Annotated in this window: 105 protein-coding genes, 3 pseudogenes and 2 riboswitches (1 of these 110 only partly in view); of the genes and pseudogenes, 55 read left to right on the top strand and 53 right to left on the bottom strand. The window is 72.5% G+C overall.

The window, feature by feature from the left end; genetic code table 11:
- The 3 genes from AB0K60_RS15095 to gcvP all read left to right on the top strand — a co-directional run.
- A protein-coding gene (locus AB0K60_RS15095) for a bifunctional nuclease family protein (protein WP_364053830.1) crosses the window boundary here: on the top strand, positions 1–106 show its 3' portion. Its footprint begins 365 nt before the window's first position; 106 of the gene's 471 nt are visible here — the last part of the coding sequence; its start codon lies beyond the left edge, outside the window; its stop codon occupies positions 104–106.
- Positions 107–486: 380 nt separating this feature from the next.
- Positions 487–1,107: a MerR family transcriptional regulator gene (locus AB0K60_RS15090; RefSeq protein WP_364053827.1), complete on the top strand. Its 621-nt coding sequence runs from the start codon at positions 487–489 to the stop codon at positions 1,105–1,107.
- Between the two features lie 159 nt (positions 1,108–1,266).
- A riboswitch (glycine riboswitch) is annotated at positions 1,267–1,343 on the top strand.
- A riboswitch (glycine riboswitch) is annotated at positions 1,344–1,443 on the top strand.
- 62 nt (positions 1,444–1,505) lie between these two features.
- Entirely contained in the window at positions 1,506–4,424 is a 2,919-nt protein-coding gene (gene gcvP, locus AB0K60_RS15085; protein WP_364053824.1) for an aminomethyl-transferring glycine dehydrogenase, read from the top strand.
- A 151-nt stretch (positions 4,425–4,575) separates the two neighbouring features.
- On the opposite strand, the gene AB0K60_RS15080 is transcribed toward gcvP, so the two are convergent.
- Positions 4,576–5,817 (bottom strand): MFS transporter, encoded by a 1,242-nt coding sequence (locus AB0K60_RS15080; RefSeq protein WP_364053821.1) that lies wholly within the window; start codon positions 5,815–5,817, stop codon positions 4,576–4,578.
- Between the two features lie 113 nt (positions 5,818–5,930).
- A complete protein-coding gene (locus AB0K60_RS15075; protein ID WP_364053818.1) occupies positions 5,931–6,449 on the bottom strand; it encodes a MarR family transcriptional regulator in 519 nt (172 codons plus the stop codon).
- 218 nt (positions 6,450–6,667) lie between these two features.
- On the opposite strand from AB0K60_RS15075, the gene AB0K60_RS15070 reads away from it, so the two are divergent.
- The gene (locus tag AB0K60_RS15070; RefSeq protein ID WP_364053815.1) at positions 6,668–6,967 is read left to right on the top strand and encodes a DUF1905 domain-containing protein; all 300 of its coding nucleotides are present in this window, start codon (positions 6,668–6,670) and stop codon (positions 6,965–6,967) included.
- Positions 6,968–7,103: 136 nt separating this feature from the next.
- Positions 7,104–7,907 carry a tetratricopeptide repeat protein gene (locus tag AB0K60_RS15065; protein WP_364053812.1) on the top strand — a complete coding sequence of 268 codons (804 nt, stop codon included), beginning with the start codon at positions 7,104–7,106 and terminating at the stop codon, positions 7,905–7,907.
- Between the two features lie 28 nt (positions 7,908–7,935).
- On the opposite strand, the gene AB0K60_RS15060 is transcribed toward AB0K60_RS15065, so the two are convergent.
- Positions 7,936–8,298, bottom strand: coding sequence for a hypothetical protein (locus tag AB0K60_RS15060; protein WP_364053809.1), 363 nt, complete (start codon positions 8,296–8,298; stop codon positions 7,936–7,938).
- A gap of 256 nt (positions 8,299–8,554) precedes the next feature.
- Here AB0K60_RS15060 and AB0K60_RS15055 point away from each other — a divergent pair, with 256 nt between their 5' ends.
- Positions 8,555–9,154 carry an alpha/beta family hydrolase gene (locus AB0K60_RS15055; protein WP_364053806.1) on the top strand — a complete coding sequence of 200 codons (600 nt, stop codon included), beginning with the start codon at positions 8,555–8,557 and terminating at the stop codon, positions 9,152–9,154.
- Between the two features lie 454 nt (positions 9,155–9,608).
- On the opposite strand, the gene AB0K60_RS15050 is transcribed toward AB0K60_RS15055, so the two are convergent.
- Both AB0K60_RS15050 and AB0K60_RS15045 read right to left on the bottom strand, forming a co-directional pair.
- Complete coding sequence (locus AB0K60_RS15050) at positions 9,609–9,809, bottom strand: DUF5999 family protein (protein WP_364053803.1); 201 nt, start codon at positions 9,807–9,809, stop codon at positions 9,609–9,611.
- A 393-nt stretch (positions 9,810–10,202) separates the two neighbouring features.
- The gene (locus AB0K60_RS15045) at positions 10,203–10,775 is read right to left on the bottom strand and encodes a TetR/AcrR family transcriptional regulator C-terminal domain-containing protein (protein ID WP_364053800.1); all 573 of its coding nucleotides are present in this window, start codon (positions 10,773–10,775) and stop codon (positions 10,203–10,205) included.
- A gap of 171 nt (positions 10,776–10,946) precedes the next feature.
- On the opposite strand from AB0K60_RS15045, the gene AB0K60_RS15040 reads away from it, so the two are divergent.
- Entirely contained in the window at positions 10,947–11,348 is a 402-nt protein-coding gene (locus AB0K60_RS15040; RefSeq protein ID WP_364053797.1) for a hypothetical protein, read from the top strand.
- 123 nt (positions 11,349–11,471) lie between these two features.
- Entirely contained in the window at positions 11,472–12,233 is a 762-nt protein-coding gene (locus AB0K60_RS15035) for a VOC family protein (RefSeq protein ID WP_364053794.1), read from the top strand.
- A 194-nt stretch (positions 12,234–12,427) separates the two neighbouring features.
- Here the strand turns inward: AB0K60_RS15035 and AB0K60_RS15030 are convergent, their stop codons facing one another.
- From AB0K60_RS15030 to AB0K60_RS15015, 4 genes and pseudogenes are all read right to left on the bottom strand, one after another.
- Complete coding sequence (locus AB0K60_RS15030) at positions 12,428–13,819, bottom strand: RNA polymerase sigma factor (RefSeq protein ID WP_364054836.1); 1,392 nt, start codon at positions 13,817–13,819, stop codon at positions 12,428–12,430.
- A 111-nt stretch (positions 13,820–13,930) separates the two neighbouring features.
- Positions 13,931–14,176, bottom strand: a pseudogene (locus AB0K60_RS15025) (RNA polymerase sigma factor region1.1 domain-containing protein); the annotation flags it as partial.
- A 712-nt stretch (positions 14,177–14,888) separates the two neighbouring features.
- A complete protein-coding gene (locus AB0K60_RS15020) occupies positions 14,889–15,326 on the bottom strand; it encodes a hypothetical protein (RefSeq protein WP_364053791.1) in 438 nt (145 codons plus the stop codon).
- 526 nt (positions 15,327–15,852) lie between these two features.
- Complete coding sequence (locus AB0K60_RS15015; protein ID WP_364053788.1) at positions 15,853–17,055, bottom strand: AMP-binding protein; 1,203 nt, start codon at positions 17,053–17,055, stop codon at positions 15,853–15,855.
- 125 nt (positions 17,056–17,180) lie between these two features.
- Between AB0K60_RS15015 and AB0K60_RS15010 the strand changes: the two genes are divergently transcribed.
- The 3 genes from AB0K60_RS15010 (at position 17,181) to AB0K60_RS15000 (ending at position 20,068) form a co-directional block, all read left to right on the top strand.
- On the top strand, positions 17,181–17,327 hold the full coding sequence (locus AB0K60_RS15010; protein ID WP_364053785.1) for a hypothetical protein: 147 nt from the start codon (positions 17,181–17,183) through the stop codon (positions 17,325–17,327).
- Positions 17,324–18,976, top strand: a complete 1,653-nt coding sequence (gene menD, locus AB0K60_RS15005; RefSeq protein ID WP_364053782.1) for a 2-succinyl-5-enolpyruvyl-6-hydroxy-3-cyclohexene-1-carboxylic-acid synthase — start codon at positions 17,324–17,326, stop codon at positions 18,974–18,976. The genes AB0K60_RS15010 and menD overlap by 4 nt, the downstream gene beginning before the upstream one ends.
- A 441-nt stretch (positions 18,977–19,417) precedes the next feature.
- Entirely contained in the window at positions 19,418–20,068 is a 651-nt protein-coding gene (locus AB0K60_RS15000) for a DedA family protein (protein ID WP_364053779.1), read from the top strand.
- On the opposite strand, the gene AB0K60_RS14995 is transcribed toward AB0K60_RS15000, so the two are convergent.
- Positions 20,055–20,795, bottom strand: coding sequence for a GntR family transcriptional regulator (locus AB0K60_RS14995; RefSeq protein ID WP_364053777.1), 741 nt, complete (start codon positions 20,793–20,795; stop codon positions 20,055–20,057). The genes AB0K60_RS15000 and AB0K60_RS14995 overlap by 14 nt on opposite strands.
- 413 nt (positions 20,796–21,208) lie before the next feature.
- Positions 21,209–22,801, bottom strand: coding sequence for a hypothetical protein (locus AB0K60_RS14990; protein WP_364053774.1), 1,593 nt, complete (start codon positions 22,799–22,801; stop codon positions 21,209–21,211).
- Between the two features lie 257 nt (positions 22,802–23,058).
- Here AB0K60_RS14990 and AB0K60_RS14985 point away from each other — a divergent pair, with 257 nt between their 5' ends.
- From AB0K60_RS14985 to AB0K60_RS14955, 7 genes are all read left to right on the top strand, one after another.
- Complete coding sequence (locus AB0K60_RS14985; RefSeq protein WP_364053771.1) at positions 23,059–23,586, top strand: ATP-binding protein; 528 nt, start codon at positions 23,059–23,061, stop codon at positions 23,584–23,586.
- Positions 23,587–23,776: 190 nt separating this feature from the next.
- Positions 23,777–25,084: an MFS transporter gene (locus AB0K60_RS14980; protein WP_364053768.1), complete on the top strand. Its 1,308-nt coding sequence runs from the start codon at positions 23,777–23,779 to the stop codon at positions 25,082–25,084.
- Positions 25,085–25,366: 282 nt separating this feature from the next.
- Entirely contained in the window at positions 25,367–26,659 is a 1,293-nt protein-coding gene (gene mdo / locus AB0K60_RS14975; RefSeq protein WP_364053765.1) for an NDMA-dependent methanol dehydrogenase, read from the top strand.
- 141 nt (positions 26,660–26,800) lie between these two features.
- Positions 26,801–28,039 (top strand): MoxR family ATPase, encoded by a 1,239-nt coding sequence (locus AB0K60_RS14970; protein ID WP_364053762.1) that lies wholly within the window; start codon positions 26,801–26,803, stop codon positions 28,037–28,039.
- A gap of 11 nt (positions 28,040–28,050) precedes the next feature.
- Positions 28,051–29,565, top strand: a complete 1,515-nt coding sequence (locus AB0K60_RS14965) for a VWA domain-containing protein (protein ID WP_364053759.1) — start codon at positions 28,051–28,053, stop codon at positions 29,563–29,565.
- A 184-nt stretch (positions 29,566–29,749) separates the two neighbouring features.
- On the top strand, positions 29,750–30,085 hold the full coding sequence (locus tag AB0K60_RS14960) for a metalloregulator ArsR/SmtB family transcription factor (RefSeq protein ID WP_364053756.1): 336 nt from the start codon (positions 29,750–29,752) through the stop codon (positions 30,083–30,085).
- A gap of 12 nt (positions 30,086–30,097) precedes the next feature.
- Positions 30,098–31,339: a GNAT family N-acetyltransferase gene (locus AB0K60_RS14955; protein ID WP_364053753.1), complete on the top strand. Its 1,242-nt coding sequence runs from the start codon at positions 30,098–30,100 to the stop codon at positions 31,337–31,339.
- Positions 31,340–31,556: 217 nt separating this feature from the next.
- Here AB0K60_RS14955 and AB0K60_RS14950 read toward each other — a convergent pair whose 3' ends face one another.
- The 6 genes from AB0K60_RS14950 to AB0K60_RS14925 all read right to left on the bottom strand — a co-directional run bounded on the left by AB0K60_RS14950 (position 31,557) and on the right by AB0K60_RS14925 (position 37,343).
- Positions 31,557–32,300 carry an MIP/aquaporin family protein gene (locus tag AB0K60_RS14950; RefSeq protein ID WP_364053750.1) on the bottom strand — a complete coding sequence of 248 codons (744 nt, stop codon included), beginning with the start codon at positions 32,298–32,300 and terminating at the stop codon, positions 31,557–31,559.
- Positions 32,297–32,962, bottom strand: coding sequence for an arsenate reductase ArsC (locus tag AB0K60_RS14945; RefSeq protein ID WP_364053747.1), 666 nt, complete (start codon positions 32,960–32,962; stop codon positions 32,297–32,299). Before AB0K60_RS14945 ends, AB0K60_RS14950 begins: the two co-directional genes overlap by 4 nt.
- A 43-nt stretch (positions 32,963–33,005) precedes the next feature.
- Positions 33,006–33,692, bottom strand: a complete 687-nt coding sequence (locus AB0K60_RS14940) for a helix-turn-helix domain-containing protein (RefSeq protein WP_364053744.1) — start codon at positions 33,690–33,692, stop codon at positions 33,006–33,008.
- Between the two features lie 302 nt (positions 33,693–33,994).
- The gene (locus AB0K60_RS14935; RefSeq protein WP_364053741.1) at positions 33,995–34,714 is read right to left on the bottom strand and encodes a response regulator transcription factor; all 720 of its coding nucleotides are present in this window, start codon (positions 34,712–34,714) and stop codon (positions 33,995–33,997) included.
- Positions 34,711–36,102, bottom strand: coding sequence for a histidine kinase (locus tag AB0K60_RS14930; protein WP_364053738.1), 1,392 nt, complete (start codon positions 36,100–36,102; stop codon positions 34,711–34,713). Before AB0K60_RS14930 ends, AB0K60_RS14935 begins: the two co-directional genes overlap by 4 nt.
- Positions 36,103–36,104: 2 nt before the next feature.
- Complete coding sequence (locus AB0K60_RS14925; protein ID WP_364053735.1) at positions 36,105–37,343, bottom strand: iron-containing alcohol dehydrogenase; 1,239 nt, start codon at positions 37,341–37,343, stop codon at positions 36,105–36,107.
- Positions 37,344–37,635: 292 nt separating this feature from the next.
- On the opposite strand from AB0K60_RS14925, the gene AB0K60_RS14920 reads away from it, so the two are divergent.
- From AB0K60_RS14920 to AB0K60_RS14910, 3 genes are all read left to right on the top strand, one after another.
- Positions 37,636–38,880: a transcriptional regulator gene (locus tag AB0K60_RS14920; RefSeq protein ID WP_364053732.1), complete on the top strand. Its 1,245-nt coding sequence runs from the start codon at positions 37,636–37,638 to the stop codon at positions 38,878–38,880.
- A 167-nt stretch (positions 38,881–39,047) separates the two neighbouring features.
- Positions 39,048–40,565, top strand: a complete 1,518-nt coding sequence (gene adh, locus AB0K60_RS14915; protein ID WP_364053729.1) for an aldehyde dehydrogenase — start codon at positions 39,048–39,050, stop codon at positions 40,563–40,565.
- Positions 40,565–41,035, top strand: a complete 471-nt coding sequence (locus AB0K60_RS14910; protein ID WP_364053726.1) for a DUF779 domain-containing protein — start codon at positions 40,565–40,567, stop codon at positions 41,033–41,035. The genes adh and AB0K60_RS14910 overlap by 1 nt, the downstream gene beginning before the upstream one ends.
- Positions 41,036–41,204: 169 nt before the next feature.
- On the opposite strand, the gene AB0K60_RS14905 is transcribed toward AB0K60_RS14910, so the two are convergent.
- The 3 genes from AB0K60_RS14905 to AB0K60_RS14895 form a co-directional block, all read right to left on the bottom strand.
- Positions 41,205–42,116: a siderophore-interacting protein gene (locus tag AB0K60_RS14905; protein ID WP_364053723.1), complete on the bottom strand. Its 912-nt coding sequence runs from the start codon at positions 42,114–42,116 to the stop codon at positions 41,205–41,207.
- Positions 42,117–42,502: 386 nt separating this feature from the next.
- Positions 42,503–43,732, bottom strand: a complete 1,230-nt coding sequence (locus AB0K60_RS14900; protein WP_364053720.1) for an isochorismate synthase — start codon at positions 43,730–43,732, stop codon at positions 42,503–42,505.
- A 266-nt stretch (positions 43,733–43,998) separates the two neighbouring features.
- Positions 43,999–44,526 (bottom strand): GNAT family N-acetyltransferase, encoded by a 528-nt coding sequence (locus AB0K60_RS14895; protein WP_364053717.1) that lies wholly within the window; start codon positions 44,524–44,526, stop codon positions 43,999–44,001.
- 268 nt (positions 44,527–44,794) lie between these two features.
- Here AB0K60_RS14895 and AB0K60_RS14890 point away from each other — a divergent pair, with 268 nt between their 5' ends.
- The 5 genes from AB0K60_RS14890 to AB0K60_RS14870 are packed head-to-tail and all read left to right on the top strand — an operon-like array spanning position 44,795 to position 49,811.
- Positions 44,795–45,103 (top strand): hypothetical protein, encoded by a 309-nt coding sequence (locus AB0K60_RS14890; RefSeq protein WP_364053714.1) that lies wholly within the window; start codon positions 44,795–44,797, stop codon positions 45,101–45,103.
- A 52-nt stretch (positions 45,104–45,155) separates the two neighbouring features.
- Complete coding sequence (locus tag AB0K60_RS14885) at positions 45,156–45,881, top strand: hypothetical protein (protein WP_364053711.1); 726 nt, start codon at positions 45,156–45,158, stop codon at positions 45,879–45,881.
- Between the two features lie 5 nt (positions 45,882–45,886).
- Positions 45,887–46,615 (top strand): hypothetical protein, encoded by a 729-nt coding sequence (locus AB0K60_RS14880; RefSeq protein ID WP_364053708.1) that lies wholly within the window; start codon positions 45,887–45,889, stop codon positions 46,613–46,615.
- A complete protein-coding gene (locus AB0K60_RS14875; RefSeq protein ID WP_364053705.1) occupies positions 46,612–48,507 on the top strand; it encodes a carbamoyltransferase C-terminal domain-containing protein in 1,896 nt (631 codons plus the stop codon). Before AB0K60_RS14880 ends, AB0K60_RS14875 begins: the two co-directional genes overlap by 4 nt.
- The gene (locus tag AB0K60_RS14870) at positions 48,504–49,811 is read left to right on the top strand and encodes an MFS transporter (protein WP_364053702.1); all 1,308 of its coding nucleotides are present in this window, start codon (positions 48,504–48,506) and stop codon (positions 49,809–49,811) included. Before AB0K60_RS14875 ends, AB0K60_RS14870 begins: the two co-directional genes overlap by 4 nt.
- 35 nt (positions 49,812–49,846) lie before the next feature.
- Here AB0K60_RS14870 and AB0K60_RS14865 read toward each other — a convergent pair whose 3' ends face one another.
- From AB0K60_RS14865 to AB0K60_RS14835, 7 genes are all read right to left on the bottom strand, one after another.
- Complete coding sequence (locus tag AB0K60_RS14865) at positions 49,847–50,203, bottom strand: CrcB family protein (RefSeq protein WP_364053699.1); 357 nt, start codon at positions 50,201–50,203, stop codon at positions 49,847–49,849.
- Positions 50,200–50,721, bottom strand: coding sequence for a CrcB family protein (locus tag AB0K60_RS14860; RefSeq protein WP_364053696.1), 522 nt, complete (start codon positions 50,719–50,721; stop codon positions 50,200–50,202). Before AB0K60_RS14860 ends, AB0K60_RS14865 begins: the two co-directional genes overlap by 4 nt.
- A 162-nt stretch (positions 50,722–50,883) precedes the next feature.
- Entirely contained in the window at positions 50,884–51,168 is a 285-nt protein-coding gene (locus AB0K60_RS14855; protein WP_364053693.1) for a TrmH family RNA methyltransferase, read from the bottom strand.
- Positions 51,169–51,253: 85 nt separating this feature from the next.
- Entirely contained in the window at positions 51,254–51,859 is a 606-nt protein-coding gene (locus tag AB0K60_RS14850; protein WP_364053690.1) for a response regulator transcription factor, read from the bottom strand.
- Positions 51,856–53,547 (bottom strand): histidine kinase, encoded by a 1,692-nt coding sequence (locus AB0K60_RS14845; protein ID WP_364053687.1) that lies wholly within the window; start codon positions 53,545–53,547, stop codon positions 51,856–51,858. Before AB0K60_RS14845 ends, AB0K60_RS14850 begins: the two co-directional genes overlap by 4 nt.
- 23 nt (positions 53,548–53,570) lie before the next feature.
- Entirely contained in the window at positions 53,571–54,305 is a 735-nt protein-coding gene (locus AB0K60_RS14840; protein ID WP_364053684.1) for an ABC transporter permease, read from the bottom strand.
- Between the two features lies 1 nt (position 54,306).
- Positions 54,307–55,254, bottom strand: coding sequence for an ABC transporter ATP-binding protein (locus tag AB0K60_RS14835; protein ID WP_364053681.1), 948 nt, complete (start codon positions 55,252–55,254; stop codon positions 54,307–54,309).
- Between the two features lie 140 nt (positions 55,255–55,394).
- Between AB0K60_RS14835 and AB0K60_RS14830 the strand changes: the two genes are divergently transcribed.
- On the top strand, positions 55,395–56,309 hold the full coding sequence (locus tag AB0K60_RS14830; protein ID WP_364053678.1) for a trypsin-like peptidase domain-containing protein: 915 nt from the start codon (positions 55,395–55,397) through the stop codon (positions 56,307–56,309).
- Between the two features lie 52 nt (positions 56,310–56,361).
- On the opposite strand, the gene AB0K60_RS14825 is transcribed toward AB0K60_RS14830, so the two are convergent.
- Both AB0K60_RS14825 and AB0K60_RS14820 read right to left on the bottom strand, forming a co-directional pair.
- A complete protein-coding gene (locus AB0K60_RS14825) occupies positions 56,362–57,657 on the bottom strand; it encodes a glycosyltransferase family 4 protein (RefSeq protein ID WP_364053675.1) in 1,296 nt (431 codons plus the stop codon).
- 622 nt (positions 57,658–58,279) lie between these two features.
- On the bottom strand, positions 58,280–59,137 hold the full coding sequence (locus AB0K60_RS14820; protein WP_364053672.1) for a helix-turn-helix transcriptional regulator: 858 nt from the start codon (positions 59,135–59,137) through the stop codon (positions 58,280–58,282).
- A gap of 87 nt (positions 59,138–59,224) precedes the next feature.
- Between AB0K60_RS14820 and AB0K60_RS14815 the strand changes: the two genes are divergently transcribed.
- On the top strand, positions 59,225–60,007 hold the full coding sequence (locus AB0K60_RS14815) for an SDR family oxidoreductase (RefSeq protein WP_364053669.1): 783 nt from the start codon (positions 59,225–59,227) through the stop codon (positions 60,005–60,007).
- Between the two features lie 279 nt (positions 60,008–60,286).
- Here AB0K60_RS14815 and AB0K60_RS14810 read toward each other — a convergent pair whose 3' ends face one another.
- The 4 genes from AB0K60_RS14810 to AB0K60_RS14795 all read right to left on the bottom strand — a co-directional run bounded on the left by AB0K60_RS14810 (position 60,287) and on the right by AB0K60_RS14795 (position 65,806).
- Positions 60,287–61,024, bottom strand: a complete 738-nt coding sequence (locus AB0K60_RS14810) for a 50S ribosomal protein L11 methyltransferase (RefSeq protein ID WP_364053666.1) — start codon at positions 61,022–61,024, stop codon at positions 60,287–60,289.
- 10 nt (positions 61,025–61,034) lie between these two features.
- Entirely contained in the window at positions 61,035–64,409 is a 3,375-nt protein-coding gene (locus AB0K60_RS14805) for a PDZ domain-containing protein (RefSeq protein ID WP_364053663.1), read from the bottom strand.
- 80 nt (positions 64,410–64,489) lie between these two features.
- Positions 64,490–64,633, bottom strand: a complete 144-nt coding sequence (locus tag AB0K60_RS14800; RefSeq protein WP_364053660.1) for a hypothetical protein — start codon at positions 64,631–64,633, stop codon at positions 64,490–64,492.
- A 126-nt stretch (positions 64,634–64,759) separates the two neighbouring features.
- Complete coding sequence (locus AB0K60_RS14795; RefSeq protein ID WP_364053657.1) at positions 64,760–65,806, bottom strand: Rv2578c family radical SAM protein; 1,047 nt, start codon at positions 65,804–65,806, stop codon at positions 64,760–64,762.
- 134 nt (positions 65,807–65,940) lie between these two features.
- On the opposite strand from AB0K60_RS14795, the gene AB0K60_RS14790 reads away from it, so the two are divergent.
- A complete protein-coding gene (locus AB0K60_RS14790) occupies positions 65,941–66,213 on the top strand; it encodes a DUF3040 domain-containing protein (protein ID WP_364053654.1) in 273 nt (90 codons plus the stop codon).
- 375 nt (positions 66,214–66,588) lie between these two features.
- Here the strand turns inward: AB0K60_RS14790 and AB0K60_RS14785 are convergent, their stop codons facing one another.
- From AB0K60_RS14785 to AB0K60_RS14775, 3 genes are all read right to left on the bottom strand, one after another.
- Complete coding sequence (locus AB0K60_RS14785; RefSeq protein ID WP_364053651.1) at positions 66,589–68,226, bottom strand: penicillin-binding transpeptidase domain-containing protein; 1,638 nt, start codon at positions 68,224–68,226, stop codon at positions 66,589–66,591.
- 115 nt (positions 68,227–68,341) lie between these two features.
- Positions 68,342–68,998 carry a lysophospholipid acyltransferase family protein gene (locus tag AB0K60_RS14780; protein WP_364053648.1) on the bottom strand — a complete coding sequence of 219 codons (657 nt, stop codon included), beginning with the start codon at positions 68,996–68,998 and terminating at the stop codon, positions 68,342–68,344.
- Positions 68,999–69,486: 488 nt separating this feature from the next.
- Positions 69,487–70,260 (bottom strand): aldolase/citrate lyase family protein, encoded by a 774-nt coding sequence (locus tag AB0K60_RS14775; RefSeq protein ID WP_364053645.1) that lies wholly within the window; start codon positions 70,258–70,260, stop codon positions 69,487–69,489.
- A gap of 539 nt (positions 70,261–70,799) precedes the next feature.
- On the opposite strand from AB0K60_RS14775, the gene AB0K60_RS14770 reads away from it, so the two are divergent.
- From AB0K60_RS14770 to soxR, 3 genes are all read left to right on the top strand, one after another.
- Complete coding sequence (locus AB0K60_RS14770) at positions 70,800–71,402, top strand: cysteine hydrolase family protein (protein WP_364053642.1); 603 nt, start codon at positions 70,800–70,802, stop codon at positions 71,400–71,402.
- A 30-nt stretch (positions 71,403–71,432) separates the two neighbouring features.
- Positions 71,433–72,341, top strand: coding sequence for a DJ-1/PfpI family protein (locus tag AB0K60_RS14765; protein WP_364053639.1), 909 nt, complete (start codon positions 71,433–71,435; stop codon positions 72,339–72,341).
- Between the two features lie 79 nt (positions 72,342–72,420).
- Positions 72,421–72,954, top strand: coding sequence for a redox-sensitive transcriptional activator SoxR (gene soxR / locus AB0K60_RS14760; protein WP_364053636.1), 534 nt, complete (start codon positions 72,421–72,423; stop codon positions 72,952–72,954).
- 14 nt (positions 72,955–72,968) lie between these two features.
- On the opposite strand, the gene AB0K60_RS14755 is transcribed toward soxR, so the two are convergent.
- A complete protein-coding gene (locus tag AB0K60_RS14755; RefSeq protein WP_364053633.1) occupies positions 72,969–73,736 on the bottom strand; it encodes a TetR/AcrR family transcriptional regulator in 768 nt (255 codons plus the stop codon).
- An 87-nt stretch (positions 73,737–73,823) separates the two neighbouring features.
- Positions 73,824–74,609: a putative protein N(5)-glutamine methyltransferase gene (locus AB0K60_RS14750; RefSeq protein WP_364053630.1), complete on the bottom strand. Its 786-nt coding sequence runs from the start codon at positions 74,607–74,609 to the stop codon at positions 73,824–73,826.
- A 424-nt stretch (positions 74,610–75,033) separates the two neighbouring features.
- Here AB0K60_RS14750 and AB0K60_RS14745 point away from each other — a divergent pair, with 424 nt between their 5' ends.
- The gene (locus AB0K60_RS14745; RefSeq protein WP_364053627.1) at positions 75,034–75,450 is read left to right on the top strand and encodes a DUF6157 family protein; all 417 of its coding nucleotides are present in this window, start codon (positions 75,034–75,036) and stop codon (positions 75,448–75,450) included.
- 361 nt (positions 75,451–75,811) lie between these two features.
- Positions 75,812–76,750 (top strand): pentapeptide repeat-containing protein, encoded by a 939-nt coding sequence (locus tag AB0K60_RS14740; protein ID WP_364053624.1) that lies wholly within the window; start codon positions 75,812–75,814, stop codon positions 76,748–76,750.
- Between the two features lie 39 nt (positions 76,751–76,789).
- Here AB0K60_RS14740 and AB0K60_RS14735 read toward each other — a convergent pair whose 3' ends face one another.
- The gene (locus AB0K60_RS14735) at positions 76,790–77,650 is read right to left on the bottom strand and encodes a nucleotidyltransferase domain-containing protein (protein WP_364053621.1); all 861 of its coding nucleotides are present in this window, start codon (positions 77,648–77,650) and stop codon (positions 76,790–76,792) included.
- Positions 77,651–78,223: 573 nt separating this feature from the next.
- Positions 78,224–79,024 carry a TetR/AcrR family transcriptional regulator gene (locus AB0K60_RS14730; protein ID WP_364053618.1) on the bottom strand — a complete coding sequence of 267 codons (801 nt, stop codon included), beginning with the start codon at positions 79,022–79,024 and terminating at the stop codon, positions 78,224–78,226.
- 222 nt (positions 79,025–79,246) lie between these two features.
- On the opposite strand from AB0K60_RS14730, the gene AB0K60_RS14725 reads away from it, so the two are divergent.
- Complete coding sequence (locus tag AB0K60_RS14725; protein WP_364053615.1) at positions 79,247–80,449, top strand: SDR family oxidoreductase; 1,203 nt, start codon at positions 79,247–79,249, stop codon at positions 80,447–80,449.
- A gap of 258 nt (positions 80,450–80,707) precedes the next feature.
- Here AB0K60_RS14725 and AB0K60_RS14720 read toward each other — a convergent pair whose 3' ends face one another.
- A complete protein-coding gene (locus AB0K60_RS14720) occupies positions 80,708–81,760 on the bottom strand; it encodes an NAD(P)-dependent alcohol dehydrogenase (RefSeq protein WP_364053612.1) in 1,053 nt (350 codons plus the stop codon).
- A gap of 92 nt (positions 81,761–81,852) precedes the next feature.
- Between AB0K60_RS14720 and AB0K60_RS14715 the strand changes: the two genes are divergently transcribed.
- Both AB0K60_RS14715 and AB0K60_RS14710 read left to right on the top strand, forming a co-directional pair.
- Entirely contained in the window at positions 81,853–82,431 is a 579-nt protein-coding gene (locus AB0K60_RS14715; protein WP_364053609.1) for a TetR family transcriptional regulator, read from the top strand.
- A 595-nt stretch (positions 82,432–83,026) separates the two neighbouring features.
- Positions 83,027–84,595 (top strand): nitrilase-related carbon-nitrogen hydrolase, encoded by a 1,569-nt coding sequence (locus tag AB0K60_RS14710; RefSeq protein WP_364053606.1) that lies wholly within the window; start codon positions 83,027–83,029, stop codon positions 84,593–84,595.
- A gap of 159 nt (positions 84,596–84,754) precedes the next feature.
- Here AB0K60_RS14710 and AB0K60_RS14705 read toward each other — a convergent pair whose 3' ends face one another.
- Positions 84,755–85,225: a DinB family protein gene (locus tag AB0K60_RS14705; RefSeq protein ID WP_364053603.1), complete on the bottom strand. Its 471-nt coding sequence runs from the start codon at positions 85,223–85,225 to the stop codon at positions 84,755–84,757.
- Positions 85,226–85,318: 93 nt separating this feature from the next.
- On the opposite strand from AB0K60_RS14705, the gene AB0K60_RS14700 reads away from it, so the two are divergent.
- Positions 85,319–85,870 carry a CGNR zinc finger domain-containing protein gene (locus AB0K60_RS14700; protein WP_364053600.1) on the top strand — a complete coding sequence of 184 codons (552 nt, stop codon included), beginning with the start codon at positions 85,319–85,321 and terminating at the stop codon, positions 85,868–85,870.
- A gap of 102 nt (positions 85,871–85,972) precedes the next feature.
- Here the strand turns inward: AB0K60_RS14700 and AB0K60_RS14695 are convergent, their stop codons facing one another.
- On the bottom strand, positions 85,973–87,328 hold the full coding sequence (locus tag AB0K60_RS14695) for a hypothetical protein (RefSeq protein WP_364053597.1): 1,356 nt from the start codon (positions 87,326–87,328) through the stop codon (positions 85,973–85,975).
- 36 nt (positions 87,329–87,364) lie between these two features.
- Complete coding sequence (locus AB0K60_RS14690) at positions 87,365–87,529, bottom strand: hypothetical protein (protein ID WP_364053594.1); 165 nt, start codon at positions 87,527–87,529, stop codon at positions 87,365–87,367.
- A 209-nt stretch (positions 87,530–87,738) separates the two neighbouring features.
- Between AB0K60_RS14690 and AB0K60_RS14685 the strand changes: the two genes are divergently transcribed.
- Together AB0K60_RS14685 and AB0K60_RS14680 are read left to right on the top strand one after the other, a co-directional pair.
- The gene (locus tag AB0K60_RS14685; RefSeq protein ID WP_364053591.1) at positions 87,739–88,677 is read left to right on the top strand and encodes a sulfite exporter TauE/SafE family protein; all 939 of its coding nucleotides are present in this window, start codon (positions 87,739–87,741) and stop codon (positions 88,675–88,677) included.
- 466 nt (positions 88,678–89,143) lie between these two features.
- The gene (locus tag AB0K60_RS14680) at positions 89,144–89,530 is read left to right on the top strand and encodes an Rrf2 family transcriptional regulator (protein ID WP_364053588.1); all 387 of its coding nucleotides are present in this window, start codon (positions 89,144–89,146) and stop codon (positions 89,528–89,530) included.
- Between the two features lie 301 nt (positions 89,531–89,831).
- On the opposite strand, the gene AB0K60_RS14675 is transcribed toward AB0K60_RS14680, so the two are convergent.
- The 3 genes from AB0K60_RS14675 to AB0K60_RS14665 all read right to left on the bottom strand — a co-directional run bounded on the left by AB0K60_RS14675 (position 89,832) and on the right by AB0K60_RS14665 (position 92,981).
- Positions 89,832–90,872 (bottom strand): site-specific integrase, encoded by a 1,041-nt coding sequence (locus AB0K60_RS14675; RefSeq protein ID WP_364053585.1) that lies wholly within the window; start codon positions 90,870–90,872, stop codon positions 89,832–89,834.
- A 316-nt stretch (positions 90,873–91,188) separates the two neighbouring features.
- Entirely contained in the window at positions 91,189–91,854 is a 666-nt protein-coding gene (locus tag AB0K60_RS14670; protein ID WP_364053582.1) for a response regulator transcription factor, read from the bottom strand.
- Entirely contained in the window at positions 91,851–92,981 is a 1,131-nt protein-coding gene (locus AB0K60_RS14665; RefSeq protein WP_364053579.1) for a histidine kinase, read from the bottom strand. The genes AB0K60_RS14670 and AB0K60_RS14665 overlap by 4 nt, the downstream gene beginning before the upstream one ends.
- Before the next feature lie 289 nt (positions 92,982–93,270).
- Here AB0K60_RS14665 and AB0K60_RS14660 point away from each other — a divergent pair, with 289 nt between their 5' ends.
- Entirely contained in the window at positions 93,271–93,684 is a 414-nt protein-coding gene (locus AB0K60_RS14660) for a DUF6223 family protein (RefSeq protein ID WP_364053576.1), read from the top strand.
- Positions 93,685–93,795: 111 nt separating this feature from the next.
- On the opposite strand, the pseudogene AB0K60_RS14655 reads toward AB0K60_RS14660, so the two are convergent.
- Positions 93,796–94,068: pseudogene (locus tag AB0K60_RS14655) on the bottom strand (VOC family protein); the annotation flags it as partial.
- Positions 94,069–94,220: 152 nt separating this feature from the next.
- Between AB0K60_RS14655 and AB0K60_RS14650 the strand changes: the two are divergent.
- Together AB0K60_RS14650 and AB0K60_RS14645 are read left to right on the top strand one after the other, a co-directional pair.
- On the top strand, positions 94,221–95,507 hold the full coding sequence (locus AB0K60_RS14650) for a cytochrome P450 (protein ID WP_364053573.1): 1,287 nt from the start codon (positions 94,221–94,223) through the stop codon (positions 95,505–95,507).
- A 52-nt stretch (positions 95,508–95,559) separates the two neighbouring features.
- The gene (locus AB0K60_RS14645) at positions 95,560–96,312 is read left to right on the top strand and encodes a TetR/AcrR family transcriptional regulator (protein WP_364053570.1); all 753 of its coding nucleotides are present in this window, start codon (positions 95,560–95,562) and stop codon (positions 96,310–96,312) included.
- 267 nt (positions 96,313–96,579) lie between these two features.
- Here AB0K60_RS14645 and AB0K60_RS14640 read toward each other — a convergent pair whose 3' ends face one another.
- The 3 genes from AB0K60_RS14640 to lgt all read right to left on the bottom strand — a co-directional run bounded on the left by AB0K60_RS14640 (position 96,580) and on the right by lgt (position 98,953).
- The gene (locus AB0K60_RS14640; protein ID WP_364053567.1) at positions 96,580–96,780 is read right to left on the bottom strand and encodes a hypothetical protein; all 201 of its coding nucleotides are present in this window, start codon (positions 96,778–96,780) and stop codon (positions 96,580–96,582) included.
- 204 nt (positions 96,781–96,984) lie between these two features.
- Positions 96,985–97,944 (bottom strand): D-2-hydroxyacid dehydrogenase family protein, encoded by a 960-nt coding sequence (locus tag AB0K60_RS14635; RefSeq protein ID WP_364053564.1) that lies wholly within the window; start codon positions 97,942–97,944, stop codon positions 96,985–96,987.
- 82 nt (positions 97,945–98,026) lie between these two features.
- Positions 98,027–98,953, bottom strand: a complete 927-nt coding sequence (gene lgt / locus AB0K60_RS14630; protein WP_364053561.1) for a prolipoprotein diacylglyceryl transferase — start codon at positions 98,951–98,953, stop codon at positions 98,027–98,029.
- 430 nt (positions 98,954–99,383) lie between these two features.
- On the opposite strand from lgt, the gene AB0K60_RS14625 reads away from it, so the two are divergent.
- The 8 genes and pseudogenes from AB0K60_RS14625 (at position 99,384) to AB0K60_RS14590 (ending at position 107,347) form a co-directional block, all read left to right on the top strand.
- Positions 99,384–99,917: a DUF1062 domain-containing protein gene (locus tag AB0K60_RS14625; RefSeq protein ID WP_364053558.1), complete on the top strand. Its 534-nt coding sequence runs from the start codon at positions 99,384–99,386 to the stop codon at positions 99,915–99,917.
- Between the two features lie 332 nt (positions 99,918–100,249).
- Positions 100,250–100,888 (top strand): class I SAM-dependent methyltransferase, encoded by a 639-nt coding sequence (locus tag AB0K60_RS14620; RefSeq protein WP_364053555.1) that lies wholly within the window; start codon positions 100,250–100,252, stop codon positions 100,886–100,888.
- 359 nt (positions 100,889–101,247) lie between these two features.
- Positions 101,248–101,361 (top strand): annotated as a pseudogene (locus AB0K60_RS14615) (tryptophan synthase subunit alpha); the annotation flags it as partial.
- 457 nt (positions 101,362–101,818) lie between these two features.
- Complete coding sequence (locus AB0K60_RS14610) at positions 101,819–102,982, top strand: hypothetical protein (RefSeq protein WP_364053552.1); 1,164 nt, start codon at positions 101,819–101,821, stop codon at positions 102,980–102,982.
- Positions 102,983–103,261: 279 nt separating this feature from the next.
- The gene (locus tag AB0K60_RS14605; RefSeq protein ID WP_364053549.1) at positions 103,262–103,540 is read left to right on the top strand and encodes a hypothetical protein; all 279 of its coding nucleotides are present in this window, start codon (positions 103,262–103,264) and stop codon (positions 103,538–103,540) included.
- On the top strand, positions 103,518–105,365 hold the full coding sequence (locus AB0K60_RS14600; RefSeq protein WP_364053546.1) for a hypothetical protein: 1,848 nt from the start codon (positions 103,518–103,520) through the stop codon (positions 105,363–105,365). The genes AB0K60_RS14605 and AB0K60_RS14600 overlap by 23 nt, the downstream gene beginning before the upstream one ends.
- A 147-nt stretch (positions 105,366–105,512) precedes the next feature.
- Positions 105,513–106,007, top strand: coding sequence for an FBP domain-containing protein (locus AB0K60_RS14595; protein WP_364053543.1), 495 nt, complete (start codon positions 105,513–105,515; stop codon positions 106,005–106,007).
- 182 nt (positions 106,008–106,189) lie between these two features.
- Complete coding sequence (locus AB0K60_RS14590) at positions 106,190–107,347, top strand: erythromycin esterase family protein (RefSeq protein ID WP_364053540.1); 1,158 nt, start codon at positions 106,190–106,192, stop codon at positions 107,345–107,347.
- 243 nt (positions 107,348–107,590) lie between these two features.
- On the opposite strand, the gene AB0K60_RS14585 is transcribed toward AB0K60_RS14590, so the two are convergent.
- Positions 107,591–108,145 (bottom strand): DUF302 domain-containing protein, encoded by a 555-nt coding sequence (locus AB0K60_RS14585; RefSeq protein ID WP_364053537.1) that lies wholly within the window; start codon positions 108,143–108,145, stop codon positions 107,591–107,593.
- Between the two features lie 745 nt (positions 108,146–108,890).
- Between AB0K60_RS14585 and AB0K60_RS14580 the strand changes: the two genes are divergently transcribed.
- Positions 108,891–109,265: a DoxX family protein gene (locus AB0K60_RS14580; RefSeq protein ID WP_364053534.1), complete on the top strand. Its 375-nt coding sequence runs from the start codon at positions 108,891–108,893 to the stop codon at positions 109,263–109,265.
- Between the two features lie 112 nt (positions 109,266–109,377).
- Here the strand turns inward: AB0K60_RS14580 and AB0K60_RS14575 are convergent, their stop codons facing one another.
- Positions 109,378–110,031, bottom strand: coding sequence for a methyltransferase domain-containing protein (locus tag AB0K60_RS14575; protein WP_364053531.1), 654 nt, complete (start codon positions 110,029–110,031; stop codon positions 109,378–109,380).
- 112 nt (positions 110,032–110,143) lie between these two features.
- Between AB0K60_RS14575 and AB0K60_RS14570 the strand changes: the two genes are divergently transcribed.
- The 3 genes from AB0K60_RS14570 to AB0K60_RS14560 all read left to right on the top strand — a co-directional run bounded on the left by AB0K60_RS14570 (position 110,144) and on the right by AB0K60_RS14560 (position 111,947).
- Positions 110,144–110,776 carry a TetR/AcrR family transcriptional regulator gene (locus AB0K60_RS14570; RefSeq protein ID WP_364053528.1) on the top strand — a complete coding sequence of 211 codons (633 nt, stop codon included), beginning with the start codon at positions 110,144–110,146 and terminating at the stop codon, positions 110,774–110,776.
- Positions 110,777–110,787: 11 nt separating this feature from the next.
- Positions 110,788–111,318, top strand: coding sequence for a GNAT family N-acetyltransferase (locus AB0K60_RS14565; RefSeq protein ID WP_364053525.1), 531 nt, complete (start codon positions 110,788–110,790; stop codon positions 111,316–111,318).
- A 209-nt stretch (positions 111,319–111,527) separates the two neighbouring features.
- Entirely contained in the window at positions 111,528–111,947 is a 420-nt protein-coding gene (locus tag AB0K60_RS14560) for a nuclear transport factor 2 family protein (protein WP_364053522.1), read from the top strand.
- Positions 111,948–112,234: the final 287 nt, after the last annotated feature.

The raw sequence follows: 112,234 nt of genomic DNA, 5'->3' as shown, positions 1-112,234 counted from the left end.
GCGGGAGGCGGGGGTGACGATCCCCGACGACCAAGAGGACGAGGTGGAGAAATTCCGCGAGTTTCTCGACACGATCACGCCGGAGGACTTCGGGCGCGCAGGTTAGCGGCCGGAGTGAAGGCCGGGCAAAAAGCCGGTCAGCGGATTCCGGTACGAGACGGAGTACTCGGCCGAGTTCCGCATGGAGTACTACGGAGTACAGGGCATGGGGTACTTGACGTGGCGACTGGCGTGTAGTACCGGGCGTATAGTATCGGGCGGAGTACGGGAGTCTTGGCCGGTTTTACGGTAATGAGCCGCGGAAGAGGGGAATCGCCGTGACGATCGGCCGGGTAGACGGCTCATTTCGGGTATTTACGCTTCACGACGCGCCGGGCGGGATCGTTGACTGACGCTGGTCGCGGTCCTACGGTGCAAGGGAAACCACGGTTGTAGTTCACGAACCCCCAGATCAGACCGTGGGATGAGAGAAAGCCGGAGGTCCGCGTGGCGGTCAGCAGCGGCGAAGGTAAGACAGCCGGCCAGCCCGATCCGGCGCAGCGCGAATCGGCACGGGAGCGCGCGGGTGAGCAGGGTCTGCTGTTCGACGAGCGGCCCTCGGCGCTGCCCGACGACATGGGATACCGCGGTCCGGTCGCCTGCGCGGCCGCGGGGATCACCTACCGGCAGCTCGACTACTGGGCGCGCACCGAGCTGGTGCAGCCGAGCATCCGGGCCGCGCACGGTTCGGGCTCGCAGCGGCTGTACAGCTTCCGCGACATCATCGTGCTCAAAGTGGTCAAGCGCCTGCTCGACACGGGGGTGTCGCTGCAGCAGATCCGCACCGCCGTCCAGCACCTGCGCAACCGGGGGGTCGCCGACCTGGCGCAGATCACGCTGATGAGCGACGGCGCGAGCGTCTACGAGTGCACCTCGCCCGACGAGGTGATCGACCTGTTACAGGGGGGCCAGGGCGTGTTCGGCATCGCCCTCGGCAGGGTCTGGCGCGAGGTGGAGGGCACGCTCGCCGAGCTGCCCGGGGAGCGCGCGGTGGCCGACCCTTTGTCCCAAGGCGACCACCCGGGAGATGAGTTGGCCCGGCGAAGACGGGTGCGTCGCACAGGGTAGGCACAGCACAGGGTAAGCACAGGGTAGGGTGGCAACGCACGGCCATTGACCCCATGCGGGAGAGACCGCGTCCAGCTCCACCATCGCAGTTCGGTGCGGGGCCCGCCGCAGGGCCCGTCGCGGGACGGGCGGCACGTCGGCGACGCCGGCAGCCGCCGCGAGCGGTGAGCGGGATCGCGGCGCCGAAGGAGCAACCATCCCCGGAATCTCTCAGGCACCCGTACCGCGTGGGCAGGCGACTCTGGAAAGCGGGTGTGCCCGCCAGGCACACCTCACCGAAGGTGCAAGCCCCTGTCCGGGGGCGAAGCTCTCAGGTGCCGATGACAGAGGGGGAGACCCGGAAACGGTTCGCGCCCGGCACTGATCGGGACGCGGGTCTCTACGCCTCTGGAGGTCCTATGAGCGATCGGTCCCTTCTCCGCGATCTCGCCGCGCCGCCCTTCGCCACGCGCCACATCGGCCCCGGCGACGCCGACCGGGAGCGCATGCTGCAGACCGTCGGCCACGCCTCGGCGGCCGACCTGCTCCGCGCGGCCGTACCCGAGACGATCAGGTCCGCAGCCCCGCTGACGCTGCCCGCCCCGGCCGGGGAGGCCGAGGCCATCGCCGAGCTGCGCGCCCTCGCCGCCCGCAACCGGGTGCTGACCTCGATGATCGGCCTGGGCTACCACGGCACGATCACCCCCGCCGTCATCCGCCGCAACGTGCTGGAGAACCCGGGCTGGTACACCGCCTACACGCCGTACCAGCCGGAGATCTCGCAGGGGCGGCTGGAGGCGCTGCTGAACTTCCAGACCATGGTCGCCGACCTCACCGGCCTGCCGATCGCCAACGCGTCGCTGCTCGACGAGGCGACCGCGGCGGCCGAGGCGATGATGCTCGCCCGGCGCGTACGGCGGGGCGGGACCGGCGCGTTCGTGGTGGACGCCGAGGCCCTGCCGCAGACCAAGGCGGTGCTGCGCACCCGCGCCGAGCCGCTCGGCGTCGAGTTGCGCGAGGCCGACCTGACCGGCGGGCTGCCGGAGGGCGAGGTGTTCGGGGTGCTGGTCCAGTACCCGGGCGCCGGCGGCGCGATCCCCGACCTGCGCGGCGTCGTGGCGGCGGCGCGGGACCGCGGCGCGCTCGTGGTCGTCGCGGCCGACCTGCTGGCGCTGACGCTGATCGAGTCGCCCGGCGAGCTGGGCGCCGACATCGCGGTGGGGTCCACGCAGCGGTTCGGGGTGCCGCTCGGCTTCGGCGGCCCGCACGCGGCCTACATGTCGGTGCGCGCGGGTCTTGAGCGGCAGCTCCCCGGACGCCTCGTCGGGGTCTCGGTGGACTCGGGCGGGCGCGCCGCCTACCGGCTCGCCCTGCAGACCCGTGAGCAGCACATCCGCCGGGAGAAGGCGACGAGCAACATCTGCACCGCGCAGGTGCTGCTCGCCGTGATGGCGAGCATGTACGCGGTGTACCACGGGCCGGCCGGGCTGCGGCGCATCGCGCAGCGCGTGCACCGGCACGCCGCCGTGCTCGCCGCCGGGCTGCGGCAGGGCGGGGTGCGCGTGGTGCACGAGCGGTTCTTCGACACCGTGCTCGCGCACGTGCCCGGACGCGCCGACGCCGTGGTCGCCTCGGCCCTCGACCGCGGCATCAACCTGCGCCGGGTGGACGCCGACCAGGTGGGCGTGACCTGCGACGAGACCACCACCCTCGACCACCTGACCGCCGTCTGGGCGGCCTTCGCCGCCGGGATCGGCGCGGGCGAGCGCGCGGACGGGCCGGGCGCGCTCGCCGAGCCGGACGTCGAGGGGCTCGACACCTCCACCGGGGACGCGTTGCCGGACGACCTGCTGCGCCGCACGCCGTACCTGACCCATCCGGTCTTCCACGAGCACCGCTCGGAGACCGCCATGCTCCGCTACCTGCGGCGGCTGCAGGACCGGGACATCGCCCTGGACCGCTCGATGATCCCGCTCGGCTCGTGCACGATGAAGCTCAACGCCACCACCGAGATGGAGCCGATCACCTGGCCGGAGTTCGCCGACATCCACCCCTACGCGCCGCGCGACCAGGCCGCCGGGTACCTGGAGCTGATCGCGACGCTGGAGCGGTGGCTCGCCGAGATCACCGGCTACGCGGCGGTGTCGCTGCAGCCGAACGCCGGGTCGCAGGGGGAGTTCGCGGGGCTGCTCGCCATCCGCTCCTACCATCGCGCGAACGGGCGGCAGGACCGCGACGTCTGCCTGATCCCGTCCTCGGCGCACGGCACCAACGCGGCCAGCGCGGTCATGGCCGGGATGCGGGTCGTCGTGGTCGCCTGCGACGAGGCGGGCAACGTGGACCTCGGCGACCTCGACGCCAAGATCGAGAAGCATCGGGACCGGCTGGCCGCGATCATGGTGACGTATCCGTCGACGCACGGGGTGTTCGAGGAGACGATCGGCGCGATCTGCGCGCGGGTGCACGAGGCCGGCGGGCAGGTGTACGTGGACGGCGCCAACCTCAACGCGCTGGTCGGCCTGGCCAGGCTGGGCGAGTTCGGCGCGGACGTGTCCCACCTGAACCTGCACAAGACCTTCTGCATCCCGCACGGCGGCGGCGGGCCCGGCGTCGGGCCGGTCGCCGTCCGCGCCCACCTCGCCGACCACCTGCCCGGCGATCCGCTCGCCGGCCGGGAGGGCGAGGGCAAGGGCGGGACCGGGCCGGTGTCGGCCGCGCCGTACGGCTCGGCGTCGATCCTGCCCATCTCCTGGGCGTACATCCGGATGATGGGCGCGGAGGGCCTGCGGGAGGCGACCGAGCAGGCGATCCTGTCGGCGAACTACCTCGCCCGGCGGCTCGCCCCGCACTATCCGGTGCTCTACACCGGGCGGGACGGCCTGGTCGCGCACGAGTGCATCATCGACCTGCGGCAGATCACCAAGGAGACCGGCGTCACCGTCGACGACGTCGCCAAGCGGCTGATCGACTACGGTTTCCACGCGCCGACCATGTCGTTCCCGGTGGCGGGCACGCTGATGATCGAGCCGACCGAGAGCGAGGACCTGGCCGAGCTCGACCGCTTCTGCGAGGCCATGATCGCCATCCGCGCGGAGATCGCCCGCGTGGCCTCCGGCGAGTACGACCGCGTCGACAACCCGCTGCGCAACGCCCCTCACACGGCCGAGGCCGTCGCCGCCGACGCCTGGGACCACCCGTACTCGCGCGCCGAGGCCGCCTACCCGGTGAGCCGCCTGCGCCAGGACAAGTACTGGTCCCCGGTGGGCCGCATCGACCAGGCGTACGGCGACCGCAACCTCGTGTGCGCCTGCCCCCCGCCCCACGCCTTCGAGGACTGACGGGCCTTGGCGACCGGCGGCGCGCCGCCCTCGCCCGTGGCGTACCTGGATCGGGTACGCCACGGGCGGTGTCGCGGGCGCGCCGCCGCGCGGACGTACGCACCTTCGTCGATCTTCCGATGGCGGAGTGAGCCCGCCGTGCGGGTGAGGCTCAGGACGCTGCGCCCGACTCGATCTCGGCGGCCTCGACGAGCCGCGCCTCGCGGTCGTCGGCGTCGGTGGCGGGGGCGTCGGTGGCGGGGGCGTCGGTGGCGGGGGCGTCGGCCGCGGCCTGGTTGCGCTCGGCCTCGGCGAGGTTGCGGTGGCCGAGGGCCAGGATCCCGATGGAGAGCAGGATCGCGCAGCCGCCGATGAGGAACGGCACGTGGATGTTGTAGTGCTCGGCGAGCTTGCCGGCGGCGAAGGGGGCCAGGCCGCCGCCGATGAAGCGGACGAAGCCGTACGCGGCCGACGCCACCGGGCGCTCCACCGGGGACACCATCATGACGGCCTGCGTGGTGAGGGTGTTGTTCACGCCGAGGAAGACGCCCGCGACGATGACGGCCGTGACCAGCGTCGCCCGCGAGTCGGTGAACGCCGCGATGACGAAGACGTCGACGGCGAACAGGGCCAGGTTGCCGTACAGGGTGGGGGCCAGGCCGAGCCTGCGCTGCAGCCACGGGGCGCCGAACACCGAGAACACCGCCACGAGCAGGCCCCAGCCGGTGAAGACCAGGCCGAGCTGGATGGCGTCGAGGCCCATCGGGAACGGGGCGTAGCCGAGGACCGTGAAAAAGCCCCAGTTGTAGCAGAGCGCGGTGATGCTCATGATGAGCAGGCCACGGTGACGCAGCGCCCTCAGCGGGTCGGCCAGGGACGTCTTGCGTGCGGGTTTCGGCTGGGGGCGCAGCAGGGTGATCGTGGCGAGCAGCGCGATCCCCATCAGCACGGCGACGCCGTAGAAGGGGCCACGCCAGCTCAGATGCCCGAGCAGGCCGCCGAGCAGCGGCCCCACCGCGATGCCGAGGCCGAGCGCGGCCTCGTACAGGATGATGGCCCCGGCGAAGCCACCGCTGGCGGCGGCGACGATGACGGCCAGCGAGGTGGCGATGAACAGCGCGTTGCCGAGACCCCAGCCGGCGCGGAAGCCGATGATGCCGCCGATGCTGTCGGACGCGCCGGCGAGCGCGCTGAACGTGACAATGAGGACGAGCCCGGCGATCAGCGTCCACTTGGCGCCGATACGGCTGGACACCCAGCCGGTGACCAGCATCGCGACCGCCGTGACGACGAGATAGCTGGTGAACAGCAGCGTGACCTGGCTCGGGGTCGCGTGCAGGTCGGAGGAGATGGCGGGCAGGATCGGGTCGACGAGCCCGATGCCCATGAACGAGACGACGCACGCGAAGGCCACCGCCCAGACGGCCTTGGGCTGACGAAACGGGCTCGGCGCGAGATGAGGGGCGGAATGGGGCCCGCCATGGGGTGCGCGGTGGGGTGCGCGCTGGGGCGAGCGATGGGGGTCGGTCATGCATCCTCCGACGGTTCGATGACGTGATTCGCGGGGTCGCCGGACTGCCCGGCTCTTCCCGTCGCGGGGGCCTGCCGCCCGGGCCCGAACGCCCGGGCGGTGAGACGGTTGAGAGCGGGCAGCGCCGCAGCGATGGCGGCCCGGTCGGCCTCGGACAGCTCGGCCAGCAACTCGGCGAGCAGCTTGGCCTGCGCCTCACGGCGCCGGACCAGCTCGGCGAGCCCGGCCTCGGTGATGCGCACGACGACCACGCGCCCGTCGGTGGGCTCGCTGTGCCGCTCGGCGAGCCCGTCCCGCTCCAAGCGGGACACGATCTGGGTCATGGCCGGCTGCGAGACCCCTTCCAGGTTCGCGAGCTCGGTGAGGCGGCAAGGCCCGAAGCGCTCCAGCGAGGCGAGGGTCGATGCGGTGGTCATCGACAGGTCGCGGGGGAAGCTCAGCGAGCGCATCAGGGTGCTGACACGCCCCAGTCCCGCCGCCAGCTCCAGCTCGTCGACCGGTGACGGCAAATCCATAAGCAACTTATATCAACTGCTGATGTATGCGTTCGTGGGGCCCCCGGGCGGCGGGCGGTCGTACGCCGGGCACGGCCCAGCCGCCTGCGACCTGGTGCGGCGGCGGAGGGCGTGGTGCGGCGGCGGAGGATGTGGTGCGGCGGAGGAGGATGTGGTGTGACGGCGGAGGGCGGGGTGTGACGGCGGAGACTGTCGGTGCCGCGTGCCATGCTGGCGGGGTGAAGGTCGAATTCGACGCCGAGCTGTGGTTGTGGGACGCCCGCCGCGCTGACACCTGGACCTTCGTCAGCCTGCCGGTGGACGCGTCCGAGGAGATCGACGACCTGGCCGGGCCGCGACGCGGCTTCGGCTCGCGGCGGGTGCGCGTCACCGTCGGCGGCACCACCTGGACGACGTCGATCTTCCCGGACTCCGGGCGCGGTGCCTACGTGCTGCCCATCAAGCGCGCCGTCCGCACGGCCGAGGCGCTCGACATCGGGGACATCGCGACCGTGAGCCTCGAACTGATCGACCCGTGATCGCGGCACCCGCCGATCGGAGCAGGGGGCGGCGCGCGGCGATTCATAGCACATCTGACGAAAATCGGCGTGTGCCGGGCGTGCGCGGGGCCGGGGCCGTTAAGATCCTGGAGATCGTTTGTGGAGGGGGACCTCGATGACGGCCCAGGAATTACGCCCGGGACGGTCGCTGGACGAGGCAAAACGCCTCGCCGAAGCCGGCGACCTCGCCGGCGCCGAGGCGATCCTGGCCCCTCTGGCCGGGCGGCGGGACGACCCCGACCAGGCGCAGGCGGCCGTCGGGCTGGCCGTGGTGCTGGAGCATCGCGGCGACCACGAGGGTGCCCGCGCGGCGGCACGAGCCGCCCTCGCCAGCGGCCACCCCGAGTACGCGGCGCAGGGCGCCTGCCACCTCGCCCAGGGCTTCGAACGCGACGGACGGTGGGACCAGGCCAGGGCGGCCTGGCAGGCCGTCGTCGGCGTGGGTACGCCCGCCTACCTGCCGACGGCGCACATGGCGCTGGCCCGCCTCGCGGTACGAGAGGGGGACGGCGAGACGGCGCAAACGCACCTGCGGGCCGCCCTGGCCACCGCCGATCCGGAGGTGGCCTCGCGCGCGGCCCAGGACCTGGCCGAGTACCTGCTTGAGGAGGGGGAGGCCGGAGAGGCCGCCGACGTGCTCATGGAGGCGCTGGAGACCCCCGGCGTCGCCGAGGCGCCGCGCCTGCGCGTCCTGCTCGGCCTCGCCCATCTCGACATGGCCTGCGGCCAGTTCGCCGGCGCTGTCGAGGAGGGCTCCGACCCCGAGACCGACGCCCTCGCCATCGAACTGCTCGCCCGAACCCTGCCCCTGCGCGGCCGTGACGCCGACGCCGAGGCGGTGTGGCGCTACGGCCTGGAACACGCCGACGAGCGCCTCTCCCACGAGGTCCGGCTCCGCTTGGAGCGCGGCGCCGTCTGACGCGGCGATCCTGGGCGTCCGGTTCCGATCAGTAGCCCCGGCCCCGCCTCCGGCCGCGGCTGAGGGCGTAGGCGACGTTGATGGCGACGATGCCGCCCCAGGCCAGCAGCAGCCCGGAGAAGCCCGCGTTGCCGGCCGCGATCGCGGTCAGGGGGATGCCGATGCCGAGGGAACCGAGGGCGATGGGGATGGACGGGTCGACGTCCTGCTTGTCCTTCGGCGACGGATCGGAGGCGCGGGCGTCGACCTCGGCCTTGACCCGGGCGGCGATGCCGGCCTCCAGTCGGTCGAGGAACGACTCCACGAGCGCTGGCTCGTAGTCTTCGCCGAGTTCGCGTCGGGCGTCGAGGGTGGCGCGCAGCTCGTCGCGGGGCACCGTATTGTCGGGCATGCCCTCAACATAGGGCAAACACATCCCTATGACATCCTCCAGCGGGAGGGGTGAGACTCCCACCTCAGGCGGAGAACGGCCGCGCGCGAGGGAGCGGCGGACCGTTCGTGACGGGTGCCGTCGGTGTGTGTCCAGGACGGGCGCTCAGGTCCGGACGTGCGACGGCGTGTTCGGACAGGGCGTTCGGGGCGGAGAGGCGTCACTCGCGGGTGTTCGCGTTCGTGGCCGGTAACCTGCTGGGCATGGAGACCCCGGCATGGAGATAGCGACCGAGCGCGGCCCCGCATACGTGTATGTCGACGAGGCGGCCGACGCCCGGTTGCTCATGGTGCTCACGCATGGGTCGGGTGGGGGAGTGGATGCGCCCGATCTGCTGGCCGTACGGGATGCCGTGCTGGCCGCAGGGGGCACGGTGGCCCGGGTCGTCCAGCCCTTCCGCGTGGCGGGCGCCCGCGCGCCCGGTTCGGCGGCCCGTCAGGACGAGGCGTGGACAACGGTGCTCGCCGAATTGCGCGCAAGGTACCCCGGACTTCCGCTGATCCAGGGTGGCCGCAGCAACGGGGCGCGGGTGGCCTGCCGGACGGCCCTCGCGGTCGGCGCCGTCGGCGTGGTCGCGCTGGCCTTCCCGCTGCACCCGCCGGGCCGACCGGAGCGCTCCCGGGCGGAGGAACTGCGCGGCGCGGGCGTGGAGGTCCTGGTCGTCAACGGCGACCGTGACCCGTTCGGCGTCCCGGACCCCGCGGACGCCTCCCGCGTGGTGGTGCTCCCCGGCGAGGGACACGAGCTGAAGAAGGACCCGGCCCGCGTCGGCGGCATCGTTGCCGAGTGGCTTCGCGCCTTCACCCCTGTGAGGTGACCCGCGCTGAGGCTCCCGGGTGTGCGGCTTCCTTGGGGAATGCAGCAATGGTCTGCGGGGCTTCGGCGGTCGGCGGAAGGACCCGGTGGATGTGGGGCTCGTACGGGACCGCGCGGGTGCTGTGGCCGGAAAGGGCCGGGAACGGCCCGGAGAAGGCGTGGGCCAGAACGCCGATCCGCTCGCCGTGTAGATCGTGGCGGGGCGGTCGTGAAGTGAGGTGACGAGAGGCGTCACCGAAGGGGCCGGGTGGGATGGCCAGCCGGACCATGGCACGGATGCGGCCATGTCCGTTCGGGTGTCCCCGCGTTCGGGTTCCCCGCTGGTAGCCATCTCCCCGTTTCCCTGCCCCCGGTCTTGCCCCCGGTTGCGCTCCCCGAAGTGTTCCCCCGGTGGTGTTCGCCCGGTGGTGTTCGCCCCCCGGACACGTGTCCGCCGGCACTGGGCCGTGGAGGTGTCAGGCGGCGTTGACCGCCAGGTCGGTCGGGCGGTGTGGTGCGATGGCCGATCCGTTGGGCAGCAGTTCGCCGGTGTCCTCGAACAGGACGACACCGTTGCAGAGCAGGCTCCAGCCCTGCTCCGGGTGCGCGGCGATCGTACGTGCTGCCTCGCGGTCCGCTGCGTCCGCCGACGGACAGGACGGCTCGTGCGGGCACATAGGGCGTGCCTCCGTTTTCTCTATCCCGTGGTGAGTGTGGCGAACCACACATTGACAGATTCAAGTGTGGGGCGTCACCGCTTTTGGCGGACATAGTCCGTTTGGAGGGTTCCGTGCCGCCCGGAAGGGCGTCTGGCCGGAGTCTGTCCAGGTCGATGACCGCCATTGTGTGATCTAGAACACAAGCGTGCCTCATGGAGGATAACGGACCGGGCTCAACACGCCGCCAGACTGATAAACGATCGGTTACGTTTCTCCAGGCCGGCGTCGTCCCCGGGCGCGTATCGCCCCGTTCCCGCCGGGTGATGGCCGCGGCGAGTGGGCCCAGTGTAGATCGACTTTCGCCCTCGTTTCCCGGATTTCGGCGAACCGCGCCGGGCGTGCGGAACGCCGTCAGACCGACGCCGCGGCGCCGGCGGCAAGACCGGTGAGAACGGCGTCGAGGCCCTGCTCGAAGGCGGCGACGGCCTCGTCGGAGGATTCGACGGCCTCGCCGCTCCAGCCGGAGTGCTGGACCTCCAGGGCCACGCTGCCCATCACGTACGCGCGGATCGTGCGCAGCGCCTCGGCGGGGGCGGGCAGGCCCGCGTCGGCGAGCAGGTCGGTCTGCTCGCGGATCGCCGCCGCCGCGCGGCCCCGGGCGGGTTTGGTCATGGCGAGCGCCAGCACCCCCGGGTGCTCCAGCAGGGCCGTACGGCTCGCGCGGGCCCAGGCGCGGGCCAGATCCTGCCAGGAGGTGAGGCCGTCGGCGTCGACCGTGACCGTGGTGACGTGCTCGGCGAGCGCGTCGAGCAGCGCCTCCTTGCCGCCGGGCAGATGGTGGTAGATCGCCATCGCCTCGACCTGGAGGGCGTCCCCGAGGCGGCGCATGGTCAGTCGACGCAGTCCCTGCCCGTCGGCGATGTGCAGGGCGGCCTCGATGATGCGTTCGCGGGACAACGGGATCGGTGGGCGTTTGGCAGGCATGGCGGCCAGTATTCCGCCGTTGACTTACTTTGTAAAGGACGCCGCGCCGTACGGATGCGCCGTGAGCCGGGCGGGTTCCGGCCTGGTGACACGGGCACCTGCGGAACGGCGTACCCTACCGAGTGGGATTCTCGCCGGACGGCGAGACGGCAAGGTGAGGAAGGGCTGACGATGGCGTTTTTCCGACCGCGGGTGAGCCGGGAGGCGGAGGTCCGCTACCACGCCGACCAGGAGGTCGGGAAGACCTACGGGACGCTGCTGGAGAAGGCCGAGCGGGCCGAGGAGGAGTTCCGCCGAGCGCAGGCGGAGCGGCGGCCCCTGGAGGAGCTGCGCGAGAAGGCCGTGGCCCTGGACGTGGCGCTGACCCAGGCGCTGCGCGCCGCCGAGGCCGCGCAGCGGGCGACCTTCGGCCCCAAGGCGTATGACGACCGTCTGCGGCGGCGCAAGGGCAAGGCCACGCCCGAGGGCGCCAAGTGGCAGGCCGAGGTGGACCGGCTGCGGACGCTGCGGGAGCAGCACCGGCTGACCGGGATCCCGCGCCTGCCTCGCCCCGTCCCCGAGAAGGCCGCCTGATCGACCGGCGCCTCCCGGCGTTACTTCCCATCCGGTTCTGGTAAAGCCCGGTACACCGTCGGTGTGCCGGGCTTACGTTTGGTGAGCGGGTGCGGGGGACCCCAACCTGGGATGGGGGAGCGGATGCCGGAACGAACCAGGTACAACCCGGGCGTGCCTTGCTGGGCGGACATCGCCACACCCGATCTGGACGCCGCGATCGGCTTCTACGGCGGGCTGTTCGGGTGGGAGATGCGGCCGGTGGAGCGGATCCCCGGGTACGTGATCGCCCAGGTGGGCGGCAGGCCGGTGGCGGGGCTGGGCCGTACCGCCGCCTCCGAACGCCCGTGGTGGAGCAGTCACTTCGCCGTTCCCGACGTCAGCGTCTGCGTCGCGGTGGCCGAGGCGGCGGGGGCCAGGGTGCTCGACGGGCCGCGGCGGGTGCCCTCGCTGGGTCGTACGGCGGTGCTGCGTGACCCGGCCGGGGCGGCGTTCGCGCTGTGGCAGGACGGCGGGTTTCCCGGGGCGGGCCTGATCGACGAGCCGGGCGCGTTCTGCTGGCATGAGCTGGCCGTCCGCGACGTGGACGTCGTCAGCGGCTTCTATCAGGAGATCTTCGGCTGGGAGGGGCGCACCACGCTGTTCGCCGACGACAGCGTCTACACCGAGTTCATGCTCGGCGGCGAGGTGGTCGCCGGCATGGTGCAGATGAACGACGAATGGCCCCCGGAGATCCCCGCGCACTGGATGGTGTACTTCGCCGTGGCGGACTGCGACGCGTCGGCCGCGCTCGTGGAGGAGCTGGGCGGCGTCGTCTCCATCCCCCCGTTCGACGGGCAGTCGGGCCGCATCGCCGTCGCCGACGACCCCCAGGGCGCGGTCTTCTCCATCATCCAGCTCACCTGACGCCCATCCGGCTCACCTGACGCCGCGACCCCGGCCCGTACGCACGGGTCGGGGTCGCGGTCAGGGGACGGCGAGGGGCGGTGAGCCGGCTGTGGTCACCGCACAGCACCGGCTTGGCCCCGGTGTGCTCGCACATCTCCGCGATACGGACGAGGTCTACGAGACGCCCGAACGTTTCCCGGAAGCCGCCGCCGTTAGCTCGCCCAGTCCAGGAGGGGCCGGGTGTTGCTGGGGTGGCGGAGCTTGGAAAGGGATTCCTTCTCCAGCTGGCGGATGCGCTCGCGGGTGAGGCCGAGATACTTGCCGATCTCGTCGAGGGTGTGCGGCTTGCCGTCGAGCAACCCGAACCGCAGGGCCATGATCTTGGCCTCGCGCGGGGACAGGTTGTTCAGCACGCCGCGCAACTGCTCGGCGAGCAACTGCCGGTCCACGACCTCGGACGCCTCGGGCGAGTCCACGTCCTCGATCAGGTCGCCGATGCGGGTCTCGCCGTCCTCGCCGATCGTGGAGTCGAGGCTGATCGGCTGCCTGCTGGTGCGCAGCAGCTCCTCGATCTGGTCGGGCGTCTTGTCCAGCACGACCGCCAGCTCCTCGGGGGTGGGCTCCCGGCCGAGCTGCTGGTGCATGTCCCGCTCGACCCTGGACAGCTTCGACAGCAGCTCCAGGACGTGTACGGGGAGCCGGATCGTGCGGGCAGAGTCGGCGAAGCCGCGCTGGATGGCCTGCCGGATCCACCACATGGCGTACGTGGAGAACTTGTAGCCCTTGGTGTAGTCGAACTTCTCCACGGCCCTGATCAGGCCGAGGTTGCCCTCCTGCACCACGTCCAGCAGCGCCATGCCGCGGTCGGTGTACTTCTTCGCCACCGAGACCACCAGCCGGAGGTTCGCCTCCAGCATGTGGTCCTTTGCGTGGCGGCCGTCGCGGGCGATCCACTCCAGGTCGACGCGGTCCTCGTCGGACAGGTCGGGCTCGGTCTCCAGCTTGTGCTCGGCGTACAGGCCGGCCTCGATGCGCTTGGCCAGGTCGACCTCCTGCTCGGCGGTGAGCAGGGTCCGGCGGCCGATCGACTTGAGGTACGTGTGCACCGAGTCGCCCATGACCGAGGACTGGTCGTCCAGGTCCTCGCCCTCGTCGTCCGCGCCGTCGTCCGCGGTGTCGGCGGGGACGTCGGCGGGGACGTCGGCGGGGACGTTGGCCGCGGTGTCCCCGGCGGAGGCGTCGGCGGTCGCCTTCGCCACGGCGTTCTCGGCGGCGGGGGCGTCGGGAACGTTCCCGGACAGCTCGTCGAAGTCTTCGGTCAGGTCCTCGGTGAGGAGTTCGACGTCGAGGTCCTCGTCCGGCGTCCACTCCTCGCCGCCCATGGCCTTGCCCTGGTCCTTGGAGGCGTTCTCGTCCTTGGCTGCCCGGCCCTTGGTCCGCGCTTTCCGCCGGTCGGCGGTGGCGTGGGTGGCCGCGGCCTTGCCCGCACCCGTCCTCGTATCCGTCTTCGCGGTCCCCGTCTTCGCGGTCCCGGTCTTCGTGGTTCCGGTCGTCGCGGTACCGGCCGCCGTGCCCGCGCCCGTCGCGGTGGCGGTCGTCGTCATGTTCGCGGACGTCGTCGCGGTCGCCGTGCCCGCGGTCCTTGTGGAACCGGTCCGGGCGGCGGTCCGCGTCGTCCTCTTGGTCTTGCTCGTCTTGGCGGTCATCTTGGCGGTCGTCTCGGACATCGTGGGCGCCTCCGCGCCGGTGGGCTCGTCCTCGGTGGCCAGGCGGACACCCAACTCGGCGAGTTCGCGCAGTATGGAACGCCCCTGTGCGGGGCTGATGTCGGCTTGCGTGAACGCGTTCCGCAGCTCCGCAAGAGAAAGGTGACCCTGCGCTCGCCCTCGGTCGAGGAGCTTGTCGAGAGTCGTCGGGCCGTTCTCGCGCTCAGTCGAGGTTGCCACGGCGGATCGGGGCATGAGGACACCTCCTCCGGGTCACGGAGTCGTCGTTGTCGGTGATGGGGTGGCGGCGACAGCTGGGTTTTTCGCGGCACCAGTATCAATAACGTCCTTGGGCCCAGATTGTTCCCGAGCGGGCCAAGCGAAGGATTAGCGCCATTTTGCCGCACGGGCTTCTCCGGCCTGCGAGGGGCACCCCCGCCACGGCGCTACGCGACGCCGGAGCGTGGGCTCCACGGCGGGATCCGCGGGCCGGGCCGACCGCTCGGGCGTACGGTCCCCACGGCGCGGCCGATCCACACGCGTGGGACTCCATCGGTCCGGCATCTCCCTTCCCACCTGCGAAGACCCCTTGTCGTGCCGGTACGCCGCGGGCGGGTGGGAGTCACCACCGGTGGCGGGTCACGGCGGCATGCCGGCTCAGAGCCGTCGTGCGGATGAGCGAGCACCCGTGTCCGTACGCGCCGCACATTGCGGGCGCTGCCGCATGCAGGAGTATTTGGATCTTTTCCTGGAAAATCTTGGTGATCTACTCACCGGCGACATCGCTGTGAAGTGCCTAACACCCGCGGCCCGTGCTCCGCCTGAGAACGAATCCTCCCCCCGCCAACGGCAACGGCCAAGCCTCCACAGTCATGCGGGACGTCTCGTCGGCGTTCGGTCGAGCGACGGCCTCTCGACAGGGCCGGGCGGGATCGTGGGATGGCCGATGTTCGTCACCCGGCGTCGGTCAACGCGTGGGCGTGGGCTTGACCGAGATCACGGGCAGCGGGTACGGCTTCGCGTCCTCCATCCGCCCCCGGTTCCAGTAATCGAGGGCGTCGCCGGGCGTCGGGTTGATCTCGTGGGAGACGACGAAGTCCTCCTCCTCTCGGGGCTGGGCGGGCTCGACCTTCTCCGAACCGTCGCCCGTCGACGAGGTGTAGGGCGGATTCCCAGAGGTGTAGGGCGGATTCCCATCCGACAGGAGATCGTCCTTGGGGGAGGGCTGCGAGAACGGGATGCCGTCCTGCTGAACCTCGTTCGCCTGCTCCAACCGCGCCTGGTCGAGCCGCCCCGCCGAGGCCACCGCCGCGACCGACGCACCCCCGGCAAGGATGACGCCGACGACGCCGGCGGAGATCAGCATCCTGCGGGTCGGTTCCATCGACGAGTCCTCTCTAGCCATCCACCCTGTATGACGTGCAACGACATATCTCAGTTCCGATACCAACCATTCCGGGCGGGACGGTTCATGTCCCTTCCGGCCGCGGCGTCGCCGGTGTGGCACGGCCCCGGCCGCCGGCGATCATGCCGGTGCCGTGCCCCACATCATGCCCGATCCGGCGTAAAGGAAGTCTTAGTTGACGCATGGGTGAAGCGCCGAAACCGGAAAACAGCGTCCCGGCGGCACGCCGGGACCACCGGGCGCGTGCCCGCACGCCGCCGAAGACCCACATGCGGCCCGGACTGGCACCGGTGCTTTCGCACGGTGCACACGTCGCCGCCGGCACGACCGGGCGCCTGCCCGCAGGCCGCCGAAGACTCACGGGCGGCCCGGACCGGCACCGGTGCCTTCCCCCTGCGCACACGTCGCCGCCGACACGATCCCGGGTACGCCGCCTTCCCGAGGCGGAGTGCGTCCCCATAGGCTCGGCGAGCGGGCCGTACCAGAGGCGGGAGAGCACCCACGGCGGCCGCCGCCGGGCTCCGGCTCACCGGGCGGGGGACTCGCGCAGCGCGGCCAGGTCGGGCTTGCCGTTGGGGAGCAGGGGGATGGCGGGCACGAGTTCGAGGTCCCGGGGGGCGGCGTAGGCGGGCAACCGCTCCTTGCAGAAGACCCGGAGGTCCTCCAGCAGCGGCGGGGCGAAGGGATCGGCGGGCACGACGACGGCGACCACGCGCTGGCCCCACTCGGGGTCCGGCCGCCCCACCACGACCACGTCCTTGACCGCGGGATGCTCGGCCAGCAGGTCGGCCAAGAGACCGGTCACCACCTTCTGGCCGCCGGTGATGACGACGTCGTCGGCACGCCCGAGGACGCGGAGCCGCCCGCCGTCCAGCTCGCCGAGATCGGAGGTGACGAACCAGCCGTCCTCGACGTTCTCGGCGGTCAGGTCCGGGCGCAGCCGGTAGCCGGAGAAGAGCACGGGCCCTCGGATGCGGACGCGGCCGTCCCCGCCCACCTTCAGCTCTACTTTGTAAAGGGGCTCGCCGTCGTACACGCAACCGCCACACGTCTCGCTCATGCCGTACGTGGTCAAAATCCGCGCACCGGCGGCGCGGGCCTCGCTCAGCAGGCGGGATGACGCGGCGGCGCCGCCGATCAGGATCGTGCCCAGCATCGACAGATCGGCACCCCGGCCTCCGCCGAGCCCGGCCACGTGGTCGAGCAGGCGGCGCAACTGCGTGGGGACCATCGACACGTGGTGGGGACCGCCCGCCGTCATGGTGGCGATCACCTCCGCCGGGGAGAAGCGGGCGTGGATCACCGGCTCGACGCCGCTCTCCAGCGCCCTTACCAGCACCTGAACGCCCGAGATGTGCGACGGCGGCACGCAGCAGAGCCACGGGTCGCCGGGCCGCGCCCCCATCCGCTCCAGCGAGGCGGTGGCGGAGGCCCGCAGCGCCGCCGCCGACAGCTCGACCCCCTTCGGCGTGCCGGTCGTCCCCGAGGTCGCGATGATCACCGCGGTCTCCTCGGCGGCCGGGACGCCCTCCGCGTACCGGCTCACGCCGTCGGGAGTGACGACGTGCGTGGGCCGCAGCGCCTCGAGGGCCGCCTCCAGCGCGGGGCGGGGCAGATCGGGGGCGAGCGGCAGCACCGCCGGGCCCTCGCCGTCGAGCGCCCGCCGTACGGCGTCGAACACCGCCGGGCCCGGAGGTAGGAGGAGTGCGTGTACAGGACGAGTCGGCACGGTCGTAAGGTTAGTGCGAGCGGGCGCGGCCATGACGAGCACGCCAAACGGTACGAGCCGGGCGGAACGGGAGCCCGGGAACGGCCGGGCGGGTCACCAGGCCGATCGGGGCGAAGGAGGGACACGTGGGCGAGGAGGAAACCAGCGTGGGCCGGATTTCTCCCTCACCACCCGGCACCCCACCGCGAGCCCGCCTCAAAAGCGTCGAGAGCGTCGAGGGCATCGCGCCCACCCGTGCCGGAGCCGATCGGCGGCGCGGGGAGGGCGGGTGAACCCGGCGACGGCGCTCGCCACCGTCCTCATGGACGAGCTCGCGCGATGCGGGCTCACGGAGGTGGTGCTGGCGCCGGGATCCCGGTCCGCGCCGCTGGCCATCGCGGTGCACCGCGAGTCGCGGCTGCGGCTGCACGTACGCGTGGACGAACGCTCGGCGGGGTTCGTCGCGCTGGGCCTGGCCCGGCGCTCCGAACGCCCGGTCGCGGTGATCTGCACCTCGGGGACGGCGGCGGCCAACCTCCACCCGGCCGTCATCGAGGCGCACGAGGCGGGCGTGCCGCTGCTGGTGCTCACCGCCGACCGGCCGCCCGAGCTGCGCGGCACCGCCGCCAACCAGACGATCGACCAGCTCAAGCTGTACGGCTCGGCGGTGCGCATGTTCGCCGAGGTGGGCGTGCCCGAGGACCGTCCCGGGCAGGTGGCGTACTGGCGGTCGCTGGCGTGCCGGGCCTACCAGCGGGCGCTCGGCCCGGCCGACCCCGGACCCGTCCACCTCAACGTGGCCTTCCGCGAGCCGCTCATCCCCGACGGGGACGAGAACTGGTGCGAGTCCCTGGAGGGCGACGCCACCGGCCCGTGGGTGCGGGTGCGGATGACGCCATCCGCCGCCCTGCACATTGCGCCGACCCGGCGCGGCGTGCTCGTGGTCGGCGACGGCGCCTCCAACGTGCGCCGGTACGTGGCCGCGGCGGGCATGGCCGGCTGGCCGGTGCTGTCGGAGCCGAACGGCGGCGCCCGCTACGGCGACCACGCCGTGTCCACCTACCACTTCCTGCTGGGAATGCCGGAGTTCGCCGACGCGCACCGGCCCGACGTGGTGGTGACGCTGGGACGCCCCGGGCTGTCGCGTCCGCTGCTGTCGTGGCTGAAGCGGGCCGAGGAGCACATCGTGGTCTCGCCCGACCTGTCCCGCTGGCCGGACCCGACCCGCTCGGCCACGCAGGTCGCGCAGGCGGTGGAGATCCCGGTCGCGGCGGGCGGCGACTCCTGGCTGCGCGCCTGGCGGCGGGCCGAGACGGCGGCCAGGGAGGCGATCGACGGGGTGCTCGACGCGGGCGGCATGAGCGAGCCCCGGATCGCCAGGGACCTGGCCGACAACCTCCCCAACGGGTCGCTGCTGTTCTGCGGCTCGTCCATGCCGGTACGCGACATGGAGCAGGTGATGCGCCCGCGCCGGGGCGTGCGGGTGCTCGCCAACCGGGGCGCCTCGGGCATCGACGGCCTGGTCTCGACGGCCATCGGCGCGGCGATCGCCCACAACGGCCCCGCGTACGCGCTGCTGGGCGACCTGTCGCTGCTGCACGACCAGAACGGGCTCATCCTCGGCCCCCGCGAGCCGCGGCCCGACCTGTGCCTCGTCGTGGTGAACAACGACGGGGGAGGCATCTTCTCGTTGCTGCCGCAGGCGGCCCTCACCGACACGTTCGAGCGGGTCTTCGGTACGCCGCACGGGGTGGACCTGGGGTATCTGGCCGCCGCGACCGGCACGCCGTACACGCCCGTGTCGGCCATCGAGGACCTGCCCAAGGCGATCAGAGGCGAGGGCCTGCGCATCGTCGAGGCCCGCACCGACCGCGAGTCCAACGCGGCCGTGCACGCCGCCCTGCGCGACGCCGCCCAGGTGGCCGTCCGCGCCGTCCTGTGACGGGGTGACGATTCGGGCGTACGGCGGTCGCCGGGGACCTCGGCCACGGACGAGGCGATCGCGTGCGAGGTCCCGGCGCGCATCAGCCACCTCGGCACGCGCCTTGGCGGCCCTGGCCCGGTTTGTTCGACCCGCTCATCTTGCGTACGCGGCCGTCGTCGGTGCGGCACGCTTTGACGGACGTGGGCCGGCCCACGAAACCGGGACGGCGCGTCGGAGGCGGCGCGTACACCCCCGAGCCCGGCGGATCATGGAATATTTCGCCGCTGAGCGGCCGATCCCGCAACTCATTTGAAAGATCCGGACTCTAACATTCGGGAGATTTTGCAGGAGTTCGCACCATCGGGCCGCTTACCTCGAGTTTTACCCAAGGTCGGCGGACGAAGATGCCCGGTGTGCGGCAGAATGGGCCGGCCGCCGGTCCGGATCAGGGGGAGATACATGCATATCGAGGAGTGGCTAAACGCGATCCCGCATGAGTGGATCTATGTGCTGGTCGGGCTCGTCATCGGGCTGGAGAGCCTCGGTATTCCGCTTCCCGGCGAGATCGTGCTGGTGAGCGCGTCGTTGCTGTCCGCCAAGGGCGTCGTGAGCCCGCTGGTGGTGGCGGTGTGCGCGAGCGCGGGGGCGATCGTGGGGGACTCGATCGGTTACCTCATCGGGCGCAAGGGCGGGCAGCCGCTGTTCGACCGCCTCGGCCGAAGGTTCCCCAAGCACTTCGGGCCCTCACACGTGGCCAAGGCACGCGAGGCGTTCGACCGGTGGGGCGTCTGGGCGGTGTTCTTCGGGCGGTTCATCGCCCTGCTGCGCATCCTGGCGGGGCCGCTGGCCGGGGCGCTGCACATGCCGTACTGGCGATTCCTCATCGCCAACATGCTCGGCGGCATCCTGTGGGCGAGCGGCACCACGTTCGCGATCTTCTATCTGGGCCGGGTCGCCGAGGAGTGGCTGAAGGGCTTTTCCTGGGTGGGGCTCGTGGCGGCCCTGCTGTTCGGCCTCGGCACCACCCTGTGGTTCAAGCGCCGTGCCGCGCGGGCCGCCGCCGAGATCGCCCCGGCGGAGGCGGCGGCGGACGCCGTCAGCGCTCGATGAGCGTGACCTCCAGCGAGTAATGCGAAGCGCGATAGACGTGCGAGCCGTGCTCGACCGCCCGGCCCTGGTCGTCGTAGGTGGTGCGGATCATGGTCAGCAGCGGGGCGCCCCGGCGCTCGTCGAGCAGCCGCCCCTCGGCGGTGCCGGCGGCGCGGGCGCCGATCCGCTGGTTCGCCACCCGCATCCGCACCCCGGCCGACCGAAGCAACTCGTACAGGCCGCGCTTCTCCAGTGACTCGGCGGTCAGCGGGGCGAGGCCGAGCGGAAGCCAGTTGTGCAACAGGGCGAGCGGCTCGCCGCCCGCCAGCCGCAGCCGCTCCAGCCGCAACACCTCGGTCCCGGCGGGCACCGCCAGAATCCCGGCCACCTCCTCATCGGCCCCCACCGTGCCGAAGGAGATCACCTGCGTGGCGGGCTCCTGCCCGGCCCGACGCAGGTCGTCGTAAAGGCTCGTCAGCTCGACCGACCGCTTGACCTGCCCGTGCACCACCTGGGTGCCGACGCCGCGTTTGCGCACCAGCAGGCCCTTGTCCACCAGGTATTGGATCGCCTGCCGTACGGTGGGACGCGACAGCCCCAGCCGATCGGCGAGCTGAATCTCGTTGTCCAGGCGCGACCCGGGGGCCAGATCGCCGCGCCGGATCGCCTCGGAGATCTGCTCGGCCACCTGGAAGTAGAGAGGGACGGGGCTCGATCGATCCAGCTCGAAGTCGAGTTGGGGGGACATCCTTCTCCTCGGGCACATTGGGCCGTGGTAGGTGCGATCAGGGTAGCGGACGTCAGAATGTCCGGACAAATGCCATCGCGGGTGGGATAGCGTTTTCGGCCCATTCAGGTCGCGTAAGGTGGTGTGCTTCCGGTGGCCGCTACGACGTCGGTTGCTCGGTGGGGAGATGGGGCACGCCTTGGCCCTGTGCAACGCCTCTGCTGCCGCCGCCATGGGTAGGTGTGGGCGAGGCCGTCGCGGTTCTGTGGCGACTCGCAGGGGAGGGCGGACGGACCGTCGAGGAGATCCGAGCCGTCGGAGATCGGGTTGCCGTACGATACGCCGCAGGAGCTGCGACGAGCCGACACGCCTCCGCCTCTCACTTGGCGAAGGCGCTGGGCAGAGCACCGGCGGGACAAACGATTCTGGGATTGCTATGACATGTCTGCTTGTGTGGTCGGCAGCTTGAGTTGCTCGTCGAGGGATCGGACGTAGGCGTTGTTCGACCAAGGGGCGAGGCGTTTGCGGGCCTCGCCGAACAGGTGGCGGAGGCGGGCGGAGCTGTGGGTGCGCATCAGGGGTACGGCGGCTGCGAGCTTGGTCGTGGCCTCGGGGATCTCCTTGAGTTGGGTGAGGGCCATGCCCTGGTGAATCAGGGCGAAGGCCGCCGAGCGGCTGTAGAGGGAACCGCAATTCGCCAGCCGTGCAGCGGTCGTGTCGAATACGTCTTTGGTGCGGCCGAGGTTGGTGTAGATGTGGAAGGCCGCTCCTGCCACGCCTCCGGATTCGGCTATCCAATACAGGTAGGCGGGTTCTGCCGTGGCCGGTTTGCCCGCCCAGTGATTTGCCGCCTCCAGCCTGCGCAGGCTGTTCTCCGTGTCGCCGAGCAGGGAGAGCGCGTAGGACTCGGCGTACTCGCTGCGCGCTCGAATCAGGTTGCTGTTGCTGCGGTTGGCCCAGCCTTGGGCTGCGAGGGCATGGTCCAGGCCCTTGGCGGGCTGGCCTGCGAAGCTGGCCATTTCGCTGTGCCAATGGTGGATATACGAGGTGAGCGCCGCGTCGCCGCATTCCAGTGAGGCCCCGAGGGCACGGTCGAGTGACTGGGCCGCCTTGGCGTAGTCCATCTGGTCGAAGGCGAGGAAGCCCGCCGATTGCGCGAGTTCGGCGTAGGCGTGGACGAGGCGGGTGCGTAGGCCGGGGAGCAGGGACTGGGTGGCGAGCAGGCGGGAGACCATTTCGCGATTCGCTTCGACGACCGGCAGGACCTTGGCGGGGCCGTAGGTGTCGTCGAGGCGGCGGCAGCGGGCGGTGAGCTTCTCGATGGTGGCGACGGTGGCGGCGTCGATGCGGCCCTGGCCGCGTACGGCGCGGGCGAGGCGGTCCTCCTCGGCGGGGGTGAGGTGGCGGAGCAGGTGCAGGGCGGGGAGGCCGCCCAGGGCGAGGGACAACTCGAAAACGAGCTCGCGTCGCTGCATGTCGTCCTCCTCGATGGTGACGGCGCGGAGCAGCTCACTGCACGCTGCGGTGCTCAGGGCCGTGTTCTCGCGGCCGGGCCGTTTGCGTGCCTTGCTCGTCATGCTGTCATCGGCCGGGCGATCGGGGCAGGGGGCGACGGGCTGGAACGGGTCGAGGTGACGAAAGTCGGTCTGTTCGATGACATCCCGGTCGTAGGGGGTGTAGGTGCCGAGGACGGTTTCGGTCACGAGGTTGCGGGCGGCGGTCTGGTAGATGCGGGCCAGCACGACCAGGACGCGCCTGGTGGGGCGTCGGCCGCGGGCGGGCCAGTTCTCGAAGTCGAACAGGCGGCCCTCGCGCAGCGACGCCGTACCGGCAGGGTCCAGGTCGTTGAACTCGTTGACGACGTCGATGGCGGTGCGGCCGTGTGCGAACCGGTAGAGGCGCAGGGGACTGTCCTGGTGGGTCAGCGCGAGCACGTCGGCGATCTGATCCCAGGTGAAGCCCTTGGCGCGTAGCCGTTCGCTCCAGGTGCGACAGCGCAGCAGAGTCCTGTAGCCCTCGCCGGACATTGAACCTCCTTCACCAAACGCTCCCGACCAGCGGCGATATACGGATCGTATAGCGATGGTCACGCTGTGGTCGATCGAATGGCTCAACCCGCCGTCACGCCGTGGAGTCCCGCGCCTCGCGCCGGGGCGGGTTCCGGCAGCTCGTCGTGCCCCCCGTGCGGAGCGGTTCGGTTCGGGCACGTGGAGGTCCCGTGGGTCAACCGCTGAGGACAGGGTATGGGGCTGCACTTTCCAGTCGAATCGAAGGAGCGTTCCACGTGTCTGGCCTGCCCGATCCCTTTCTCCCGGACCTGCGCGTTCCCGGCGTGCGGTGCGGGGCCTCCCGCGAGCCGGGGTTTCCCGAGCCCTGCCCGGAGCGGCTGTGGGCCGCGCTCCGCCGTCCCGGCGAGGTCGAGACCTGGCGCAAGGTCTTTCCCGGTACGGCCCGCCACGTGGCGGACGCGCGGCGGCTGGCCCGCGTGTTCCTCAACGACACCTCGCGGGCCGACGACGCCGCGTGGATCACGGGGGAGCTCGCGGCGAACGCGGCCCGCCACACCCGGTCGGGCGAGGACGGCGGGACGTACGTCCTGGAGCTGTGCCGGGTCGGCGAGCTGGCCCGGATCGTCGTGTGCGACCTCGGCGGCGGCGGGCGGCCGGTGTTCACCCGCCCGCCGGCCGGGCTGAACCTCACCGAGCACGGGTACGGCCTGCCCGCCGTGGCCCGGCTCGCCCGCGGGACCGGGGTGCGGGGATGTCCCGCCGTCGGGCACGCGGTGTGGGCGGAGCTGCTCCTCGGCACCTGAGCGGCGGCCCGGCGGCGTCGTACGGCGCGGGCTCGGCCGGGACCGGCTGGTCAGGAGCGGTCCGGCGTACGGCGGCGGGGCGGCCTCCCGCACGCTCCTCGCCGCACTGCGGCGCGGAAAATGAGGTGAGAAGTCGGGCACCGGGCGAGAGCATGGACTTTCCGTCTTTCGTGTCACCTGGGGAGTCGTCGTGTCCACCGTCCGTCGTGATCTCGGCATTCTCCAGGATCGGCGTTTCGTCCTGCTGCTGGCCGCCCGGACCATATCGATGCTCGGCTCCGCGTTCGCCCCGGTGGCGCTCGCGTTCGGGGTGCTCGCCCTGCCCGGGGCCACGGCCACCACGCTGTCGGCGGTGCTGACGGCGGAGGCGTTGCCGATGGTGGCGCTGATGCTCGTCGGCGGGGTGCTCGCGGATCGGCTGCCCAGGCATTGGGTGATCGCCATGAGCGAGGGGGCGAACGCGGCGGCGTACTCCGCCCTCGCCGTGATGATGCTCACCGGGTGGACGCCGCTGCCCGCGCTGATCGCCGCGAGCGCCGCCTCCGGCATCGCGGGGGCGCTGCTGTATCCGGCGCTGACCGGGATCATCCCCGAGGTGGTGTCCGCCGAACGGCTGCAGGCCGCCAACGCGCTCATCGGGCTCGGGGGCAACAGCGCGCGGGTCGCCGGGCTCGTGCTCAGCGGCGGCGCGGTGGTGCTGCTCGGGGCCGGGTGGTCGCTTGCGGCGAGCGGGGCGATGTTCGCCGTCGCCGGGGTGCTGGTCGCGCTGCTGCGTCAGCCGCGGGCGCGGGGCGGGGGCGTGGAGGGCGCGGAGGGCGCCGGGGGAACCGCAGGCGCCGGGAGGTCGTCGGTGCTGGCCGATCTGCGGGAGGGGTGGCGGGAGTTCGTCTCGCGGCAGTGGCTGTGGGTGGTGGTCGCGCAGTTCTCCATGATGGTGCTGGCCATCCAGGCCGCGCACGGCGTGCTCGGCCCGCTGATCGCCCGGGACGAGCTGGGCGGCGCGCCCGCATGGTCGGCGGTCCTGGCGGGGGAGGCCCTCGGCATGATCTTCGGGGTGGTGGTCTCCATCCGGTTGCGGCCCCGGCGGCCCATTCTGGTCGGGACGCTGCTCACCCTGCCGACGGCTCTGCCGTACGTGGCGCTCGGCGTGGGCGCGCCGCTGTGGATGATCGTGGCCGGGGCGTTCGTGATGGGCGTGTGCTTCGACGTCTTCGGCGTGCTGTGGAGCACCACCCTGCAGCGGGAGATCCCGCCGGAGTCCCTGTCCAGGGTGGGCTCCTATGACGCGCTGGGCTCGCTGGCCCTCGGGCCGATCGGCCTGATGCTGGCCGGCCCGGCGGCCGTGCTCGTCGGCCCGCACGCGGCCCTGCTCGGCTGCGCCGCGATCGTGCTCCTGGTCTCGCTCGCCGCGCTGCTCGCCCCCGGGGTGCGCAACCTGCGGGCTCCGGACGGCACGCGGGCGACCGCACCGGCCGACGCCGCCGCCTCGCCGCTCTGAGCCGGACCGACCGGCGGGCTTGTCGGGTCGGGTTCCGAACATGTCCTTTCCCGAGACGGCCGACGCCTCCCCCGGCCGACAACTCGTACCTGACCGATCGGGCAGGTGCGTACCCAACCGGTCGTGCCGATGTGGCCACCAGCGGTACGGGATCGGCCCGCGGCGTCTTCCGGCAGTGACCGGCGTCACTTTACGGTCGCGGCATCCGGTGCGGAAGACGGCGTGACGCGGGCATCCCGGCCCCCGTCGCCTGAGCGCGTCTTGGCTCAGAGAGGACGAAGCATGAAGGTCGAAGAACTCATCAGGCCCTTCCCGATCAAGGAGTTCCACCCGTTCCCGCGTGCCCTTCTGGGGCCCGGCGCGGCCGAGCTGATCGGACCGGAGGCGAAGAAGCTCGGCTTCCGCAAGACCCTGGTCATGACCACGGGCCTGCGGGGCAGCGACACCGTGTACCGGATCGTCGAGTCGATGAAGTACCACGGCCTTGAGGTCGTGGTGTACGACAAGGTGGAGTCCAACCCCAAGGACTACAACGTGATGGACGCCGTCGCGCTGTACCAGGAGCACAAGTGCGACTCGTTCGTCTCCATCGGCGGCGGCTCGTCGCACGACGCGTGCAAGGGCGCGCGGGTGTCGATCGCGCACGACGGGCGCAACATCAACGAGTTCGAGGGCTTCAACAAGTCGGAGAACCCCAAGAACCCGCCGCACATCGCGGTGTCCACGACCGCCGGGACCGGCTCGGAGACCTCGTGGGCGTACGTGATCACCGACACGACCACCGATCCGGACAATCCGCACAAGTACGTCGCCTTCGATGACCACTGCGTCGCCACCCTGGCCATCGACGACCCGACGCTCTACTACGACTGCCCGATGGACTACACGGCGCAGTGCGGCTTCGACGTGCTGGCGCACGCCTCCGAGCCGTACGTGTCGCGGCTGAACTTCCAGCCGTCCCTGGGCAGCGCGCTGCACGCGGTCCGCCTCACCGCCCAGCACCTGCGGGCGGCGGTGTGGAACGGGCAGGACCTCGCCGGCCGCGAGGGCATGATGTACGCCCAGTACGTCGCCGCCCAGGCGTTCAACTCCGGCGGGCTCGGCATCGTGCACTCGATCTCGCACGCGGTGAGCGCCTGCTACGACACCCACCACGGGCTGAACAACGCGATCGCGCTGCCCCGGGTGTGGGCGTTCAACATGCCGGTCGCGTACGAGCGGTTCGCCGACCTCGCCGAGGCGATGGGCGTGGACACCCACGGCATGACGAAGGTGCGGGCGGCCGAGGCGGCGCTGGCGGCGGCGATCCGGCTGCTGCGCGACGTGGGCATCCCGGAGCGGTTCGTCGACGTCAAGCAGGACACCTACAGCAAGAACCGGCTCGGCCAGGGGCCGACCAAGTTCTACGCGAACGCCCCGGTGATCAAGGGCGACGCGTCGGACGTGGACCGCATCACCAACCATGTCCTCGGCGACGCCTGCACGCCGGGCAACCCCAAGGAGTGCACCTTCGACACCGTGCGGCCGGTCGTCGAGCACTGCATGACGGGCGACCTGGACGACCTGCTGAGCTGAGCCGTCCTGAGCCCCTGCCGCCGCCCGGGATCGCGCGACGACCCGGGCGGCGGCCCCGCCGCGTACATCCCGCCATACACCCGCCACGTACTCAATGCCGCCCCTGCTCACGCCGATCGAACGACACCAGCCGGAGGAAGTGTGTCCGAGAATTCCCATGCGGTCGAGATGCCGTTCGAGTCCGTCGAGGATGTCGTCGGACGGCTCGCCGAGCACGGCTACATCGCCGATCGCAGGCTCGCCACGACCGTGTTCCTGCTCTCCCGGCTGCACCGGCCCGTGCTGCTCGAAGGCCCGGCCGGGGTCGGGAAGACCGAGCTGGCCAAGGCGCTGGCGGCGGCCACCGGGCGCAGGCTGATCCGCCTGCAGTGCTACGAGGGGCAGGACGAGAGCAAGGCGCTGTACGAGTGGGACTACGGCAAGCAACTGCTGTACACCCAGCTCCTCCGCGACAAGATCGGCGAGATCGTCGCGGACGCGCCCGACCTGGCCGCCGCCGTGGAGCGTGTCGGCGCGCAGGACAGCGTCTTCTTCTCCGACAGGTTCCTCGCGCCCCGGCCGCTGCTGGAGGCCGTCCGCAGCGAGGAGCCGGTGCTGCTGCTGATCGACGAGGTGGACCGGGCCGACGAGGCGCTGGAGGCGGTGCTCCTGGAGTGTCTCGCCGAGCAGCAGGTGTCGGTGCCGGAGATCGGCACGTATATCGCGAAGAATCCGCCGTACGTGATCCTCACGTCCAACAACACCCGCGACCTGTCGGCGGCGTTGAAGCGCCGCTGCCTGTACCTGTTCCTGGACTATCCGGACGCCGAGCGCGAGCTGGAGATCGTGGTCGGCAAGCGGACCGGCCTGGCCGAGGCGGCGGCGCGGCAGCTCGTGGCCGTCGTACGCGAGCTGCGCGGGCTGCGGCTGCGCAAGCATCCCAGCATCTCCGAGACCGTGGACTGGGCCCGCACGCTGGCGGTGCTCGGGGTGCGGGAGCTGTCGGCGGAGGTGCTCGCGGACACGGTGAACGTGGTGCTGAAGTACGAGCGGGACATCGGTCACGCGCTGGAGGTGCTGCCCCGGCTCGTCGATCCGAACCGTGAGCTGCCCGACGAGGCCACGCACGGGCACGGTCATGGACACGGGCACGGTCACGGGCATGGTCATGGGCATGGCCACGACCATCGGGAAACCGCCGGGTTCGATGGTGACGGCGACGCCGACGAGGGCGGCGACCCGGTGGGCAAGGCCGTGCGGGAGGCCAAGGACCTGCCCGGACGGCACAACGAGAACTACTACGGCGCACCCGGCCGGGGGCCGGTGCAGCGGCCCGGCGGGGGCGGCGGCGGGCAGGGGAGCCGCGCCTTCGCCGCCATCGGACGCCGTAGCGGCAGGTAGCGGGGCGGCGCGTGGAGAGCAGCCTGCACCGATTCGTCCGACTGCTCCGGATGGCGGGGGTGCGCGTGTCGGTGTCCGAGGCCACGGACGCGATGCGCGCCGCCGCGCAGCCGGGCCTGCTCGCCGGCCGGGACGCGCTACGTGAGGCGCTGCGGGTCACCCTGGTGAAGGACCGCCGCGACGACGCGCTGTTCACCGAGTTGTTCGACGCGTTCTTCGCCCTGCGCCCCGTCGCGGCCGGGGGCGGCGACGGCGGGCACGGGCATGCGCACGACGACCTGGCGGACCTCGGCGAACCGGCGGGGTTCACGGTCTCGGAGGAGCCGTCGCAGACGCCGCGGCAGGGCCACAGCCACGGCAAGCCCGCCGACATCCGCGACTATTTCGACCAGCAGGACCTGGCCCAGCAGTACAACCTGCACCAGGAGGCCGACAAGATCGACTTGGCCGGGATGACCGAGGAGATCGTGCTCTCCCAGGACGGCGTCGGCGGCGGCGACCGCTCGGCCGTACAGCTCGACACCGAACGCCTGCACAACGCGGGCGTTCCCGGGAGGCTCGCCCCGGCGTCCGGGAACCGCGACGGCATCGAGCTGAGCGTGGCCGGAGACCACGGCCCGCCGGATCGCCCGGAAGGCGAGACCGGTGGCGACGAGCCCGTGGGCGACCGCCTCGACGGGTTCGTCGAGAACCTGACCGAGCTGCTCAAACGGCACCTGGAACGGCTCGCCGGACTGTCCCGGGTGGCGATCGAGTCGCCGGAGCCGCGCGGCCCCGTCCGGGCCGAGCGAACCGACGAGCTGGAACGGCGGCGCATGGAGGAATCGCTGCGCCGCCTCGCCCGCACCCTGGACGGCGCGCTCACCCCGCGCAGGCGTCCCACATCGCGCGGCAGGGTGCACCCGGCCCGCACGATGCGCCGCAACATGCGCTACGACAGCGTGCCGTTCCGCCCGGTCACCGTCACCCGCGCCGAGGACCGGCCGCGGCTGCTGGTGCTGGCGGACGTCTCGCTGTCGGTGCGGGCGGCCGCCCGGTTCACGCTGCACCTGGTGCACGGCATGCAGTCGCTGTTCGGCCAGGTGCGCTCGTTCGCGTTCGTCGACGAGCCGGTGGAGATCACCGAGGTGTTCGCCGCGCACCCGCTGGAACGCGCCCTGGGCCTGGTGTTCGACGGGCTGCCCGCCGGGGGCATGCTCGACGTGGACGGCAACTCCGACTACGGCCGCACGTTCCGTACGCTGCTGTCGGAGCACTCCGGCGCGCTCAACCGGCGCACCACCCTGCTCGTGCTCGGGGACGGCCGGGGCAACGGCAACGACCCGGCGTCCGACACGTTCGAGGAGATCACCCGGCGGGTGCGCGAGACGGTGTGGCTCACCCCGGAGCCGCGCTACTCCTGGCGGCTGGGCGGCTGCGACCTGCCCGCGTACGCCGGACTGTGCGACCGGGTGGAGGTGGTCTCCGACCTGGCGGACCTGGAACGTGCGGCTCACCGCATGGCGGCCGAGGCGACCGGCAGATGAGCACCCGCCAAGCGACTTAGCGAGGATGCACCGGATCACGTGCCCGAGACGCGCACTTTCGCCGGAGGGACATCCCCAGGTCGGCGCGCGGCCATGATCGCTCATGCACGTTCATGAGTTTTTCCGGGAGCGGGTGACAGCGGGGGTTCCGCTTTCCCTATTTATCGAATATCGTCGATTAACGATGAAAGCGAGTGAGGGGCCTCTGCCGCGCGCGGAGGCCGAGGAGTACGCGAGCTGGTTCAAGGCCCTGGCCGACGCCACGCGGATCCAGATCGTGTCGCTGCTGGCCCGGCGGCGCGCGCCGATGAGCGTGGGCGAGATCGTGGCCGCCTCCGGGGTGGGCCAGTCGACCGTCTCGCACCACCTGAAGATCCTGGCCGAGGTGCGGTTCGTCCTGGTCGAGCGGCAGGGCACGTCCAGCCTGTACCGGATCAACGAGAACTGTGTGCGCTGTTTCCCGACCGCCGCCGACGTGGTCATGGGCAACCCCGCGCCGGCCGCGCCCGCCTGCGAGTGAAGGAGCTTGGTCATGGCGTACGACGAGATCATCGACCACTACTCGGCTTTGGCCCGCGCTGCGGACGCCGGTCGGGTCGTCGCCGACTGCGGGCAGGACGCGTTCGATCAGGGCCGCTTCGGCGCGGCCGGTTATGACGATCTCGGCGCGCTGCCCGAGGGGGCGGTGCGGGCCAGCCTGGGCTGCGGCAACCCGGTTGCCGTCGCCGACCTGCGGCCCGGTGAGGTGGTGCTCGATCTCGGCTCGGGCGGTGGCATCGACGTGCTGCTGTCAGCGCGCCGCGTCGGCCCGTCCGGGAAAGTGTACGGGGTGGACGCCAGCACGGACATGCTGGAACTGGCCCGGCGCAACGCCGAGCAGGCCGGCGCGGGCAACGTGGAGTTCCTGCACGGCAGGATCGAGCGGGTACCGCTGCCGGAGCGGTCGGTGGACGTGGTCATCTCCAACTGCGTGATCAACCTGTCCAGCGACAAGGCCGAGGTGCTGGCCGAGGCGTTCCGGGTGCTGCGGCCGGGCGGCCGGTTCGGCGTCAGCGACATCGTCGTCGATGGCGTGGTCGACGGCGCGCCGGACGCGGACGCTCGGGCGGCGGCCGAGCGGCGCATCGGCTGCGTGGCCGGGGCGCTACCGGTGGCCGAGTACCGGCGGTCGCTGGCGGCGGCCGGGTTCACCGGCCTGCGCATCACCCTGACCGCCGACCACGGCGACGGCGTGCACTCGGCGATCGTCCAAGCCGCCAAGCCCGCCGCCGGGGCGGGCGTGGAGATCCGGCCGATGCGCGCCGACGACGCCGAGCAGGTGCTGGCCATCTACCAGGCCGGGCTCGACACCGGCCGGGCCGGCTTCGAGACCATCGCTCCGAGCTGGGCGGACTTCACCGCGGCCAAGCTGCCCCACCTGCGCTATGTGGCCTGCGACACCGGCACCGGCCAGGTGCTCGGCTGGGTGGCCGCCTCGGCGGTTTCGCCCCGGCCGGTCTACGCCGGAGTGGTCGAGCACAGCATCTACATTCACCCGGGCCGCCAGGCCCAGGGCATCGGCCGGGCGCTGCTGACGGCGTTCATCGCCGCAAGCGAGGACGCGGGCATCTGGACGATCCAGTCCGGCATCTTCGCCGAGAACGCCGCCAGCCTGGCCCTGCACCAGGCCCTCGGCTTCAAGGTGGTCGGCACCCGCGAACGCATCGGCCGCCACCACGGCGTCTGGCGGGACGTGCTGCTGATCGAGCGCCGCAGCGCCGTGACCGGAACCTGAACCGTCGCTCCGCACCGCCGCTCGAAAACATCGGCGGCCGCGGGGCGGTTACCTGCCTCCTGGCCGGTGTGCCGCACTGTCCCCAGGTTTCACCCATCGCCTTCGCGGACTACCGTTCGGCTGGAGCCGCGTTGTGCTTGCCGCCGAGAGGCGACACGCACACCGGTACGTCCACGTTGCAGGCCCCGGTCGTCGTTCCTGACGGCCGGGGCCTTCATCACGGTCGGGCTGCCGTCGCGGGGTCGGCGGCCAGGTGCTCGGGCCCGGCGGCCTGTCGCGGAATCGGTTGTGCCGGATACAGCAGCCGGATCAGGGCCAGGCCGAGCGCGGCGCCGGCCAGCTGGGCGGCGATGAAGCCGGGCGCGGAGGCCGGGGCGATGCCGGCGAAGGTGTCGGTGAGGGTACGGCCGAGGGCGACGGCGGGGTTGGCGAAGGATGTTGACGAGGTGAACCAGTAGGCGGCGCCGATGTAGGCGCCGACGGCAGGCGGGGCCAGCGCTGCGCGGCCGGTGCGGGCCAGGGCGAAGATCAGGGCGATGAGCCCCGCGGTGGCGACGATCTCGCCCAGCCACAGCCCGGTGCCGGTGCGCTGGTGGGTGGAGACGGTGACGGCGGGCAGCTCGAACATCAGGTGGGCCAGCACCGCGCCGCCGATCGCGCCGATGATCTGGGCGGGCAGGTAGGCCAGCAGGGCGCGCCCGTCCAGGCCGTCGCCGGTGCGGCGGCCGAGCAGCCAGTCGGCCAGCGAGACGACGGGGTTGAAGTGCGCGCCGGAGACCGGGCCCATGATCAGGATGAGCGCGATCAGCGCGAACGCGGTGGCGGTGGAGTTCTCCAGAAGTTGCAGGCCCACATCGCCGGGGGACAGGCCCTGGGCCATGATGCCCGACCCGATCACGGAGGTGACCAGCAGGCCGGTGCCGACGGCTTCGGCGAGCGCTCGCCGGGCCAGAGCGGTCACGCGGCACTCCCGGCGGGCACACCGAGCTCGGCCAGCAGGGCGCGCACCCGGCGCTCGATCTCATCGCGGATGGGCCGGACCGCCTCCACCGACCGTCCGGCGGGGTCGGGCAACTCCCAGTCCTCGTATCGTTTGCCGGGGAAGACGGGGCAGGCGTCGCCGCAGCCCATGGTGACGATGACGTCGGCGGCCTGGGCGATCTCCCGCGTCCACGGTTTGGGGTATTCGCGGGCGATGTCGATGCCGCGCTCGCGCATCGCCTCGATCGCCGACGGGTTGATCTGCTCGCCGGGCTCGGAGCCGCCCGACCAGCCGATCGCCCGATCCCCGGCGAGGTGGGTGAAGAAACCGAGCGCCATCTGCGAGCGGCCGGCGTTGTGCACGCACAAGAACAGCACGATCGGGATGCCGGAGGTGTCCTTGCCCTCGACGCGGGCCAGGGCGCGCAGCCGCTGGCGGGCGAAGCGTTCGGCGATCAGGGGCAGGAAGTGGGCCACGGTGGCGCGGCCGGCGAACCGGTCGTAGCTGGTGTGCAGGAAGCGGTCGATGGTCTCGGTGCCGAAGGTGCCGGCGAACTCGGCGGCAAGGGTGCGGGCGGCGGTCAGCAGGGCGTGCCGCTGGTCGATGGTCAGGTCGGCGAGGTGATAGGCGGGCTGGGTCATGGTGTGCCCTTCCTCAAGGACGGCGCGGCGGTGCGGGGCGGCGTCAGAGCGGGGGATGGCTGGGGTGGAGAGCGGTGGCGAGCCGGTCGACGCGGTCGCGCAGGTCGTCGTAGGCGCGTTCGAAGGCGTCGTCGGTGTCGGCGGGTACGGGGTCGGGCACCGACCAGTGCAGCGGAGGGCGGGCGGGCAGGTCTTCGTAGGCGTTGTCGCAGACCGCCACCACCAGGTCGCCGGCGCGGACGGTGTCGCTGATGTGGGCGGTGGCGCGGGAATCCAGGTCCAGGTGGTGGCGGCGGGCGGTGGCCAGGGCGCGCGGGTGCACGCGGGCGGCGGGGCGAGTGCCGGCCGAGGCGGTGGGCAGAGGGCTGCGGCGCCGCCACAGGGCGGTGGCCAGTTGCGAGCGAGCGGAGTTGTGGGTGCAGACGAACACCACCCGCTCGGGCGTCGCCGGCGCGGCCGGCGCGGGGCCGAGGCGGGCCAGCGCGCCGGGCAGCAGCCGGACGTAGCTGCGCCGCCGATCGGCCTCCGAGCGCGTCCGCGTGATCAGCCCGGCCTCCTGCAGCACCTTGAGGTGATGGGCCAGCAGGTTGGACGACAGGCCGAACGCCTCGCCGAGCTCGCCGGGCGAACGGTCCCCCAGGAGCAGATCATCGACCATCGCCAGCCGGACCGGGTCCCCCAGCGCCGCGTGCCGTGCGGCCCGCCGCTCGACATCAGATATATCAACCATAATTGAGTCAATATTCGCTGAGATGAATCCGCGAGTCAAGCCTGAGGCCGAGCCGAGGCCGCCCGACGAGCGGCCGGAGCCGCCAGTGATCAGCCGGGTTATCCGCAGCAGCCGCCGCCCTGGGAGACGCCGGCGGCAGCGGAGTGCCGAGCAGGCCGCCGCTGATGCCGGTGGCCAGGCCGACAAAGTGCTGTATCGGGGTGACCGCGACAGCGTCGCCCGCATCCTTGGCGATCTGCAGGACTATCTGAGGTTGTGCTGCTGAGCTTCTCGACGAAGGCCGGCATCCGGTGGCCGTCGGCTCAGATCAGGCCGTTCTTGCTGGCCTCGTACACGGCCTCGGCGCGGCTGGCCACCTCCAGTTTGCGCATGATGTTGCGGACGTGGAATTTGACCGTGGTTTCGGAGATGAACAGTTCGCGGCCGATGTCGCGGTTGCCGAGGCCCCGGGCGATGAGGCGTAGCACGTTGCGTTCGCGGTCGGTCAGGCCGGGGCGGCGGGTGTGTACGCGCAGGGAGCGGACCATCGCCGCCGCCGAGCGGGGGTCGAAGGCGCTCTCGTTGCGGGCCACGGCCCTGATCGAGTTGACCAGTTCGGTGGTGTCGACGTCCTTGACCACGTAGCCGCGTGCGCCGCGCTGGATGGCCTCCATGACGAGCGCGTCGTCGAGGAACGTGGTGAGCACCAGCACACCGACGGCGGGGTGGCGCTCGGTGAGGACGCCGCACAGGTCCAGGCCCTCGGTGTCGGCGCCGGTGGACAGCTTCAGGTCGAGCAGGACGATCGTGGGCTCGGTGCGGCGCACCACCGACAGCGCCTCCTCGCTCGTGCTCGCCTCGCCGACGACCCGCAGGTCGGGTTCGCGGTCGAGGATCGCGCGCAGCCCCTGGCGTACGATCGCGTGGTCGTCCACGAGGACGATGCTGGTCGTCGTGTCGGTCGCCGCACCGCCGTGCCGGGCGTCCGGCCCGTCGCCGGGTCCGGGCCTTTCTGCGGCCTCCACGCGCTTGCCTGCGGTCATCGATGCCACCCCGTTCTCTCCGGCACCGGCAGCGGGACGTGCACCCGCAGCGCGATGCCGCCCATTCGGGCCCGCCGGATCGTCAGCGTGCCGCCGAGTTGCTCCGCGCGGGCGAGCATGTTGACGAGCCCCTGGTGGCGGCCGGCGAGGTCGGTGGTCTGCGCCAGCCGCAGCAGCCGCCGTATGGCGGCCGGGTCGCCGTCGCCGTCGTCGCTGACCGTGACGGTGACCGCGTCCGGCCGGTACGCCAGCCGTACCCGGGCCCGGGTCGCGCGGGCGTGCGCGGCGGTGTTGAACAGCGCCTCGCCGACCAGGCGCAGCAGCGACCGCTCGGCCTCGGCGGGCAGCGGGATCTGCCGCCCGCGCACCACGACCTCGACCGTCAGGTCGGTCTTCAGGTGCACCGTGGACAGCCGCCGCAGCATCTCCGGCAGCGGCCCGGCCGGCTCGTCGGAGGCGTTGTGCAACGCGTAGATGGCGCCGCGCAGCCGTTCCACGGCGATCCTGGTGAGGTCCTTGGCGGGCAGCAGGCGGCGGGCCACCTCCGCAGCCTCCGGCCCCATGCGCTCCAGGTCGGCCCGGCACACCTCGATCGTCATCCCGGCGGACAGCACGTGCTGGGCGACGGTGTCGTGCAGCTCCCGCGCGATGCGGTGCCGTTCGTCGTCGAGCGCCTGGCGGTGCATCGCGTCGACCAGCCGGCGCTGCGCCTCGGCCAGTTCGGCGTTGCGCGCCGCCAGGTCCCGCGCCTGCCGTGCGGCGGCCTCGGTGAGGCGCTCGGTACGGCCGCGCAGCCGCGTGGCCGACTGGAACAGGAACGCGTTGTACAGCGCCACCGCCGCCTGGTTGGCCAGCACCCGCAGGATCGCCAGGTCGGTGGCGGCCACCTCCAGACCCGGACCCGGCCGGGCGACGATGCCGCCGACGGGCTCGCCGTCCAGGAACATCGGGGCGCGCACCCAGCCGTCGCCCGCGTGCGCCCGCCCGGCCTCCCAGGGGCGGGCGCGGACGACCGCCAGGTGCTGGCGGGCCTCGGCGGGCAGCAGCGCCTCGTCGTCGATGAGCCGGTCGCCGTCCAGCAGCAGGAAGCGGGGCCGCACCGCGCTCAGCGCGCCGTCGGCGACCGCCAGCAGCAGCCACCGGGCGTGCAGGTGCTCGGCGGCGGCGTGCACGACCGCCTCGACCAGCGCCCGCGGCCCCTCGGCGCTGCGGACCAGCGCCTGGGAGATGCCGTCGAGCGCCTCGACGGCCCGCTCCAGCCGCTCCATCGAGCGGACGTACTCGGGATAGAAGGAGCGTTTGCCCGACCGCACGCCGGTGAGCGCGCCCAGGTCGGTCGGGCGGGCGGGCGGTTCGGGCGGTTCTACGGCGGCGGGGGAGGCGCTCATGGTCACAGGGCCGCGCGGAACAGCGCTTCGATGTCGGACTGGGAGGCGTCGCGGGGGTTCGTGGTCAGGCAGGCGTCCCGCATCGTGTTGCCGGCGAGGCGGCGCACGTCGCGGTCGGTCACGCCGAGGGCGGACAGGCCGCGCGGTACGCCGACCGCGTCGGCGAGCTCGCGCACCCGGTCGGCGAGCAGGGCGGCGACCTCGGCGGCGGGCATGCGCCCGGCGTCCCGGATCCCGGCCGCGGCGGCGAGCGGCACGAAACGCTCGGGGTCGGCGGCGGCGTTGAACCGGATGACGTGGGGGAGCAGCACCCCGTTCACGACGCCGTGCGGGGCGTCGAGCAGGCCGCCGACCTGGTGGCTCATCGCGTGCGTGGCGCCGAGGATGGCGTTGGTGAACGCCACCCCGGCCTCCAGCGCGCCCTGCGCCATCCCGAGGCGGGGCCCGGCGAGCCGGGGGCGCTCCACCGAGCGGCGCAGATGCTCGGTGATCAGGCGTACGGCGTGCAGCGCGTGGTTGTCGGTGAGCGGGTTGTGCGCCCGGGACACGTACGACTCGACGGCGTGGGTGAGCGCGTCGAGGCCCGTGGCGGCGGTGAGCCACTCGGGCATCGTGATCAGCAGCCGGGGGTCGATGATCGAGATCTCCGGCACCAGGGTCCGGCTGATGATGGTGATCTTGATGTGGTTGGCGGTGTCGGTGACCACGGCGAACTGGGAGACGTCCGCGCCCGTGCCGGAGGTGGAGGGCACCATCACCGTCGGCGGGATCGGGTGGACCACCTTGTCCACCCCCTCGTAGGCGAGGATGCGGCCCCCGTTGCCGGACAGGATCGCCACGCCCTTGGCGGCGTCGATGCACGACCCGCCGCCCAGGCCGATGATCACGTCGGCGGCGCTGTCGGCGTACTCGCCGTACGCGGCCTCGATCTCGTGATCCTTCGGGTTGGGGGTGACCCCGTGCCACACCACCGGACGCAGCCCGGCCGCGCGCAGGTGCCCCAGCGCCTCGTCGAGCCAGCCCGCCTCGATCAGCCCCGGATCGGTCACCAGGAACGGCCGCCGCGCGCCCACGCGCAGCGCGCAGTGCCCCAGCTCGGCCAGCGACCCGGGGCCGAACACGATCTCCGGGGCGTGGAACTTGGCGAGGTTCACCGGCTCGCGTGCGCCGCCCGGCACGATGCGCTGCGGGCCGGTCAGCTCGACGCCCGGGAACGCCGAGCCGTCATCCGCTTCGGCCATCGCCGGGCCTTCCACAACACGCCGCAAAGGAACTCCCTGAGCCACGATGGGGCCGACCCATCGGTGATGGCACATTACCCCGATGGACGCGCCGGTGTTTCCGCTGCGTTGCGTGGAGTTATCCGCCATCGCCCTCCCGACGGTAGACCCGGCGGGGCTAGTCATGAAACCGTCATTTCGGACCGGGGGACCTATCCGAACGGGTAGGTGCGCCCGCGGGCGTCATGCGGCATCATCACCGGCAAACCGCCGGTACGGCCGCCGGCAGGATGGGGCGGACGAGGGAGGGGCAATGACCGGTCGTGAGACCCTCCGAAGGCGGCGCGCCGAGCTGGAGCACGAGTGGTCTCGCCGCGTGCCGGCACGCCTGCTGCCGTCCTCCGTGCTGCCATCCTCCGCGCCCGGCCCGGGTCGGCTGCTTCGCGACGAGATCGTGGCCTCCTGGAGCAGGTCGCTGCCGCTGGTGGATCCGGGCCGCGACAGCGCGCCGGTCGACGACGACGGACCCGACCGCTGGCTGGACTCCCCGCTGCGCGGGCCGGTCCTCGAACTCGCCGACGAGCTGCGGGCGATCGCCGACGACGCCGGGTTCATCGCCGCCGTCACCGACGAGTCCGGCACGATCCTGTGGACCTGCGGCGGCCGGGTGATGCGCCGCCGCGCCGAACGGGTGAACTTCGCCCCCGGCGGCCGGTGGGACGAGACCGGCATGGGCACCAACGCCCTGTCCCTGGCCCTGCGCGACGGCCGCCCGGCCGCCGTGTTCTCCGCCGAGCACCTGGTCGCGGCGCTGCACGGCTGGGTGTGCTACTCGGCCCCCATCCACTCGCCCGCCGGGCGCATCCTCGGCGTACTCGATCTGTCCAGCACATGGGACCGGTCCCATCCGCTCGCCATGTCCACGGTGCGAACCCTGGTGTCCGCCATCGAGTCCCGGCTGGTCGGGCTCATGCCCGGCCGCGCACCCGCGCAGGCCGCCGGGATCCGGCTCAACTGCCTGGGCGGCGGGCAGGCGTGGAGCGCGGGCGTCCCGCTGCGGCTACGCCCGCGCCAACTGGAGATCCTCACCCTGCTGGCCCTGGAGCCCGAGGGCTTCTCGCCCGAACGCCTGCAGGCCGCCCTCTTCGGCGACCGGCCGGTCACCGCGGCGACGCTCAAGGCCCAGGTCTCCCACCTGCGCCGCGCCCTCGGCGGCGCGCTCTCCCAGCGCCGGTACGCCCTGACCGAGCCCATCGACTGCGACGCCACCGACGTGCTCGCCGCGCTGGACGCCGGGGACACCGCCTCGGCGGTCCGCGCCTACACCGGCCCGCTGCTGCCCGAGTCCGACGTGCCGGGCATCGTGGAGTGGCGCTCCTACCTGGAGGTCGCGGTGCGTGAGGCGGTGCTCGCGTCACCGGACCCCGACCTCGCGCTGCGGTACGGCCGGCGGCACCCGTACGACATGGCCGTCCACGAGCACGCCCACCGGCTGCTGCCGCCGGACGACGGCCGCCGCGGCATCGCCGCCGCCCGCATCCAGGCCGCCCAAGGCTGAGCCTCATCGGGCCGACGGGGGCCGCCCGGTGTACCGGATGTCCCAATGACGGTCCATGCCGGGCGCGGATACCTTCCGGCAACCTCGCGGTCGCAGTGTGGCCTGCAGCACAACACCAGGGAATCGGCCACCGTGAGGCGGTGGCGTGAACCCGCGAGGAGGCAACCGTGGTCTACGTCAAGCCGGGTGCGGACGGCAGCGTCGTGAGCTTCGCCGAGCGCTACGAGAACTTCATCGGCGGCGCCTGGACGGCCCCGGTCGAGGGACGCTACTTCGACAACCCCTCACCCGTCGACGGACAGACGTTCTGCCAGGTGCCGCGGTCCACCGCGGCCGACATCGACCTCGCCCTCGACGCCGCGCACGCGGCGGCCGACCGGTGGGGCCGCACCTCCACCACCGAGCGCGCGAACATCCTCAACAAGATCGCCGACCGGCTGGAGGCGAACCTCGAACGGCTGGCCGTCGCGGAGACCTGGGAGAACGGAAAGCCGGTACGCGAGACGCTCGCCGCCGACCTGCCGCTCGCCATCGACCACTTCCGCTACTTCGCCGGCGCGATCCGCGCCCAGGAGGGCGGCATCGGCGAAATCGACGCCGACACGGTGGCGTACCACTTCCACGAGCCGCTGGGCGTGGTCGGGCAGATCATCCCGTGGAACTTCCCCATCCTGATGGCCGCCTGGAAGCTCGCGCCCGCGCTCGCCGCCGGAAACTGCGTGGTGATCAAGCCGGCCGAGCAGACCCCGGCCAGCCTGCTGCTGGTGGTGGAGCTGATCGCCGACCTGCTGCCGCCCGGCGTGCTCAACGTGGTCAACGGGTTCGGCGTGGAGGCGGGCAAGCCGCTGGCGTCCAGCCCCCGGGTGGCCAAGGTCGCGTTCACCGGCGAGACCACCACCGGCCGCCTGATCATGCAGTACGCCAGCGAGAACATCATCCCGGTCACCCTGGAGCTCGGCGGCAAGAGCCCGAACATCTTCCTGCCGGACGTCATGGCCGCCGACGACGACTTCCTGGACAAGGCCGTCGAGGGCTTCGTGATGTTCGCCCTCAACCAGGGCGAGGTGTGCACCTGCCCGTCGCGGGCGCTCATCCACTCCTCGATCTACGACGAGTTCATCGCCCGCTGCGTCGCCCGCACCGAGGCGATCGTCAGCGGCGACCCGCTCGACCCCGCCACCATGATCGGCGCGCAGGCGAGCAACGACCAGTACGAGAAGATCCTGTCCTACATCGACATCGGCCGGAAGGAGGGCGCGCAGGTCCTCACCGGCGGCGGCCCCCGCACCGTGCCGGGCCTGGAGGGCGGCTACTACATCGAGCCGACCATCTTCCGCGGCGCCAACGACATGCGGATCTTCCAGGAGGAGATCTTCGGCCCGGTCGTCTCGGTCACCACGTTCGACTCCGTCGAGGAGGCGCTGAAGATCGCCAACGACACCCTGTACGGCCTCGGCGCCGGGGTGTGGACCCGCGACGGCAACACCGCCTACCGGCTGGGCCGCGAGATCAAGGCGGGCCGCGTGTGGACCAACTGCTACCACGCCTACCCCGCGCACGCCGCCTTCGGCGGCTACAAGAAGTCCGGCATCGGGCGCGAGACGCACAAGATGATGCTGGAGCACTACCAGCAGACCAAGAACCTGCTGGTCAGCTACTCGCCGAAGAAGCTGGGCTTCTTCTGATGCCCGCCCGCGACGCCGCCGGGACCGGCCGCCCGGTCCCGGCGGGCGCGGCAGGGGAGGGGGAGCAGGGCCGCGTCGAGCGGGTGCGCCTCACCCCGGCCGCGCAGGACCTGCTGGCCCGGCTCGTCGAGCGACACGGCCCGGTCATGTTCCACCAGTCCGGCGGCTGCTGCGACGGCAGCGCCCCGATGTGCTACCCGCGGGGAGAGTTCCGGGTCGGCGCCTCGGACGTGCTGCTCGGCCTGGTCGCCGGGGACACGCCGTTCTGGATGAGCGCCGACCAGCATCGGTACTGGCGGCACACCCACCTCACCGTGGACGTGGTGCCCGGCCGGGGCGGCGGCTTCTCCCTGGAGGCCCCCGAGGGCGTCAGGTTCCTGCTGCGCTCCCGGCTGCTGACCGACGAGGAGGCCGCCCGCGCCGAGGCCGAGCCGCCGCTGCCCACAGGCGCCGACCACCACCCGCTGTAGGCGCCGCGCAGGATCGTCCGATGCCCGCCTCCGCGCCCCGCGCCCGCGCGATTCGCGAACACCCTGGATGCCCCGTCCGGTGCAGGCGCGGGGCGGGCATCGGCGCTGAAAGGAGCCGCTTCATCTCGCTCGCCCCGATTCGCGCGGAGCGTGCCGGCCGTATGGACGCTCAGGCGGGGCCGCCGGGCTCGGCGGAGGCGGCGAGCAGTTCCCGGGCGTGGGCGAGCTGCTCGTGGGCGTCGGCCATGTCGTCGTCGGTGGGGGCGTCGTCCTGGGTCAGCCGGAGCCGCCAGTACCCGGAGAAGTCGATCGACCGTTTCGGCACGCCGCGGTCGTTCACCAGATGCCTGCGCAGGGCGCGTACCGTGCCCGCCTCGCCGGCGATCCACGCGAACACGCGTCCCGGGGGCAGGTCCGCCTGGCGTACCGCCTGAAGCAGCAGGTCGGTGCGGCCCGCGGGGGCCTGCCCGCGATGCAGCCAGCGCACGGTCAGGTCGGCCGCGGAGCCGAGGTGCTGTTCCTCGGCCGCGTCCCTGACCTCGATGAACGCCAGGGCGCGGGTTCCGGCGGGCAGGGCCTCGGCGAGTGTGCCGATCGCGGGAAGCGCGGTCTCGTCCCCGGCGAGCAGCACCCAGTCGGCCTCCGCGAAGGAGACCGCGAAGGACACGGGCCGGGCGTAGGCGGCGGACGGGCCGAACATGCCGAGGACGTTGCCGGGCTTCGCGGCGGCGGCCCATCGGGTGGCCGGTCCGGCGTCGTCGTGCAGCACGAAGTCGATGTCGATCGTACGGCGGAGCGGATCGTGGGCCCGGAGGGTGTAGCTGCGCATCCACGGCCGCTCGGGCTCGGGGATGGCGTTGTACGCCTCGTACCAGCGCATGATGTCGCCGTCGTCGCCCGGCTCGGGCAGGCGGGGCCGTGCCTGGCCGGGTGTGGGGAAGTACAGCTTCACCTGCTGGTCCGGGCCCGCGGCGGAGAAATCGGCGAGATCGTCTCCGCCGAATGTGACGCGTCTGAGATGCGGTGTGATGAGCCTGGCCTCGGTGACGCGGATAAAACGGACCGGCAACGAGCGCGACATCCCGACCTCCATGTGACGGATAAGCGATATCCGTCGAAATCGCTGAGCAGATGCTTCAATTATTTCATTCAACTCCTTTGTGAGAGTTATCAAGGAAGATCTGCGTGATTCTCCTGGTCGTGGGAGTCGAAGTCTCAAATCGCGATCCCGGTCGATCCGCCGCGATCTTTCCGCCGGTCCCGGCCGCCTGCCGGACCTGCGGTACCGAAGGCCGCCCTCGACGAGAATCACCACAACCGCCGCACGGTGGGCCGCCGGTCTCACCGGATCGAGATCTACTTTGTAAAGGCGCATCCGACATTACGCCGCAACAAAACCCAAATCACCGACCGACCAACCCCGGCAGTGGCACACAGCCGGGCGCGAGGATGGCACACGCGGCCGGGTCAGCCCTCCAGGGCGTACTGCATGACGCGGAACTTGGCCTGGGCCTCGGCGAGCTCCGCGGCCGGGTCGGAGTCGCCCATGATGCCGCAGCCGGCGAACAGGCGGGCGCTGTCGCCGGACACCTGGGCGCAGCGTAGGGCGATGCCCCACTCGCCGTCGCCGCGGGAGTCGATCCAGCCCACCGGACCGGCGTACCGGCCCCGGTCCATGCCCTCGATCTCGCGGATCAGCTCAAGCGCGGTGCCGGTCGGGGTGCCGCCCACCGCGGCGGTCGGGTGCATCGCCGCCACCACGTCCAGCACGGACGCGCCGTCGGACAGCCGGCCGGTGACGGGGCTCGCCAGATGCTGGACGTTCGGCAGCACCAGCAGCTCGGGCGTGTCGGGCACCCGCAGGGACGAGCACAGCGGGGCGAGCGCCTCGCGCACCGAGGCCACGGCGCAGGCGTGCTCGTAGCGGTCCTTGCGCGAGGCGTACAGGGCCGCGCCGCGTGCCGCGTCGTCGGCCGCGTCGAGGCCGCGCTGGGTGGTCCCGGCCAGGACGAGCGACTCGATCCGCCGCCCGGTGTGCCGGACCAGCAGCTCGGGGGTGGAGCCGACCAGGCCGTCGCAGGAGAAGGTGTAGCAGTCGGGGTAGCGCCGGGCCAGCCGGTCCAGCAGCACGCGGACGTCGATCTCGCGGTCCGCCCGCGCCGTCAGGTCGCGGGCGAGCACGGCCTTCTCCAGGCGGCCGGACCTGATCGTCCGTACGGCGCGTGCGACCCGCCGCTCCCATTCGACGGCGGTCAGCGTGCCGTCGCCGTACCGGATCCTGCCGGGCTCGGCCGGTGCGGACGCCGTGGTCAGATGCGCCTCGCCGATCGTGGTCAGCCAGGCGTGGCCGTCCCGCTTGGCGAGCACGACCCGGGGGATGACCAGCACCGATCCCGGCCGATCCCGGTCGAAGGCGAACGAGCCGAACGCGACCGGCCCGGAGCCGGGAACGCGCAGGTCGTCCTCGATGCGGGCCTCGCCGAAGAGGGCCGACAGCCTGTCGCTCGCCCAGGCGAACCCGCCCGGACCCGGCGGCACGTCGAGGCGCGCCGCCTCGCCCCAGCCGACCAGTCCCTCACCGTGCCGGATCCAGGCGAACGGCGGAGCCTTCGGCAGTCGCGCGACGAGATCTCCGGGGTCCGCGACCGGGACGGTGCGTACGAGTAACGGACGGGTCAGTCCGAGCGCGACAGTCACCTGACACACTCTATTCAGCGATCTGAACGTGTTCGACACCGGGGATGCCCGTGTATGCGGGCCTTTGGGCGGTTCGGGTTACGGGCGTGAGATACCACTAAGCAGCGGTAAGAGCACATTCCCTCATGGGCGACGGGTATGCGCGCGATGCCGTCTGGGCGGTGGCGGACCGTCCGCCGCAAGTGTGATATGCGCGACATCGGCGACGTCGGCATGGCGTTCGGGTCACGCCGGGCCTGCGTCCCCGGGCGCGCCCGTGGCCCGGCTCAGGGGGGATCGCTCCACAGGATCTCGCCGTCGTGGACCGTGCCGGTGGGCGCCAGGCCGAGCGCGCGGGCGATCGCGGCCGAGGCGTGGTGCGCCGGGTGGATGTACGCGGTGAGGCGGCAGACGCCCCGGGCGCGCAGCCACCGGGCCATGGCCAAGGCGGCCTCCCGCCCGTAGCCGTTGCCCTGCTGGCCCGTGCCGACCACCCAGGCGAGCTCGGCCTCGAGGCGCCGAGGATCCGGGCGCCAGAGCGTGGCCTGGACCGTGCCGATGATGCGGGCGTCGGCGGTACGGCGCAGCATCCAGTTCAGCCAGCCGCGGCTGCCGTCGGGGGAGCATCCGGCGGCCTGGAGCCGGTATTGGGCGCGGAGCTGGTCGAGCGAGCGCGGGGATCCCCCCGTCCAGGTGTGCAGCCGCTGATCGTTGAGCACCACGAAGGACTCGGGCGCGTGGTCGGCGCGCAGCGGCTCCAGGCGAAGGCGCGCGGTGGCGATGGGTTCGGCGGCCGGCCAGGTCGTGTCGGGCACCGGCGGATTGTACCGGCGGGGGTGTCGCCGTCGTCGGCGGCGCCCGACCACGACGAAGATGATGTCACCAAAAAAATGAATAAAATCCCCATTTCATTTTCCATCGCCCTATCGAAGGATAAATCAATCCTTTCGAAAGGGGTTATCGGATGCGGAGCATGATTTTCGCAGGAAAATCTTGTGCGGGCCTTTGTTGGATTGTTAAGTTCGAGCTCGTCCGTCAAATTCACGAATCCGGGCGCGCCGCCCGGAGAACGGAGTCCCGCACATGACGATCAGCGCCGAACCGGCCGCCGTACCCGACCCGCGGCTCGACGCCGAACTCGACGCCGCCGCGCTGGAGGCCGCGCTCCCGACGCTGACGGCGAAGCTCGGCGAGCTCGCCGCCGGCCTCACCCAGGACGAGCGCGCGGTGCTCAGCAGCATCGTGACCTCGGCGAGCCTGCACCTGAAGGAGTTGCAGGACATCAACACCGCGGCCGAGTACCTGTACGCCAAGCCGATCTCCGCCGCCGCCACCCCCGAGGTCCGCAGGCAGCTCCTGGCCCTGCCCGAGACCCTGGGCTTCACCGAGTAGCGCCCCGGCGGGGGACCTGGAAAACAAAACGGGAATGAGAGGAGATTCCGCGGTGGAGACGACGACGTTGGTGGATCGGCTGGCCCGGCTGTCCTCGGAGCTCACCGCCGCGGAACGGGAGAATCTCAAATTCCTGCTGAGCATGGCCGCCGGAGGTCTTCTCAGCGGCCATGCCCGGCCCGACTCCGAATCGTTGCACCGCGCCGCGCTGACCACCGCCCAGCGGGCGCTGCCCCGGCTGCACGGCGAGCTGCGGCCCGCATTCGACACCGGCGTGGTCTTCCGCGGCCGCGCCCCCTTCTTCTCCACGGCGGACCTCGCCGTGCTCGACCGCGAGTCCCTCGCCTACCGGGCCCGGGCCGCGCGTTTCCACGACCATTACGTGGCCTCGGGCGCACCGGTCGCCCGCGAACTCGCGCTGTCGCAGTCGATCAGCGACTTCCTGACGGCCCGGGTCGGCCCGGTGCTGCCCACCTATAAGGCGAACTACCTCTACTACGACCAGCCGGGCCTGGGCATCGACCCGCACGTCGACAAGGACGAGTTCTCCCTCAACGTGCTCACCATGCTCGAGCACCGGCCGGCACGCCGTCACTCACGGCTGATCCTCCATCCTCCCGAACAGGACGCCGTGCACGTGCAGCTCGAACCGGGAGAGTCGCTGATCTTCTTCGCCGACAGCGTCACCCACGAGCGCACCCGGACCGTCGAGGGCGAGACGATCCGGCTGGTTTCCTTCGGCTATCGCACGATCGGAAGCATCGGGAGCACCCCATGACCGACATGTCCACCATCGCATCGGCCATGGGGCGGCGCCTCGCCGCCCTGCACCAGAGCCTGAGCCCGGCCGAGCAGGCGAACCTGAAGCTCATCCTCGGCCTGTCGGCCGGACGGCTCGTCCCCGACAAGCAGGCCGGCTCCGAGGCCGGCCGCACGGCGGTGTCCGAGGCCCTGGAGCTCCTGTGCCCCTACGACGTGCCCGATCCGCGCGGCGTCCAGTACCGGGGCCGGCCGGCGTTCCTCACCGACGACCTGCTCGGCGTCCTGATCGACGAGGCCGAGCAGGTCGGGCGGACCGCCGTACCGTTCGACGAGCACTACCTGGGCTGCGGCGGCCCGGTCGCCGACCGGCTCGCGACCAGCCGCGAACTCGCCGAACTGGTCGCCGGCGTCGTGCCCAAGGCGGTCGCGACCGGCGTCGCCAGCTACCTGTTCTACCGGGACCCCGGCCAGGGCATCATCCCCCACATCGACACCGACATCTTCTCGCTCAACGTGCTGATGATGCTCGTGCACGACCACCCGCCCGGCGACCCCAGCCCCTCGGCGCTCTACATGCACTTCCCCGACGGCACCGACCAGCGGCTCCAGCTCACCCCCGGCGAAGTGGTGATCTTCCTGGCGGGCACGCAGGCGCACAGCCGCACACCGATCGCCGAGAACGAGCGCGTCACGATCCTGACCTTCGGCTTCATGCCGGAGGGCGCCCCGCTGGAGAACTACCGGCGGTGAGCATCGTCCTGGGCATCCACTGCGGGCACGAATCCTCCTGCGCCGTCGTGCGAGACGGCCGGCTGGTCGCCGCCATCCAGCAAGAACGCGTCACCCGCCGCAAATACGACGGGCAGGAGTGCCTGTCGGCCCGGCTGCCGATCCACGAGACGCTGGCGGCGGCCGGGGCGGCCATCGACGACGTCGACGTCATCGTCAGCTCGTTCCAGGCGGCCGGCCCCTCGGCCGTGGGACTGCACCGGCCGCTCGTCTCGGCCGACTTCGACGCCTTCGACCCGTTCGACCCGCGGCACTTCGTCGTCTCCCACCACCTCGCCCACGCCGCCAGCGCCGCCTACACCTCCGGCTTCACGACCGCGACCGTCCTGGTGTCGGACCTGGCGGGCACCACATCGCGCGACGGGCGCGACTTCCACGTGCCGTTCAGCCGGTTCTACGCCGACTACAGCGCCGATGCGCCGCAGGCGGAGCTGTTCACCGAGATGCGGTCGGTCTACCGCTTCGACGGCGGACGCCTGGAACTGCTCGACCGCGCGTTCAGCCGGCCGCACAACCAGCCGGACGTCTTCGTGCAGAGCGAGGCCGGCCTCTACGACAACGTGGCGCGGTTCCTGTTCCGCACCGAGCACGCCCACGGGCAGCTCATGGCCCTGGCGGGCATCCCCTCCGCCCGCCCGGCCAAGCTCGTGGCCGGCGACATCGTCACCGCCGACAGCCCGCCCCGGCTGAAGAACGGCTGGCAGCGGCTGCTGTCGGCCGGCCCCGACCCGGCCGACAGCGCGGATGTCGCCGCCGCCGTGCAGGAGGCGTTCACCCGCCTGCTCACCTACCACGCCGCACGCGCGGTCGAGCTCGCCGGGCACCCCGACCTGTGCTGCGCGGGAGGGGTCTTCCTCAACCTGGCCGCCAACAGCGCGATCGCCGCGCTGCCCGCGGTCCGCGACCTGTACGTGCCGTCCTGTCCGCACGACGCCGGCATCTCGGTGGGCGCCGCCTTCCTCGGCTGGGCCCGCACCCGCCCGCGCCCGGCCACCCCGCCGCGGTTACGCTGCGACTTCCTCGGCCGCCCCGCCGAACCGATCACGCCCGAGCAGGCGGGGCGGTACGGCTACACGCCCACCGGCCCGGCCACCGATCCGGCCGCCCGCGCCGCCGAGGTCCTCGCCGAAGGCGCGATCGTGGCCCGTTACGCCGGCCGGGCCGAGTTCGGCCCGCGCGCCCTCGGCAACAGATCGCTGCTGTGCCACCCGGTCACCTGCTCCGACGCCCGGGCGAAGCTCAACCGCCTCAAACGGCGCCAAGGCTGGCGCCCGGTCGCCCCGATGGTGCGCGAGGAGGACGTGCACCGATACTTCACCGGGCCGGCCCGGTCACCGTTCATGAACTTCAACTTCACCGTCAGGCCCGAGTACCGGGAACTGCTCGCCGAGGCCGTGCACGCCGACGGCACCGCCCGGGTGCAGACGGTCGGCGCGGACGAGGCGCCGGCCGTGCACGACCTGCTCGGCCGGATCGCCAAGCTCGGCCTGCCGCCGGTCCTCATCAACACCTCGTTCAACGGGCCCGGCCAGCCCATCATCGACTCCGCCGACGACGCGCTGGAGTTCGTCCGGCATCCGGTGGTGGATCATCTGCTCACCGACGAGACGCTGTTCGCCACCCCCACGCCCGCCCGGATCACGGTCCGCCGCCCCCGGCACGTGGTGATGGCGATGTTCGGGGCCGGCGAGGACACCCGCTACCTGCTCAGCCACGCCGACGCCTCCCGGCAGGTGGACCGGCGGCTCTTCCTCGACCTGTGCGCCGACGGCCGGGCGCTCACCGACGGCGGCTCCCGGGCCGTCCTGGACTGCCTGGACGCTGGCCTGCTCGTCGAGGACGGAACCCGGTGACCGAACCGACCCTGACGGCACGGGCGGTCCGGGCGGGGCGCGGCCCGGCGACCGCACTGCCCGTCGCCAACTTCCTGTCCTTCTTCGCGATCGCCGTGGTCGAGTTCTCCGTGCCGTACATCGCGGTGGCGACGCTGGGCGCCGACTCGCTGATCATCGCCACGCTGGGGATCTGCCGGTTCGCGCCCCAGGTGCTGCTGGCGCGGGCCGCGGCGCGGATCGTCGAGCGGTACGACCAGCGGACGGTGATGCTCGCCTCGGAGGCTCTGCGCGTGGCGGCCTTCGCCCTGTCGGCGTTCGCGCTCCTGCTCGCCCCGGCCGTGGGGCTGGGCGTCTTCGCGGCGGCGAACATCTGCCTGGCGTGCGGATCCGTCCTGACGGCCGTGTCCACCCAGGTGCTGGTGCCCGCCCTCTTCTCCGGCGGCGAGATGCCGCGCGTGTACGCCAGGCTCGGCATCGCCGAGTCCGCGGCCGACGCCGCCGCCCCGTTCCTCACCGGCGTGAGCCTCGGGGCGTTCGGCGTCTCCGCCACCTTCGGGGGCGCCGCGGCCCTGGCGGCGTGCGCCTGCGCCCTGCTGATGGGCATCCCCCGGATCCGCGTGCCCGCCGAACCGCCCGGACCCGCCGACCCCGCCGAACCCGGCGTTCCTTCCGGGTCTTCCGGGTCTTCGGAGGCCGCGGCGGGCGGCCGCCGCGCACGCACGCTACGGCAAGGGCTGTGGATCAACCTCCGCACGCCGCCGCTGCGGATCCTCACGATCTGGTCGGTGTCCTACAACTTCGGCCAGTGCCTCATCGAGGCCGTCCTGCTCATCGCGCTGGTCCAGCAGACCCCCGTGACGGCGGCGTCCTTCGGCGTGATCAGGACCTGCTCGGTCGTCTTCACGATCCTCGGCGCCTTCCTCGCCGAACGGCTGCCCGCCCCGCTGCGCCGCGGCCTGGGCACGGCGGTGTTCGGGTGCGGCGCGGTCTGCTCCTACGCCGTGCTGGGCGCCGGCGTCTACGTCGGCGGCGCGCCGGGCCTGGCGCTGGTGCTCGCCGGGTTCGCGCTCGACGAGTTCTGCTCGGGCGTGGTGCTCGTGCGCATCCAGGCGTTCCGCGCCCGGGCGATCACCGACGGGGAGCGGCCGATCGCCTCGGCCGCGTTCCGCGCCGTCAACCTGACGGCCGTCCCCGCGGGGTTCGCCGTGGGCGGAGTCGCCGGCCTGGTGGCCGACCCGGCGGCGCTGGTGCTCACGACCGGCCTGGCGTTGCTCCTGCCCGGGGCGCTCGTCCTGTCGCGCCACGTCCGCCACACGACCTGACGCCTCCCACCCGCCCCACCCGGGCCGCGGCGCCGTCAAAGGGCATAAGCGAGTGCCAGGCCGCCGTAGGCCGCGCAGAGTCCCGATGCGACGCTTCCGGCCGCGTTGAGCAGCGCGTGCGGGCGGGCCCCCGTTTCGATCAGCCGCAGCGTCTCGTAGCCGAAGGTCGAGTAGGTGGTCAGCGCGCCGCAGAAGCCGCTCCCGGCCAGCGCCATCGCGCCCGGCCCGGCGGGAAGCCCCGCCAGCAGACCCAGCAGGAACGACCCGGCCACGTTGACGGCGAACGTGCCCCACGGGAACGCCGACCCGACGCGTTCCCGCACGGCTCGATCCACCAGGTAGCGGACCGGGGCCCCGATGGCCGCCCCGAGGCCGACGAGCAGGATGGTCACGCCGCCCCCCGTCGCCGATTCCCGGCCGCGCGCCGCGTCCGGCCGCTCACGTCCCGCCTCCCGAGGGCGCGCCTGGTCAGCCGTGCGGCGACGGCCACGGCGACCAGCGCCGCGACGAGCGTTCCGCCGAGGTAGGCGACAGCGGTCGCGGGCCTTCCGGCCGCGAGCGCCGCCTGAACGTCGAGCACGTACGCCGAGAACGTGGTGAACCCGCCGAGCACGCCCACCCCGAGAAACGGCCGGATCAGCCGATGCGCCGGCCGCCCCTCGCCGACGAGCGCCATCAGCACGCCGATGAGCAGGCATCCGCCGACGTTGATTACGAAAACAGCCCACGGGAATCCGCCGGGCGCGACCGGGAACGCCAGGGTGACCACGTACCGGCTCATCGCTCCGACGGCCCCGCCGAGGGACACGGCCGCGAGCACGTCCATCCCCACGCCCCGGCTCCGCCCGTCCGCCCGGACCGGAACGCCGGGGGCGGCGTCCTCCCGGCGCACGGCGGCGCTCTCCGACATCACGCACCCCCACCAGCGAGGTTGACCAGGACTGGCAGGGACCGTTGACGCGCGCGCTCCGGCGACCGCGCGTGGTTCTCCTCGTGCCGAGGACGGCGAGCCCCACCGCCGTGACCCTCCGGGTCGGCACCACGATACCGGGTCCCGCCGGGGGACGGCGGGTCAGGCGAACCCGGCCAGTTTGTAGAGCACCAGGGAACCGGCGACCGCGACGTTGAGGCTGGCCCCCGTGCCGATCATCGGGATCTCGACCACCGCGTCGAGGTGGTCGAGCGCCTCGGGCGGGATGCCGTCGCGCTCATGGCCGAGCAGCACGACCGTGGGGCGGCGGGCCATGGGCAGATCGGCCAGCCGGATCGCGTTCTCGGCCAGTTCCACGCCCAGGATCAGCCGGCCGTCCGCACGCTGCCGCTCCAGCCAGGCATCCCGGTCGCGTACCCAGTGCACGCACGGTCACCTCGGTCAGCGCCACTCCCTGGTGCGGAGAACACGTCACCAGGATCGGCTGATCCGATCACCGGAGTCGCGGTGGTCAGAGCCAGCCGTTGTGGCGGGCCGTGCGGGCGGCCTCGATGCGGTTCCGGGTGCCCGTCTTGCCGATGGCGGCGGACAGATAGTTGCGTACGGTGCTCTCCGACAGGTGGAGCCGGGCGGCGATGTCGGCGATCGTGGCGCCGTCGGAGGCGGCGGACAGCACGTCGCGTTCGCGGTCGGTGAGCGGGCTGGGACCGGCGCTCAGCGCGGCGGCGGCCAGGGCGGGGTCGATGACGCGCTCCCCGGCGAGGATCCGGCGGATCGCCGCGACCAGCTCCTCCACCGGCCCGTCCTTGACCAGGAAGCCGCGGGCCCCGGATTCCATCGCCCGCCGCAGGTAGCCGGGCCGGCCGAACGTGGTCAGCATCAGGACGCGGCACGAGGGGAGGCGCTCGCGCAGCTCGGCGGCGGCGTCGAGCCCGCTGCGGCCGGGCATCTCGATGTCGAGCAGCGCCACGTCCGGCCGGGTCTCCAGCGCGGTCGCGACCACCTCGTCCCCCGAGGCGACTTGTGCCACCACCTCGATGTCCTCCTCAAGCCCGAGAAGCAGGGCGAGCGCACCGCGCATCATGCCCTGATCCTCGGCCAGCAGCACCCTGATCATGCGCCACCCCGGGTGTCCGCGGCGGGACCGGCCGCCGCCCGCGCGGGCCCGCCGTCGATCCGCGTCGGCTCCAGGTCGTCTCGACCGGTGCGCGAGATCTCCGCGTCGTGCGGCACGCCCCGTGCGGGCCCGTCGTCGATCCGCGTCGGCTTCGGGTCGTCTCGACCAGTGCGCGAGATCTCTGCGTCGTGCGGCACGCCCCGCGTGGTCCCGCCGTCACCGCTGTCGGCGAACTGGCCCGCCGGGCCGCTTCCACCGGGGTTCGGGAGGCCCGCGCCGTGCCGCGCGACGATCCGATCGACGCCGTCGGCGGCGCTTGGCACCGGATCGTCGGGGTGTGTTCGCGATGTGCGCGTGAGCGGCACCCGGATGCTCAGCCGGAAGCCGCCGCCAGGTCGAGGACCGGCGGTGAGGTGGCCACCGGCGGCGGCCACCCGCTCCTGCAGCCCGGTGAGCCCGTTTCCGTGCCGCCCGCCGGGTGATTCGGGGGCGGGCGTCTGCTCCTGCGGTGGGGTGTCACCGTTCCCGGGCGATTCGGCGGCGGTGAGCCGTTCCGGCGGCCCGGTGAGTTTGTGGCCGCGTCGTGCGTCGGCGGTGATTCGCCGCCGCAGGCCGATGAGCGCGTCGCCGCGTCGCGTACCAGGTGACCCGGTGGCCTGGGTTGTCGCGCCGTGCCCGTCGTCCTCGACGCACAGCACGATTTCCCTATCCACTTCCCCATCCTCGCGCCCATCCTGGCGCCCGTTCTCGCGCTCCAGCGTGATCGCGCACGTCGCGGCCCCGCTGTGGCGCAGCACGTTGGTCGCCCCCTCCCGTACGGCCCAGCCCAGCAGGGCGTCCGTCTCCGGCGGCAGGTCGAGCGGGACCGTGCGGATCGTCGCGCTGATCCCGGCGTCGGCGAGGGCGATCCGGGCGGCGTCCAGTTCGGCGGCGAGCCCGCGCCCCCGGTAGCCGGTGACCGCGGCCCGCACCTCGGCCAGCGCCTGCCGCCCGATGTTCTCGACGTCGGCGGCCTGCCGTGCCGCGGCCTCGGCGTCGCGCGGGGCCAGCCGCCGGATGAGCTCGGCTTTGACGACCATCACCGAGAGGGTGTGCCCGAGCAGGTCGTGCAGGTCGCGGGAGAAGCGCAGCCGCTCCCGTTCGACCGCAGCCAGGGCCAGCTCCTCCCGGGTGCGCCGCAATTGGGCGATCACCGTGAACAGCCGCAGGATGATCCATGGCACCAGCGCGGAGGTGAAGACGCCCCAGGCCAGCGACAGCGCCCCGGCCGCGTCCTCGCCCGGCGGCAGCCTGACGAACTCCACGGCGACCGCCACCGCGGCCAGTCCCGCGCCGACGTAGGGTCCGAACCGCCGCAGCGCGATCCCGGCCGCGATCGCGGTCAGGATGAAGAGCGAGTACCACCCGTAGACGGCGGCGAGCAGCGTGGACAGCGCGGCGAGGGCGGGGAACGCCGGCCCGGCGGGGCGGCGGGGCACGGCGAAGGCGCGTCGTACCGTGACCGCGTACAGCGCTCCCGCCGCGACCAGGCCCGCGACCGCCGCCCAGAGAGGTCCGGGCACGCCGTCGCCGATCGCCTCCCACAGGGGGAAGCCGAGCAGGGCCAGCCACGGATAGAAGCCCCTGGCGTCGGGGCCTTGCATCCGGTCCGCAGGGGGAAACGGGCGTATGCAGTCGTCCGTGGTCATGGATACAACCTACGCCGACCCGCTCACGCCGACCTCGCCGTACGGCCCGCGCGCCGGTAGGCGAAGGCCGCGTACGCCCCGAACAGCGCCGTCCACCCGAGCAGGATCGCCACCGAGCCGGGCGTCGGCGCCTCTCCGGCGGCGATCCGCCACGACAGGGAGGCGTAGTTGGCGGTGGGCGTCCACTCGGATATCGCCCGCAGCCAGTCGGGGAAGACGCTGGAGGGGATCCACAGCCCGCCGGTCACGGCGAGCACGATGGTGCACGCGAAGTTCACCAGCCCGGCCGCCTGCCCCGACAGCAGGTAGCCGTTGCCCAGCCCGAGCAGGGAGAACGGCACGGTGCCCGCCCACAGCAGCGCCACGATCGCGGCCCACTGGCCCGGATCCAGCCGGACCCCGTTCAGCAGGGCCCCGGCGGTGAGCACGGCCACGATCGCCGGCACGACGATCATCATGCCGGTGACGGTCTTTCCCGCCACGACCGCGTACGGGGGCAGCGGGGTGAGCCGCAACTGCCGCAGCCACCCGGCCGCCCGATCCTCGGCCAGCCCGGAGCCGTTGTTGAACGCCGCGCCCATGCCCCCGTACGCGGCGATGCCGACCATCGCGTAGAGCGCGGCGGCCTTCTCGTCGCCCGGGGCGATCCCGGCGTTGGTGAAGATCAGGTACATCGCGACGGGCATCGCGACCCCGAACACGACGAAGGTGACGTCCCGCCGCATCCGCGCCACCTCAAGACCGATATATCCCAGCATGTCACTTCTCCTCGGTGGTGAGGGCGAGAAAGGCGTCCTCCAGCGCGGCCGGCGCGACCTCCAGATCCCGTACGGCTCCCGCCCGCGCCAGCGCCAGCACCGTCGCGTCGGAGTCCGAGCTGCGCAGCCGCGCCCGATCCCCCCGGACCTCCACGGCCGTCACCCCGGGCAGCCGCCCCAGCCACGAGGTCTCCCCGTCGACGGTCACGCTCACCGTGGTGAGGGCGACGACCCGTTTGATCTCCCGGCTGGTGCCGTCGGCGACCACCCGGCCCCGGCTCACCACCACCACCCGGTCGGCGTGCTCGTCGGCCTCCTCCAGATAGTGGGTGGAGAACAGGATCGTGGTGCCGCGCTCCGCGTACCGGCGCATGTTCTCCCAGAACTCCCTGCGGGACTCGACGTCGAGCGCGGCGGTGGGCTCGTCCAGCACCAGCAGGCGGGGATTCCCGGCGAGGGCCACGGCGAAGCGCACCCGCTGGGCCTGGCCGCCCGACAGCCGGTCCACCCAGCGGTCGGCGATGTCCGCGAGGCGGGCGGTGGCGAGCACCTCCTCCGGCGGGAGCGGCGCCGCGTGCGTGCCGGCGTAGGTACCGGCGACGAACCGCAGCAGCTCGCGTACGGTGACCCGGGAGACCAGGCCGCCCTCCTGCGGCATCGCGCCGAGCAGGCCCCGCCGTACGGCCCGCTCGGGCGGCATGCCGAACACCTCGGCATGGCCGGAGTCGGGCGCGATCAGACCGAGGAGCATGCCGATCGTGGTGGATTTGCCCGCGCCGTTCGGCCCGAGCAGGGCGACGGTCTGCCCGCGCGGCACGGTGAGATCGAGCCCGTCCACGGCCCGCACGGCTCCGTAGCTCTTGCTTAGCCGGTGCAGGGCCAGCGCCGCGCCGGTCGCCGGCTCGGTCCCCGCCTGCCCGCCGCGGTCGCGCACTTCGGTATCAGTCATGACCGGAACGCTACGGACGAGCCCCACATCGCCGGTAGGAACGCCGATACCCGGCCGACCATGACAAATGTCCTGCCGGGAAGAGATTACGCACCAATGGCCTTACATGTAATGCTGTAAGCACATTCGTGGAGGTCTCCATGGCGCTGGACGCGTACTCCCGGGTCGTCTCCTCCGTGGCCGCCGAGCTCACGCCGAAGGTGGCCGCCGTCAGGGTTCGTCAGGGGAGCGGGTCGGCGGTGGTCTTCACCGGCGACGGCTTCCTGCTCACCAACGCGCACGTGGTCGGCCGGGCCCGATCCGGCTCGCTGGCGTTCTCCGACGGCACCTCGTCCGAGTTCGCCGTCGTGGGCTCCGACCCGCTGTCCGACCTGGCGGTGCTCCGGGCCGACGGGCCCACGCCCGAACCGGTGCGGCTCGGCGACAGCGACGGGCTCGTCGTCGGCCAGCTCGTCGTCGCCGTCGGCAACCCGCTCGGGCTGGCCGGGTCGGTGACCGCGGGCGTGGTGTCCGCGCTTGGCCGCTCGCTGCCCGCGCGCAGCGGCTCCGCGGTGCGCCTGATCGAGGACGTGATCCAGACCGACGCCGCGCTCAACCCGGGCAACTCCGGCGGCGCGCTCGCCGACGCCGAGGGCCGGGTGATCGGCATCAACACCGCGGTGGCGGGCGTGGGCCTCGGCCTCGCGGTGCCGGTCAACTCCACCACCCGCTCGATCATCGCCGCCCTCATGCGCGACGGCCGGGTACGGCGTGCCTATCTCGGCCTGGTGACCACCCCGGCCCCGCTGCCGCCGCAGGCCCGCGAGCGGTACGGCCAGGAGCGGGCGCTGCGGGTGATGGAGGCGGTGCAGGGGTCGCCCGCGGCGAAGGCCGGGCTGCGGCCGGGGGACCTGGTCCTGACGGCGGCCCGCAAGCCGGTCGTGGACGCCCAGGCGCTGCAACGGCTGATGTTCGCCGAGGCGATCGGCCGCCCCCTGCACATCACCGTCCTGCGCAACGGCGCGCTCGTCGATGTGATCGCCGAACCCGTCGAACTGGGCCCGCTCACCGTCTGAGATCTACAAAGTAAAGGGCGTCCCTTTGTTTCTCAGAACGGGATCAGCCCATTCAGGCACTGGAGTCGACGAGAACCGGAGCCGAGACCTGGTCCCCGTCACGAGCGGCGACCAGCTCGGCGAGAAGGCGGTCCCACTGCGGGCCGATCTCGCCCATGTCGTACGCCGACGCGGTCCGCAGGCCGTTGCGGCCGAGTTCGCGGCGCAGCGGCTCGTCCTCGATGAGACGGCAGATCGCGCCGGCCAGGGCGGCGGTCTTGGTGGAGCGTACCAGCAGGCCGTCGTGGCCGTGGGTGATGATCTCGCGGGGGCCGTGCGGGCAGTCGAAGCTGACCACCGGCACGCCCTTGCTCATCGCCTCCAGGATCGTCATGCCGAAGCCCTCGTACCGCGAGCTGACCACGTAGATCGACGACTTGGCCAGCTCGACGCCGACCTCGGGGGTGCTGCCCATGAGGATGATCTTGCCTTCGAGGCCGGCCTCGGCGATCCTCGCGCGCAGCTTCGCCTCGTTCTCCGGCGTGCCGCCGCCGAAGATGCGCAGCGTCCAGTCCGGATGGGCGGCGGCGACGCGCTGCCACGCCTTGACGAGCCGGTCGAAGCCCTTGGCGCGGACGATGCGGCCGATGGCGACGACGGTCTTCTCCTCCAGCCGGGAGACGTCTCCGGCGAGCGGCGCGATCGCGTTCGGGATGCGGACCAGGCGGTGCGGCGGGGCCGCCTTCAGCTCGCGGCGGTAGTGCCTCAGGTCGGCCTGGGTGAGCGTGACCAGGGCGTCGAGTCGGCCGTACCGGCGTTTGATGAGCTTGACCAGCTCAGGGTCGTGCGAGTCCAGGGTGACGTGCTCCTGGCCGATCAGGATCACGCCGGGCGGCGCGAAGAGGGCGGCGGCGAGGTTGAAGCCGGGGCGGGTGGTGATCAGCACGCCCGAGCGCAGGGAGCGCAGGTAGCGGATGAGCAGCAGGTCGCTCCAGAGGGTGAAGCGGTGGTAGGCCTTCTCCTGCTTCGGCATGAGCCGGCTGGGGCGGCGGGACAGCATCCGGGCGATCCGGCCGCGGGGGGCCAGGCGGTCGTCGAGGAACGTCATCCGCACGCCCGGCGGGATGGGGAAGAACGGCGCGGCGCTCTCGCGGACCAGGCTGACGATCTCGACGTCGCGGTCCCGGGCGAGGTGCCCGGCGAGGTTGATCACCGTCCGGATGGTGCCGCCCATGCCGTGCGCGTGCAGCAGCAGCAGGCGCACGGTGCGGTCGTCCGGAGGCGGCGCGTTCCGCCCGCGCCGCCGGTTGACAAAGTGCAGCAGCGCCAGCGCGGCGCGCGCGACGGCCGTGCGTCCCCGTTTCAACACCCGCAGGAGCCCCCTTCTCCGCTTATGACACCCGCCGTCCGCTTCTGATCCCTCGTACGGGCGGCATGATGCCTAGCCAAGAGTGAGATATCCATAACTTCCCACCCTGGCGTGTAGTCACCCCGATACGTGGAGATGTCTCCCGAATAGTGATCTCTACGCATTCACCTCATCTAGACGTCGCAAGTGCCGCCGCGGTTTCGCTCCGGCGCGAAAACATCGGCCAATGTCCGGCCGGAACCTCAGGCAACTCCCACTCCGGCCCGGCGGCGCGGCGAACAGCGGGTGCCCCTGATCGGTCAGCGCCTTGATCTGATTGAACGGGAACGAGCAGCTCACCGGCGCCTTGGGCAGCCGGGCGGCGGCCCCGGCCGGCCGCAGCGGCCGGGTGATCATACCTGCGGCCGCGGGGTGGCCCTGGCGGCGGCACTCCGCCTAACGTCCTCGTCGCTCGCGCCGGGCATGCGCTGCCGCTCCCAGGTCGGGAACGGGCACGGCGCGCCGCCCGCGATCTGCGACTCGATGAAGGCGCGGCCCTCGGGCTCGTTCGCGTCGAGCAGGGACGCGCCGCCGGGCGGCGGGCTCGCGCGAGCCGCCGAGATTCACCGCGCCGGGCTCCGCGTCAGAGCGGCTGGCCCGCGTTGACGCTCCCGGTTCCCAGCATGCTCAGCAGGGCCAGGGCGTCCGCGTCGCGGGATCCCTGCGGCGCGGTGTACATCACCAGGTGCTGGTCGCGGTCGGTGAGTTTGAGGGAGTCGCAGTCGACGGTGATCTCCCCGACGGCCGGGTGACGGAAGGTCTTCGTGAGCGTCGGGGCCGCCGCCACGTCGTGCCGCTCCCAGAGCCGGGCGAACTCGGGGCTCTCGTCGCGCAGTTCCTCGACCAGACCGGTCACCCCGGGATCCGACGGGTACCGGGCGAGGGCGGACCGGAGCTCCATGACGACGTGGTGCCGGAAGTCGGCGGCGTCGGAGATTCCGTACAGCGGCGCCTCGGACCGTGCAGGCCGGAGGAACGCCTTACGCGCGAGGTTGCGGTCCTGCGGGTCGAGCGCGGCGAAGTCCTCCATCAGGGCGACCGCGAGATCGTTCCAGGCGAGCACCTCGAACGCCGCGGATATCACGAAAGCGGCCGTCTGCGGGAGCCGGCCGAGGAGCGCGAGGATGCTCGGGCGCACGTCGCGCCGGTGCAGTCCGGTATGGATCGGCGCGGTGCCCGCCAGGACGTGGAGGTGGTGGGACTCGGCGTCCGTGAGCCGTAGCGCGCCCGCGATCCCGGCGAGGACCTCGCCCGAGGGCCGCGGCGCCCTGCCCTGCTCAAGCCGGGTGTAGTACTCGGTGGAGATGTGCGCGAGGACCGCCACCTCCTCTCGGCGAAGACCCGGCGTCCGGCGTCGCGGCCCCGAGGGGAGACCGACGTCCTCCGGCCGGAGCCGCTCGCGTCGGCTGCGGAGGAACGCCCCGAGCTCGTGCTTGTCCATACGCCAAGTGTGCCTGCCGCGCGGCCGCTCATCGTGGTACCGCCTGTGCCTGTATCCGGGTCCCCGGGGCCGCGCACGCTGTCCGGCATGACGAACAACATCGACAGCACGCCCGTCGGCCTGCTCGCCGGCAAGGTCGTTCTCATCACCGGCGCCAGCCGCGGCATCGGCGCGGCCGCGGCCCGGCTCTTCGCCCGCGAGGGCGCCGCCGTCGTGCTCGCCGCCCGCACCACCGACGCCCTCGACCGCGTCGTCGCCGAGATCCGCGCCGGCGGGGGCGTCGCCGACGCCGTCACCATGGACCTGGCCGACCGCGCGAGCATCCGCGCCGCCGTGGATCAGGTCGAGAAACTGCACGGGCGGCTCGACGGCGCGTTCAACAACGGCGCGGCCGGCCAGCGGCCCGGCCCGCTCGACACCACGAGCGATGAGGACATCGACCGGCAGTTCGCGGTCAATTTCCGCGCGCACTGGACCGCCATGACCGCCGAGGCCGCGCTCATGCGACGCAACGGCGGCGGGGCGATCGTCAACACCTCCAGCATCGGCAGCCGCCGCGCCAACCCCGCCCTGCCCGCGTACGGGGCCATGAAGCGCGCGCTCAACAGCCTCACCGAGACCGCCGCGGTGACCTGGGCCCGTGAGGGCGTCCGGGTGAACGGCATCACCCCCGGCGGCACCGCCACGGAGATGATGGAGGAGTGGGAGGCGATGAGCCCCGGCGTCATCGCGGCCAGCAAGGCTGCGACGCCGATGGGCCGGATGGCCGAGCCCGAGGAGGTGGCCGAGGTGGCCGCGTGGTTGCTGAGCGACCGGGCCTCGATGGTGACGGGCGCGATCGTGCCGGTGGACGGCGGCGCCGGCGCCTGAGCGGAGGATCCCGCCGCAGGCGGGTCCATCCCTCCGGGGCTTGTCACACGACCCCGGTCGTATCGCACAATCGCCCTTCCACACGGGGTCGTACGGAGATCGGGGCTGCGCCGTGGGCGTGGCGTTGGACCTACGGGTCGCGCCCGTCGCCCGCGCGGCCGCCGTGGCCCGAGACGGTCCGCGTTGACGGGGGGGAGCGGATGGCGAGGCTTCTGCTCGGCACGATCGGCCGGAGCGGGTCCGCGCCGTCCGCGGGTTGACGCGGCCCGAGCGTCCGGGTCAGGGGAGACGCCAGACCGTGGCCGTCTTGATCTCCTCGGCCTCCAGCAGGCCGCTGCCCGGCACCTGGTGGGTGGTGAGGCGGGTGAAGCGGTGGCGGGGCAGGTAGGCGCGGTCGGGGTCGCCGACGACGACGGTGGCGCCGCGCCGCCGGGCGCGTTCCAGGTACGCCATGATGCTCTCGGCCATCGGGCGTTCGTAGAACACGTCGCCGGCGAGCACGACCTCGGTCGCATCCGGATCGAATTCCGTGCTGCGATTCGGGCCGGCTTTCGGGCCCGATTGCGTGCCGGGTTCCGGGCCGGATCGCGGAGCGTGGCCGTAGGGTCGATCGGGCGCGGCGAGCAGGTCGTCCAAGAGCACGGTCACCCGTACGTCGTTGGCCTCGGCGTTGAGGGCGATGGCGGCGCCGGCGAGGGGGTCGATGTCGGCGGCGATCACCGACGCCGCGCCCGCGCGGGCGGCGGCGATGGCGACCAGTCCCGAGCCGGAGGCCAGGTCCAGCACGGCGCGGCCCGCCATCAGCCCCGGGTGGTCGAGGACGTGGCGGGCGAGCGCCAGGCCGCCCGCCCAGGCGAACGCCCAGTACGGCAGGCGGCCGGTGCGCTGCCACAGGTCGAACACCTCGTCGGCGACGCGGAGCCGTACCTCGGGCACGTACGCGGGCGTGGCGGGGCGGGTGCACGCCTCGACCACGGCCTTCGGCGTCGCCGGGAGGGCCGGCGGGGGCGAGGTCATCGGCTGTGCCTCATTGCCGGGGCGGCAGGTGGGGGAGGGGGAGACGGGGGCGGTCGGCCGGGTTGGGGGTGTGCGGGGGGTGCGTGGACAGGCGTTCCAGGGCGACGTCGATGGCGCGGTCGAGTTGGGCGTCGATGCCCTGCGCGTACTCCTGCGGGGTGATGTCGACCTCGATGTCGGGGTCGGTGCCGTAGTTCTCCACGCGCCAGCCGACGTCGTCGAAGGCGAAGGAGAACTCCGGCTGGGTGGTCACGGTGCCGTCGGCGAGGCGGTGGCGGGGCCAGATGCCGATGACGCCGCCCCAGGTGCGCTTGCCGACGAGGGGGCCGAGCTTGAGCAGCTTGAAGGTGTGGCTGAAGATGTCGCCGTCGGAGCCGGCCCACTCGTTGGTGATGGCGACCATCGGGCCGCGCGGCGACTCCGGCGGGTAGGGCTCGGGGACGCCCCAGCGGGGGAAGTCGTAGCCGAGGCGGCGGCGGGCCAGCTTCTCCAGCAGCAGCGAGGAGACGTGGCCGCCGCCGTTGAAGCGGACGTCGACGATGAGGCCCTCGCGGTCGTACTCGGCGAGGAAGCCGCGGTGGAACTCGGCGTAGCCCTCGGGGCTCATGTCGGGGATGTGCAGGTAGCCGACCCGGCCGCCGGTGCGTTCGTGGGTGTGGGCGCGGTTGGCCTCCACCCAGTCGCGGTAGCGCGCGGGCTGCTCGTCGGAGATGGCCTTGACGGTGACGGTACGGGGTTCCTCGTCGCCGCGCCGTATGGTGAGCTGGACCTCCTGGTCGGCCTGGTTGACCAGGCGCAGGCCGGGGGAGGCGGCGGGGCCGATCGGCTGGCCGTCGATGGCGAGCACGGCGTCGCCGGGGCGGACGTCCACGCCGAGGCGGTTGAGCGGGGAGGTGGTCTCCGGGCTCCAGGAGTCGCCGCCGACGATGCGGCCGACGGTGTAGACGCCGTCGCGGTACTCCCAGTCGACGCCGAGTTTGCCCTGCCAGTAGTGCGGGCGGGGGCGGTACTCGCCGCCCATCTCGTAGGCGTGCGAGGTGCCGAGCTCGCCGTGCAGCTCCCACAGCAGGTCGGAGAACTCGCCGCGGGTGCCGACCCGGTCCACCAGCGGCAGGTAGCGGTCGTAGACGCGGTCCCAGTCGACGCCGGCCATGTCCTCGACCCAGAAGTGCTCCTTCTGCAGGCGCCAGGCCTCGCGGAACATCTGCCGCCACTCGGCCTCGGGGCGGACCGAGACCTTGACGCGGCTCAGGTCGATCCAGCCGCTGCTGCGCCCGGGGGAGTCCTCGTCCGGCGGGGTCTCCCCGGCCTTGATGACGCGGAGCCTGCGGTCGGAACGGTACAGCAGGGTGGCGAAGTCGGGGCCGAGGGCGAAGTCGCCGACGTTGCCGATGTAGTGGTCGTGCTTGTACTTCTCGAAGTCGTAGACGCGCAGGCTGCCCGAGGGGGCGTCGGAGTCGGAGTAGTGGCTGTCGCCGAGGGAGCCCTGCACCGGGTAGATGGAGTAGATGGCCTTGCCCTTGATGCCGACGATGCGGCCGTAGCGGCCCTCGGGCACGGGGAACTCGGCGACGCGGCGTTCGATGCCGTCGATCTCGATCTCCAGGGGCTTTTCGGCGTCGTCCCCGTCGGCTCCGTCGCCGCCCGTCGCGTCGGCGTCCTTGGCCTGGTCCTTGGCCTCGTCTTTGGTCTCGTCCTTGACCTGGTCCTTGGCGTCGCCGTTCCCGGCGGCGTCCTTGCCGTTCTCCTCGCCGGTCGGGCCCTTGTCGGCGTCGTGCTGCTCCTTGTCCTTTCCTTCGTCCTTGAGCGGGCGGGGCTGGGGGACGAAGGGGGAGGGGACGTCGGAGCGCAGGGCGATCACGTACGGCCGGGTGCCGAGCGGGAAGCCCAGGTCGAACTGGAGGGAGTCGTAGACGGGGTTGAAGACGCGTTCGCCGATGAAGTAGAGGTAGTCGCCCTCGGGGTCGAAGGCGGGGCGGCGGTCGCGCAGCACCGGCCGGGTGGCGTCGAAGGTCTCGCCGGTCTCGACGCGGCACAGTTTGATGCAGGTGGTCTGGGCGTTGGGGGGATAGGTGTAGGCGAGCCAGTGGCCGTCGGGGGACCAGGCCGGGTCGTCGATGCGGCCGTACCGGCTGGAGTCGAGGACGGTCAGGGTCGCCTCGGCGGGGTCGTCGGCGGTGAGGTCGATCAGCAGCAGCTCGTTGCGGTGGTTGGTGATGACCACCTTGTCGTGTTTGGGGGAGACGAGCAGGTTGGTGGCGCGGCCGGTGTCGAGGTGGGCGAGCCGTACGGGGGCGGCGGTGCCGTCGGCGGTGAGCACCACCAGGGTCTCGCGGTCGGACTCGTCGGCGGCCGCGGCGATCAGGCGCTTGTGGTCGTTGAGCCAGGTGAGCAGGCGGTAGCGGACGCCGTCGGGCTCGCCGTGCTGCAGGACCGGGCCCTCCCAGTTGGCGAAGGAGTAGGCCTTGCCGCGGGTGGTGATGGCCAGGCCGCTGCCGTCGTGGTTGAGGGTGGCGCTGTCGAGGTAGCGTTCGGCGGGGACGAACCGGCGGTTGCGCTGGGTGCGTGAGCTGCCGACCCGGACGGGGACCTGGCGGGACTCGCCCTCGGCGGGGTCGAGCAGGTAGAGGTCGGCGCCGGCGTGGTAGACGAGGCGGTGGCCGTCGCCGGAGAGGTTGCGGGCGTAGTAGTCGGCGTGGTCGGTGTGCCGGCGCACGTCGGCGCCGTCGGGGGTGCAGGAGTAGACGTTGCCGATGCCCTCGTGGTCGGACAGGAAGTAGACGCGGTCGCCGACCCAGCAGGGGGAGGCGAGGTTGCCGGCGAGGGAGAGCAGGCGGGTGAACTCGCCGTCGCCGGTGGGATCGATCCACAGGTCGCCGACGGTGCCGCCCCGGTAGCGCTTCCAGCGGGCCGGGTCGGCGGTGTTGCGACCGAGCACGACGCCGCCGGACGGGCCGTAGGAGATGGAGTTCGCCGGTCCGTACGGCAGGCGGTGGGGCACGTCGGCGGGGTCGGCGGGGTTGATCTTGTGCAGCCATTTGCGTCCGGCGAAGGGTTGCCCGTCGTCGCTGGCGTAGATCACGTTGCCGTCGGGGTCCCAGGTGGTGACGGTGCAGCGGGCGCCCTGGTGGGTGACGCGGCGGGCGGGGCCGCCCTCGGCCGGCATCACGTAGACCTCGTCGGGGCCCTCCTCGCGGCCGACGAAGGCGAGGTGCTCGCCGTCGGGCGAGAAGCGGGGGTAGCCCGCCTCCGCGACGCCCGCGGTCAGGCGGAACGCGCGACCGCCTGCTGCGGGCACCATCCACAGATCGTCCTCGGACACGAACACGATGACGTCACGAAAGATCGTCGGGAAGCGCAGGTAGGCGGGCATCGAATCCCTCACGATGGTGATCAGGCGGTCAACGGCACTATAGACGCGCCTTTAGACAAGGCGAATAAGCGCCGGCCACCTGAAAGCCGGGGTCAGTCCCGTTCCACGTCGGGCTCTAGTACCAGCTCGCCGCGTCGTGCCATCTTCTTGGCCTGTTTCGCCTCGCGGGTGGCCTTGATGGCCGCCTTTTTGGCCTTGCTCGAAGATTTCACAGGTTTCTTACGTTGGTCGCCCATGGTTCCCCCTTCTCATGGGTGCGGGGACGCGCCGCGCGCCCCCTGACAGCGCGCGAGTGATACCCGCAAATGTCGCCAATCACCTCATATGGCGACGAATCGGAGCTTTCCTGGGCAGTGCTTGGCTCAGAGCAGGGTCAGCTGCTCGGCCCCGGGCGCGGGCGCGGCCGGCGGGGGAGCGCTGCCCGCGTGCGCGGGCCTCGCGGCGGACCTGCCGACGCCGTGCCGCTCGGCCAGCTCCCTGACGGTGGCGGCGACGCGCTCCTGGTACGCCCTGGGGGCGTAGGCGCCCCGCCCGTACAGCTCCAGATAGCGGGGGACCAGGCGGGGATGCTCGCGCGACAGCCACGCCATGAACCACTCGCGCGCCCCGGGACGAAGATGCAGCACGATCGGCGTGACGTGGGTGGCGCCGGCCTCGGCGATCGCCCGCACGGTGCGCTCCAGTTGAGCCGGCGAGTCGGTGAGGTAGGGGAGGATGGGCGCCATCAGCACCCCGCAGCCGACGCCGTGCTCGTTGAGCGTGGCGCAGACCTCCAGTCGCTTGCGCGGCGACGGCGTGCCGGGCTCGACCGGCCGCCAGGCCCGCTCGTCGGTGAACCCGACCGACACGTTCGCCTGCACCCCGGTGACGTGCGCGGCCTCGGTCAGCAGCTCCAGGTCGCGCAGGATCAGCGAGCCCTTGGTGAGGATGGAGAACGGCTGGGCGGCGTCGATCAGGGCCCGCAGGATGCCGGGCATCAGGCGGTAGCGCCCCTCGGCGCGCTGATAGCAGTCGACGTTGGCCCCCAGCGCGATGTGCGGCCGCCCGGCCGCGGCCCGCCATCGGGGCGCGGCCAGCTCCCGGCGGGCGAGCTCGGCGGCGTTGACCTTCACGATGATCTTGGAGTCGAAGTCGCGCCCGGCGTCCAGATCCAGGTAGGTGTGGCTCTTGCGGGCGAAGCAGTAGACGCACGCGTGGGAGCACCCCCGGTAGGGGTTGATCGTCCATTCGAAGGGCACGCGCGAGGAGCCGGGGACGCGGTTGATGATCGACCGGGCCTGGACCTCGTAGAAGGTGATGCCCCGGAACTCGGGGGTGTCGAAGGTCCGGACGACCGCCCCCCTGGGGATCAGGGCTGGAGCCGAATCGCCCTCGCCGGTCGCGGACGGCCGCAGATTGTCCCAGCGCATGCCTTGATTAGAACAGCCGTTCGATGATGATCGCAACATGGAAGCCCGTTGTAAATTGCGAGCAACGACACGGCTAATGATCTTCATGTCTGGGCAGAACGTCGCTACAAACCTTGCGTTGCGGGAGGTCCGGCATGGCCTGGTCGCGGGACGAGGAGCGATTGCTTGCGCAGATCGAGCGTCACCTCAGTGACGAGGATCCGCGACTCGCCGCCCGGCTGGAGTCGTTCAACGACCGTGTCGAGCGCAGAGAGAACGCCGAGCGCCGCCGGGCCACCCGACCCGCGCGCCGCCGCCCGAGCCGGTCCACGATCATCATCCTGGTGAGCTGGCTGCTGATCGCGACCCTGATCACCACGCTGCTGATCATGGCGTTCCGCCACGACGCCGCCGCCCTCGCCTTCTGACCGGGGCGGCCCCGGCCCGGTTGCCGCCCAGGCGGCTCTTTCGCATGCCGTTCCCGCCACCGCGTCTCCTGCGCGGTCCCGGGAGGCCGATTCCCGGGGCGTGAAACTCGGCCGCGACGGGCACGGCGACCGCGTCGCCGCCCCCCTCGACCACGACGGCGGACGCCGGATTCCCCCGGTGGCATGAACCGGGCGTGGCCGTTGGGCGTTGGGCCCGGTGCCGGGCTCGGCGGTGCCCGTCTTGCCCGCCGTGCCCTCGGGCGGCCCGGCCTTGCCCGGCGGTCCCCCTGGTCACCACGGCGGACATCATCGGCGCGAACACCAGATTCCCCAGCGACCCGAATAACACGGCGGAGCCGATGCCGGCCGCGCGGATCAGGTGGAGGCGAGGCCGCGCAGGAACTTGGCGGCGACGGGCGCGGCGACCGCGCCGCCTCCGCCGCCGCCCTCGACTACGACGGCGAACGCCAGGTTCCCCCGGTAGCCGATGAACCAGGCGTGGGTGTTCAGCTTGGGCCCGGTGCCGAACTCGGCGGTGCCCGTCTTGCCCGCCGTGCCCTCGGGCAGCCCGGCCTTGGCGGCGGTGCCCCTGGTCACCACGGCCCTCATCATCGGGCGCAGGCGCTCGGCGACGCCGTCGGGCAGCGGCTTGGGCGTGCCCTTACGTTCGGGCGAGGCGACCAGGGTGGGCGGGCGCCAGGAGCCGTCGGCGACGGCGGCGGCGACCCCGGCCATCACCAGCGGGCTGGCGGTGATCCTGGCCTGGCCGAACGACTCGGCGGCGAGTTCGGCGTCGCTGGACGCCAGGGGCATGTTGGGCTTGGCGGCGGGGACGCCGATGCGCGGCGCCTGGTTGAAGCCGAACCATTCGGCCGCCTCCTGCAGCTTGCGGGCCCCCAGGTGCTTGGCGGCGAGCGGCGCGAACGTGGTGTTGCACGAGTGGGCGAAGGAGTCGGTGAACGAGATCGCGCCGAACGCCTCGTTGTCGGAGTTGCGGATCTTCAGGCCGCCGATGACGGCGTTCTTGGGGCAGGTGACCCGCTCGTCGGGGGCCACGCCCTCGGCCAGCAGCGCCGCGGCGGTGACGGTCTTGAACGTCGATCCGGGCGCGTAACCGCCCTCCAGCGCCCGGTTGAAGCCGCCCCGGTTGTTGACGACGGCGAGGATCTCCCCGGTGGACGGCCGGATCGCCACGAGCGAGGTGGGCTTGTCCACGTCCCGCACCGCGTTCACGGCGGCGGCCTGCACCGACATGTCCAGGGTGGTGCGCACCGATTCGCCCTCGGCGCCCTTGAGGGTGTCGAGGGTCTCGGCCGACTTGCCGTCCGCGCCGACCAGTTGGATCGCGGTGCTGGGCGTGCCGGCGAGCCGCTTCTGGAAGGTCGCCTGCAGGCCGGCCTTGCCGATCGGATCCCCCTGCTTGTACGGCGCGCCCAGCCGTGCGGCGTCCTTGGCGTCGGCCTTGTCGACGTAGCCGACGAGTTGCTGCACCGAGCCGCCGACGTCGCCCTGGTCGATGCGGCCGCCGCCGGAGTCGGTGATCGCGGCCCGCTCGGGCCAGGTGGTCTTGAGCGCCAGGCGATTGGTGCCGTCGAGTCGGGGGTGTACGGCCTTCGGCGTCCAGTCCACCGTCCAGCGCCGGTCCTCGACCTTCAGGTCGATGGAGCCCTGGTAGGTCCACCGGCCGGCGTCGCCGATGGCGAGCGTGGCCGAGTAGGCGGCCTTGGCCCGGTCGTCGCCGGTCGTGGTGACGCCGGTGATGCGTACCTCGGTGGACTTCACGCGCAGGTCCTTGGCGAGCCGGTCGTAGGTCGGCGCGAAGTTCGGGGCGCGCTCGCCGAGCTGCGCCCGCATCGCCGCCGTGTCGCCCTTGCTCCAGGCCTGGACGAACCGCTCGGCGGTCTCCTGCGGCGTGCCCTGGGTGCGCAGCAGGTAGTAGGCGCCGCCCGCCCCGGCTCCGGCCACGACTACGACGGCGACGGCGGTGATCGCGATAGTACGGGCCCGCGGCACGTGCTTCCCCCCGGTCGCTCGGTGTCTCCAGCAGACTAGCCCGGAGACGCCGGGAAGGCCGGTCCGCTCCGCCGTTCTAGGGGTGATTTGCGCCGCATTACGCGTTATTCGGCACTCATTCCTGTCGGCGGGCTTTGACGCTGGACGCGTACACCGGGACGTACTCCTGCCCTGAAAGTTTCTGAATGGCCTGCATCACCTGGTCGGTGACCTCCCGGCGGGTACGGGCGTGCCCGGGGTCGCCGCTGAAGGTCATCGGCTCGCCGACGCGTACGCCGATCCTGCGGACGCGGGGGACGGACCGGCCCGGCGGCAGCACCCGGTCGGTGCCGATCATCGCGACCGGGAGCACCGGGGCGCCGGTGGTCAGCGCCAGCCAGGCGACGCCGATCTTGCCCCGGTAGAGCCGCCCGTCGGGAGACCGGGTGCCCTCGGGGTAGATGCCGAAAAGCTCGCCGCGTTTCAGCAGGTCGGCGGCGGCGTCGAGCATGGCCTGGGCGGCCGAGGCGCTCTCGCGGTCGATCGCGATCTGGCCGGTGGCGCGCATGAACATCGCCGTCAGGGGATTGCCGGTGAAGTACTCGGCCTTGGCCACGAAGCTCACCTTGCGGGGCAGCATCAGCGGCAGGAAGGTGGAGTCGAGGATCGACAGGTGATTGGAGGCGAGGATCGCCGGGCCGGTGATGGGGACGTGGTCGGCGCCCTCGATGCGGGGACGCCACAGCAGGTGCAGGAACGGACCACTGACGATCTTGGTGAGGCGGTACAGCACGTGTGTCTCCCGATCTCGGCCGACGAGCCAACCCTATGACTGTGCCCCGGAGGCGGCGCCAGGCCCCGCCGCCGAGGCGACACGGCCGGGACCGGTCGCCCGCGGGCCGGTCGTGTAACGCTCCACCCAGGGCATCCACCGGAAAGCGAAGTGCCCCCCGCGACCTTGGTCACGGGGGGCACGATGCTTTGAGCCGATGTGGCGGTCGCCTCCTCGGCGAGAGGCACAACACGGCTCCAGCCGGACGGTATTCCGTGAAGGCGTTAATTGCGGCCCGGGGGACACAGACCACATCGGCCTCACGACTCTAACCCACGCTCATCGGTGCTTATTCCAGCCACGCCGTCCGGCGCGTGCCGTTTCTCCACCGATCCGCCGTGGTTCGGCGGGTACGACGGCATACGCCCGGACCGGGGATGGGCTCGAACCCGCCGCCCCGGTCGGCCGAGGCGTCGCGTGTCCGCCGCCGGGCCGCTCGCGGGGCCGGGTCAGCGCGGGCCGGCGGCGCCGGGGGAGGGCGTGACCGTGCGCAGCGCCGCCCGGGCGGCCTCCTCCAGCAGGGACAGGTCGCTGCAGGCGGTGGCGAAGGTGAAGCCGTCGTCGAGCATGCGGGCCGCCTCGTCGGCGCTGTGACAGTGCACGCCGCACCCGATGCCGGCGCTCTCGGCGGCGGCGGTGATCCGCTTGAACGCCTGGGCGAACTCCGGCGTGCCGGCCGTCTCTCCCGGGCGTGGCGCGCCGAGCGCGAGGGCGAGGTCGGACGGGCCGATGTAGACGCCGTCGAGGCCGGGGATGCGGCAGATCCGTTCGATGTCCTCCAGGGCTCCGCGCGTCTCGATCATGACGATGCACGCCACGGCCTCGTCGGCGGCGCGGGGGTCGGGGCCGATGCGCAGGTCGGAGCGTGCCGGGCCGTAGCTGCGGGTGCCCGCAGGGGGATAGCGGCAGGCGCTCACGGCCGCCGCGGCCTCCTCCGCGGAGTTCACCAGCGGCACGATCACGCCCTGCGCCCCGGCGTCGAGCAGGCGCCCGATGCGGGCGGGGTCGTTGGCGGCCACCCGGCCGATCGCCACCCCGCCCGCCGCGTCCACGGCGGTGACGGCCGCCACGAACGACGCGTAGTCGATCAGGCCGTGCTGCGTGTCCAGGCAGAGGTAGTCGAAGCCGAGGGTGGCGAGCCGTTCCGCGATGACCGGGCTGGGGGTGATCTGCCAGACCCCGGCGATCCGCTCGCGGCCGCGAAGCCGTGCGGCGAACGTCATGAATGATTCCTTCCGATGGTGCGACGCGTTCCTGCCGCCCCGGAACGGGGTGTGCTGTCACGACTGTGCCCGTCCCAGGCCCGGAACACCCCTGTACGGCCGAACGAAACGATCTCCCGCCATCACTATCTTGATCTACAAAGTAAAGGGGATCGCTTTCTACGGTTACAGAACCCGCAAAACCCATAACCCACCGACACTAACAGCCCCCAAACCGGTTGGCCCCGGGTTCGTACTGCTGGACCACGTGACGAACCTGGCCGCCCGCGATCGCATGGCCGCCGTGACGTTGACCGTTCGCCGAGGTGCCGTGGAACGCGCCGTACTACGAGCGGCGCGGATTCCGGCGGCCGGGCGAGCCGGAGCCGCGCCCGGTCCGCGCCGGATCCTCGGGCGCGAGGCGCGGCAGTGCCCGGACCGGTGGCCGCGCGTGGCCATGCGGCGCGATCTTGCCCGATGGCGGGTGATGACCGGATCGTTCCGCATCGGGGCCTGATCATGCCTTATGAGCGGGCAGGGGGCGGGGCGACGATTGTGGCATGAAAAACGCACTCATCGTCATCGACGTACAGGAATCCTTCCGCCGGCGGCCGTTGTGGGAGGCGGTGTCCAATCCGGACATCGTGGATCAGGTGAACCGGCTGGTGGCCGCCGCCCGGGAGCGGGGCGAGCTGGTGGTGTGGGTTCTGCACAATGAGCCGGGCACGGGGGACGTCTTCGATGCGGCGTCGGGCTTCGTCCGGCTGATGGACGGTCTGGAGCCGCGAGAGGGCGAGCCGGTGATCGTCAAGACGTCGCTCAACTCGTTCACCACGACGAACCTGCACCAGACGCTCACCCGGAATGGGGTGGGCAAGCTGACGGTGTGCGGCATCCGTACCGAGCAGTGCTGTGAGACGACGACCCGGGTGGCGTTCGATCTGGGGTACGAGGTCGACTTCGTGGTGGACGCGACGGCGACGTTCCCGATTCCGCGTCGGGACGCGCCGGCGGATCGCAGCGTGGCCGAGATCGTCGCGGACCCGTCGACCATGCAGGCGGCCGATGTGGTGGAGCGTACGGTGTTCGTGCTCGATGGCCGGTTCGCTACGATTCGCACCGTGGATGAGGTGACGGGCGTGCCGGTCGGCGCGGTCGGCTGACGTGCCGGGCGGTGTCGGGGGCGCCGGACGATGAGCAGGGTGGTCTTCCTGCTGGTGCCGGGGCTGCATCTGCTGGATCTGGCCGGGCCCGCCCAGGTGTTCTCCACTGCGGCGGGCTTCGGCCACGACTATGAGCTGGTGTACGTGGCCGAGCGCGAGGAGGTGCTGTCGGCGCAGGGCCTGCCGCTCCGGGCGCGGGTGGACTGGCCGGAGACGGCGGCCGGTGATCTGGTGATGGTGCCCGGTTGGCGGTCGCCGACGCTGCGCGGGTACGGCCCGATCGGCGCGGCCGCGCTGCGGAGGCTGGCCGCGCATCACGCGGCGGGCGGCGTGGTGGCCAGCGTGTGCGCGGGCGCGGACGCGCTGGGGCGGGCGGGGCTGCTGGACGGCCGTCGTTGTACCACCCATCACGACCTGCAGGAGGAGCTGGCGGTCCGGTATCCGAAGGCCAGGGTGGTGCGGGACGTCCTTTATGTGGTGGACGGCCGGGTGGTGACGTCGGCGGGGATCGCCAGTGGCATTGATCTGGCGTTGCATCTGGTCGCCGTCCGGCACGGGCCGTCGGTGGCGGCGCGGGTGGCCCGGGCGATGGTGGTGTACGCGCGGCGCAACGGCGACGAGCGGCAGGCCAGCGCGATGCTGCGGTATCGGGCGCATGTCAGCGAGGCGGTGCATCGGGCCCAGGATCTGATCGATTCGGCGTTCGCCGAGCGGCTTCCGCTGGCGGATCTCGCGGCCGCGGCGGGGGTGAGCGAGCGTACGCTGACGCGGTTGTTCCGGGCGGCGACGGGGTTGACGCCGTTGCGTTACCAGCAGGTGCTGCGGGTGGAGCGGGCCGAGCATCTGATCGGTCAGGGGGCGACGGTGGAGTCCGCGGCGCGGGCGGTGGGGTTCAGCGACGCGCGGATGCTGCGTCGCCTGCGGTCGCGTGCCGCCTGAGACGGTCTTCCCGGCTACCTTCCCAGCTGCCCGGATACCTCAACTATGGTGGAGCTCAGTCCGGGCTGAGGGGAGGGCCATGCGGGTCGGCGAGAGCGTCCACGAGCTCACCATTGGGCAGTTGGCCGAGCGCAGTGGGGTGGCGGTCAGCGCGTTGCGCTTCTATGAGTCCAAGGGGCTGATCCGCAGCCGGCGTACCAGTGGCAATCAGCGTCGCTATTCCCGTGACACGCTGCGGCGGGTGGCGTTCATCCGGGTGTCGCAGCGGGTGGGGATTCCGCTGAGCACGATTCGCGAGGCGTTGTCGAGGCTGCCGGACGAGCGTACGCCGACGCGTCGTGATTGGCGGCAGTTGTCGGAGAGCTGGCGTTCGGAGCTGGACGATCGGATCGAGCAGTTGACCCGCTTGCGGGACACGCTGACCGATTGCATCGGTTGTGGGTGTCTGAGTCTGGGGCCGTGCAAGCTGGTCAATCCGGGTGATCGGCTCGGTGGTTCCGGTGCTGGTCCGCGGACGTTGCTGGTGGAGCGCGGGGGCGGGGCCGGGTGCGTTCCGGCCGGGGGGCCGGCGAAGGGGAAGGCCGCGGAGGATGTCTGCAGCCCTTGTGGCTGAACGCCGTCCGGTTGTCAGGTGGAGGGGGCGCGGGACTCGATGAGGGCGGCCAGTCCGTCCAGGACGCGTTGCAGGCCGAAGGCGTAGGCGTGGTCGGGGTTGTAGGCGCCGTTGTGGGCCTGGCCGGCGGCGGCGCCGACGCGGCTGGCGAGGGGGTAGGCGGCGGGGTCGAAGACCTTGGCGAGCAGGGGTTCGTGGGCGGACCACCATTCCCGGTCGCTCATGGCGGTGTCGCGTTGGGCGGCGCGGGCGTCGGCGGCGGCGCGGGCGCAGGATTCGACGAAGCCGAGCAGGAAGGTCAGGGCGGCGTCCATTTCGACGTCGTCGAGGCCGAGTCCTCCGAGGGCGCGCAGTTCGTAGTCGTATTTGGCGGTGACCCCGGGGCCGAGCGGGGGGCGGGCGGTGGAGACGGTGGCGAGCCAGGGGTGGCGTTCGTAGAGGGCCCGGTTGTCGTGGGCGATGGCCTCCAGGCGGTCGCGCCAGTGGTCGGTGGCGGGGCGGCTGCGGTGGATGTCGCCGCAGACGGTGTCGATCATGAGGTCGAGCAGTTCGGCCTTGCCGGGGATGTAGGTGTACAGCGACATGGCGGTGATGCCGAGGCGTTCGGCGACGCGGCGCATGGAGAGCGCGGCGAGGCCGTCGGCGTCGGCGAGTTCGATCGCGGCCCGGGTGATCTGCGGCACGGAGAAGCGGGGCTTGGGGCCGCGTTTGGGGGCGTCGCGCAGCCCCCAGAGCAGTTCGATGGTGCGGCCGGGGTCGCCGCCGCTGTACGCCGTCGTCACGTCTCTCATTGTCCCAGCGCCGCTCCACGAAGAACTCCATACACTGTAATCTGTACGGCCCGGACCGGTGCGCGGTGCGGGAGGTCGTCACGGCCGCCGGGCGATGACGACGGTGGCGGGCGGATCGTCGCTGGCGGCGACACGCGGGGTGAGGCCCGCGCGGGACATGACGCCGGTCGCGGTCGCGGCCTGGCGGCGGCTCGTCTCGACGAGCAGGCATCCGCCGGGGGCGAGCCAGGCGGGTGCCTCGGCGGCCACGCGGCGCAGTACGTCGAGGCCGTCGAGACCGCCGTCGAGGGCGGTCGCCGGTTCGTGCAGCCGTGCCTCCGCGGGCAGCAGCGCGATCTCGCCGGTTGGGACGTAGGGCACGTTGGCCATCAGGACGTGGACACGGCCGCGCAGGCGGGCGGGCAGCGGGTCGTACAGGTCGCCCTGGTGGATGTGGGCGTGCCGGGGCAGGTTGCGGCGGGCGTAGCGGACGGCGGTGGGGTCGATGTCGGCGGCGTGCAGTTCGGCGATGTCGGCGTGCGCGGCGAGCGCCGCGCCGAGGGCGCCGGATCCGCAGCACAAATCGACGGCGACGGCGTGTTCGGGGGCGAGGGCGGCGGCCTGCCGCACCAGGTGTTCGGTGCGCTGCCGGGGCACGAACACTCCGGGCCCGACCGCGATGCGCAGCCCGCAGAATTCGGCCCAGCCCAGCACGTGTTCCAGCGGTGACCCGGCGGATCGCCGTTCCACCATGTCGTCCAGGTCGGCGGGGGTGGCGGCGGCCGACATCAGCAGTCGCGCCTCGTCCTCGGCGAAGACGCAGCCCGCGGCGCGCAGCCTGGCGGCGATCGACGAGTGGGACGGGGAAGAGGGAGAGGAGAGCATGACAAAGCGCCTTTCGGTTGCGCACCGGGCGCCTTGCGTGGGATCAGCCGAGCCGGGGGCACGGCGCGATCGGCGGCGGGAGCACCCGGGCCGGACTGCCGTAAATGGGGCTCACCTCCTTCGGCCGCCTGAACGATGGGACGGCAAGACTACCGATTCGCCTGGCCGCCCGCCAGCATCGGCCGAGCGTCCGGGCCCTGCTGGAGGGCGGCGGGATCGCTGCGGGAGCGCGTGGGTGTGTCCGTCCGGGGCGGCGCGGGTGATCCGTTGTGCGGGCGATTACCTGACGATGGGTGTCAGGTACGTGGCCTAACCTTGGATCGTCACGCGTTCCGGCGCGCCGGAGGAGGTCGCACTCCTCATCCGCCGGTCCGGCCGCAGGCGTGGACGCCGGGAGAGCAGCGCGATCCGAGCGGAGCAGCCCATGACCTACTACAAGACCTTGATCGCGGTCGCCGACGACTGCCCGGTGGATGCCGCGGTCGTCCCGGTGGCGCGCGGCGGGAGGAAGACCGTCGCGGTGCTGCAGTACGAGATGCTTGACGGGCGGCCGTACCGGCTGACGCAGGAGGATGTGCAGTTCCTGTCGTGGGTGCGCCGCCGTCCCGACGCCGACGATCTGCGCGAGGACGAGCTGGCGGCGCTGCGGGAGGAGTTCTTCTCCAAGAGCCAGGCCTGCCTGCGCGCCTCTCCGTTGCCGAAGAAGTACGGCTTCGGGCTGTTGTTCGACGGCGGTGGGCGCGTCGCCCTGTGCCCGGTGGAGTCGGAGGAGTACCGGCGGATCGTCAGGGGCGGCGCGGGGTACGAGGTCGTCAAGGCGATGCGGTCGTCCCGCCGTTGACCTGACCCGTCGCCTGGGCCCGGGCGGGTGGGTGGCCGGTCTCGGCCGGGCGCGTTTCCGTCTTGGTGTTCGCGGGCGGGCCGCGCCCTCGGCCTGATCCCCGCCCGCCACACAGGACACCATGGAGGTGGGCGGAGTCACCGCCGTCTCGTCGTACTCTCGGGTAGGCGGCGGAAACCGGCAGGCGGTTTGGGTGGCGTCAGTGCCGATCAGAGCCGACGAGGGCCGCGATGCGGAGTCACCGCCCGCTCGCCGTACCCCTCGGGTAGGCGGCGGAAACCGGCAGGCGGTTTCGGCGGCGTCAGTGCCGATGAGAGCCGACCAGAGCCGTTGGGGGCCGCGATGAGGGGGAAAGCGCACGTTGTCCCGAGAGCAGCGACATGTCGAGCCGGTGGCGGCCCAGGGATCGCCCGATCTGCGCGCCGACTGCGCGAACTGCTTCGGGCTGTGCTGCGTGGCGCTGCCCTTCCCCGCCTCGGCCGACTTCGCCATCGACAAGGAGGCCGGACGGCCGTGCCCGAACCTGGACCAGGAGTTCCGGTGCGGCGTACACCGGGACCTCAGACGGCGGGGTTTCGCCGGATGTGTGGCCTTTGACTGCTTCGGCGCCGGTCAGAAGATCTCGCAGCACACCTTCGGCGGTCGTGACTGGCGTGGCTCGCCGGAGATCGCCGGGCGGATGTTCGAGGCGTTCGGCGTCATGCGGGGACTGCACGAGGTGATGCGGTACCTGGCCGAGGCGCTGACCCTGCGTCCCGCCCGCGCCCTGCACGGCCAGCTCCGCCGTGCCTTGGAGCAGATCGAGGAGCTCACGTACGGCTCGCCGGAGCAACTGGCCGCGGTGGACGTGGCCGCCTGCCGCGCCGAGGCCGGCGCCCTGCTGGCGCGCGCCAGCGAACTGGCCCGCGCCCAGGCCCGTGACCGGCGTCCCGACCGCGCGGGGGCCGATTTGATCGGCGCCCGCCTGGCCCGCGCCGATCTGCGCGCGGCCTGCCTGCGCGGCGCGCTCCTCATCGGCGCGGACCTCTCCTCGGCGGATCTGCGCGACGCCGACCTGCTGGGCGCGGACCTGCGCGGCGCGGATCTCGCCGGAGCCGATCTGACCGGTGCGATCTTTCTGACCGGGCCCCAGGTGGAGTCCGCGCAGGGCGACTCCGCGACCGGGCTTCCCGCGCACCTGTCCCGTCCCGCCCACTGGCGTGACCGCCCCGCCGCCCCCGCCCCCGCCCCCGCCTCCGTCGGCAGACCGCGCGGCCGCGGCGGCAGAACCGGCGGCCGCGGTGTCAGAGGGCGGCGCTGAGGCGGGCGAGAAGGCGGGTCGCGGCGGGAGCCCGCACCTTTAGATATTGATGGAATCGTCGTGGGAGGGTGGCCGGAGGCTTCGGGCGTGGTCGATCACATGAAGGAAGAACTCGCCCGTCAGCCGGGGGACCAGGTGCGGGCGCGGGGCGGAGGGGGCCGGGGTCCCGGTTCGGCGGGCGAGCGCCGTGTGGATGAGGGGGTGCCAGCGGGGATCGAAGGTGTCGAGGGCGTACGCGGCGGCGGCCTCCTTGGAGATCACCTCGCCGGTGGCGACGGTGTGGTGCAGGCGGGGCGGCCCCAGGGTGTACATGAGCGCCAGCCGTGGGGGCGGGATCAAGGGTTTGGCGGGCGGGTGCCCGCCCAGCAGGCGTTCGGCCAGGCGGTGCCAGTACCCGGTGAGCTGCTCGAGGGTCCAGGCGCGGAGCCGTCCCGGTTCGGGGTCCAGCCCCAGTTCGGCGGGGGCGGGGCCGCGCAGGGGCAGGCCGTGCTCGGCCAGGAGCTTCCACATCACCGGGTTGACGTCGAAGCCCTTGCCCGGGGTGAAGGTCCAGCCGCTGTGCGCGGCGAGCGGCCGGATGCGTGTCACCGGTGTGGTCAGGTCGGGCTCCGCGACGAACACGCCGTTCATCGTGCCGGGGATGTTCGGCTTGGCCGTGATCACGGCCCGGGCGAGGGTGGTGGTGTTGCCCGCGACGTGGAGGGCGCGCAGGCGTCGCAGGTCCCGCTCGCCGGCCTCGCCCTCGAGTACGGCGACGAAGTCGAGGTCGCTGTGGCCGCGCCGCCACGTGCCGAGGGCGGCCGAGCCGGTCAGGTAGAAGCCGGTGATGCGGCCGGGCAGGAGCTGGTCGGCGATCCGCAGATATCGTCGGGCGATTCTCGTGGCCAGTTGGTCCAGCATGTCGGCCGAGTATGCCAGGGCCGCCGCCCCGGAGCGATCACGGTGCGCATCCCGGGTGCGGGGACGCGGCGGCCGTCGCAGGTCGCCTGGGGTGGCCGGGTTCATGGGGTCGTGCCGGGCCGCGCGGGCGTTCCACACGAGGTGGTCGGGTCGGTGTTCGGCGCGGACCAGGGCGCGGCTGGTCGGCGGGGTCTGGGCGGCTGTGGCGCTTGCCCGCCCGGGTCGTCTGCCCGGCGTCTGGGTCCAGGAGGTTGCGGGCCCGCTGCGGGTGGTCGGTGCAGGCCAGGCCGACGGGGACGCCGGTGGAGGTGCGGCAGGGCTGGGCCGGCGTGCTGGAGGAGCGGCCGTTCGTGTGGCCGCGACGGTGCGGCATGGCCGGCGGCGGGAGGAGGTGGGCGGCGGGCCGCAGGATGGGGTTGAGGGTGCGCGGCAGGCTCGACAGGTGCCGGAGTGCGGTCATGGTGGTTCGGTGTCCTTGCTGGTTGATCATGCCGGGCTGGTTTGATCACACCGGTCGATCGTTGGCCGGGCCGGGTCGGTTGATCCTCGCCGGTCGGGTGCCGGCGAGGGCGGCTACGGCGGGCTGACCGCGCGCAGGAACGACTCGGCGAACACCGCGCAGGTCTCCTCCACGCTGGGCAGGTCGAGGCCGGGGATCTCGTCGATGGCCGGGCGGGTGACGAAGTGCATCAGCGCCGGTCCGATCAGTTGCTGCAGGACGAGCGGCAACGGCATGGGGCGGATGAGCCCGGCCGCCATCTGCTCGGCCAGCCAGGTGCCGAGCCCGGCGAGCAGGCGTGGTGCGAAATGCTCCTGGAGGGCTCGCAGGGCGGGCTCGCCGGGCCGGGCGAGGACTTCGGCGAGCATGGCGGGCACGACCCGCGGCTGATGGGTGAGCACGTCGGCCAGCAGCCGGTAGATGCTGTTGATGGTCTCGCGCAGGTCGGCGTGCGGGCCTGTGACGACTTTCTCCACGTCCAGGATCGGGCTGTGGGTCTCGAAGATCGCGCGTAGCAGTTCGTCGCGGCCGCCGAAGGCGCCGTACAGGCTGTGCACCGAGCAGCCGGCCCGGATGGCGACCGCTTCCAGGGTCAATCCCGCCAGGCCGTCTTCGCTGATCAGGTTCGCGCCCGCCTCGATCGCCCGCTCGCGGACCGGCCGCTGCCCGCCCGGGTCGATTCCGGCGGCGCGCACCGCCTCGTCCAGGGTCTTGCGGACACCGCCGATGCGGCGCAGCAGGGTGCTGCGGGAGATCCCGGCCTCCTGGGCGATCGCCAGGACGGGAACGTCGGCGACGTCCTTGCCCAGCCGTCGCGCGGCGCGTAGTGCGGCGTCGACCAGGTCGGCGGGAACTTCGACTCCGGTGCCGGTCACGAGCAACCTCCGAATTGATACACGAAGCAGTGTAGCATGTTGCCGTGTTTCATGCATAAGGTGTGGGCGGCCCCATCCATCGAGGGGCCGCTCGGCGGTCAGCCCCCTGCAGTTGGCGCGGTCGGCGCACTTGGAAGGAACCTCAATGAACCAGACAGTGCTCCGGATCGAAGGACTGGTGAAGTCCTTCGGCTCCTTCCGGGCGCTGGACGGCCGGGCATCGTGCTCACCTTCGCCCTGTCGATCCTGGGCCCGCTGTTCAAGCTCTGGGACCGGATCCTGGACATCGATCCGCTGCGGCACGTCCCGGCCGTCACCGCGCCCGACCCGTCCTGGAGCGGCCTGGTGTGGCTGCCGGCCATCGCCGCGCTGTTCACCGTGGTCGGCTTCGCCGGGTTCCGCCGCCGCGACGTCAACCGACCCTTGCCCCGCGCGACCGCCTGGCGCGGCGTACGCGCTGAGCGGTCCGTGAAACCCCGCCGCGAGCTTGATCGTCTGCTCGCGCGTTCCTGCCCCGGCCCGCTGTCACGCGGGCGGGCGAGACCGGAAGAGATCCGATTCGGAGGCTGTGACATGAGACTTGAGAACAAGGTCGCGCTGATCACCGGCGGCTACGGCGGCATGGGCCGCGCCTCGGCCCGGCTGTTCGCCCGGGAAGGGGCGAGCGTCGTGGTGGCGGGCCGCAACCACGAACGCGGCCAAGCCCTCGTCGCCGAGATCAACGACAGCGGCGGCACGGCCTGCCTCGCCGAACTGGACACCACCAGCCAGCAGCACTGGGACGCCGCGGTCGAGCAGGTGAGGCAGACCTACGGCGCCTTGCACGTGCTGATGAACATCGTCGGCTCCAACGCCGCCGTCATGTTCCCCAACGTCGACGTCGACGCCTGGGACAAGGTCTTCGAGATCAACGTCACCGGCACGGTACGCGGCATCCAGGCCTGCGCCCCGCTGATGCGGGACTCCGGCGGCGGCTCCATCGTCAACATCGGCTCGGTCGGCGGCATCACCGGCAACTTCAGCACCGCCTACTCCTCCTCCAAGTGGGCGCTGGAAGGCGTCTCCCGCTCGGCGGCCTACGTGTACGCCGACTGGGGCATCCGCAGCAACGTGATCCAGCCCGGCTGGATCGAGACCGACATGACCGCCGCCATGCAGGCCAACCCCGCCTTGAAGAAGATGAACGACGAGGCCATGAACACCACCGTGCTGCTGCGCCGCAGCGGCAAGGCCGAAGAGATCGCCTACACGGCGCTGTTCCTGGCCTGCGACGAATCCTCCTACATCACCGGCACCGACATCGTCGTCGACGGGGGCTGGTTCAGCGCCGCCCCCTACCTGGCCAACGAACGCACCCATCACCTGCTGGACATGCTGCGCAGCAAGAGCGAAGCCGGCCCGGAGGGCCCATCGCCGCGTTCCTGACGACCGGCGACAGCGTCCGTGCGCCCCAGCCGTTAACGTGGCGTGGCTGGGGCCGCCGCCGAAGTCTTTGGCGGGGCGCCCTCGGCCTGATCCACCACCCATGGCATCACGCGGGTGATCCGCACGCCCCGCACCCGGCTCATGTACGTGGTGATGATCTTTGCCACGTACATGAGCGAGCATGGCGGCGCAGCTTCTCCATTGCGTTCTACATTGCGCCGCGTACGGGCGGATTTCCTGCGGTTAGTGGCCGGTCGTTCAGGCCTCGGGCCGGTCCAGGTCGGACAGGTCCAGTACGAAGCGGTAGCGGACGTCGCCTCGATCGAGGCGGGTGAGAGCCTCCTGCACGCGGGCGGAGGGCAGCAGTTCGATGTCGGCGGTGATGCCGTGCTTGGCGGCGAAGGCCAGCATCTCGGCCGTGCCCGCCCGTCCGCCGGTGCCCGACGAGGTCAGCCTCTTGCGGCCGTAGATCAGGTCCATGACGCGCAGCGGGATCTCGCCGGGGTAGCCGAGCAGGCTGAGCGTGCCGTCCAGGCCGGCCAGGCGCAGCAGCGGCGGGATGTCGTGCGGGGCGGAGATGGTGTCCAGGATGAGGTCGAACCGGCCGCGTGCCTGTTCCATCTGCTTGTCGTCGGTGGTGAGCAGCAGGTCGGCGGCGCCGAGCTTGCGGGCGTCGGCGGCCTTGTCCGGCGTGCGGCTCAGCACGGTGACCTCGGCGCCGAGGGCGGCGGCGAACTTCACCGCGAGGTGCCCGAGTCCGCCCAGGCCGGCGACGGCGACCCGGGTGCCCGGCCCGGCCGCGGCGGCTCGCAGGGGTTCCCACACGGTGATGCCGGCGCACATCAGCGGGGCGGCGGCGGCCGGGTCGAGTTCGTCGGGCAGCCGGTAGGCGAACGCCTCGCGCAGCACGTACTCGCGGCTGTAGCCGCCGTGGGTCTTGGTGCCGTCGACGCGGTCGGTCCCGCCGTAGGTGCTGGTGGCGCCCTCGTAGCAGTAGTTCTCCTGTCCGGCCCGGCACATCGCGCAGACCCCGCAGGAGTCGACGATGGTCCCGACCGCGACCCGGTCGCCCGGGGCGAAGGCGGTCGCCTTTCCTCCGGCGGCCGTGACCGTGCCGGTGAACTCGTGGCCGGGCACCAAGGCCCCTTCGTCCCGGAAGACGCCGCGGATTCTGTGCAGGTCGCTGTGGCAGACGCCGCAGAAGTCGATCCGCACGGCGATGTCGTCGTCGCGCAGTTCCCTGCGCTCGATCGGCACCCGCCGCATCTGGGTGGACTGGCCGGTGCTCTGCCAGGCGATGGTGGAACGCATCAATCCTCCAAAGACAGACTGTTCGGTCTGTCACCTTAGCCCTTCTCCCGGCGGGAAAGGAAACCGACTGTTCTGTTTGCTAAGGTGCTTGCATGCCGGAACTGCCGACCACGCCGCGCGGCACCGCGACGAGCAGGCGCATCCTCGACGCGGCCAGAGAGGAATTCGCCCTGCGCGGCATCGCCGGTGCCCGGATCGAGCGCATCATCGCCGCGGCGCGCACCAACAAGGCCCAGCTCTACGGCTACTTCGGCGGCAAGGAGGGGCTGTTCGACGCGGTCGTCGCCGACTGCGTGGACCGTGCCACGGACGAGGTGCCGTTCGACGCCGAGGACCTGCCCGGCTGGGCGGTCGGGCTGTACGACCAGAACCTGAGCCAGCCCGACCTGGTGCGGCTCATCGCCTGGATCCGGCTGGAGCGGCGCCCCGCCGGCCCGTGGTTCGCCACCTCCCAGTTCGATTACAAGATCGCTGCCGTCGCCCGGGCGCAGGAGGCGGGCCGCCTGCGCCCGGGGAACCCCGCCGACCTGCTGGCCCTGGTTGTCGCCATGGCCTGTGCCTGGTCACCGGCCAGCGGCGTCTACGCCGCCACCGCCGACGAGCCCGCCGACGAGCACGACCGCCGCCGGGCACTGCTGCGCGACTGCGTCGCACGCGCCGTGGCCCCCTGACCCGACCGGCACCGCACCGGCAGCGCGAGAACAGGCAGCGCGAGAACAGGCGCCATCTCGTTCGTCCACTACGCCGTCGTTCACCCCTCGTTCATGGCCTCGGCGGTGTCGTGCGTTCGGCGTGCGACCAACCGGCGCCCACCCCGGCGTCGTGTGGGTGGCGGGCCGCGGCCGTACGTGATCGTTTCGCCGGACGGGTGCGGGTCGCCCGGCCCGGCCGCCGCCGGGCATCGGTGATCTCGGTCCGGCGGCGGCGCATCGCGATCTCATGCCGCACCTCATGACCTCGTGCCGCGAGCGCGTGTGCGCGGCGGCGGAATCGGCCGTGATCGGCCGTGATCGGAAGGGTCATGAAACGCGAGAGGCCCGGTCACGGCGCCGGGCCGAAGGCGGCGGTTACCGTCGAGGCGCGATTGGGCCGGCCATCGCGAGAAGGCGGAGCTCACGGCGCCGCGCGGTCGTCACCGGGACGGGAACGTGCCGCGCGGGATCCCCCGCCCGGTCCTGGTGCCCGTTGACGCGGCCGGAGGGCCGGCAGGTCATCGCGGACGCCGTGACGACAGGGGACGACAGGGGACGACAGGGAAGGGATCCCATGCGAACAGAACAGGTCGCCCGGCGGAGCGGCGTGGCCGCGTCCGGCGGGGACGTCCCGGCCGACGATGGGCGGCGGCCATGGCTCTGGCTGGGGGTCGGCGCGCTGTTCGTCGTGCTCACCCACCTCGGCGTCGCGGTGGCGGCGTGGCTGTTCCCCGTGTTCCTGCTGCGGTTCGCGCGGACCGGGCCCGCGTTCGGCGGGCTGCTCGCGGTGTGGGCGGTGATCGTGGGCGGCGCCCTGGTGTGGACGCTGCGCGTGGCCGTGCCCCTCAACCTGATCGTCGGGGTGGGGATCGCCGGGCTGGCCACCTTGACCTTCGTGCCCTTCGTCCTGGACCGGTGGTTCGCGGCCCGGGGCGGCGCGGCCGGGTCGCTGCTGCTGTTGCCGGCGGCGATGGCGGCGTGCGAGTTCCTGATGACGCTGATCAGCCCGTTCGGCACCGCGTTCGGGGTGCTCGCCCCCACCCAGCACGGCAATCTGGCGTTGCTGCAGGTGGACGCGCTGACCGGCCCGTACGGCGTGGCGTTCCTCGTCGGCTGGTTCGCCACCGTGGTCAACCACGTGTGGGCGGGCGGATGGCGGATGCGCCGATCGGCCGGGGCGGTGGCCGTGTACGCCTGCGTGCTCGCCCTGGTGCTCGTCGCGGGCGGGGCCCGGCTGGCGCTGGCCGCGCCGTCGGGTCCCGCGGTGCGGACGGCGGGGATCAGCCCCGACGATTCGGTCACGGCCGAGATGACCCGGGCGCTGGGCGCGGTCGACGGCTCCTACGCCCGCCGTGTGGCCGGGCTGGATCCGGCGCGGGTGCGCCCGGTGTTCGAGCGGGTCAACGGCAACCTGCTGGCCAGGTCCCGGGAGGCCGCCCGGGCGGGTGCGAAGATCGTGTTCTGGTCGGAGCAGGCGGCCAACGTGCTGGCCGCCGACGAGGCGGCGTTCCTGGGCCGGGTCGCCGCCGTCGCCCGGGAGCAGGGCGTCTATCTGCAGGCGGCCGTGCACCTGTATCTGCCGCGGGAGCCGTACGCGGCGAACCGGACGTATCTGTTCGGCCCGGACGGCGGGCGGCTGTGGACGTACGACAAGTCGCATCCGATCCCGGGCCTGGAGTTCTACCCGCCGGGGAAGGGGGTGGTGCCGGTGGTGTCCACGCCCTACGGGCGGCTGGCCTCGGTGATCTGCTTCGACGCCGACTTCCCCGAGCTGATGCGCGTCGACGCCGACATCATGATCGTGCCGGCGCGGGACTGGGCGGAGATCGGCCCCGTGCACAGCCGGATGGCGGGCATGCGGGCCGTGGAGAACGGCTACTCGATGATCCGGCAGGGCGAGTTCGGGGTGTCGGGCGCGTTCGACGCGCAGGGCCGTACCCTTGCCGAGCATGTCCACCAGCGCGGTGACCGGCATGTGGTGTTCGCCGATGTGCCGGTCGGCGGCTCGGCGACGCCGTACCGGGTGGTCGGCGATGTGTTCGCGTGGCTGTGCCTGGCGGGCGTGGCCGCTCTGATCGGCGTGGCGGTTCGCGCGGGTCGGGGCCGGGCCAGTACGGGTAGCCGAAGTCGGCGTCGGCGGTGACGCGCAGGATGCCGTCGCGTACGGCGGGCGGCACGCCGAAGTCCATGTCGGCGACCCAGGCGCCGATCACGTCCGCGGGCAGTGAGCCCCACTTGACGCCGTGCCCCGAGCGCAGCCGCGCGGTGTCGATGGTCTCGAACGGGCCGGTGTCCTCCTCGTTCACCGGGGCTCCTCGGCCGCCGCGGCGAGGATGACGTCGCGCAGGATCTCCATCTGGCCGTGGTGCTGGGCGAGTTCCTCGTACACGTGCAGCAGGGCGGCCCCCTGGGTCATCGGCCGGTCGGGGCCGAGGTAGGAGTCGGGCGGCGTGTGCCGGACCGCGGCGGCGGGGTCGGCCGCGCGCAGGTCCTCGGCGAGCCGCGCCCGCACGTGCGCCACCCGCTCGAGCAGCGGGGCGACGGGACCGGCGCCGGTGAACTCGGCGTCGCGGTCGACCTCGCGTCCGGCCACGACGTGCCCGGCCCAGTAGTCCGTCACGCCCAGGCAGTGGGTGAGCAGCGCGTACGGCGAGTTCGCGCCGGGAATCGGGGGCCGGACGTTGGCGAGCCGGTCGCCGAGGCCGGCGACGATGCCGGCGATGCCGTCCAGGGCGCGGCCGACGTAGTAGAGGTAGTCGTCGTCGGTGATCACGGCGGGCTCCTGGACGCGGCCGGGGCGGACGTCACCGGTTGAGCAGGTGACGCAACATTGCGGCATGTTCGCGTCACCTGTCAAGATGGTGACGTGGGTTTCGTCTTCGTCAGCGGCAACCTCGCGCTCGACCTCGCGGGCACCCTCAAATGGCGGCGGGCCGAACCGGAGGAGCTGCTGGTCACCCCCGGCGACCTGGCCCGCTGGAGCGTCGAGGCCGGGATCGCGACCGAGGAACCGAGCCTCGACGCGGAGGGACTGCGGCGGCTGCGCGCCCTGCGGGAGGCCGTCTACCGGCTCGTGACCGGCGCCCTGCGGGGCGGCCCCTGGCCCGAGGACGATCTGCGCGTCGTCAACGAGGAGGCGCGCGGCGCGCCGCCCCGGCTGACGCTGACCCCGGCGGGGCTGGCCCGCCGCGCCGACATCGAGGCGATCGCCTCCGCCGTCGCGCGTTCGGCCGCCGAACTGCTGGGCGAGCTGCGCCACCTGCGCGTGCGGGAGTGCGCCCGCCCGGAGTGCACGCGCATCTTCGTCGACCGCTCCCGAGGGGGCAACCGGCAGTGGTGCGGCATGGAGGAGTGCGGCAACCGGATCAAGGCCGCGAACTACCGTGCCCGCCGGAACAGGGCCGCCGCCTCCGGCTGAGTGACACCCCGGCCGCGCGACGCCGTCACGGACACGTCAGGTGCGTGAACCCGGCCCCGAACCCGGCCCCGGACGCGGCTCGGTCTCGTGACGCGTATGTGATCAGAAGGCCTCTTCCCGTTCGTGATGATCGCCGGTGTCGGCGTACGCCGATCGGGTCGGCGGCGACGTGTCCGGGCGGGACCGGCCCCGTGATCGGCTCCGTGATCGGACGCGGAGACGTCGTGCCAGCGCGGGCGCCCACGGGGCGATCCCGGTGATCAGCAGCAGCGCCAGCAGCGGGACCCGCCACCACGGTGAGACGCTCGCGGCGGGCGGGGACGGGGCCTTCGCCACCCAGGGGCGGGCCGTCTTGGACCAGGCCAGGAACGCGTCGCCGATCGGGAGCAGCCCGAAGGCGTAGCGCTTGGTCCAGGGGGTGTCCAGGGGGACTCCGGCCAGCTCGCCGTAGTTGGCCAGGGCCTCGGCGAGCGGCGCGTCGCCGTGCACCTGGGCCGCTCCGAGCGTCACCGCGGTCGCCGACAGGCTCACCCCGAGCGGAAGCGGGCCGGAGTCGACGTCGGCGGGGCCGTCGATACCGTCCGGGTATTCGCGCACGGCCGGGCCGAGGCCGAGCGGCGAGCGGACGTACCGGTCGCGGAAGCGCAGGTACTGCCCGGCGGCGAAGACCGGGTCGATCTCGGGCAGGAAGCGGTGGATGATGCTCTGCGAGGTGCCCCTGGCGACCTCGAGCGGCTCGCCCGTGCGGGGGTCGGCCCGGTGCGGGATCAGGCCGGTGCGGGGGTCGAGCCGCCGGCGCACCTCGCCGACCCAGTCCGCGGCGGTCCCGGCGAAACGAGCAGGCAGGAGCGTGTCGTGCAGCCGCAGCGACGCCATCGCCACGGTCGAGTCGACCGGCCACGCCTGCCCCGGATAGGCCTCCAGGTACGGCGAGGCCGAGGCGTCGAACGCCGCCGCGAGCTCGGCCGAGTCGCCGGCGAACCGGCGCAGCTCGCCCGGATCGCGCCGCCCGTCCGGCTGCAGGCTCAGCACCCCGCCGCGCAGCCAGTTGGTCCACCCCCGGTAGAACACGCCGTACGACGGCCGCAGATCCGCGCTGAAGGGGGCCCGGCCCGCGGGCGACTCCAGCCGCGCCAGCGCCCACCGCGCCGCCCGCAGCGCCTGCGGCCGTTCGGCCTGCGTGCCGCGCATGCCCAGCTCCACCCAGCTCAGGCCGTACAGCGCGTGCAGGAAGAAATACCCCTCCGGGAAGAGCCGCTGCGCCGCCTCCCCGGCCCCGCGGTCCAGTTCCGCGCGCAGGAACGCCAGCTGCCGCCGGACGCCGGGAGGCTCCCCGGTGACGACGGCGGTGGCCGGCAGGACCAGCCGGGCCGCGCCCGCCAGCGCGCAGACGCTCACCACGACCGCGATCAGCCGGCGCACGCGGCGCAGCGCCCGGCGCGTCCTCGACGGAGGCATCCTCCGATCATAGGTTCCGGCGGGAGGACCCGTCGGCTACGCGGGTTTTGTCCAGGTCGGCGAGTAGCGGCGCAGCACGTGCCGCCGGTAGCGCACGCCGGGCAGCAGCCGCCGCGCCGCCGTACGCACCTGCCCGTACCCCATGTGCGGGGTGACGCCGGGCATGCCCTCGGGGCCGGACGCGCGCCGCAGCACCTTCACGATCCGCACGATGGGGGCGCAGGCGATGAACGTCGCCCGCTCGGCCGGGGTTCTCTCCCGGGCGAGGCCGCGTCGTGTGCCAGGTCAGGTGAGCGGTTCCGGGCGACCGCAAAGGACCGGCGACGGGATCGTGACTTGACGGAGCGGAGAACACGAATAATCATTATTCCTACTCACAAAGTAGGAATAATCCGAAAAGGGGGGACGTGGTGCGATCGCTCATCCTGCTCGGCCTCGTCGGATTCGCCGCCCAGCTAGTGGACGGAAGCCTGGGCATGGCCTACGGCGTCACCTCCACCACGCTCCTGCTCGCCATCGGCACCAACGCGGCGGCGGCCTCGGCCACCGTGCACCTGGCCGAGATCGGCACCACGCTGGCCTCGGGCATCTCCCATTGGCGGTTCAACAACGTCGACTGGAAGGTCGTCGCCAAGATCGGCGTACCGGGCGCCCTGGGCGCCTTCGCCGGAGCCACCTTCCTGTCCAGCCTGTCGACCGAGGTCGCCGCGCCGATCATGTCGATCATCCTGCTGTTGCTCGGCGTCTACATCCTGGTCCGCTTCACCGCCTTCGGGCTCCAGCGCGACAACCTGGGCAAGCCGCTGCGCAAGCGCTTCCTCGCCCCGCTCGGCCTGTTCGCCGGGTTCGTCGACGCCACCGGCGGCGGCGGTTGGGGACCGGTCGGCACCCCCGCCATCCTGGCCAGCGGCCGCATCCCCCCGCGCAAGGTGATCGGCTCCATCGACGCCAGCGAGTTCCTGGTCGCCATCGCCGCCAGCATCGGCTTCCTGGTCGGCATCGGCTCGGAGAACATCAACTTCGCCTGGGTCGCGGTGCTGCTGGCCGGCGGCGTGATCGCCGCTCCCATCGCCGCCTGGCTGGTCCGCCACATCCCCCCGCGCATCCTCGGCTCCGCGGTCGGCGGCGTGATCGTCCTCACCAACGTGCGCACCCTGCTGCGCTCCGACTGGATCGACGCCTCCGGAGACGTCCAGGCGATCGCGTACATCGCCATCGCCCTGATCTGGGCGGCGGCCATCGCCTGGTCGGTACGCGAGTACCGCAAGGACAAGGAGCACGAGTCGGTGGAGGCCGTGGAGGCCGAGCTGCGCAAGCGCCAGTCCGAGGAGGAGCCCACCCCTGCCTGACCACCGCCCGGCCGTCCACGCCGCCCTTCTCGGCCCGGTTCCGTCCCTGGAGCCGGGCCGAAGAACATTGGGCCTCCACGGCGGCGCCGACCCGCCTGCGGCCGACCCGCCTGCGCCCGGGCGGCCCGGTCGCCCGGCGCCCCGGAGCCCGAGGACGATTCCCCCGGACCCGGGGCGTCGAAGACCGGCGGTCGCGGACCCCGGCGCCGGTGACCGGACCCGGAGGACCGGCGACCTGAGCGACCCGAAGACCCAGCCCCGGAAAAGCCCCAAAAAAGCCCTGGAAGCCCCGGAAAGCCGGGGGACTCACAGGTGACAGCCCCGGACGCGGGGCTGTCGGGGACGATCAATCAATCCCATCCCATGAGGAGTGTTCATTGAAAGACAGCGAACGTCCGTATCCGCCGGGAGACGGATCCACGGTTCCCCCGCTGTGTCGTCCCGGACACCGGCTGCGGGAAGCGTGATGCGCATCTCCGCCCGCACCCAGTACGCGCTGCGCGCCATGGTCGCGCTCGCCGCCGGCGACGGCCTCATCCACGCCGAGAAGATCGCCGCAGACCAGGACATCCCACGCCGTTTCTGCGACAACATCCTGCTGCACCTGCGCCGCTCCGGCCTGTTGCAAAGCCAGCGCGGCCCGGAGGGCGGCTACCGGCTGGCCCGCCCCGCCCACGAGATCACCCTGGCCGACGTGATCCGGGTGACCGAGGGCGTCGAACCGCCCGCCGCCCGCTTCCCCGGCGCCGCCGAACCGCTGGCCGAGATCTGGGAACGGCTGCACGACCACGAGAACGCCCTGCTCAACGAGGTCACCCTCGCCGACGTGGTCGGCTCTGCCCGCACAGGGTGACGTCGCGCCGCCGCACCGGTCCCTGGGCGCCGCGCCGCGGCCGCGTTCCGGCCTCGGTCCGCGCGCAGCCGCCTTGACGCCGGGGTGGGCCCGCCGCCGGCCACGTCACCCCGCGCACGGCCGTGAGGAACCAAGGTCACACCGGCCGACGTCACCGGCTCCGCCCGCACAGGGTGACGTCGCGCCCGGAGTACCGGTCCCTGCCGGCCGTGTCGCCTGCGCGCACGGCGGCGAGGATCGGTCCCGCCCGCCGTCCCGGTTCCCGTCGCCGGGACGGCGGGCGGGCCGTACCGGCCGATGATCAGAGGCCGACGTCGCGCATGGCGTTGTCGCGCCAGCGGTCGACGGCGCGGATGTACCGCAGGACCACCGGGGAGGCGGGGGCCCAGCGGCCGTGCCTGGCGATGACGGAGACCGGGACGCCCGCGGCGTAGGCGACCGTGGCGCCGCCGGCGCGCAGGCTGTGCGCGGTGACGGCGTGCGCGGCGGGCACCCCGGCGCGCACGGCCAGGTCGCGGACGATGACGTTGACCGCCTCGGCGCTGAGGGAGGCGCCGATCGTGCCGTGCCGGTTGACCCGGCGCAGCAGCCGTCCGCTGGTGTGGCCCTGCTCGTCCAGGACCGCCAGCCACTGCCGCCAGGCGGTGACGGGATCGGTGAGCGGATGGCTGCCGCGCGGGACGGCGACGATCTCACCCCGGGAGTCCTTGTCGGTCTTGGACGTGCGGATCGTCACCTCCAGGCCGTCGGCGACCTCGCGCACGTCGTCGCGGGTGAGCGCGACCAGTTCGCTGCGGCGGCCCATCAGGGCCAGCCCGAGCACGATCAGCAGCCGGTCCCGCAGGCCGATCACCGTGTCCAGGTCGCACACATCGACCATGGCGCGCAACGCGTCGATGGTGATCGGCGGCGCCTCCCGCCGCCCGCGGCCCCCGTTCCCGGCCCGCTCGCGTTTGTACGCGCGCAGCGCCAGCCGCGCACCCTCGGTCGGCGGTTCACCGGTGTGGCCCGACAGCCGATGCATGGTGCGCACGGCCGCGATCGCCTGCTCGATGCTGGCCGGAGCCTGCCCGGCCGCGCACAGGTGGTGGGTGTATTCGGCCAGGGTCTGGCCGGTGGCGGGCAACGCGACACGGCCCTGCCCGGCGCACCAGCCCGCGAAGGCGGCCCACTGCCGGGTGTAGGCACGGCGGGTATTGGCCGGGACTCCGTCGGCGATGCGGGCACGGGCGGCTGGGCTGAGCGCGAAGTCGGCGGCGGTGTGGCCCTCGGCCGTCCGCGGCCCCAGGGCCGGGGCGGGGGAGGGGCGTTCCACCGGCACCGGCCCTGCGTCCTGGCTCATGTCCGTCTTCCGTCCTGGCTCGTCGCCGCCGCGCATGATCCCCCGCCTGTCCGGCAGGATTCCCACCCGGCTCTGCTCTCAGGGACCTTCGGGGGGTCCCGTCCGCAGAGGGATCCCTGTGGAGCAGGGCGGGGGCGGGCGATTCGCCGCCGGGCGGGCCGCTGCCGGTCACGACCGGCCGGCACCTGGCCGATTCTAGGGCGGTTCTACGTCATCCTGCTCGGGGTGCCGTTCCTCGCCGCCGGCGCCGTGGCCGCGTTCGCCGTCTTCCGCCGATCCGGCAGGCATCATTGACGGCCGGCCCGGGGCCGGAGCGTCAGGAGCCGCGCGGGGTCACCAGGCCGGATTCGTAGGCGAACACCACGAGCTGGGCGCGGTCGCGGGCGCGGAGCTTGGTCATGGCCCGGTTGACGTGCGTTTTCGCGGTCGCCGGGCTGATCACCATGGCTTCGGCGATCTCATTGTTGGTCAGGCCCCGCGCGACCAGGGCGACGGCCTCGCGTTCGCGGTTGGTCAGGTCTTCCAGTCCCCTGCCGGTGAGGGCGCCGGGTGGCGGGGTGGTGACGTACCGGTCGATCAGGCGGCGGGTGATCGACGGGGCGAGCAGGGCGTCGCCGCGGGCGGCGACGCGGATGGCGTGCAGGAAGTCCTCGGGCTGGATGTCCTTGACGAGGAAGCCGGCGGCGCCGGCGCGCAGGGCGTGGAAGACGTACTCGTCCAGGCCGTAGTTGGTGAGGATGACGACGTGCACCCCGGACATGGCCGGGTCCGCGGCGATGCGGCGGGTCACCTCGATGCCGTCCAGGAGCGGCATCCGGATGTCGATGAGCGCGATGTCGGGCAGGTGCTTCGCGGCCAGGGCCAGGCCCTCGCGGCCGTCGGCGGCCTCGGCCACGACCTCGATGTCGTTCTCGATGTCGAGGAGGGCGCGGAATCCGCTGCGGATGAGCGGCTGGTCGTCGACGAGCAGGACACGGATCATGACGGCGCCGGCTCCACGGGCAGTTCGGCCTGTACGGTGAAGCCGCCTTCGCGGCGCGGCGCCGCCCGCAGGCGTCCGCCGAGGGCGGTGACCCGTTCGCGCATCCCGAGGAGCCCGACGCCGGGCGCGGGGGCGGCGTCCGGGGTGGCCGTGCCGTCGTCGTCGACCCGGATGACCAGGGCACCGGGACGGTAGTCGATCCGGACCGACGCGGTCGTGGCGGCGGCGTGGCGGGCGACGTTGGTCAGCGACTCCTGGACGATCCGGTAGGCGGTCCGGTCCACCGCGGCGGGGACCTCGGGGCGTTCCCCCTCGATCGTCAGCCTGGCGTCCAGCCCGCCGGCGCGGGCGCGTTCCACCAATTCGGGGACGTGGTCGAGCCCGTGCGGCGGGCTTTTTCCGTCGTCGCGCAGCGCCTCCAGGGTCGCCCTCAGCTCCCGGGACGCCTCACGGCCGGCCTCCAGGATCGCCAGCAGGGCCTCCGGGACGGGTTCGCCCCGCCTGCGGGCGAGGTGGACGGCGACCTCGGCCTGCAGCTTGATCACGGAGATCTGGTGGGTGAGCGAGTCGTGCAGTTCCCGCGCGATGTGCAGCCGCTCCTCCCCGGCGCGGCGCCGCGCGGCCTCCTCGCGGGTGCGTTCGGCCTCGTCCGCCCGGCGCTCGGCCTGCCGCAGCGCCTCCCCCGCGGCGGCGGCCGCGATCAGCCAGGCGATCTCGAGTGCGCCTCTGGCATGCGCGAACGCCTCGCCGGTGTCGTGCAGGCCGGAGACCAGGGCCGCGAGCGGAAGGGCGGCCAGCATGATGGCCGCGCTCACCGCCGTGGCGACGCGGTGCCCCGACCGCATCGCCGCGTACACCGCGACCAGATACGCGATCGCGGGCACGTCGAATCCGAGGGCCTGGTGGCACAGCGCGAGCAGCCCCGTCACGGCCAGCACGAGGACCGGGGCCCGGCGCCGCGCGGCCAGTGCCAGGCCGCCGGCGATCAGCGGCGCGTACGCGAGCGGGCCGAGGGACAGGCCGGGGGACGTGGCGGGAAGTGGCCCGGACAGCCCGGTGACCAGCAGGGCCGTCGCCGCTCCGACGGCGATGGCCCAGTCGGCGGCCCCGATCCGTCCCCTGCCCATGGCTGCACCCTAGCCCGGCGCCCGGCGGGGGCGGCTCCTTCGCGAGGACGATCGGCCGGGTACCGCACGGGCGGTATTTCCGCTGATTGTGCGACATCTGCGGCAGCGGGCTGCGGCATCGGCGGCAGGGCGGATTGCCCGCGCCGAGGGGACGACCGGCGGGGCTGCGGCGGACATGCTCGGGTCATCTGCCGGTCCCCGGAGAAGGGAGCGTCCCATGCCCATCCGTATGCCTGTCCGTACGCCTGCGCGTATGCCCACGCGTATGTCCGTGCGTATGCCCGTGCGTATGCCCGTCCGTCACCTGCCCGCCGCCGCGTCCGCCGTGCTCCGGCGAGCCGGGTCCGCCGTGCCGGCGGCCGTGCTCGTCATGGTCACACCGGGCCCCGTCAGCCCGGCCACGTGGACCCCCGGCCGTGTGTGGGCCGTGGCGGCCACGCTGGTGGGGCTGGCCGGGGTGGTCGCCGGCGCGGTCGCGCTGGCCCGCTCCCGCCGCGGCGCGGGAGCCGGGAAGAGGGGTGCCGTCGCCGCCGTCGGCGCGGGGGTCGCCGGAGCGGTCGTCGGCGGTCTGGTCGTGGCCGCCGCCGAGGGCGGTCCCGGCACCGGCTACGGGATCGTCGGGGGGTACGCCGCCCTGGTCGTGGGAGTGGCCGGGGCGGTGGTCGGCGGGCTGGCCCTGACCCGCGTCCGCCGTACCGGATGAGGGTGGTCCCGCCTCAGGCGACGGCGGGCCGGACAGGGCGGCTCGTCGTCCACCGGGCCGAGGAACCGGGCGGGCCGCCGGTCGCGCGCTGATGTCGGGGTGTCGCCCGGCCATGTCGGGGAGCCGTGGATACCCGGAGACTTCCAGTACGGCAGCGCCGGCGCGCAGGTAGTGGATGCGGAGGCCGCGGGGGTCGGTGGGCTGGGCGAGTGTGCCGATGAGGCGGTAGCCGAGGCGGTCGCGGTAGAAGGCGAGGGCGCGGTCGAGGTCGGCGACCGTGATCGCGACGTGTCCGAAGGACGGGCCCGCGCCGGGGCGCGGCGGGCGGCGGCGAGGCGCTCCCGGTCGGCGAGATCGGAAGCGGCGACCGCGGTGTAGGCGGATCGGGCCGGTGAGAGCCGTGTGCGCGGCGCGGCGTTACGGGCAAAACATGCACGGCATGCAATGATGCGCGTCGTGTATCTTTGGTCGTGGGAGGACGTGCCTTCGGTTACGGGCGGCCTGGTGCGAGGTCACGCCCGGGGAAAGGATGGGCGATGACCGACAGTCCGGCGACAGAGGCACCCGCCGCCAGCCCCACTGACACGCGGCAGACCCTGCCCGCCGACCTGCTCGAACGGGGACGCTGCCCGTTCGACCCGCCGGCCGGGTTGCGGGCGCGCCGCGGACGGGGTGCGGTCCAGCCGCTGGACCTGCTCAACGGTGCCCGGGCCTGGCTGGTGACCGGCTTCGAGGAGGCCCGCGCCGTGCTGTCTGACCCGCGCTTCAGCGCCGACAGAGTGCGCCATCGCGAGGCGATGTCGCTGCAGCCGCACGAGGTGGCCGAGCTGGCCGCCGGCACCCTGCCGCAGGGCCCGCCCGTGCACAGCCGCGAGGACGGGTTGTTCGTCTTCATGGATCCGCCCGAGCACACCCGGATCCGGCGGCTGCTGACCGGCCAGTTCACCGTACGGCGGATGCGGGAGCTGGAGTCGCGGGTCGCCGAGATCAGCGTCGAGCACATCGAGGCGATGAAGGCGGCCGGCACCGAGGCCGACCTCGTGCCCGCGTTCGCGCTGCCGGTGCCCTCGCTGGTGATCTGCGAGCTCCTCGGCGTCGACTACGCCGACCGCGCCGAGTTCCAGGAGCGCACCTCCATCGCCCTCAACGCCGCCGCCTCCCCGCAGGAACGGGCCGTCGCGGGCGCCGAGCTGTACGCGTTCATGCAACGCCTGGTCGCGGCCAAGCGCGCCGAGTCGGCCGACGACCTGCTGTCCGGCCTCATCCACGACGCCGACCCGCCCCTGACCGACGCCCAGCTCGTCGACATCGCCACCGTGCTGCTGGGGGCCGGGCACGAGACGACGGCCAACATGCTCAGCCTCGGCACCTTCGCCCTGCTGGAGCATCCCGATCAGCTTGCCGCGCTGCGCGCCGATCCGTCCCTGATCGACAACGCGGTCGAGGAACTGCTGCGTCACCTGTCGATCATTCAGCTCGGCGTCAGCCGGGTCGCCACAGAGCCCGTCACCCTGGGCGGCGTCGAACTGCCCGCGGGTGCCACCGTTGTGATCGCGACGCCGGAGGTGAACCGCGACCCCGGGCATTGGCAGGATCCCGACAGGCTCGACCTGGGCCGTCCGCGCGTGCCGCACCTGGCCTTCGGGCACGGCGCCCACATGTGCCTGGGGCATCAGCTGGCCCGCATGGAGATGCGCATCGGGCTGGGCGAGCTCGTCACCCGCCTGCCCGGCCTGCGGCTCGCCGTGAGCCCCGATCAGGTGCCGCTGCGCGACGAGATGCTCATCTTCGGCGTGCACTCGCTGCCGGTCACCTGGTCGTGAGGCACGCGGCGACGCCGGGGAGGATTTGGGGGAGGATGTGAGGGTGCACGCCGTGTCGGATACCGGCTCGCCCGGCGACTCGTCATCCGGGCCTTCGGGCGACCCGCCGGTGACGCCTGCCGGGCCGGATGGCGCGGCGCCCGTCCTCGGCCGCCGGGAGCGCAAGAAGCAGGCCACGCGCGCCGCGCTCCGCGAGGCCGCGTTGCGGCTGTCCCTGCGGCACGGCGTGGAGAACGTCACCGTCGAGCAGATCGCCGACGAGGCCGACATCGCGCTGCGTACCTTCTTCAACTACTTCTCCAGCAAGGAGGAGGCGGTCGTGGCCTCCGTCGAGGCCGCCGCGCGGGAGCTCATCACCGAGTTCAGGTCCCGGCCGGGGACCGAAACGGTCCTGCAGGCGTTTCGCGAGGCGGTGCTGGCCGTCCTGGGCCGCAGCGCCGCCGCCGACCGCGATTACGTCCGGGCGCTGCGGCTGATCCGTGCCGCGCCCACGCTGGCGCCCCGGCATCTGGCCATGCTCGTCGCGCAGGAGCAGGCGCTGGCCGAGGCGATCACCGAGCGTATCGGGCACCTGGGGGCGCGGCCCGGCGCGCCCTCGGAGGCCGGGCCGCCCGCCGACGACGTCTATCCGTCCGTGTGCGCGGCGGCCGCTCTCGCCGCGCTTCGCGTCGTCCTGGACCAGTGGGTCCACCAGACCGCGGGCTCCGGCGAGCCGCCCGACCCGGCGCTGCTCGGCCGGCGGTTCGACACGGCGATCGCCGAGCTCGCCGCGGGTCTGGACCGGCCCGGCCGCCCGGCCGTGTAGGGCGGTACGGTTGACGCGCTCCCCGGCCTGATGGCCGGGGAGCGCTGCGGACGGGCCCGGTGCCCTCGGCCGCCGATGTGGGTCGGGTGCCCGTGGGAAGGACCGTGAGCGTGGCGACATGGCCGCGGTCAGCGTGTGATGTGGGATTTCCTCCACGGTGAGAGCCGTACAGGACGGTTTTGACCAGTACGTGACGTGGTGCCGCCATTCCACCGACCGCGTCCTACAGGGCGAGGCGTCCCCTGCGGCCCGGGTGGATCCCGCGTCTCATCGGCGGAGAGGACCTTCGGGCTGTTCGCGAACGCCCGATGCGAGGGCGGTGAGCGTGTGGACGGCGCTCAGCGCCGCGAACCGGATCAGGTCCATGGCGATCACCACCGGGCGTTTGCGCCGGAACTCCACCCACGGCCCAAGCGGCACCACCACCAGCGCCCCGACCGCGAGCGCCGCGGCGGCCAGAGCCGACACCTCGGCGGGTTCAGGTTTCAGGACGAGGATCGCGATCAGGGCGAACGCGTCGAACGCGAGTCAGGTGCCGAACGTGCTGATCGCGTACGCGGCCCAGAACCACCGGAACCGCCGCCCCGGCGACCTTCCCGCTGCGCACCGCCATGTCTCCGGATACAACCATCCGTCGCCTCGGGCGATGTAAACGGGCAGGCGGAGCGCACGTCAAACCGTCAGCACCCGGATCGGGGAGCCGGCCCGCCACGCCTGGATGTCCTCGACGGCCTGGGTGTACATCGAGCGGTATCCGCCCTCGGTGACGTACCCCAGGTGCGGCAGGAGCACGGTGTTGGGCGCGTCCCGCAGCGGGCTGTCGGCGGGCAGCGGCTCGGTGTCGTAGACGTCCAGGCCCGCGCCGGCGATCGTGCCGTTGGTCAGCGCGGCGGCCAGCGCGTTCTCGTCCACGATCGGCCCGCGCGAGGTGTTGACCAGGATCGCGGTGGGTTTCATCGCGGCCAGTTCGGCCGCGCCGATCAGGCCGGTCGTCCGGTCGCTGAGCCTGAGATGGATGGTGAGGACGTCGCTGGAGGCGAGCAGCTCGTCCTTGGGCACCCAGGTCGCGCCGGCCTCGGCCGCCCGCTCGGGCGTCAGGTTCCGGCTCCAGGCGATCACCCGCATGTCGAAGGCCTGGCCGATCCGCGCCACCTGCGTGCCCAGCCGGCCCAGGCCGAGCACGCCCAGGGTGCCGCCGGCCAGGTCGGTGCCGACGGTTGTCTGCCAGCGGCCCTCGCGCAGCGCCCGGTCCTCGGCGACCACGTGCCGCCGGCAGGCGAGGATCAGCGCCCAGGTCAGCTCGGCGGTGTTGGAGCTCTTGGCCGAGCCGGAGGTGGCCGTACCGGAGACCGTGACCCCGTGGGCCGCGGCCGCCGCCAGGTTGATGGCGGCGTTGGTCATGCCCGTGGTCACCAGCAGGCGCAGGTCCGGCAGCCGGTCGAACGTCTCGGCCCGGAAGGGCGTCCGCTCGCGCATCGCGACGACGACCTGCGCGCCGCGCAGCGCGGCGGCCAGCTCGTCGAGGTCGGCGATGTGCTCGTGCAGCACCTCCACCTCGTCTCCGGTCAGGGAGTCGAAGGGGCCCAGGTCGCGGGCCACCCGCTGGTAGTCGTCCAGTACGACGATCTTCATGCGGTCATCGTACGCGCCGCGTGCGGCCCGGGACCTCGGTGCCCCTGATCGCCGGGCGGCGGCACCGCCGTACGGCGGCGTGTCAGGTGTCCTCGGCCGGCGCGGGGGCCTGCCCGACGTTCTCCGGGCGCGAGGACGGGACCTTCGCGTCGGCGGGTTGCGCCGTGCCGGGGGGCGGGGGCGGTGTGACGATCTCCTCGGTGTCCTTGCCGCGGGTCGCCCACAGGTAGATCAGCGCGCCGGCGAACAGCACGATCGAGGTCCACTGGTTGATGCGCAGGTCCAGGAATGTCGCGGCGTGGTCGACTCCGCCCACCGGGTCGATGCGCAGCCCTTCGATCCAGAACCGGCCCAGCGTGTAGCCGGCGACGTAGACGGCGAACAGGCGTCCGTGGCGCAGCGCAGGCAGCCGTGCGGCCAGGATCAGGCCGAAGCCGAGCGCCGCGTCCCACAGCGACTCGTACAGGAACGTCGGGTGGTAGAGCACGCCCGGCTCGCCGCCGTGCGCCTGGTCGATCTCCAGGCCCCACGGCAGCGTGGTCGGGGAGCCGTACAGCTCCTGGTTGAACCAGTTGCCCCAGCGGGCGATCGCCTGCCCGAACGCGATGCCGGGCGCGACCGTGTCGGCGATGGCGCTCAGGGACAGGCCGCGGCGGCGGCAGGCCAGCCACACGCCCACGCCGCCGAGGGCGACCGCGCCCCAGATGCTGAGCCCGCCCTCCCAGATGAACAGCGCCCGGTAGGGCTCCTTGATCGCCTGTGGGCCGAAGTACAACCGCCAGTCGGTGATCACGTGGTAGAGGCGGGCGCCGATCAGGCCGAAGATCACGCCGGGGACGGCGATGTCGGTGATCGTGCCCTTCTCGCCGCCGCGGGCGCGCCAGCGGCGCTCGCTGAGCCAGATGCCGAAGCCGATCGCGACGATGAAACACAGCGCGTAGGCCCGGATCGGGATGAATCCCAGATACCAGACTCCTTGGGAAGGGCTGGGAATCGCGGCAAGGGGCATGCCGGTGACGCTAGTCGGTGGAAGCCCGATTAACCATCTTTGTGATCTATTCGCCTGCTTTCTGTGACGAGGCGCGGGTGCCGCCGCGGCATCCGGCGGCGGTTTCGATGGGGCGATACGCCCGGGGATGCCCGGCAGGAGCGCCGGGAGGCCCTCGCCGGTGGGCGGCGGGAGGCGGCGGAATTTCGCTTGCGGGCGCGACCGGCGGGCCAATAGCGTGCGTCCGGGATCATCGAATTCGTCGTGAGGACCGTCGCGTGACGCCGCCTGCTCTCGCCGCCTGACATTTTCTTTCGCGCGCTTTGTCGCCGGCCTTTGTCGGCCGGTCTCGCCGGGCCGCCCTGAACTCGCCGGGCCGTCCTGGCTGCTCAGCGTTCTGTGTCAGGTCTCAGAGAGATTCATGTCCTCACAATCCCATAAAGAGCAATTCGTGCTGCGCTGGACCGTGCGGATGGTACGGCTGCCGCTGCTCGCCCTGCGCTGCCTGGACTGCCGGGCGGGGGCGGCCACCGCCGGCGACGGCAGGTTCCGCGTCAACGCCAACGGCAGGCTGCTTGACGTGTGGCTGCTCGTGCGTTGCGTCCGCTGCGACCGCACCTCGAAGATCACGGTCCATGAGCGGGTTCCGGTCCGGTCGCTGGGGGCGGCCCGGCTTCGCGCGTACGAGAACAACGATGAGGCGCTCGTCGCCCGCGTGGTCCTGGATCCCGCGGTGGCGCGGCGCAACCGGTTCGCCCTGGACTGGGGCGGCGCCTGGGAGCCGGAGTCCCAGGCCGTCGAGACGGCGTGGCCGTACCGGGTGGACGTCGGTTTCGCCGACCCCGTGCCCGTCCGGCCCGAGCAGCTGATCGCCCAAGGGCTCGGGATCGGCAGGGGCGAGGTCAGGCGCCGGATCAAATGCGGCATACCGCTCGGCCGTACCACGAGCACGGATTTCTCGTTCGTCGTCATGCCCGCCGCGTGAAAGGGCTCGCTTGACATCCTCCCCCACCTTCGCCGCCCGCACCGAATCTCACTGTCGGTGTCGATGTGAGGGCTGAATGAACACAATGGCTGGGATAAGAGATCCCCAACGGGGTCCTGAAGGCCGGGGCATGCTCCGGTTCCTCCGGTGACGAACATCCCGGCCCCGGACACGGTCGAACGCCACCAGCGCGGCCGCGCCTCCGGCCGTGTCCGGATTTGCCGGAACGGCAAAGATATTTGGCGGTGTCACCGTACCGCCTCCAGCGTGGTCGCAGACGCCCCGCCAAGAGCGCGTCCCGGCACGATCAGGCAACGTCCAAAGGAGATGCGATGACGGATTCCCGCTTCACCGCGGCGTACTGGGATGAGCGCTACGGCTCCACCCAGCGCTTGTGGAGCGGCGACCCCAACGCCGCGCTGGTCGAAGAAGCCGCCGCCCTCACCCCGGGCACCGCCCTGGAAGCGGGGTGCGGGGAAGGCGCCGACTCCCTGTGGCTGGCGTCGCAGGGCTGGCAGGTGACCGCGGTGGACTTCTCCGCCCAGGCCCTGCGCCGCGCCGAGGCGCACACGCCCGAGCATCTGGCCGATCGCATCACCTGGCGGCAGGACGACGTGCGCTCCTGGAGCGCCGAGCCCGGCGACGACGCCGCGGCCTACGATCTGGTCACCGCGGCCTTCCTGCATTTCCCGAGCGTGGTACGGCGGCGGGTCTTCGCCGCGCTGGCCGCCCGGGTCGCCCCCGGCGGCCATCTGCTGATCATCGGGCACCATCCCAGCGACCTCGGCACCGCCGTGCCCCGGCCGCCGGAGCCCGACCTCTTCTACACCGCCGACGACCTGGCGGCCGATTTGCCGGCATCGCGATGGGCCGTCCTGACCCGCTCGGCGCGGGCGCGTACCGCGACCGCACCCGACGGGGAGCCGGCAACCATCCACGACACCGTCCTGCACGCCCGGCGCATCCGCTGACCGCCTCCCGGAACGGGAAACCCACGTGCGCAAGGCTGTCGCCGACCAGACGGCACCGGTCACCGGTGCCACCCAGGCTCCGGCGTAGTCGCGGTTTGAGGCCTGATGTCCGGATCTTGTGAGGCGGCCGACCGGAATACGTAGCAGGCACGACCTTCACGATCATGAGGGTGTCGAAGCCTTGATCGTGACAGTCGTGCCTGCCTCCTCATCACGCCCGATCTATTCACAATCCCATGCAGATCGCTTCGTGCGGCGCTGGACCGTGCGGAGGGTTCGGCGCCCGCCGCGACAGCGGCCTCGGTCTGCTCATGCCGTACGTCACCGGGGGGATCACCCCCGGCTGGACGGACTACCTGCGGGCGTTCGCCGACGCGGGGGCGGACGCGATCGAGGTCGGCCTGCCCTTCTCCGACCCCACGCTGGACGGCGTCACCATCCAGCGGGCGAACGAGGCGGCACTGGCCCGGGGGGGCGAGCACGCGCCGGATTCTCGCCGACCTGTCCGGCATGCCGGACCTGGGCGTGCCGCTGGTCGCCAGCACCTACCTACTACAACCTGGTGCTGCACGGCCGGCCCTCGAGGAGGGCCGTTCCCGAATGGGACGGCCGTCAGCCGCGGGTGTATCCGGCCGGTACCTGCCGTGGATGTTCCGGTGTCGGTGCCGTAGGGAGTTCCGGCTGGTCGGCCAAGGCGGCAGACTGAGCGGTGGGACGCATGGATCGACATCGATCTGGTGGAGGATGCGGGTCCCGCCTGGCGACCGAATCGTGCCGGAATCTGGGTTTGTGCGCCCTGCCGGAGCAGGCGGAGACTCCAGGATGCTGACCTCTGATAAGTGATGTTATCGGAGGTCAAGTTTTCGATCAGTATCGTTTTCGTACGTTCGGAAGCGTGCGTTCGTACGACTGAACGTTTAAGATCGGGTTGTGGCGACCGAAGAGCGAGACGCCGGGGCGCGGGAGACGGGCGGGGAGCCGGACGGGCAGGAGCCGCCGCGTTGTGCGGGGCCGGGTTGCGCCAACACGCTGCCCGGGCGCAGCAGCCGGGCCCGCTACTGCAGCGACGCCTGCCGCGCCGCCGCGTACCGGGCCCGCACCACCGCCCACGCCGCGCCGGTCGTCGGCGCGATGCTGCGCGCGCAGGAGCTGCTCGCGCCGCTGCTGGCGGCGGGGGAGCGGTGGCTCACCGCGCAGGAGGCGCTGCGCGCGCAGCTGGCCGAGCTGAGCACGGGGGCGCTGGCCCAGGTCGAGGCGGCCGAGCACGCGGCCGAGGAGGCGCGGGCCGCCGCGGCGGCGGCCGAGCAGCGTGCCGTGACCGCCGCCAACGCCGCCGCCGCGCAGGTGACCGCGGCGCGTCAGGAGCGGCTGCGCGCCGAGCAGGAACGCGATCGGGCCGAGGAGCGGGCACGGCAGGCCTGGCAGCAGGCCGGGGAGCACGCCACCGCCCGGGATCACGCCGAACGCGACGCGGAACAGGCCCGGCGGGCGGCCGAAGCCGCGCAGGCGCAGCGCCGGCTGGCCGTACAGGAGGGTGAGGCCGAGCGGCGCCGGGCCGCCGAACTCTCCGACCGCGTCGCCGAACTGGAGCGCACCCTGACCACCCGGGCCGAGGAACTCGCCGAGGCCCGGCGGAGCCTGACCGAGCAGCGTGATCGCACGCGCGACGCCGAACAGGAACGCGACCAGGCCCGGGGGGCCGCTGCGGCCCACGCCGAGGAGCTGCAGCGGCTCCGCGCCGCCCTCGCCGACGCCGAACGGCAGCGTGAGCAGGCCGCGACCGCCGCCGCCGTGGCCGAACAGGCCGCCACCGCCGCCCGCGCGGAGACCGAGCGTCTGCGCGACGAGCTCGCCCGGTCCCGCGCCGCCCTCGCCGACGCCGAACGGCAGCGTGAGCAGGCCGCGACCGCCGCCGCCGTGGCCGAACAGGCCGCCACCATCGCCCGCGCGGAGACCGAGCGTCTGCGCGACGAGCTCGCCCGGTCCCGCGCCGCCCTCGCCGACGCCGAGCGGCAGGCGCGCCGGAGCGCCACGTCCCCTCCTGCGGATCCAGGCCCGGAGCATCGTGACGCGGGTGATCCCGGGCGGAGTTGATCGGCGGCAGGGCGTTCACCTGCACGCTCGCCGCGCAGCGGCCCGCGATGGTCCGGTTGGGTTCACGCGGTCGGCGAGCTGATCACCATGCAGAAGCCCCGGCCGCGCCTGGCGGTTCAGCAAGGCCCCGGCACTTCCCTCGGTGTCCGCGCGATGAGGTCCAGGGGCGCCTTCTGCGTGAGGGCGTCGGCGACAGGCCGCCCCCGGGCCGTACGACCAGCCGGCGCCGGCGCTTACCCAGCGGATCGGGCTGGAGGACAATCCCGAACACCCCCCGCTGTGAAGCGGATGCTCGCACGCGGCGCGACGGCCGGCTACCTGCTCACCATCCCCGGCACCGCCCACGCCACCTTCACCGACGCCCCCATGTGGATGGCACCGGTGCCGTCGCCGGTCGGCGCTCTCGGGCGCACCGAGGGCAACCGCATCATCACCGAGGTGACGATCGGCTGCCTCGACGCCGAGCTACGCGACCGGCCGACGGACCTTCCCGGCCTCACGTCCCGGCATGGCGAGCTGAGCGTCTACGACGCCGATGAACGGCGGTGGCGGAAGTAGCGTCGCCGGCGACCGGCTGGCCGACCCCGACCTGGTGGACGTGCTCACCGCCGAGGCCGACCTGTGGCTGCGGGCCGGGGACGCCACCCGGGCCAGGCAACTGCTCGACCTCGCCTGGACCCGCGCCGACGGCGGCGACCCGCACCGGATCGGCGCGGTCGCGCTCGGCCTGGACCGGATCGGCGCCCGGTTCGCGATGCCGCGCACCGAGCTCGTCTCGGCCCTGGACCGGGCGCGGCGGGCGCTGGCCGGCACCGCGACCGCGGCCGAGGCGCAGGTGACCGCCGCCCTGGCCCGGCAACTGCAGCACTCGGTGCCGAAGGACCGGCCGCGGGCCCGGCCACTCGCCGAACGGGCGGTGACGATCGCCCGCGCCCTCGACGACCCCGCCACCCTCGCCACCTGCCTGCTCGCCCACCACGACGTGCTCTGGACGCCCGGCACCGCCGAACGGCGGGCCGCGATCGCCGCCGAGATCGCCGACCTCGCCGAGCGGGCCGCCGATCCCGAACGGCGCGCCCAGGGCCTGCTGCTCGCCGCGAGCGCCCAGCTCGAGGCGGGGTCGCCCGCCTTCCGCGCCACCGCCGCCGAGTACGAGCACCTCACCCGGCGGCTGCGCCAGCCCCGCCACGACTACCTGCTGCAGACCCGGCTGGCCGCGCTCGCGCTGCTCGACGGGGACGTCGACGCCGGTGAGCGGCTGAGCGCGCGGGCGGCCGAGCTCGGCGAGCAGGTGGGCGACGGCGACGCGGGCAACGTCCGGATGTCGCAGCGCCTGGAGGTGGCGCGGGCCCGGGGCGAGCCGGACGAGCTGCGGCGCACCGCCGCGGACGCCGTACGGTGGTGGGTGGGCGTCCCCGCGCACGCCCACGCCGTCGCCGCCGGGTTCCTCGCCCGCGCCGGAGACCTGGACGGGGCCCGCCGGGAACTCGGCGTGGTGCTGTCCCTCGACGGCCTGCGCGCGGACCGGTCGTACCTGTGGTCGGTGTTCGTCGGCGAGCTCGCCGTCGCCGCGATCGCGCTGCGCGACCTTCCGCTGTGCACACGCCTGCTGGAGGACCTGCTGCCGATCGCCGGAACCTGCGCGGTCAACGGCGCCCTGGTCTGCTTCATGGGCGCCCACGCGCACACGGTCGGCAACCTGCACGCCGCCCTCGGCGAGCCGGAGACGGCACGCCGCTGGCTCGGCCGGGCGCTCGACGTCCACCGCCGCCTCGGGGCGCGCCTGTGGGAGCGGGAGACCGCCGCGGCGCTCGCCGCCCTCGACCGCGACCGCCCGCCGCCCGCTCCCGCCGGCCCGCCCGCGGACGAGGTCGAGCTGGTACGCGTGGGCGACCTGTGGCGGGTCGGTTTCCGCGGCCACACGGCCTTTCTGCGCGACGCCAAAGGGCTTCACGACCTGGCCAGGCTGCTCGCCAGCCCCGGCGTCGGCCTGCCCGCGCTCGACCTGGCCGGAGGCGCGCCGCCCGCCGACTCCGGCGCCCCGGTGCTGGACCGGGCCGCGCTCGCCGCGTACCGCCGCCGCCTCGCCGAGCTCGGCGACGAGCTGGCCGAGGCGGAACGGCGGCACGATCTGGCCCGCCGGGAGAGGGCCGCCGACGAGCGTGAGCGGCTGCTCGCCGAGCTGCGCCGGGCGACGCGGCCGGGCGGGGCCTTGAGAACACTGGGCGCCACCGCCGCCGAACGCGCCCGCAAGGCGGTGACGGCCCGGATCCGGGACGCGATCCGGCGGATCGGGGACAGCGTGCCCGATCTGGGGGCCCACCTCGACCGCGCGGTCCGCACCGGCACCGTCTGCCGGTATGACCCGCGCGATCAGGCATAGCCGCCGGCCGGGAGCCCCGGCCGGCGGGTGCACGCCACGATCTGGCCCGCCGCCCTCTCCGGCGGGCCCGCACGGGCCGCCGCCGCAGCTGCCTAGGGCAATTAATCGTTTGCCTAATGTTCCTAGGAAGGGCTAGCGTTCGGCGGCATGAGACCAGTCACCGAGCAGCAGGTTCGCGCGTCCTTCGTCAACTGTTCCAAGGGCGAGGCCAAGCGCATGGCGCTGCCGCGCGACCTCGACGAGCGGCCCTGGGACGATCTGGACTTCCTGGGCTGGCGCGACCCCGGCACCCTCGACCGCGCCTACATCGTCACCGAACGGGGCGACGACGTCGTGGGCGTGGCGCTGCGGCTGTCGGCCCAGCGGCGCAACTTCGCCCAGCGCGCCATGTGCTCGCTGTGCCTGACCACCCATCCCACCGGCGGGGTGTCGCTGATGACGGCCCGCCGAGCCGGCCAGGCCGGGCGCGACAGCAACTCCGTCGGCGTGTACGTGTGCACCGACCTGGCCTGCTCCCTGTACGTACGCGGCAAGAAGATCCCGGATCTGGGCGGGCGGCTTGAGGAGACCCTGACCGTCGAGCAGCAGATCGACCGCACCAGGCAGAAGCTGACGGCCTTCCTCGACAAGGTGCTGTCCTGACCCTCGCCCCGCCTCGGCCCGGGCCGCCGCCGGCGAGGCCCGCCCAAGCGGGCGGCGCCCGGGGGATCGCGGGCCGGGCCGGCCGACCTGCGGCTGCACCACGATTTGAAGGTTTCCAGCGAAAACGTCAGGTGAATTCCGCAAAAGATTTCAATCGAAACTTCAACGATACCGTTGAAGGTATGGATATCAGGGACACGGCCCGACCCCTCGACGGCACGGCCGTCTCGGCGTTCCTGCGGCGGCGACCCGCCAAGCCCCTGCTGCTCGGCCTCGGCGAGGCCAGGCATTTCGTCGGCGAACTGGGCGAGGCGCGCAACGAGATCTTCCGGCATCTGGTCGAGCACGAGGGCTACCGGGCGTTCGCCATCGAGAGCGACTGCCTCGCGGGCCTGGTGGTCGACGAGTACGTCACCGGCGGCGCGGGCGCGCTCGACGACGTCATGGAACGCGGCTTCAGCCACGGCTTCGGCGCGTCCGCGGCCAACCGGGAGCTCGTGCGCTGGATGCGGGCCCACAACGCCGAACACGACGACAAGATCCGGTTCTACGGGTTCGACGGCCCGCTGGAGTACTGGGCGGCCAGCCCGCGCCAGGCGCTCACCGCCCTGTACGACCTGCTCGACGGCCCGCTGCCCTGCACCGCCGAGACCCTCGACGCGCTCCTCGGCCCCGACGAGCGGTGGTCGGACGAGGCCACGGCCACCGACCCGTCCCGGTCGATCGGCCGGTCCGCCGACGCCCGGCGGCTGCGGCTGATCGCCGACGACCTGGTGGCCCTGCTCGAGACGCAGGCGCCCGGCCTGAGCGCACCGGACAGGGAGCGGGCGGAACTGTACGCCCGCACCGCCGTCGGCCTGCTCCGCTACCACGACCAGATGGCCGACGACTCCCCGCACCGCTGGCCCCGGCTGTCGGCCCTGCGGGACGCGATGATGGCCGCCAACCTCCGGGCCATCGCCGAGCGCGGCCCGGCCCTGGTCTTCGGCCACAACCTCCACCTGCAGCGCCACAGCAGCCGCATGCCGTTCGGCGACCGGGTGCTGCGATGGTGGAGCGCCGGGGCGCTCGCCGCCACCCACCTGCGCGACCGGTACGCCTTCCTCGCCTCGGCCCTCGGCACCCTCGGCGACGACACCCCGCCCCCGGACACCGTCGAGGGCGCCCTGTCCACGCTTCCCTGGGACCACGCGCTCATCGACGCCCGCCGCCTCGCCGGGTCGCTGGCCCGGCCCGTGCAGCGCGTATCCCAGGATTTCGCCTATTTCCCCCTCGACCCGGCCCGCCTCGACCACATCGACGGCGTCGTCTTCCTCAAACAGGTCGCCGGACCCCGGTGACGGTCGCGAACCGGGAACATCGGGGAGCCTGTACGACCGCTGTCACCAGGTACACGCGATTGCGTTAGAGCAGGTCAGGGACGGCATCCATCCGGTCGATGGCGAATCTTTCGCCGATCCTCGGCGGGCACGATCAGCCGCGGTCGATATGGACCCGGAACTGTGGGTCTGCGGCGGGCCGCAAGGAGATCTGGGTCGTCGGCCCTCGCGAGGAACCTCGTCTCCATGCCCGCCACCCCGTCTTCACCTCGTACCGGCGCCCGCCGCGACGAGCCGTTCCGGCACGGGCACGCCGAGGTGGTCGAGGAGGGCGGCGACCTTCCGGTCGAGTTCGACGCCGACGGCCGCTATCTCAGGATCGCCGAAGGAGGCGAACTGGGCGCTCGGCTGGTCGAAGGAGAAGCGCGTCACCCCACCGGCGTCCTCATAGATCGTGGTGCGCAGCGGCGCGTAGAGCAGGACACCGGGATCGTGGTGGAACATCCGCTGGGCGATGGTGTGGTTGCCCATCAAATACTGCACGCTGTGCCACCGGTCACCGGAGCCGTGCATGATGGCCGTGTTGTCGAGGCTCCAGAAGATCATGAAGCCGTGCGGCGCGTTCTCCGCGGCGGTCCGCAGAACGGCGTCCCAGCCGGCACCCGACAGGCGCAGGCGTTCGTACTCCACCATGTCGAGCGGCGGCACCGCCCGTTCGTACTCCTCCCGGAAGGCCGCGAACGGCATGCCCGTGTCCACGGTCAGCCGGTGGACCTCGCGCGCGACGTCCTGAACAGGGTGGGTCTGGGTGGCCGTCATGGTGATTCCCCCTTCACCAGTGCGGGCCGGTGTGGCAGCGAGCTCCGTGGGCGGAGCCGGCGTCGCCATGGCACATGGCGCGGTTCCTGACATCCACTCCAGGAAAGGACCGCCGACCGACATGACTTCCGAGACAAAAGCCCCTCTACCTGGGACGTTACGCATGGAACTTGTAAGTCGCAAGCCAGGGTGCGCGGGAGCGGCATTCGAGGGTTCGGCCTTCCCGCGATGCACAGGGGATACGTGATCGCCAAGCACACCGGCGCGTCCAGCGATATGAGCTGGGAGCTTGCTGGTCCGGCGGGCGCCAGGGGGTCAGGTGCCGGTGGTGACCGGGCTGGCCAGGATGATCGGGTCAGGGGAGAGCCACGGGCGCGCCCACGCCTCTGCCGACACCGCCGCCGCAGTAAATACCGGATTCACCGCGGCAGCCGCCCGCGCCGTGCCACCCTGACCTGGATCACCCCACCCGTGATCATGAACGAGGTGTACGCATTACTGCGGCAGAACGAAGGTGATCGTGCCTCGACACGGGGATCCTGACCTGCTCTAACGCAATCGCGTGTACTCCATGACAGCAGTCTTACAGGCTCCCCGCGTCCGGGTGATCCACTCACTGGAACGGCGGGCTGAATGGTCGGCGTCACAGATGATTTGATGGTGATCGTCATCCGGCTCTAGATTCGGGCTTGAGCATTCAACCGTTGTGGTGCCGGGCGCCACAGCCTGAACGAAACGGAACCCGATGAACACCGTCCTCTGGGTGATCGCCGGACTGCTCACGCTGCTGTTCCTGGTCAGCGGCATCATGAAGGTCGTACGGACGAAGGAGGACCTCGCCTCCGCCGGCCTGGCATGGACGGCGGACTTCTCCTCCGGCGTGGTCAAGGCCATCGGCGTTCTGGAGGTCCTGGCCGCGGTCGGGCTGCTCCTTCCGCCCGTCACGGACATCGCCCCGGTGCTCGCGCCGCTGGCCGCCCTCGGCCTGGTCCTGCTCATGATCGGAGCGATGATCACGCACGTCCGCCGCTCGGAGTACCCCATGGTCGGCGTGAACCTGGTGCTCCTGCTGCTCGCCGCCGTCGTCGCCTGGGGGCGTTTCGGCCCGTACGCCTTCTGACGCACGCGGGCGGCGCGGCGGCCGGGCCGGGCAACGAACGCCGGGGGACCGGCCGGCCGGAATGCGAGGTCCGCGACCGGGCGCCTGCGCCCCGGCCGGTCCGGACTCGCCGTCATCCGGCGGGACGGGCCGCCCGCACATAGCACAGCGCCATCGGCAGGTCGCCCTGGTCCTGAAGGCGGAAGCCGGCCTGGGCGACGAGCTCGCGCAGCGACTCGCGCGGGTCGTGGCGCATAGCCGGGCCGGTGACCAGCCCGGCGAGGCGGGCGAGCAGGGGATTGGCGGGCGGGCGGTAGTCGGCGATCAGCAGGCGTCCGCCCGGGCGCAGCACCCTGAACATCTCCCGTACGGCGTCGCCGCGCCGGTCGGCCGGGATGTGGTGCAGGGCCAGGCTGGAGACGACGACGTCGAAACGCTCGTCCGGCAGATCGAGTTCCTGGCCCTCGCCCGGCAGGTAGGAGCAGTTGTCCGGGGCCTTGCCGCGGGCGTACTCGATCATGGGGGCGGAGTGGTCGACGCCGGTGACGTGCCCGGCGTGGCCGGCGACCTGGGACAGGATCCTGGTCAGGTAACCGGTGCCGCAGCCGACGTCGAGCACCTGGTGGCCCGGGCGTACCCCCGACAGCGCCGCGAGCCGGGTGAAGATCTCGCGCCGCCGCCCGAGGAAGCCCACCTGGGCGACCACGTCGTAGACGCGGGGACGGTCGATCGTCCCGCCCGCCTCGTGATGCTTGGCATGGTTGTGGAGTAGCTTGCCCAGGATCATCAGGTCTCTCCTCTCGAACAAACCGTTCGGTTCTGAATGCTGTGTTCAGTGGAAGCGTACGGTCAACACCCGCTTCTGCCCGGCTGTGCCGTACTGAACAGGAAGCGGTCAGATGTCCGGAAAACCGGTAGCCGCCGACGACGCCGCCCGCCCCGGGCCCGGCAAGGCGGACCGCCGGGTGCGCCGCACCCGGCAGGCGATCCAGCGCGCGCTGGTGGAGCTGATCCTGGAGAAGGGGTACGAGCCGGTCACGGTCACCGACATCATCGACCGGGCCGACGTGGGCCGCTCGACCTTCTACGCGCACTTCGACGGCAAGCAGGCGGTGCTGCGCGCCAACCTGGACGAGATCGCGTTCCTGCGTCCGACCCCGGATCCGGCGGGCTCGCTGTTCGCGTTCGCGAGGGGAATGCTGGAGCACGTCCGCGACCGGCGCGACCTGGTCCGGGCGCTGATCGGCAGGCGCGGCGGCGGGCAGGCGATCGCGCACGGCGAGCACCTGCTCCACAAAACCGTGCGCGACGAACTGCTCGCCCGGGGCGCGCAGCCGTCGCCCCGGCTGGACCTCGTGGTCACCTGTGTCGTCGGCGCGTTCCTGGCCCTTCTGGTCAAATGGGTGGACGAGGAGATCGACGCGACCCCGGCCGAACTGGACGACGCCTTCCGCGCGGCCGTCGTGCCCGGCGTGCAGGCCCTGCTGGAACGGCCGCGCACGGCGTCCATCGCCCCGCCACCCCGCCGATGAGGAGGATCCGATTGCACACCATCGAACGGCTGTCACCGGAACAGTTCGCCCGCAGCGTCAAGGAACTGGGCGGACTGCTCGCCGACGTCGTCGCCCGCGGCGCCTCCGTGGGCTTTCTGCACCCCTTCGGCCACGACGCGGCGACCGACTGGTGGCGGGCACGGCACCCGGAGGTGTCGCAGGGCCTGCTCACCGTCTGGGCGGCCCGCGCCTCCGCCGGCGGTGAGATCGTCGGCACGGTGGGCCTGGCCCGGGCGGGCAAGGCGAACGGCGCCCATCGCGCCGAGATCGTCAAGCTCATGGTCCATCCCGCCGCCCGCGGCCAGGGACTCGGCCGCGCCCTGCTGCACACCGCCGAACAGGCCGCCGCACGGGCCGGGCTCACCCTCCTGCTGCTGGACACGGTGACCGGCACCCCCGCCGACCGCCTGTACGACTCGGCCGGCTGGACCAGATACGGCATCGTCCCCGGTTACGCGGCCGACCCGCGCGGCAACCTGGAGGACTGCAGCTTCTACTACAAGCGCCTGGCGCCGGTGTGATCGCCACGATCCCGCCTCAAGATCCGGCTTCGACGTGTGTTGGTATGACCGGTGCGATGTCCGCACACGTTCATCGGATCGGGCGCGTACGCATGGCGAGGGTTCGCGCCGGCGCACCGGCGCGCGCCGTCTCGCGGCCGGGACGATCGACCCGGCGGGGCGATTCGGCCACGGCACCAGTCCGCTCGACGACCGACGAAGGAGTCTTCATGGACACCGTTGACCGCTTCCGCGACGCGGCGGAACGACGTGATCTCGACGCCGCCGCCGCCCTGCTCGCCCCCGGCGTGCGTCTCTACAGCCCGGTCAAGTTCACTCCTTTCGAGGGAGCCGACGCGGTACGGGGACTGCTCGGCGTGCTGATGCGCACCTTCGAGGACTTCCGTTACGTCGGAGCCCTCGAAGGCGAGGCCGAGCCCGTCATGGAGGGCACTCTGACCGCGGCGCGGATCCTGATCTTCCGGGCGGTCGTGGGCGGCAAGCAGATCCATGGCATCGACCTGTTCCAGCTCGACGACCAGGGCCGCATCGCCGAACTCACCGTCATGGTCCGGCCCCTTTCCGCGGTCACCGCACTCGGCGAGGCCGTCCTGGCCGGCCTCACCGCCGATGGCGTGATCCCCGCCTGACCGTCCGGCCCGATCGGGCGGGGAGTCGCGGCCGCGGCATGGCCGCCTGTGACACTCCGCCCCATCGCGGTTCCGGCCGCCCGTGGCCGCGCTCGCCGGCCGGTGTTCCCCGACCGCGCCCCAGGGGGTCACTCGACCGCTGGCGTGATCCCCGCCTGACCGTCCGGTCTGATCGGGCGGGGAGTCGCAGTCGCGGCATGGCCGCCTGTGACACTCCGCCCCATCGCGGTTCCGGCCGCCCGTGGCCGCGCTCGCCGGCCGGTGTTCCCCGACCGCGCCCCAGGGGG

Origin of the sequence: Thermopolyspora sp. NPDC052614, from assembly GCF_040678635.1 — a bacterium.
In the GTDB taxonomy this organism is placed as follows: domain Bacteria; phylum Actinomycetota; class Actinomycetes; order Streptosporangiales; family Streptosporangiaceae; genus Thermopolyspora.
The sequence above is the reverse complement of the archived record's forward strand: the minus strand, read 5'-3'. Positions and strand labels throughout refer to the sequence as shown.

What these genes read in the sequence shown, in the direction of transcription:
- gcvP (WP_364053824.1), top strand. Translation starts at nt 1,506, where the DNA reads ATGAGCGATCGGTCCCTTCTCCGCGATCTCGCCGCGCCGCCCTTCGCC.
- AB0K60_RS15075 (WP_364053818.1), bottom strand. Translation starts at nt 6,449, where the DNA reads ATGGATTTGCCGTCACCGGTCGACGAGCTGGAGCTGGCGGCGGGACTG.
- AB0K60_RS15065 (WP_364053812.1), top strand. Translation starts at nt 7,104, where the DNA reads ATGACGGCCCAGGAATTACGCCCGGGACGGTCGCTGGACGAGGCAAAA.
- AB0K60_RS15060 (WP_364053809.1), bottom strand. Translation starts at nt 8,298, where the DNA reads ATGCCCGACAATACGGTGCCCCGCGACGAGCTGCGCGCCACCCTCGAC.
- AB0K60_RS15055 (WP_364053806.1), top strand. Translation starts at nt 8,555, where the DNA reads ATGGAGATAGCGACCGAGCGCGGCCCCGCATACGTGTATGTCGACGAG.
- AB0K60_RS15050 (WP_364053803.1), bottom strand. Translation starts at nt 9,809, where the DNA reads ATGTGCCCGCACGAGCCGTCCTGTCCGTCGGCGGACGCAGCGGACCGC.
- AB0K60_RS15045 (WP_364053800.1), bottom strand. Translation starts at nt 10,775, where the DNA reads ATGCCTGCCAAACGCCCACCGATCCCGTTGTCCCGCGAACGCATCATC.
- AB0K60_RS15040 (WP_364053797.1), top strand. Translation starts at nt 10,947, where the DNA reads ATGGCGTTTTTCCGACCGCGGGTGAGCCGGGAGGCGGAGGTCCGCTAC.
- AB0K60_RS15035 (WP_364053794.1), top strand. Translation starts at nt 11,472, where the DNA reads ATGCCGGAACGAACCAGGTACAACCCGGGCGTGCCTTGCTGGGCGGAC.
- AB0K60_RS15030 (WP_364054836.1), bottom strand. Translation starts at nt 13,819, where the DNA reads ATGACGACGACCGCCACCGCGACGGGCGCGGGCACGGCGGCCGGTACC.
- AB0K60_RS15020 (WP_364053791.1), bottom strand. Translation starts at nt 15,326, where the DNA reads ATGGCTAGAGAGGACTCGTCGATGGAACCGACCCGCAGGATGCTGATC.
- AB0K60_RS15000 (WP_364053779.1), top strand. Translation starts at nt 19,418, where the DNA reads ATGCATATCGAGGAGTGGCTAAACGCGATCCCGCATGAGTGGATCTAT.
- AB0K60_RS14995 (WP_364053777.1), bottom strand. Translation starts at nt 20,795, where the DNA reads ATGTCCCCCCAACTCGACTTCGAGCTGGATCGATCGAGCCCCGTCCCT.
- AB0K60_RS14990 (WP_364053774.1), bottom strand. Translation starts at nt 22,801, where the DNA reads ATGTCCGGCGAGGGCTACAGGACTCTGCTGCGCTGTCGCACCTGGAGC.
- mdo (WP_364053765.1), top strand. Translation starts at nt 25,367, where the DNA reads ATGAAGGTCGAAGAACTCATCAGGCCCTTCCCGATCAAGGAGTTCCAC.
- AB0K60_RS14960 (WP_364053756.1), top strand. Translation starts at nt 29,750, where the DNA reads ATGAAAGCGAGTGAGGGGCCTCTGCCGCGCGCGGAGGCCGAGGAGTAC.
- AB0K60_RS14955 (WP_364053753.1), top strand. Translation starts at nt 30,098, where the DNA reads ATGGCGTACGACGAGATCATCGACCACTACTCGGCTTTGGCCCGCGCT.
- AB0K60_RS14945 (WP_364053747.1), bottom strand. Translation starts at nt 32,962, where the DNA reads ATGACCCAGCCCGCCTATCACCTCGCCGACCTGACCATCGACCAGCGG.
- AB0K60_RS14940 (WP_364053744.1), bottom strand. Translation starts at nt 33,692, where the DNA reads ATGGTTGATATATCTGATGTCGAGCGGCGGGCCGCACGGCACGCGGCG.
- AB0K60_RS14935 (WP_364053741.1), bottom strand. Translation starts at nt 34,714, where the DNA reads ATGACCGCAGGCAAGCGCGTGGAGGCCGCAGAAAGGCCCGGACCCGGC.
- AB0K60_RS14930 (WP_364053738.1), bottom strand. Translation starts at nt 36,102, where the DNA reads ATGAGCGCCTCCCCCGCCGCCGTAGAACCGCCCGAACCGCCCGCCCGC.
- AB0K60_RS14925 (WP_364053735.1), bottom strand. Translation starts at nt 37,343, where the DNA reads ATGGCCGAAGCGGATGACGGCTCGGCGTTCCCGGGCGTCGAGCTGACC.
- AB0K60_RS14920 (WP_364053732.1), top strand. Translation starts at nt 37,636, where the DNA reads ATGACCGGTCGTGAGACCCTCCGAAGGCGGCGCGCCGAGCTGGAGCAC.
- AB0K60_RS14910 (WP_364053726.1), top strand. Translation starts at nt 40,565, where the DNA reads ATGCCCGCCCGCGACGCCGCCGGGACCGGCCGCCCGGTCCCGGCGGGC.
- AB0K60_RS14905 (WP_364053723.1), bottom strand. Translation starts at nt 42,116, where the DNA reads ATGTCGCGCTCGTTGCCGGTCCGTTTTATCCGCGTCACCGAGGCCAGG.
- AB0K60_RS14890 (WP_364053714.1), top strand. Translation starts at nt 44,795, where the DNA reads ATGACGATCAGCGCCGAACCGGCCGCCGTACCCGACCCGCGGCTCGAC.
- AB0K60_RS14880 (WP_364053708.1), top strand. Translation starts at nt 45,887, where the DNA reads ATGTCCACCATCGCATCGGCCATGGGGCGGCGCCTCGCCGCCCTGCAC.
- AB0K60_RS14860 (WP_364053696.1), bottom strand. Translation starts at nt 50,721, where the DNA reads ATGTCGGAGAGCGCCGCCGTGCGCCGGGAGGACGCCGCCCCCGGCGTT.
- AB0K60_RS14850 (WP_364053690.1), bottom strand. Translation starts at nt 51,859, where the DNA reads ATGATCAGGGTGCTGCTGGCCGAGGATCAGGGCATGATGCGCGGTGCG.
- AB0K60_RS14845 (WP_364053687.1), bottom strand. Translation starts at nt 53,547, where the DNA reads ATGACCACGGACGACTGCATACGCCCGTTTCCCCCTGCGGACCGGATG.
- AB0K60_RS14840 (WP_364053684.1), bottom strand. Translation starts at nt 54,305, where the DNA reads ATGCTGGGATATATCGGTCTTGAGGTGGCGCGGATGCGGCGGGACGTC.
- AB0K60_RS14835 (WP_364053681.1), bottom strand. Translation starts at nt 55,254, where the DNA reads ATGACTGATACCGAAGTGCGCGACCGCGGCGGGCAGGCGGGGACCGAG.
- AB0K60_RS14830 (WP_364053678.1), top strand. Translation starts at nt 55,395, where the DNA reads ATGGCGCTGGACGCGTACTCCCGGGTCGTCTCCTCCGTGGCCGCCGAG.
- AB0K60_RS14820 (WP_364053672.1), bottom strand. Translation starts at nt 59,137, where the DNA reads ATGGACAAGCACGAGCTCGGGGCGTTCCTCCGCAGCCGACGCGAGCGG.
- AB0K60_RS14815 (WP_364053669.1), top strand. Translation starts at nt 59,225, where the DNA reads ATGACGAACAACATCGACAGCACGCCCGTCGGCCTGCTCGCCGGCAAG.
- AB0K60_RS14810 (WP_364053666.1), bottom strand. Translation starts at nt 61,024, where the DNA reads ATGACCTCGCCCCCGCCGGCCCTCCCGGCGACGCCGAAGGCCGTGGTC.
- AB0K60_RS14800 (WP_364053660.1), bottom strand. Translation starts at nt 64,633, where the DNA reads ATGGGCGACCAACGTAAGAAACCTGTGAAATCTTCGAGCAAGGCCAAA.
- AB0K60_RS14795 (WP_364053657.1), bottom strand. Translation starts at nt 65,806, where the DNA reads ATGCGCTGGGACAATCTGCGGCCGTCCGCGACCGGCGAGGGCGATTCG.
- AB0K60_RS14790 (WP_364053654.1), top strand. Translation starts at nt 65,941, where the DNA reads ATGGCCTGGTCGCGGGACGAGGAGCGATTGCTTGCGCAGATCGAGCGT.
- AB0K60_RS14775 (WP_364053645.1), bottom strand. Translation starts at nt 70,260, where the DNA reads ATGACGTTCGCCGCACGGCTTCGCGGCCGCGAGCGGATCGCCGGGGTC.
- AB0K60_RS14770 (WP_364053642.1), top strand. Translation starts at nt 70,800, where the DNA reads ATGAAAAACGCACTCATCGTCATCGACGTACAGGAATCCTTCCGCCGG.
- AB0K60_RS14765 (WP_364053639.1), top strand. Translation starts at nt 71,433, where the DNA reads ATGAGCAGGGTGGTCTTCCTGCTGGTGCCGGGGCTGCATCTGCTGGAT.
- soxR (WP_364053636.1), top strand. Translation starts at nt 72,421, where the DNA reads ATGCGGGTCGGCGAGAGCGTCCACGAGCTCACCATTGGGCAGTTGGCC.
- AB0K60_RS14750 (WP_364053630.1), bottom strand. Translation starts at nt 74,609, where the DNA reads ATGCTCTCCTCTCCCTCTTCCCCGTCCCACTCGTCGATCGCCGCCAGG.
- AB0K60_RS14745 (WP_364053627.1), top strand. Translation starts at nt 75,034, where the DNA reads ATGACCTACTACAAGACCTTGATCGCGGTCGCCGACGACTGCCCGGTG.
- AB0K60_RS14735 (WP_364053621.1), bottom strand. Translation starts at nt 77,650, where the DNA reads ATGCTGGACCAACTGGCCACGAGAATCGCCCGACGATATCTGCGGATC.
- AB0K60_RS14720 (WP_364053612.1), bottom strand. Translation starts at nt 81,760, where the DNA reads ATGCGTTCCACCATCGCCTGGCAGAGCACCGGCCAGTCCACCCAGATG.
- AB0K60_RS14715 (WP_364053609.1), top strand. Translation starts at nt 81,853, where the DNA reads ATGCCGGAACTGCCGACCACGCCGCGCGGCACCGCGACGAGCAGGCGC.
- AB0K60_RS14710 (WP_364053606.1), top strand. Translation starts at nt 83,027, where the DNA reads ATGCGAACAGAACAGGTCGCCCGGCGGAGCGGCGTGGCCGCGTCCGGC.
- AB0K60_RS14695 (WP_364053597.1), bottom strand. Translation starts at nt 87,328, where the DNA reads ATGCCTCCGTCGAGGACGCGCCGGGCGCTGCGCCGCGTGCGCCGGCTG.
- AB0K60_RS14680 (WP_364053588.1), top strand. Translation starts at nt 89,144, where the DNA reads ATGCGCATCTCCGCCCGCACCCAGTACGCGCTGCGCGCCATGGTCGCG.
- AB0K60_RS14675 (WP_364053585.1), bottom strand. Translation starts at nt 90,872, where the DNA reads ATGAGCCAGGACGCAGGGCCGGTGCCGGTGGAACGCCCCTCCCCCGCC.
- AB0K60_RS14670 (WP_364053582.1), bottom strand. Translation starts at nt 91,854, where the DNA reads ATGATCCGTGTCCTGCTCGTCGACGACCAGCCGCTCATCCGCAGCGGA.
- AB0K60_RS14665 (WP_364053579.1), bottom strand. Translation starts at nt 92,981, where the DNA reads ATGGGCAGGGGACGGATCGGGGCCGCCGACTGGGCCATCGCCGTCGGA.
- AB0K60_RS14660 (WP_364053576.1), top strand. Translation starts at nt 93,271, where the DNA reads ATGCCCGTCCGTCACCTGCCCGCCGCCGCGTCCGCCGTGCTCCGGCGA.
- AB0K60_RS14650 (WP_364053573.1), top strand. Translation starts at nt 94,221, where the DNA reads ATGACCGACAGTCCGGCGACAGAGGCACCCGCCGCCAGCCCCACTGAC.
- AB0K60_RS14635 (WP_364053564.1), bottom strand. Translation starts at nt 97,944, where the DNA reads ATGAAGATCGTCGTACTGGACGACTACCAGCGGGTGGCCCGCGACCTG.
- lgt (WP_364053561.1), bottom strand. Translation starts at nt 98,953, where the DNA reads ATGCCCCTTGCCGCGATTCCCAGCCCTTCCCAAGGAGTCTGGTATCTG.
- AB0K60_RS14620 (WP_364053555.1), top strand. Translation starts at nt 100,250, where the DNA reads ATGACGGATTCCCGCTTCACCGCGGCGTACTGGGATGAGCGCTACGGC.
- AB0K60_RS14600 (WP_364053546.1), top strand. Translation starts at nt 103,518, where the DNA reads ATGAACGGCGGTGGCGGAAGTAGCGTCGCCGGCGACCGGCTGGCCGAC.
- AB0K60_RS14595 (WP_364053543.1), top strand. Translation starts at nt 105,513, where the DNA reads ATGAGACCAGTCACCGAGCAGCAGGTTCGCGCGTCCTTCGTCAACTGT.
- AB0K60_RS14590 (WP_364053540.1), top strand. Translation starts at nt 106,190, where the DNA reads ATGGATATCAGGGACACGGCCCGACCCCTCGACGGCACGGCCGTCTCG.
- AB0K60_RS14585 (WP_364053537.1), bottom strand. Translation starts at nt 108,145, where the DNA reads ATGACGGCCACCCAGACCCACCCTGTTCAGGACGTCGCGCGCGAGGTC.
- AB0K60_RS14580 (WP_364053534.1), top strand. Translation starts at nt 108,891, where the DNA reads ATGAACACCGTCCTCTGGGTGATCGCCGGACTGCTCACGCTGCTGTTC.
- AB0K60_RS14575 (WP_364053531.1), bottom strand. Translation starts at nt 110,031, where the DNA reads ATGATCCTGGGCAAGCTACTCCACAACCATGCCAAGCATCACGAGGCG.
- AB0K60_RS14570 (WP_364053528.1), top strand. Translation starts at nt 110,144, where the DNA reads ATGTCCGGAAAACCGGTAGCCGCCGACGACGCCGCCCGCCCCGGGCCC.
- AB0K60_RS14560 (WP_364053522.1), top strand. Translation starts at nt 111,528, where the DNA reads ATGGACACCGTTGACCGCTTCCGCGACGCGGCGGAACGACGTGATCTC.